This window comes from Pseudomonas fluorescens (assembly GCF_003732425.1).
Classification (GTDB): Bacteria; Pseudomonadota; Gammaproteobacteria; order Pseudomonadales; family Pseudomonadaceae; genus Aquipseudomonas; species Aquipseudomonas fluorescens_BE.
The window spans coordinates 57,672-173,014 of sequence record NZ_MOBX01000014.1; the positions used below are offsets into that span (position 1 = coordinate 57,672).

General features: G+C 57.0%; 93 protein-coding genes, 3 tRNA genes, 1 other RNA gene and 2 pseudogenes (2 of these 99 cut by a window edge). 53 read left to right on the forward strand and 46 right to left on the reverse strand.

Going from position 1 to position 115,343, the window contains the following annotated elements; genetic code table 11:
- Window positions 1-750, reverse strand: the 5' portion of a protein-coding gene (locus BK670_RS30280) for a methyl-accepting chemotaxis protein (protein WP_404942485.1). The gene continues 114 nt to the left of window position 1, outside the view; 750 of the gene's 864 nt are visible here — the first part of the coding sequence; the start codon lies at window positions 748-750; its stop codon lies off the left edge, out of view.
- Window positions 745-1,806 (reverse strand): annotated as a pseudogene (locus tag BK670_RS30285) (methyl-accepting chemotaxis protein); the annotation flags it as partial. The gene BK670_RS30280 and the pseudogene BK670_RS30285, both read right to left, overlap by 6 nt.
- 251 nt (window positions 1,807-2,057) lie before the next feature.
- Here BK670_RS30285 and pmrG point away from each other — a divergent pair.
- Together pmrG and BK670_RS17330 are read left to right on the forward strand one after the other, a co-directional pair.
- Window positions 2,058-2,729: a lipopolysaccharide core heptose(II)-phosphate phosphatase PmrG gene (gene pmrG, locus BK670_RS17325; protein WP_123451493.1), complete on the forward strand. Its 672-nt coding sequence runs from the start codon at window positions 2,058-2,060 to the stop codon at window positions 2,727-2,729.
- Entirely contained in the window at window positions 2,726-3,568 is an 843-nt protein-coding gene (locus BK670_RS17330; protein ID WP_259697575.1) for a phosphatase PAP2 family protein, read from the forward strand. The genes pmrG and BK670_RS17330 overlap by 4 nt, the downstream gene beginning before the upstream one ends.
- A 23-nt stretch (window positions 3,569-3,591) precedes the next feature.
- On the opposite strand, the gene BK670_RS17335 is transcribed toward BK670_RS17330, so the two are convergent.
- The 4 genes from BK670_RS17335 to BK670_RS17350 all read right to left on the reverse strand — a co-directional run bounded on the left by BK670_RS17335 (window position 3,592) and on the right by BK670_RS17350 (window position 7,457).
- Complete coding sequence (locus BK670_RS17335) at window positions 3,592-5,031, reverse strand: ArnT family glycosyltransferase (RefSeq protein ID WP_185036808.1); 1,440 nt, start codon at window positions 5,029-5,031, stop codon at window positions 3,592-3,594.
- 68 nt (window positions 5,032-5,099) lie between these two features.
- Window positions 5,100-5,687, reverse strand: a complete 588-nt coding sequence (gene rimJ, locus BK670_RS17340; protein WP_123451497.1) for a ribosomal protein S5-alanine N-acetyltransferase — start codon at window positions 5,685-5,687, stop codon at window positions 5,100-5,102.
- A gap of 249 nt (window positions 5,688-5,936) precedes the next feature.
- Window positions 5,937-6,311, reverse strand: coding sequence for a DUF6124 family protein (locus tag BK670_RS17345; protein ID WP_123451499.1), 375 nt, complete (start codon window positions 6,309-6,311; stop codon window positions 5,937-5,939).
- Between the two features lie 222 nt (window positions 6,312-6,533).
- Window positions 6,534-7,457, reverse strand: a complete 924-nt coding sequence (locus BK670_RS17350) for a hypothetical protein (RefSeq protein WP_123451501.1) — start codon at window positions 7,455-7,457, stop codon at window positions 6,534-6,536.
- Window positions 7,458-7,662: 205 nt separating this feature from the next.
- Between BK670_RS17350 and BK670_RS17355 the strand changes: the two genes are divergently transcribed.
- From BK670_RS17355 to BK670_RS17365, 4 genes are all read left to right on the forward strand, one after another.
- Complete coding sequence (locus BK670_RS17355; protein ID WP_123452818.1) at window positions 7,663-8,703, forward strand: DMT family transporter; 1,041 nt, start codon at window positions 7,663-7,665, stop codon at window positions 8,701-8,703.
- An 83-nt stretch (window positions 8,704-8,786) separates the two neighbouring features.
- The gene (locus tag BK670_RS17360) at window positions 8,787-9,413 is read left to right on the forward strand and encodes a hypothetical protein (RefSeq protein WP_123451503.1); all 627 of its coding nucleotides are present in this window, start codon (window positions 8,787-8,789) and stop codon (window positions 9,411-9,413) included.
- Between the two features lie 914 nt (window positions 9,414-10,327).
- Entirely contained in the window at window positions 10,328-10,849 is a 522-nt protein-coding gene (locus BK670_RS29520) for a hypothetical protein (protein ID WP_148047034.1), read from the forward strand.
- A gap of 2 nt (window positions 10,850-10,851) precedes the next feature.
- Window positions 10,852-12,063: a DGQHR domain-containing protein gene (locus BK670_RS17365; RefSeq protein WP_185036793.1), complete on the forward strand. Its 1,212-nt coding sequence runs from the start codon at window positions 10,852-10,854 to the stop codon at window positions 12,061-12,063.
- Between the two features lie 219 nt (window positions 12,064-12,282).
- Here BK670_RS17365 and BK670_RS17370 read toward each other — a convergent pair whose 3' ends face one another.
- The 4 genes from BK670_RS17370 to BK670_RS17390 form a co-directional block, all read right to left on the reverse strand.
- On the reverse strand, window positions 12,283-14,112 hold the full coding sequence (locus BK670_RS17370) for a DUF262 domain-containing protein (RefSeq protein ID WP_123451505.1): 1,830 nt from the start codon (window positions 14,110-14,112) through the stop codon (window positions 12,283-12,285).
- Window positions 14,109-14,606, reverse strand: coding sequence for a hypothetical protein (locus tag BK670_RS17375; RefSeq protein ID WP_221178374.1), 498 nt, complete (start codon window positions 14,604-14,606; stop codon window positions 14,109-14,111). The genes BK670_RS17370 and BK670_RS17375 overlap by 4 nt, the downstream gene beginning before the upstream one ends.
- Window positions 14,603-16,543 (reverse strand): coiled-coil domain-containing protein, encoded by a 1,941-nt coding sequence (locus BK670_RS17380; RefSeq protein WP_123451507.1) that lies wholly within the window; start codon window positions 16,541-16,543, stop codon window positions 14,603-14,605. Before BK670_RS17380 ends, BK670_RS17375 begins: the two co-directional genes overlap by 4 nt.
- Before the next feature lie 186 nt (window positions 16,544-16,729).
- Entirely contained in the window at window positions 16,730-17,986 is a 1,257-nt protein-coding gene (locus tag BK670_RS17390) for a DEAD/DEAH box helicase (protein WP_123451509.1), read from the reverse strand.
- Between the two features lie 433 nt (window positions 17,987-18,419).
- On the opposite strand from BK670_RS17390, the gene BK670_RS17395 reads away from it, so the two are divergent.
- Window positions 18,420-19,766 carry a DUF6602 domain-containing protein gene (locus tag BK670_RS17395; protein WP_123451511.1) on the forward strand — a complete coding sequence of 449 codons (1,347 nt, stop codon included), beginning with the start codon at window positions 18,420-18,422 and terminating at the stop codon, window positions 19,764-19,766.
- 397 nt (window positions 19,767-20,163) lie between these two features.
- Here BK670_RS17395 and dndE read toward each other — a convergent pair whose 3' ends face one another.
- From dndE to dndB, 4 genes are read right to left on the reverse strand one after another with little or no spacing between them, the layout of a single operon-like run.
- Window positions 20,164-20,511, reverse strand: coding sequence for a DNA sulfur modification protein DndE (gene dndE / locus BK670_RS30290; RefSeq protein ID WP_123451513.1), 348 nt, complete (start codon window positions 20,509-20,511; stop codon window positions 20,164-20,166).
- Window positions 20,498-22,510 carry a DNA sulfur modification protein DndD gene (dndD, locus tag BK670_RS17405; protein WP_123451516.1) on the reverse strand — a complete coding sequence of 671 codons (2,013 nt, stop codon included), beginning with the start codon at window positions 22,508-22,510 and terminating at the stop codon, window positions 20,498-20,500. Before dndD ends, dndE begins: the two co-directional genes overlap by 14 nt.
- A 1-nt stretch (window position 22,511) precedes the next feature.
- Window positions 22,512-24,131 carry a DNA phosphorothioation system sulfurtransferase DndC gene (dndC, locus tag BK670_RS17410; protein WP_123451518.1) on the reverse strand — a complete coding sequence of 540 codons (1,620 nt, stop codon included), beginning with the start codon at window positions 24,129-24,131 and terminating at the stop codon, window positions 22,512-22,514.
- Window positions 24,124-25,212, reverse strand: a complete 1,089-nt coding sequence (gene dndB / locus BK670_RS17415) for a DNA sulfur modification protein DndB (protein ID WP_123451520.1) — start codon at window positions 25,210-25,212, stop codon at window positions 24,124-24,126. The genes dndC and dndB overlap by 8 nt, the downstream gene beginning before the upstream one ends.
- Before the next feature lie 493 nt (window positions 25,213-25,705).
- Here dndB and BK670_RS17420 point away from each other — a divergent pair, with 493 nt between their 5' ends.
- Complete coding sequence (locus tag BK670_RS17420; protein ID WP_123451522.1) at window positions 25,706-26,533, forward strand: restriction endonuclease; 828 nt, start codon at window positions 25,706-25,708, stop codon at window positions 26,531-26,533.
- Between the two features lie 537 nt (window positions 26,534-27,070).
- On the opposite strand, the gene mobH is transcribed toward BK670_RS17420, so the two are convergent.
- The gene (mobH, locus tag BK670_RS17425) at window positions 27,071-28,813 is read right to left on the reverse strand and encodes a MobH family relaxase (protein ID WP_123451524.1); all 1,743 of its coding nucleotides are present in this window, start codon (window positions 28,811-28,813) and stop codon (window positions 27,071-27,073) included.
- A 221-nt stretch (window positions 28,814-29,034) separates the two neighbouring features.
- On the opposite strand from mobH, the gene BK670_RS17430 reads away from it, so the two are divergent.
- Window positions 29,035-29,232 (forward strand): DUF7740 domain-containing protein, encoded by a 198-nt coding sequence (locus BK670_RS17430; protein ID WP_007901093.1) that lies wholly within the window; start codon window positions 29,035-29,037, stop codon window positions 29,230-29,232.
- Window positions 29,233-29,364: 132 nt separating this feature from the next.
- Here the strand turns inward: BK670_RS17430 and BK670_RS17435 are convergent, their stop codons facing one another.
- The 11 genes and pseudogenes from BK670_RS17435 to BK670_RS17485 form a co-directional block, all read right to left on the reverse strand.
- On the reverse strand, window positions 29,365-30,324 hold the full coding sequence (locus BK670_RS17435) for an ArdC family protein (RefSeq protein WP_123451526.1): 960 nt from the start codon (window positions 30,322-30,324) through the stop codon (window positions 29,365-29,367).
- A gap of 132 nt (window positions 30,325-30,456) precedes the next feature.
- Complete coding sequence (locus BK670_RS17440) at window positions 30,457-30,786, reverse strand: hypothetical protein (RefSeq protein ID WP_123451529.1); 330 nt, start codon at window positions 30,784-30,786, stop codon at window positions 30,457-30,459.
- A 187-nt stretch (window positions 30,787-30,973) separates the two neighbouring features.
- Window positions 30,974-31,564 (reverse strand): annotated as a pseudogene (locus BK670_RS17445) (integrase arm-type DNA-binding domain-containing protein); the annotation flags it as partial.
- 186 nt (window positions 31,565-31,750) lie between these two features.
- Window positions 31,751-32,139, reverse strand: a transfer-messenger RNA (tmRNA) gene (ssrA, locus tag BK670_RS17450).
- Between the two features lie 96 nt (window positions 32,140-32,235).
- Entirely contained in the window at window positions 32,236-32,511 is a 276-nt protein-coding gene (locus BK670_RS17455) for a hypothetical protein (protein ID WP_123451530.1), read from the reverse strand.
- 202 nt (window positions 32,512-32,713) lie between these two features.
- Window positions 32,714-32,995, reverse strand: a complete 282-nt coding sequence (locus BK670_RS17460; RefSeq protein WP_123451532.1) for a hypothetical protein — start codon at window positions 32,993-32,995, stop codon at window positions 32,714-32,716.
- 130 nt (window positions 32,996-33,125) lie between these two features.
- Entirely contained in the window at window positions 33,126-35,936 is a 2,811-nt protein-coding gene (locus BK670_RS17465; RefSeq protein WP_123451534.1) for an FAD-binding and (Fe-S)-binding domain-containing protein, read from the reverse strand.
- The gene (locus BK670_RS17470) at window positions 35,933-36,604 is read right to left on the reverse strand and encodes a LutC/YkgG family protein (RefSeq protein WP_123451537.1); all 672 of its coding nucleotides are present in this window, start codon (window positions 36,602-36,604) and stop codon (window positions 35,933-35,935) included. The genes BK670_RS17465 and BK670_RS17470 overlap by 4 nt, the downstream gene beginning before the upstream one ends.
- A complete protein-coding gene (locus BK670_RS17475) occupies window positions 36,604-38,058 on the reverse strand; it encodes a LutB/LldF family L-lactate oxidation iron-sulfur protein (protein ID WP_123451539.1) in 1,455 nt (484 codons plus the stop codon). Before BK670_RS17475 ends, BK670_RS17470 begins: the two co-directional genes overlap by 1 nt.
- Window positions 38,055-38,879 (reverse strand): (Fe-S)-binding protein, encoded by an 825-nt coding sequence (locus BK670_RS17480; protein WP_123451540.1) that lies wholly within the window; start codon window positions 38,877-38,879, stop codon window positions 38,055-38,057. Before BK670_RS17480 ends, BK670_RS17475 begins: the two co-directional genes overlap by 4 nt.
- A 150-nt stretch (window positions 38,880-39,029) precedes the next feature.
- On the reverse strand, window positions 39,030-40,724 hold the full coding sequence (locus tag BK670_RS17485) for a lactate permease LctP family transporter (protein ID WP_123451542.1): 1,695 nt from the start codon (window positions 40,722-40,724) through the stop codon (window positions 39,030-39,032).
- 262 nt (window positions 40,725-40,986) lie between these two features.
- On the opposite strand from BK670_RS17485, the gene BK670_RS17490 reads away from it, so the two are divergent.
- Window positions 40,987-41,754: an FCD domain-containing protein gene (locus tag BK670_RS17490; RefSeq protein WP_007915207.1), complete on the forward strand. Its 768-nt coding sequence runs from the start codon at window positions 40,987-40,989 to the stop codon at window positions 41,752-41,754.
- Window positions 41,755-41,860: 106 nt separating this feature from the next.
- Here BK670_RS17490 and smpB read toward each other — a convergent pair whose 3' ends face one another.
- A complete protein-coding gene (smpB, locus tag BK670_RS17495; RefSeq protein ID WP_007915208.1) occupies window positions 41,861-42,343 on the reverse strand; it encodes an SsrA-binding protein SmpB in 483 nt (160 codons plus the stop codon).
- 119 nt (window positions 42,344-42,462) lie between these two features.
- On the opposite strand from smpB, the gene BK670_RS17500 reads away from it, so the two are divergent.
- Genes BK670_RS17500 through BK670_RS17510 form a run of 3 tightly spaced genes read left to right on the forward strand, consistent with a single transcriptional unit; the run spans window position 42,463 to window position 44,615 of the window.
- Window positions 42,463-43,866, forward strand: a complete 1,404-nt coding sequence (locus BK670_RS17500) for a sodium-dependent transporter (protein WP_123451544.1) — start codon at window positions 42,463-42,465, stop codon at window positions 43,864-43,866.
- A 7-nt stretch (window positions 43,867-43,873) separates the two neighbouring features.
- Window positions 43,874-44,308: a type II toxin-antitoxin system RatA family toxin gene (locus tag BK670_RS17505; RefSeq protein ID WP_003221509.1), complete on the forward strand. Its 435-nt coding sequence runs from the start codon at window positions 43,874-43,876 to the stop codon at window positions 44,306-44,308.
- Window positions 44,301-44,615, forward strand: a complete 315-nt coding sequence (locus tag BK670_RS17510; RefSeq protein WP_123451546.1) for an RnfH family protein — start codon at window positions 44,301-44,303, stop codon at window positions 44,613-44,615. The genes BK670_RS17505 and BK670_RS17510 overlap by 8 nt, the downstream gene beginning before the upstream one ends.
- A 60-nt stretch (window positions 44,616-44,675) precedes the next feature.
- Here BK670_RS17510 and BK670_RS17515 read toward each other — a convergent pair whose 3' ends face one another.
- A complete protein-coding gene (locus BK670_RS17515; protein WP_038357476.1) occupies window positions 44,676-45,203 on the reverse strand; it encodes an outer membrane protein assembly factor BamE in 528 nt (175 codons plus the stop codon).
- 97 nt (window positions 45,204-45,300) lie between these two features.
- On the opposite strand from BK670_RS17515, the gene fur reads away from it, so the two are divergent.
- Complete coding sequence (fur, locus tag BK670_RS17520; protein WP_003221515.1) at window positions 45,301-45,705, forward strand: ferric iron uptake transcriptional regulator; 405 nt, start codon at window positions 45,301-45,303, stop codon at window positions 45,703-45,705.
- 75 nt (window positions 45,706-45,780) lie between these two features.
- Here the strand turns inward: fur and recN are convergent, their stop codons facing one another.
- A complete protein-coding gene (gene recN / locus BK670_RS17525) occupies window positions 45,781-47,454 on the reverse strand; it encodes a DNA repair protein RecN (protein ID WP_123451548.1) in 1,674 nt (557 codons plus the stop codon).
- Window positions 47,455-47,694: 240 nt separating this feature from the next.
- Here recN and grpE point away from each other — a divergent pair, with 240 nt between their 5' ends.
- From grpE to BK670_RS17565, 8 genes are all read left to right on the forward strand, one after another.
- Window positions 47,695-48,261, forward strand: coding sequence for a nucleotide exchange factor GrpE (gene grpE / locus BK670_RS17530; RefSeq protein WP_123451551.1), 567 nt, complete (start codon window positions 47,695-47,697; stop codon window positions 48,259-48,261).
- A 102-nt stretch (window positions 48,262-48,363) separates the two neighbouring features.
- Window positions 48,364-50,280 carry a molecular chaperone DnaK gene (gene dnaK, locus BK670_RS17535; RefSeq protein WP_123451553.1) on the forward strand — a complete coding sequence of 639 codons (1,917 nt, stop codon included), beginning with the start codon at window positions 48,364-48,366 and terminating at the stop codon, window positions 50,278-50,280.
- 296 nt (window positions 50,281-50,576) lie between these two features.
- The gene (gene dnaJ, locus BK670_RS17540) at window positions 50,577-51,701 is read left to right on the forward strand and encodes a molecular chaperone DnaJ (RefSeq protein ID WP_003221522.1); all 1,125 of its coding nucleotides are present in this window, start codon (window positions 50,577-50,579) and stop codon (window positions 51,699-51,701) included.
- 9 nt (window positions 51,702-51,710) lie between these two features.
- Entirely contained in the window at window positions 51,711-52,517 is an 807-nt protein-coding gene (dapB, locus tag BK670_RS17545; protein ID WP_038357479.1) for a 4-hydroxy-tetrahydrodipicolinate reductase, read from the forward strand.
- A 256-nt stretch (window positions 52,518-52,773) separates the two neighbouring features.
- Complete coding sequence (carA, locus tag BK670_RS17550) at window positions 52,774-53,910, forward strand: glutamine-hydrolyzing carbamoyl-phosphate synthase small subunit (protein WP_123451555.1); 1,137 nt, start codon at window positions 52,774-52,776, stop codon at window positions 53,908-53,910.
- Window positions 53,911-54,035: 125 nt separating this feature from the next.
- Complete coding sequence (gene carB, locus BK670_RS17555; protein WP_123451557.1) at window positions 54,036-57,257, forward strand: carbamoyl-phosphate synthase large subunit; 3,222 nt, start codon at window positions 54,036-54,038, stop codon at window positions 57,255-57,257.
- A complete protein-coding gene (greA, locus tag BK670_RS17560) occupies window positions 57,254-57,730 on the forward strand; it encodes a transcription elongation factor GreA (RefSeq protein WP_003221530.1) in 477 nt (158 codons plus the stop codon). The genes carB and greA overlap by 4 nt, the downstream gene beginning before the upstream one ends.
- Before the next feature lie 28 nt (window positions 57,731-57,758).
- A complete protein-coding gene (locus BK670_RS17565; RefSeq protein ID WP_123451559.1) occupies window positions 57,759-58,163 on the forward strand; it encodes an MFS transporter in 405 nt (134 codons plus the stop codon).
- A gap of 9 nt (window positions 58,164-58,172) precedes the next feature.
- Here BK670_RS17565 and BK670_RS17570 read toward each other — a convergent pair whose 3' ends face one another.
- A complete protein-coding gene (locus BK670_RS17570; protein ID WP_003221534.1) occupies window positions 58,173-58,481 on the reverse strand; it encodes a YhbY family RNA-binding protein in 309 nt (102 codons plus the stop codon).
- 101 nt (window positions 58,482-58,582) lie between these two features.
- On the opposite strand from BK670_RS17570, the gene rlmE reads away from it, so the two are divergent.
- The 17 genes from rlmE (at window position 58,583) to BK670_RS17655 (ending at window position 74,721) form a co-directional block, all read left to right on the forward strand.
- Window positions 58,583-59,212, forward strand: coding sequence for a 23S rRNA (uridine(2552)-2'-O)-methyltransferase RlmE (gene rlmE, locus BK670_RS17575; RefSeq protein WP_007915237.1), 630 nt, complete (start codon window positions 58,583-58,585; stop codon window positions 59,210-59,212).
- A 202-nt stretch (window positions 59,213-59,414) separates the two neighbouring features.
- Complete coding sequence (gene ftsH / locus BK670_RS17580; protein ID WP_123451561.1) at window positions 59,415-61,322, forward strand: ATP-dependent zinc metalloprotease FtsH; 1,908 nt, start codon at window positions 59,415-59,417, stop codon at window positions 61,320-61,322.
- A gap of 8 nt (window positions 61,323-61,330) precedes the next feature.
- Window positions 61,331-62,182, forward strand: coding sequence for a dihydropteroate synthase (folP, locus tag BK670_RS17585; RefSeq protein WP_123451563.1), 852 nt, complete (start codon window positions 61,331-61,333; stop codon window positions 62,180-62,182).
- A gap of 16 nt (window positions 62,183-62,198) precedes the next feature.
- Window positions 62,199-63,536 (forward strand): phosphoglucosamine mutase, encoded by a 1,338-nt coding sequence (gene glmM, locus BK670_RS17590; protein WP_123451565.1) that lies wholly within the window; start codon window positions 62,199-62,201, stop codon window positions 63,534-63,536.
- A 65-nt stretch (window positions 63,537-63,601) separates the two neighbouring features.
- The gene (tpiA, locus tag BK670_RS17595; protein ID WP_123451567.1) at window positions 63,602-64,357 is read left to right on the forward strand and encodes a triose-phosphate isomerase; all 756 of its coding nucleotides are present in this window, start codon (window positions 63,602-63,604) and stop codon (window positions 64,355-64,357) included.
- Between the two features lie 4 nt (window positions 64,358-64,361).
- Window positions 64,362-64,748, forward strand: a complete 387-nt coding sequence (gene secG, locus BK670_RS17600) for a preprotein translocase subunit SecG (protein ID WP_027610782.1) — start codon at window positions 64,362-64,364, stop codon at window positions 64,746-64,748.
- 22 nt (window positions 64,749-64,770) lie between these two features.
- Window positions 64,771-64,856, forward strand: a tRNA-Leu gene (locus tag BK670_RS17605).
- A 97-nt stretch (window positions 64,857-64,953) separates the two neighbouring features.
- Window positions 64,954-65,030: transfer RNA gene (locus BK670_RS17610), tRNA-Met, on the forward strand.
- Window positions 65,031-65,169: 139 nt separating this feature from the next.
- Complete coding sequence (gene rimP / locus BK670_RS17615) at window positions 65,170-65,628, forward strand: ribosome maturation factor RimP (RefSeq protein ID WP_007915250.1); 459 nt, start codon at window positions 65,170-65,172, stop codon at window positions 65,626-65,628.
- A 47-nt stretch (window positions 65,629-65,675) separates the two neighbouring features.
- Window positions 65,676-67,157: a transcription termination factor NusA gene (nusA, locus tag BK670_RS17620; protein WP_003221546.1), complete on the forward strand. Its 1,482-nt coding sequence runs from the start codon at window positions 65,676-65,678 to the stop codon at window positions 67,155-67,157.
- Between the two features lie 27 nt (window positions 67,158-67,184).
- Entirely contained in the window at window positions 67,185-69,716 is a 2,532-nt protein-coding gene (gene infB / locus BK670_RS17625; protein WP_123451569.1) for a translation initiation factor IF-2, read from the forward strand.
- A gap of 159 nt (window positions 69,717-69,875) precedes the next feature.
- Window positions 69,876-70,277, forward strand: a complete 402-nt coding sequence (rbfA, locus tag BK670_RS17630; protein WP_016771753.1) for a 30S ribosome-binding factor RbfA — start codon at window positions 69,876-69,878, stop codon at window positions 70,275-70,277.
- Between the two features lie 4 nt (window positions 70,278-70,281).
- Entirely contained in the window at window positions 70,282-71,199 is a 918-nt protein-coding gene (gene truB, locus BK670_RS17635; RefSeq protein WP_123451571.1) for a tRNA pseudouridine(55) synthase TruB, read from the forward strand.
- A gap of 142 nt (window positions 71,200-71,341) precedes the next feature.
- Window positions 71,342-71,611 (forward strand): 30S ribosomal protein S15, encoded by a 270-nt coding sequence (gene rpsO, locus BK670_RS17640; RefSeq protein WP_011332409.1) that lies wholly within the window; start codon window positions 71,342-71,344, stop codon window positions 71,609-71,611.
- 193 nt (window positions 71,612-71,804) lie between these two features.
- A complete protein-coding gene (gene pnp / locus BK670_RS17645) occupies window positions 71,805-73,910 on the forward strand; it encodes a polyribonucleotide nucleotidyltransferase (RefSeq protein ID WP_007915263.1) in 2,106 nt (701 codons plus the stop codon).
- Between the two features lie 194 nt (window positions 73,911-74,104).
- Window positions 74,105-74,180: transfer RNA gene (locus BK670_RS17650), tRNA-Thr, on the forward strand.
- Between the two features lie 241 nt (window positions 74,181-74,421).
- A complete protein-coding gene (locus BK670_RS17655) occupies window positions 74,422-74,721 on the forward strand; it encodes a DUF6388 family protein (RefSeq protein WP_123452824.1) in 300 nt (99 codons plus the stop codon).
- A gap of 88 nt (window positions 74,722-74,809) precedes the next feature.
- Here the strand turns inward: BK670_RS17655 and nadC are convergent, their stop codons facing one another.
- The gene (gene nadC, locus BK670_RS17660; RefSeq protein WP_123451573.1) at window positions 74,810-75,658 is read right to left on the reverse strand and encodes a carboxylating nicotinate-nucleotide diphosphorylase; all 849 of its coding nucleotides are present in this window, start codon (window positions 75,656-75,658) and stop codon (window positions 74,810-74,812) included.
- Between the two features lie 310 nt (window positions 75,659-75,968).
- Between nadC and BK670_RS17665 the strand changes: the two genes are divergently transcribed.
- The 5 genes from BK670_RS17665 to BK670_RS17685 all read left to right on the forward strand — a co-directional run bounded on the left by BK670_RS17665 (window position 75,969) and on the right by BK670_RS17685 (window position 82,503).
- The gene (locus BK670_RS17665) at window positions 75,969-78,149 is read left to right on the forward strand and encodes a DUF1631 domain-containing protein (protein WP_123451575.1); all 2,181 of its coding nucleotides are present in this window, start codon (window positions 75,969-75,971) and stop codon (window positions 78,147-78,149) included.
- Between the two features lie 64 nt (window positions 78,150-78,213).
- Entirely contained in the window at window positions 78,214-78,774 is a 561-nt protein-coding gene (gene ampD / locus BK670_RS17670; protein WP_123451577.1) for a 1,6-anhydro-N-acetylmuramyl-L-alanine amidase AmpD, read from the forward strand.
- Complete coding sequence (gene ampE / locus BK670_RS17675) at window positions 78,771-79,610, forward strand: regulatory signaling modulator protein AmpE (protein WP_123451579.1); 840 nt, start codon at window positions 78,771-78,773, stop codon at window positions 79,608-79,610. Before ampD ends, ampE begins: the two co-directional genes overlap by 4 nt.
- A 1,555-nt stretch (window positions 79,611-81,165) precedes the next feature.
- Window positions 81,166-81,870 (forward strand): methyl-accepting chemotaxis protein, encoded by a 705-nt coding sequence (locus tag BK670_RS30295; protein WP_371857645.1) that lies wholly within the window; start codon window positions 81,166-81,168, stop codon window positions 81,868-81,870.
- Between the two features lie 243 nt (window positions 81,871-82,113).
- On the forward strand, window positions 82,114-82,503 hold the full coding sequence (locus BK670_RS17685; RefSeq protein WP_123451584.1) for a hypothetical protein: 390 nt from the start codon (window positions 82,114-82,116) through the stop codon (window positions 82,501-82,503).
- Here the strand turns inward: BK670_RS17685 and BK670_RS17690 are convergent, their stop codons facing one another.
- Together BK670_RS17690 and cra are read right to left on the reverse strand one after the other, a co-directional pair.
- Complete coding sequence (locus BK670_RS17690) at window positions 82,504-83,280, reverse strand: TatD family hydrolase (protein WP_123451586.1); 777 nt, start codon at window positions 83,278-83,280, stop codon at window positions 82,504-82,506.
- A 3-nt stretch (window positions 83,281-83,283) separates the two neighbouring features.
- On the reverse strand, window positions 83,284-84,279 hold the full coding sequence (gene cra / locus BK670_RS17695; protein WP_123451588.1) for a catabolite repressor/activator: 996 nt from the start codon (window positions 84,277-84,279) through the stop codon (window positions 83,284-83,286).
- Between the two features lie 307 nt (window positions 84,280-84,586).
- Here cra and ptsP point away from each other — a divergent pair, with 307 nt between their 5' ends.
- The 4 genes from ptsP to BK670_RS17715 all read left to right on the forward strand — a co-directional run bounded on the left by ptsP (window position 84,587) and on the right by BK670_RS17715 (window position 91,851).
- A complete protein-coding gene (gene ptsP / locus BK670_RS17700; RefSeq protein ID WP_123451590.1) occupies window positions 84,587-87,448 on the forward strand; it encodes a phosphoenolpyruvate--protein phosphotransferase in 2,862 nt (953 codons plus the stop codon).
- Window positions 87,448-88,389: a 1-phosphofructokinase gene (gene pfkB / locus BK670_RS17705; protein WP_123451592.1), complete on the forward strand. Its 942-nt coding sequence runs from the start codon at window positions 87,448-87,450 to the stop codon at window positions 88,387-88,389. Before ptsP ends, pfkB begins: the two co-directional genes overlap by 1 nt.
- 11 nt (window positions 88,390-88,400) lie before the next feature.
- Window positions 88,401-90,134, forward strand: coding sequence for a PTS fructose-like transporter subunit IIB (locus BK670_RS17710; protein ID WP_123451594.1), 1,734 nt, complete (start codon window positions 88,401-88,403; stop codon window positions 90,132-90,134).
- A gap of 175 nt (window positions 90,135-90,309) precedes the next feature.
- Complete coding sequence (locus BK670_RS17715; protein ID WP_123451596.1) at window positions 90,310-91,851, forward strand: alkaline phosphatase D family protein; 1,542 nt, start codon at window positions 90,310-90,312, stop codon at window positions 91,849-91,851.
- 119 nt (window positions 91,852-91,970) lie between these two features.
- Here the strand turns inward: BK670_RS17715 and BK670_RS17725 are convergent, their stop codons facing one another.
- Window positions 91,971-94,499, reverse strand: coding sequence for a PepSY domain-containing protein (locus tag BK670_RS17725; protein ID WP_123452826.1), 2,529 nt, complete (start codon window positions 94,497-94,499; stop codon window positions 91,971-91,973).
- A gap of 235 nt (window positions 94,500-94,734) precedes the next feature.
- Window positions 94,735-97,050 carry a TonB-dependent receptor gene (locus BK670_RS17730; RefSeq protein ID WP_123451600.1) on the reverse strand — a complete coding sequence of 772 codons (2,316 nt, stop codon included), beginning with the start codon at window positions 97,048-97,050 and terminating at the stop codon, window positions 94,735-94,737.
- 207 nt (window positions 97,051-97,257) lie between these two features.
- Between BK670_RS17730 and BK670_RS17735 the strand changes: the two genes are divergently transcribed.
- Together BK670_RS17735 and BK670_RS17740 are read left to right on the forward strand one after the other, a co-directional pair.
- A complete protein-coding gene (locus tag BK670_RS17735; RefSeq protein WP_123451602.1) occupies window positions 97,258-97,938 on the forward strand; it encodes a Fe2+-dependent dioxygenase in 681 nt (226 codons plus the stop codon).
- The gene (locus tag BK670_RS17740; RefSeq protein ID WP_123451604.1) at window positions 97,935-98,693 is read left to right on the forward strand and encodes a tetratricopeptide repeat protein; all 759 of its coding nucleotides are present in this window, start codon (window positions 97,935-97,937) and stop codon (window positions 98,691-98,693) included. The genes BK670_RS17735 and BK670_RS17740 overlap by 4 nt, the downstream gene beginning before the upstream one ends.
- 180 nt (window positions 98,694-98,873) lie before the next feature.
- Here the strand turns inward: BK670_RS17740 and BK670_RS17745 are convergent, their stop codons facing one another.
- The 5 genes from BK670_RS17745 to BK670_RS17770 form a co-directional block, all read right to left on the reverse strand.
- Entirely contained in the window at window positions 98,874-100,037 is a 1,164-nt protein-coding gene (locus tag BK670_RS17745; protein ID WP_007915304.1) for a type III PLP-dependent enzyme, read from the reverse strand.
- 636 nt (window positions 100,038-100,673) lie between these two features.
- Complete coding sequence (locus BK670_RS17755; RefSeq protein ID WP_123451608.1) at window positions 100,674-101,831, reverse strand: osmoprotectant ABC transporter ATP-binding protein OsmV; 1,158 nt, start codon at window positions 101,829-101,831, stop codon at window positions 100,674-100,676.
- Window positions 101,828-102,481, reverse strand: coding sequence for an ABC transporter permease (locus BK670_RS17760; RefSeq protein ID WP_064585940.1), 654 nt, complete (start codon window positions 102,479-102,481; stop codon window positions 101,828-101,830). The genes BK670_RS17755 and BK670_RS17760 overlap by 4 nt, the downstream gene beginning before the upstream one ends.
- A 12-nt stretch (window positions 102,482-102,493) precedes the next feature.
- Entirely contained in the window at window positions 102,494-103,399 is a 906-nt protein-coding gene (locus BK670_RS17765) for a glycine betaine ABC transporter substrate-binding protein (RefSeq protein ID WP_123451610.1), read from the reverse strand.
- Window positions 103,400-103,420: 21 nt separating this feature from the next.
- Window positions 103,421-104,110, reverse strand: a complete 690-nt coding sequence (locus BK670_RS17770) for an ABC transporter permease (protein ID WP_169844036.1) — start codon at window positions 104,108-104,110, stop codon at window positions 103,421-103,423.
- Window positions 104,111-104,469: 359 nt separating this feature from the next.
- Between BK670_RS17770 and BK670_RS17775 the strand changes: the two genes are divergently transcribed.
- The 3 genes from BK670_RS17775 (at window position 104,470) to BK670_RS17785 (ending at window position 108,461) form a co-directional block, all read left to right on the forward strand.
- Entirely contained in the window at window positions 104,470-106,053 is a 1,584-nt protein-coding gene (locus tag BK670_RS17775) for a peptide chain release factor 3 (protein WP_123451612.1), read from the forward strand.
- 794 nt (window positions 106,054-106,847) lie between these two features.
- The gene (locus BK670_RS17780) at window positions 106,848-108,041 is read left to right on the forward strand and encodes an MFS transporter (RefSeq protein WP_123451614.1); all 1,194 of its coding nucleotides are present in this window, start codon (window positions 106,848-106,850) and stop codon (window positions 108,039-108,041) included.
- 156 nt (window positions 108,042-108,197) lie between these two features.
- Window positions 108,198-108,461, forward strand: coding sequence for a hypothetical protein (locus BK670_RS17785; RefSeq protein ID WP_123451616.1), 264 nt, complete (start codon window positions 108,198-108,200; stop codon window positions 108,459-108,461).
- 209 nt (window positions 108,462-108,670) lie between these two features.
- Here BK670_RS17785 and BK670_RS17790 read toward each other — a convergent pair whose 3' ends face one another.
- From BK670_RS17790 to BK670_RS17815, 6 genes are all read right to left on the reverse strand, one after another.
- Window positions 108,671-109,651 (reverse strand): peptide ABC transporter ATP-binding protein, encoded by a 981-nt coding sequence (locus tag BK670_RS17790; protein ID WP_123451618.1) that lies wholly within the window; start codon window positions 109,649-109,651, stop codon window positions 108,671-108,673.
- Complete coding sequence (locus BK670_RS17795) at window positions 109,651-110,619, reverse strand: ABC transporter ATP-binding protein (RefSeq protein WP_095125386.1); 969 nt, start codon at window positions 110,617-110,619, stop codon at window positions 109,651-109,653. Before BK670_RS17795 ends, BK670_RS17790 begins: the two co-directional genes overlap by 1 nt.
- Before the next feature lie 10 nt (window positions 110,620-110,629).
- Window positions 110,630-111,556, reverse strand: coding sequence for an ABC transporter permease subunit (locus tag BK670_RS17800; protein ID WP_123451620.1), 927 nt, complete (start codon window positions 111,554-111,556; stop codon window positions 110,630-110,632).
- Between the two features lie 10 nt (window positions 111,557-111,566).
- On the reverse strand, window positions 111,567-112,577 hold the full coding sequence (locus BK670_RS17805) for an ABC transporter permease subunit (protein ID WP_123451622.1): 1,011 nt from the start codon (window positions 112,575-112,577) through the stop codon (window positions 111,567-111,569).
- 73 nt (window positions 112,578-112,650) lie between these two features.
- Window positions 112,651-114,246: an ABC transporter substrate-binding protein gene (locus BK670_RS17810; protein WP_123451624.1), complete on the reverse strand. Its 1,596-nt coding sequence runs from the start codon at window positions 114,244-114,246 to the stop codon at window positions 112,651-112,653.
- A gap of 78 nt (window positions 114,247-114,324) precedes the next feature.
- Window positions 114,325-115,343 carry the 3' portion of an OprD family porin gene (locus BK670_RS17815; RefSeq protein ID WP_123451626.1) on the reverse strand. Its footprint extends 358 nt past the window's final position, so 1,019 of the gene's 1,377 nt are visible here — the last part of the coding sequence; its start codon lies beyond the right edge, outside the window — the gene reads right to left on this strand; it ends in the stop codon at window positions 114,325-114,327.

The window sequence follows — 115,343 nt, forward strand, 5'->3', positions numbered from 1 at the left end:
CACATTGATGATGCTGCGGCTGATCTCTTCAGCCACGGCGCTCTGCTGCTCGGCAGCGGCGGCGATCTGCTGGTTCATCGACTGGATATTCGACACCGTACGGGTGATGTTTTCCAGGGATGCGCCGGCCTTGCGGGTCAGCGCCACGCTGCTGTCGGTCAGGGCGCGGCTGTTGTTCATCACGGCCGAGACTTGCTGGGTGCCGTTCTGCAGGCCGGCGACCAGGCCTTCGATTTCTTCGGTGGATTTCTGCGTACGCTGAGCCAAACCACGAACTTCATCGGCGACCACGGCAAAACCACGACCGGCTTCGCCGGCACGCGCCGCTTCGATCGCGGCGTTGAGGGCCAGCAGGTTGGTCTGTTCGGCCACAGCCTTGATCACGTCCATGACGCTGCCGATCTTGTCGCTTTCCTGTTGCAGCACGCTCATGGCTTCGGTCGAGCGCACCACTTCGCTGGCCAGACGCTCGATCTGCGCGATGGCTTCGTTCACCACTTTGTCGCCTTCACGGGCTTCGCCGTCAGCGGCGGCGGCAGCTTGTGACGCTTCTTCGGCGTTGCGCGCGACTTCCTGCACGGTGGCGGTCATCTCGTGCATGGCGGTGGCAACCTGATCGGTCTCGACCTTCTGGCTGTTCACACCGGCGCTGGTCTGCTCGGTCACGGCCGAGAGTTCTTCGGCGGCGCTGGCGATCTGGGTGACGCCGTCGCGGATGCCGCTGATCAAGTCGCGCAGGGTCACGCCCATGCGCGCGATGCCTTGTTGCAGCACGCCGAGTTCGTCGCGGCGGGTGACGGTGACATTCTGGGTCAGGTCGCCGCTGGCGATGCGCTCGACCACGGCCAGGGTTTCCTGCAACGGACGGGTGATCTGACGGGTGATGATCACCGCAGCAATGATGCCCACCAGCAGCGCCAGCAAGGTGCTGATCAACTGGAATGTCCGCGCCTGGGCGCTTTCAGCGTCACGACGATCGAGCTGGATCTGATACAGCTGCTCGCTCAGGGCGACGATGGTCGTGCCCTGGTCGGTCATTTCCTTACGGGCCTGCACGGCGTCGGTGTTAGCGTTTTTATACGCCATCAACGCACTGCGGTAGTTGACCAATGCGCTTTCCAGCTGACGCAAGGCGTCTTGCTGAGTGGTAGCGAAATGCACGTTCAGTGGCTTGAGGCTGGCGATGGCCGCGTCGATCTGGCCGACGGCTTTCTGCTCGGTTTCGGCGTTGGTGGTGGCGGTGTAGCCGCGCACTTCGTAACGGGCGAGGATGAATGCTTCTTTGGCGGCGCTGATCGCCTGGAACTGGTCGAAACGCTGTTCGCTCATGTCCATTTGTTGCACGCGTTTGCTGATCGAATCGATCAGGTTGTACGCGGTCTCGGCGTTGACGCTCATGGTGTCGCGGGCGCTGTTGCCGGTGCGATAGGCATTGCGCATTTTGTTCAGCGACGTCTGGTATTCAGCGATGGTCGCTGCCTGCTCCTTGAGCAGTTTGACGTTTTCCGGGCTCTTGAAGCTGTTGATCAGCTTCTGTTGTTGCGCGGCAAAACTTTCAAGGGTGGTCTGCACGTTCTGCGCGGCGGTTTCATCGCCATTGGTCAGCATGTACTGCAGGCGCACCACGCGCAGCTTGGTCAGGCCGGCATTGAGCTGGGTTATATCACTCATCCAGTTGCTGCGGTCGATCAGGCCACCGAGGCTGGTCCAGCCCGTCAGGGCCAGCACGCAGGTCAGGGCCAGTACGAGGCCGAAGCCCAGGCCCAATTTCATGTTCACGCTGATGTTGCCGAACCAGCTATTCATCAAAAATCCTCCAGAAACGTTAGGTTTCTTGTCGTCAGTTAGGCTGGAAGATTGTTGTTTTTTTGAGCCAGCAAGGGTGTTAGCAGGTTTGTATCGGCCGCATTTCCCAGAGCTGAAAGGATTTTGTCCTACGGAATTTGTAACATCGGATCCCAAGATTTTTTTCACATGGGTTTCACTGGCTGCCCACGCGCGCCTCTGTACCTTCGCCGCATCGAATGAACCCGTGATGCAGTGGCGAGGCGGTTTTTGTGGAATTGAGACTGAGTCTGTTCGGCGTCAAACGCTCGATCGACCTGAGCGGTCTGGCGCGTTTTCGCAACACCTGGGTGGTGTTGGCAGCATCAATATTGGTGATCCCTCTGACCCTGTGGTTGCTGGCGCCGGCGGCGGTGCCGGATCTGGCCCACGGCAATGTTGCCGGTGCGCAAGCCCTGGCGACGGGTTGGGCCAAGGGCGAGATGATCGTGCTGGTGCGTCATGTCGAGCGCTGCGATCACTCCAAAGCCGCGTGCCTGAGTGGCAATGAAGGCATCACCGATCGCTCGCGCAGTGTCGCGGTGGCGGTCGGTGCGCGGTTCGAGCAACTGGGTCTGAACAACGCCGACATCTATAACAGCCCATCGATGCGCACCGTGCAGACCGCCGGTTACATGTTCAACCATGCCGCCAGCGGCGACGACTGGTTGATCAATTGCCGGGGGCGCATGTTGCAGGACGCGCTGGCCCACAAGATCCCGGGGCGCAACTTGATTCTGGTGACCCACAGTGAGTGCATGGGGCAAATCGAGAAAGACCTCAACGTACCGACTTCGAGCGCGGGTTACGGCTCGTCGTTGTTCGTCTCCGCTGCCAGCCCGGCGGCTCCCAAAATGCTCGGCTTTATTGAAGCCTCCGACTGGCGCACGGTGAACACCCGATGAAATCCCGCTTCTACGCTTACAACTTTGGTATTCCGCTCGCTTGCGCGGCGCTGGTGTTCCTGATGTTCGACATGACCAAAATCGACATCGCCTTCAGCAACCTGCTGTTCGATCCGCTGACACAGACCTTCCCGCTCGACAAAATCCACTTCTTCGAAAAGCTCACGCACAAATGGGCGCGGATTATTCCCAACTGGACGGCGGAAATTGCCTTGATTGGCGCGCTGCTATCGGTGGTCTGGCCATTGGTCAATCCGCAGAAACGTCCGCGACTCGGCGCAATGCTGGAGCGCAGCAAAGTCGCGCCAGTGCTGCGCTTTGCCGCTGATCATCGTAGGGATTTTCTGTTTGTGGTGGTTGCGTTTGCCGTTTGCACCGGGGTGATTCACTTCCTCAAATCCCACACTAGCGTTTACTGCCCGATCGAGACCACGCTGTACGGCGGGAAAATGGCCCACATTGAGTGGTACAGCAATTTTCAACTGTTCCATGAAGCCGGCAGTGGCCGTTGCTGGCCGGGTGGCCATGCGTCGGGCGGCTTCACCATGCTGGCGCTGTATTTCGTGGCGCGACGCTATCAATGGCGTTTTTCCAGTGCCATCTTGTGGGGCTCGCTGCTGCTGGGATTGGTTTACGGCACCACCCGCGTCCTGCAGGGCTGGCACTACATGTCCCACACGTTCTGGGCCGGAATCTTCGTCTGGCTGGCGTGTTTGCTGACGGCGCTGGCGTTCTACGGGCGTGCGCGGCTGGAGAAGCCTGTTTTGCGCAAGCACCTGCAATCTTTTAATGAGCAAGCCTCATCAGGGCTGAAAGTGCCGATCAATCAGTACGAATAACCTGTGGCGAGGGCGTGCCAGATTCAGTAGCCGACGAAGTAATACGCCTGGCGCCCGACCATCAGGGTTTTGAGTACTTTCAGTGGTGCAGCGGGTTCGCTGTCGCCAGCCATCACAACCACGTGGGCCGGTGAAGCGGCGAGAAAGTCTCGCAACTGCACTTCGGTATCCAGGCCTTTGAGCACTTGCTGTGTATAGAAGACCGTGGCGCCACCGAGTCGCTCGTTGGCCTGAAACAGTGCGACTTGATGCCCGGCGGTTTGCAGCGTCTGAATCTCTGCACTCAACGGCAGGAACGAAAGCTTTTTGTCGGCATGAGGCAGTGCCCACTGCGCGGCGGCGAGGTAACTGCCGATCACCAGCGTGAGCACACCAACTGCCAGAGTCTGACGCTGCCTGGCGATTCGGCCTACGAATCCATTGCCGGATTCATACCGCTTCAAGCGCTCGAACAGCACGCCCGCATACTCTGCTGCGATCACGGCTGCGGCGGGTGTCATCGACATCAGGTACACCGTGCGTTTGCTCGACGCCAACGTCAGCATGATGAACTGCGCCACGATCCACAGGCTGAAAAACAGCAGGTAACGGTTGGCCTTCAGTTGTTTGCGGAAATGCCAAAGCCCCAGGTACACCAGAATGTTCCACGGCAGAAAGGCTTCCGGCAGTTTGGCGAGGTAGTAGTAGAACGGTTCGTAGTGCCCGGCCTCGACGAACGAACCGCTGAAGCGCCCGACGCTGTTGGTCAGCAGCACCTCTTTGACCGCTTGTTCGCCGCCGTGCTGGTAGAGGATGACGAGCCAGATCAGCAGCGGAATCAAACCGAGCAGGGTCAGTAAACCGGGTCGCAGCCAGTCCGCGATTTTCAGGCGCTTGTTCATCAGGTTGTCAGCCAGCAGATAAGCAAAAATCACCACCCCCGGCATCGCCAGCCCCAGCACGCCTTTGCTCAACGTGGCGATGGCGATCCCGACGACAAACAACAGCGAGTTGCCGCGCGTCGATGCCCGCTGTGCCTGGAAAAAGGCCAGCAACGCTGTGGTCACGCCGAGTGCGAGCAGCGCATCCTCGCCGACGCCGCGCACATTGCTCCAGTAACTGGCCATGGTCGCGAGCAGAATGCCAGCGGTCCAGGCAATCACTTTCGGCCGCTCGAAACGCCGCAGCATGCCGTACAGCAGCATCACACTGAGCAAACCAGCCACCGCCGATGCGAGCCGCACGGCCCACGGTGAAACGCCGAACACGCGCATCGCACCCGCATCCAGCCATAGGCTCAACGGTGGTTTTTCCAGAAACGGTTCGCCAAACAAACGAGGTGTCACCCAGTCGTCGTCCAGGTGCATCTCCATCGCGATACCGGCCACGCGGGCTTCGGTGGAGCCTTGCAATTGATGGCCACCCAGCGCGAAGAAAAACAGCAGGGCGGCAAGCAGAAACAGCGAAGTGACGGCACGCGACATAGGGTTCAGGCAACCGAAAGGGGCGGGAGGCCTGAGCATACGTCGGCAATCCTGAACAAATTGTGAAGCTAGGCCAGTTGTCGTGACCAACGCTTCTCCGGCGTTTCGAACAGCGGATTGACCAGCGCCGTCAGCACATGATCCTGCCAGCGCCCGGCAATGTTCAGATACGCCTTCGCGTAACCCTCACGTTCGAAGCCCAGGCGTTCAAGCAGGCGTGCACTGCGCTCGTTGCCGGGAATGTAATTGGCCATGATACGGTGCAGGTTCTGGGTATCGAACATGTAAGCGATGCCAGCCTCCAGCGCTTCCTGCATCAGGCCTTGCCCCTGTCGGGCCTCGTCGATGTGATAACCCAGGTAACACGCCTGAAAGGCCCCGCGAATGATGCCGCTGAAGTTGCACGCGCCGATCATCTGCTGGCCATCCGGGGTCAGCAACGCAAAATGCATGGCCAATCCGGCCTCGAATGCGCTGGCCTGCACGTCGAGGCGCCGGCGAATCTGCTCGGTGGAAAAATATTCGGTTGTGCGGATCGGTGACCAGGGTGCGAGGTGGCGCTGGTTGCGTCGGTAGAACTCGCTTTCAAGCTCGGCCTGCTCTGGAGCGAGTATTGCGAGCGTCAGGCGTTGGCAGGGCAGGGTCAACAGCGGCATCGGGCGCTCCGGAATGGGGGATCTTCCGGCAGGTTGGCGCACTCGCCTGTGGGAGAGCAAGCCCTCGCAGGTTGGCGCGGTAAATCCGAGGCAAAAAAAAGCCCGCAGGAGCGCGGGCGAACCGTAGTTTCTTGAATGAGCGAGCAGACTGTACAAGGGTTGGCCGCGCAGCTGCAGTGAAGAAAAATTCATCTCGATGGGCGGCTCCAATGCAATCCGATGCGCAACCGAGCGCCGGAGTTTCGCCCGTCAATGGCGGGTTTCAGGCCCGCTAGTGTTCTGCGGTTTCTGCGGATCAAGATTGTCCCGTGCCCGGCAAATCAGGATCTCGGCCAGCGCGCTCAATTGCTTCATCGCCACCGCCACATGACGTTTCGAGCCGTCGAACTCATCGGCAAAGTTTGCGCTGATGGCCGCAAGGGAATCGAGGATCTCGCTGGCGTGGGTGAGCAGGGTCAGGGTGTCGACATCGTCGCGCACTCTGATGAGCTGATTGAGCGGGATGCTACGCCGCCGGTTGTGCGCTTCGCTGCGTGCGGTGGTATTCGATTGCGGTTGGGTGCTGGACGTTGGCGCATCGGACGGTGCCGGGCCAACCAGCGAAAGGCGGGTGATTTTCTTCATGACGTAGCTCCGTGGAGTGAACATTCACTGCAATTGCGGCTGCCAAACCGTCCGCTGGATGGCAGTGGTCGTGGAGCGTAACGCCATGAGGAAAGGTGCACCAGTTCATCAAAGTCGACGCGTGTTGCGGGAATTTTCCTAGGACGTTCGATGTGGGACGGAGGACGTGGCGATTAAGCGCTATCGGGTTTTATTCGCTGGCTTGAGTCCGGTGCCGGGAACTCAATACTCCGCCACCTTATCTTCGCGCAGAACCCACCCGGCCTCGCCCGCCATCAACGTGTATTGAACCTGGCGCATCTTCCCCGTGCGGCCTGCGCCTGCGTCAGCGCTGTCATACACCGGGAAGCGCTGCACCAGCGTGTTTTCCACCACTGCAAACGAATCCTCGCCCTGATAGCCCTCGGCGATTTTCGGATTGTCGCTGACCGGCGGCAGGTAGATTTCGCTCAGGGATTTCTTGTTGTTGGCGGAATAGGCGATCAGATCGCCCGGCATGCCGCGTCCGGGCGAGCGGGTAAACACGTAGAGTTCGGGGGAGCCGTCGTTATTGAGGTCAGCAACCTCGGCACGCACGACTTCACCGGTGAGCGCCTGGCGGATGACCGCGTTATCGATCGCCAGACCTTTGGGGGTGATGCGCAGCGTCGGTTTGCCATCGACCTGTTCGGTGCTGACGTGAAAGGCAATGCCCTGCAATTCCAGCGTCTGGTCGAATGGCTGTTTCCCGCTGGAGGCATCGCCATTGACCCGTCTCAGAGACAGCTGGTAGTTGGCCACTTCGTTGCGCCGTGCGGCATTGCGCATGAGATAGACCTGAACCGTGTACTCGCCATCGGCCGGCAATGTTCCGAGGAAATGATTGCCCATGATCGAGCCGTTGAACAGCGCGTAATCCGCACCCTTGGCGGTGATGTTGAAGTAGGCGGAGGTGTTGGACGGTTTGAAATCGACGGTGAGCAGTTGGCCGGCCTTGGCGTTGAATCGGTACTCCGCCGTCTGGTCGCCCTTGATCGACTGTTTGCGCTGGACACTGTCGGCGCTGGTTGTGAAATCGATCGGTTCGACGCGCACAGCGCCAGTATCTGCCGCGAGGACAGGCAGAGAAATCAGTGCGGCCAGTGCGGCGGCAATCCAGGTTTTCATCTTCAACTCCATTGCATCTCGATGTACGCAGCTTAGAAGCTGCGTCGAGCAGGCGCCCAGTGATTACGCGGATTAAATGTTGCTGGATTTGAGCACGTGCTTGAAGTGATGTTCCCTGACACGAATCAGCTGTTCACATAATTCTCACCTGAGTTTTGCGATGATCATTGCCGGTATTCCATCGGCCCGAGCGAGTGATCCCGTCATGAATGTGAGCGTTCTCTACGCTTTGGTTGCGGCAGCATTGTTTGGCGCCAGTACGCCACTCGCCAAGCTGCTGGGGGTACAGATTTCGCCGATTCTGTTGGCCGGATTGCTCTATCTGGGCAGCGGTCTGGGTTTGACCGTCCTGCGTTTCGCCCGCGATCGAGGCTGGCAGCGGTCCGGACTCGGCACCGGCGAATGGCCGTGGCTGATCGGAGCCATCGGCTTCGGCGGTGTGCTGGCGCCGGTGGCGTTGATGTTCGGTTTGACCAGAACGTCCGGCGCGAGCGCGTCACTGATGCTCAACCTGGAATCAGTGCTCACGGCACTGCTGGCGTGGGTAGTGTTCAAGGAAAATGCCGATCGGCGAATCGTGATCGGCATGCTCGCCATCGTGGCCGGCGGTATCGTGTTGTCCTGGCCGCAGGAGGCCGTGTCGGCGCAGGACTGGACAGGTCCGCTGGCCGTCGCCTTCGCCTGCTTTTGCTGGGCCATCGACAATAACCTCACGCGGAAAGTCTCTGCCTCGGACGCGCTGTTCATCGCCGGCAGCAAAGGTCTTGTGGCGGGTTTGGTCAATTGCGGCCTGGCCTTGTTCATCGGCACGCAAATGCCTGCCGCCGCCTCGCTGGTGCCCATCCTGTTGGTCGGGTTTCTCGGCTACGGCGTCAGCCTGGTCATGTTCGTCCTCGCCCTGCGCGGGCTGGGCAGTGCGCGCACCGGCGCGTACTTTTCCACCGCGCCGTTTCTGGGCGCCGCTATCTCGATTCTGCTGCTGGGCGAGTCGGTATCGCTGATGTTCCTGCTCGCTGCGGCATTGATGGCCGTGGGGGTATGGATTCACCTGATGGAAAACCATACTCACGAGCATCAGCACGAACGGCTCGAGCACGATCATCGTCATACACACGACGAGCATCATCAGCATACGCACGGGGTTGAATGGGATGGAAGGGAGCCGCACAGTCATCCCCATGTGCATATGCCGATGCGTCACCAGCATGCGCATTTTCCGGATGTGCATCATCGGCATGAGCACTGATTGAATGTCTGAAACCTGACGATTGATATCACTGTGATATCTTTTTTTAGTCGGTTTCTTCAGTCTTTCATTCGAGTCATTCCATGAAACCCTTTTTCCTGCTGCCCCTTGTGACCCTGTTTTCGGCCTTCAACGTCGCCGCTGCTCCCTCACCGGTGACGTCGTTTGCCGCTTGTGACGATCACTCACTGGCCGTTGTGCAATCACCTTTGATCAAGGATCTGGTGCCGAGCACTGTCGAAAATGGCCAGATCAAATTGTCCGGTGGCACCAAGAGCGACATGGGGCAGCGCTGGATTTTTGCCAAACCGGTCGAGATCGATGGCATGTCGTTGACTGGCTTTTACGCCGAAGACATGGACCTGATGGGCACGCGCATCATCAGTTGGGGCTTCTACGCCAAGCAGACCCCGAATGAACTCCACACTCAACTGGAAAAAGCCGGCGGACCACGCCTGGACATGTCGCAGGGACTCTACGCTCGCGCGGAAATCTGGTCCCACGGCAAATCCAGCTGGCAGCCGGAAGATCCTGCTGCCACGGCCGGTAAACTGGTGGTCGACAGTGCTGAGCGCGTGTTCCTGATTGAACCGGCTCCGGAAGAGCTGAGTGCTGGGAGTAAGGGGATGTTCACCTGCTCGATTCAGGGCAAGGTTAATGAGGCGATGCTTAAGTCCAGTCGTCCGGATTTGGTTAGTGTTGCTCGTTGATTGTTCTGGAGTGCAGGTATGGAAAAGGACGACATTAGGTCGTCCTTTTTTGTGGGTGGGGCATTGCCAGGGGTATTGAGCCTGAGCGATTGCAGGCTGCGGTCTTGTGTGTCCGGTTTGGCTAAGGTGCAGATGCGACAAAGCCCGCACTAGGCGGGCTTTGTCGTTGAGAGTTGGTGGGCCGGGGTAATCTGAATTCGTTTAGTAAACTATTGATTTATGGGGTTAAAATAAATTTTTATTTTCAGCTGGAATACCGATTGGAATACCGTTCAGTTGAAAATTGCTTCGCCCAGGATTATTCAGAGTTTCCAGTCGAGGATCGTGTGGGTAAAAAGTGGTCGTTGCCTGTAATGTCGCGAATATTTATATACGGTAAGCGCCTGTGCAGCCGCCGGCTAAGTAGTCGATCCGTGTCCCTATGGAGGAGGTCCCCTCGCTCATGATCAATTAGGCGCTGGACTCAGTCGGGTGGTAATCCCTCTGTGTAGCGCCGAGCTGAAGGTCGTTTCATCCGCTGCATCATAGCTGCTTCCACCTAGGCCTCCAAAACACTTGGAAGCAACCGGAATAGCGGCCTTAAGCCACATTCTCGCTATTTCGAACCAAGCATTCCCTCACCATCTTCGTCCTCATTGCCTGGGACTTAACGCTCTTTTGTTCTTGCGAGGAGGCTGAAACCCGCTGTGCCCAATGGCCCTGAATGATATAGTCTTGAGTGATGGTATGTTGCTACCATCAGTCCCTCGGAAGGCCGAAATTTCAAGGAGAATCATATGCCCCGCCTTAAAGCACTACTACGGAAAAGCAAGGCATCTTTGAAGAAATAGTCTCGGAGTGTCGGTAAGCGATCCAGCGCGATTCATGCCTGATCGATGGGTTTACGTGTTCCAAATAGATGAATGGATCGGACGATGGATGATAATGAAACCAGTTATTGGTACCAGTTTAGAGCTGCTCTTGCATCACGTTCAAAAGATCCGTGGGGGCACCCTTCTTTCGTAATATTCTTTTTTGTCGGTGTTTTATTTTTTGGCGGCCTTGGGATATGGGTTGAGATAGTGCGAGTTAACGTGCTTTTCTCAAGTGAGGCTAGTTTTAAAACTATCTGTTTTGCGATAAATGTTTTTTATCCCTCGTTAGGCTGTGCATCAATGCTGCAGTTTATTATGGGGGATTACCCTAAAATGCTCCGTGCATTAGGTGTATTACTCTGTTTGATCTTTGTTATTGCATGCGGTTCAATTGGATTTCTGCAGTTGTACACTCCACTTGGCTTGGTTGTTGAAATCATTCTTTCAGCTCTTGCGTTGTGGAGTTGGTGGATAGCCAACGCAAAAAATCCTGACTTCCTAGAACCGGATCCAACCGCTGCATATGGACCCGCAGATGCCAGCACTCCACTCTCAGGCAATTTAGATGGATTTAAGGTATAAAAATGAGTAAGCCAATTACATATCCATTGACGGTGCCCGCACTACAAGTGTTTCAACCTCTTGGGGTTTTCTATGTTATATCACTTCCCGCTAAGGTAGTACTTCAAGTTGCGGAAAGCGAACGATTGCGAGCGGTATACTCTAGCGAGACAGGGACTTACCACCTAGAAGGTACTCAGCGAGAAAGACAGGAAAAACGTCTGGATTCAATTACAGAGTATATAAATCGTTCTGATGCCGCGTTTCCTAATGCGATCATATTAGCTGCTAATAGTCGATCAGATGTTGATTTGGATAGTGAAGGGCAGGACGAGTTTGGAAACGAAGAAGTAGAATGGTTTGTTTCAAAAGGGGCGGGCGGGGGTTATGAACTTACGATTCCATCGCAGGCAAAGACTGCTTCAATAATCGATGGGCAGCATCGTTTATTTGGATTTGTAAACGCCAATCCAGAGCGGCTTGATATGGATTTAGTTTGTGCAGTATTCATAGACTTGCCACTACCTTTTCAAGCGCAACTGTTTGCTACTATTAACTCTACGCAAAAGCCAGTCGATAAGAGTCTGACTTATGAACAGTTCGGCTACAATATTGATGATGAGACGCCGGAGTTCTGGACGCCGGAAAAACTTGCAGTTTTTTTGACCAGAAAACTCAGCACGGAGGCGGATTCACCTATCCAAGGCAAAGTCTTAATAGCTCCCAAAAAAGACTCTCACCTACAAGCGCTATCCTTGAACCGCTCATGGCGCGTGTCAACGGCCGTTATAGTTGAAGGTATCCTGAGGCTTATTTCATCTAATCCTAAGCGTGATGCTAATTTCATGCTTACAGGAAAAAAGAGCCCTAGACAAGAGTTGCTCGAATATCGTAAGGATAAGTCACCCTTGCGTGATCTGTACTTGCAAGGAAATGATGCTCTGATATATAGAATTGTTAGCAATTATTTAGCTGCCTGCGACGATGTTTTTTGGAGTAGCGCTACAGCAGAGTCGTTTATTACTAGAACCGTCGGAGTGCAAGCTCTCCTTGATATACTTCGTTCGATGGCGATAAGCGTGGTAGGAAATAAGGACGTTAGTGTGGAATATTTCACAACGACTTTGCTACCTGCCGGGAAGATAGATTTTTCAGACGTACAATTTAAGAATGCGTCAGGGTCTGGGCGGTCGATGATTGCACGATCGATTAAGGGAGCCATAGGGCTGAAATGATAATTTTAACCTGCTTACCTCGATCAAACTGTTTGAGGTAAGCAGTTACTTAGCTAGTAAGCGAGCCACGAGGTATGCCTACCGCAGGGTCGGCAGTCGCCAACTGCGGCATCTCTGGTGAGCGCAAGCCACGTCATCTTCGATCGAGGCAGCCTGAGGTAAACAGTTAAATACGTGGTGCAGCAGTCCAAACATACGGTAGTCTCGATGGGTGACCGTCTAAATTATAAATATCTTAGTTCCTATCTCCACTAAGCGTAATTTTCGAGAGTGAATTATTTCCGCCGTCCAAACTGGTTCGGCAGCTATTTGCTGATTTAGCGTAGATGTCGATGCAGCGAATACAGCTCTTTTCTCTGCGAAACTTGCTGCCCCCACATTGTTATTTTCAAACTGACTCAGTATTGTGAGATTGCCCAGTGTATCTAATAATGGGTCAAGTTCGTCGTCACGCTCATTAGCATTTTCCGCGTAAACATGTTCAATAGTTGCCATTTCGAAATCAAATACTCTCACCTTGTCTCTGCATAGAGGACTGCCTTGTGCGCCGCCATCGTACCAGTTGACGAAGTGTTCAAGGGTCATAAGGAAGTACTTAACTATTTTCTTAGATTGCGAGCGCGGATAATGAAGCAGTGAGAGACGATCTCTAAATAAATCATCTGGTGCATGGGTTTCTAATAGTTCGCGGAGGTCATTGGTTAGCGTGCGTGGATCATACTTGGCCGGATTCCTTCGTATGTCAACCGCATGCCTATTAAAAATACTAATCGCTTCAGTCTTGGACGCTTCGACAATAATTAGGTAACGAAAGCAGAATTTTTCTAATACATGTATGACTTTTGAAAAAGTAACAGGTGACAATAGTGACGCAGCAGAGATGATTAAGGGCATACAATCGGTTTGTTTCAAGTGGACGATGAGTAACCTCAATCGATCACGATCCCATATGGTCACACTTTGATGGGGGGTACAAGGCCATTCACCTCGGAGAATGGTCTCCAGTAAACTCACCTCAGTCCTCAAGATGCTTACCGCGGAGCCTATTTCGCGCGCGACACCAATAGTGATTTCATTCTCATTGCTCAGTGCAGGAAACAACGCGTTCTGTACGTCGGTCAGTAATGTTGCCTGGTTGGGCGACGTTCCCATATTGGAAGCATAAATCCAGCTCAATGCGTCGCGTATATCAACGTCTTTGCCGCTTAAAATATCATCCCAGCAAGTCTCTACGACCCCGAGCTCCGCTGCTGATACTAATGACTCCATTGCTTCCATAGTGCTGGAGCGCAACAATTCAGCCTCAGTGAGGCTCACGCCACGGTCATTTAATACTTGGAATAGCATGTATGCATGAGCGCGTGAGGACGCCCCCATGTGAATTACGGTCCAGTCGGATTCAAATACGTCGTGGACAGCATTCAAGGCGGTAGCCTTTTCATCATCGGTATTTTGGCTGGCAACGATTTGAGCTAATTTGGTTCCTATCATATCGTAAGCTAGCTGCAACAACCGGTGCGACTTTCTTTCCGCCTGTGCCGGGCGCCCTGCAGCCATTTGAGAGTAAAATTCATGATCAGGCACAGATAGGTTTAGACGCGGTATTTCCCGCACTCTTAGTTGAATAGAATCGGAATATATTTGATATTTTTTTTCAAAGGAATCCGCTCTTTGCCGTAGAAATGCATCGAGCTCTGAGTTTTCCGGCAAAGTATCCGCGAGCGCTAACATTGTACGTTTTAGTTGCATCATCAGAATCTGAAATGTAACCAGTCTTTGCTGGCCGTCAATCAATTCGTGATTGTGGCGGCTGCTTCCTTGCACTGGGGCGGCAGCAGTTACAATACCACCAAAAAAGTGATCCCTTCGCTCTCCTGCGGCACGTGCAAGGAGGCACTGATCTAGATCTTTGATAAATGCTGAAACCTGGTCAGGACCCCAGGCGTAATTTCTTTGGTAGCGAGGTACCTCAAATGTTATCGTTCCGCCCAGAAGATCTGCAATTGACTGGTGTACGGGATGAATGTGCATCCGTTGAGAATCCGTCATTCGTGAGTATCCTTCTCTTTCCAAATTCCATAATAAGCAACTAAAAAGTCCTCTAGGTTTTCGGGACTAGTTATTGTTTCACGAATCCTATCAAACCCACTGGCGGCGTATCTATTCAAGAGACGGTCTCCCTCCGCACTCAAGCGAGTAGAAGACGTTAAGTCTAATAGCCTGACCATGACTCGTTCAATATCTGTCCTGTTGTCGGAAGCGACTTCTCGCCGGGTCAGTTCTGCGTCCACCAGCAGCCCGGCAATTAATTCTGCTTGCCCTTTATAGCTGTCGGGGTAGCTGTCTAAAAATTTTTCTTGCTCTATATTCTTTTCGTCTCCTAAGTGACGAGCATCTAAACCCAAAAGAAGACAGCAATAGTAGGCGTCGAAAAGTAGAAAGCGAGGAGCTAATTCCCTCTTAGGTTCGATTGATCTAGCGAACATACGATTTGAATCAAAGTTGAAAAAACTTCTCATTCCAACAGGCGCTTGGAAGCTCATAATGCTGACTCCGGTGCCTGGAAGTTCTTGAAAAATTCGAGACCTTCTGTGATTTGCACGTTACCACTTTTAAAAGGCGTTACAGTAATATACTTAACGTCTGCGCTTTTTCTATAAAATGACTCCGCAAATCCATCGCGTTCGCTTGATATAACAAACATTATCATCTGACCGAAAAAATCAGGGATGATTTCACCGACTTCTTTCCTGGCAGCGTTGTCTAGCGAGACGGCCGGGCTGTCAACGATAAATGGCAGCTTGTAAGTGGCCTCCGCTAAAAGAGAGGTTAGAAACGCATAAGCGATAGCCAACTTTTGCCCTTCACTTGCGCCAGCTTTTGCTCCAAGCCCAGGAGATGAGAGAACCAGGCCTCCTTCAATTTTGGAAACCTCAATCATTTCATTTTTATTGATTCTTTTGAGTTTTTCATTAGTTGCGAGTCGGACACGCTCCCGCAGTATTTCCAAAGCGATTTGTACAGTTGTTGTAATCGCGTTTTTAAGCTGATCCCCCTGCAGTGCGAAATTTCGAGTTCTTGTCGCCGTTTCTAGTCGAAATTTTCGATTTTTCAACTCTGTCTCGCAGAGTGGAAGGTTTGTCTCCCAGGTGGCACGTAACGCTTTATGACGAAGCGGGTCTTTTGTCGTCAGTCGTTCACTACTCGCCGTTAATTTTTCCATCTCGGCTATGCAGTTACGTAGTTCAGAGCGTTGAGAGTTTAGAATCTCATCACCTTCAGCAATCTTTGCGGATGCTACCCTGTCTCTCTCATTACTTAGTTTGCGTCGTTCGATTAACTGCGCTTGCAAACTGGAAATTGCTTCGGATAATCCGTCTGCATCACCGGAGCTTTCCCTAAGCGCCAGCTTCATTTGGTTAATTACAGAGATTTGATCCTGCGCAAGATAGCGTTCAGCACCCTCACTGATAGCATGTCTTTCTTCGTGGCCAATGGGTCTACCGCACACGCACGTATCTTGTGCAGAAAGCTCGCGAAAGAATTCCCGTGAAATTGTTTCAGGTAGCTTTAGTTCGTAAAGTTTCCCGCCCAAGTTTTTTAATCTGGACAAGAGAACTGGATGAACTTGCGATGGCCTCCGCAAAATTTCCAGAGCTTGAGTGCTCAGGATATTGATGTTGTCATCAGTTTCTGATTTCTTCTCGTAAATATCAGACAATTTTTCGCGAAGTTCGGAGTCTTCGGCTATTCTGGCCTCTATCTGCGCCTCTAGTCGTGATCTATCTATATTTAGCTGGGAAATATGTGATAAGACCCGCTTGCTGGACTCCTCTAGACGTTTTTTCGCTGCTTCCGCTTCTGCAAACGCGTTCTCGAGCTGAGTAATGCCTTTTTTCTCTTTTGCGGCTGTAACTGAGGCTGCTCTGCGTTGCTCTTGTTCAATAAGCGCATTAACACGTTGTTTTACAGCATCGATGGTATCAAGGCCATATAATGCTCGAATCGCTTCTGCAGCCCGCGTTTTACCAAGATCAATAATTTGGGTAGCTAACTCACCGTTGAAAACGAAAAGTTCGGTAAGGGCTGGCTTCAGTAATAGTCGCAAATCCGCTGGAAGATTGCGGCCTTCGTCGATACCACCCATTCGTTCACCGGCACGAGCAGTCCAGTAAGAAGCGCTTGATTCAATGAAGTTAAGTCTGAGCTGCAGCCGAATTACTTTGGTGTCTACTTGAAGTCTTACTTCAAAGAGCCCGTGCTCCACACTATCGTCAGCCCGCAAAGCTCGGACGTTAGCTTTAGTCAGGTCTGCGCCGCTCAGTGTTGCTCTAAGCAACTCCATCGTCGTTGTTTTACCAGTCCCGTTAGGCATTTGAACTAATGTCCAACGTTTTGGGTTAGGGCCCAACTCGATGTCAATATCTCGTAGGCCTCCCCGTATATTTTGACTGCTCCAGCCAGTTAAACGCACGTCCATGTTATTCCTCCGGATCAACAATGACAGATAAGCTTTCCATAGTATCTCTCACTTCACTATCATCGTAGCTACCCGAGAGGACATGTTTTATCAAAAGGCGAAAGCGCCTTTTAAAGTCTTCATTTTGATCCGGCATACCTACCAATACACTGTCAATTGCTTCTAGAACTGCCGAATTTATTTCCATTAGACTGCCTTCACTTGTAAGGAATCAGAGGCTAAGTCTGAAGTTTTTATTTGAGCTAAAGATAAAAACCACTCTCTGCGCTCTTCGTCCGCATTTAGATAGCCATCTTCTTGGTTTTCTTCTTCGCTTAACGAAGGTTCAATAAAGTCGATAACACGCGCCTTTTTTAACGTATTATTGGGATCGATACGTAAACATCTGCCTAGGCGTTGGATCGTTTCAAGTCTAGCGCGAGAAGATGAGAATAAAACAATATTATTTACTGAGTGTATATCGATACCTTCAGATATGCGATGGCAAGTGACCAGGCACTTTAGACTTCCGTCAGCGAAGAGCTGGAGGTTTTTGCGATCGTCATCTTGGTAATACGTGTGGTAATCAGTACTATATTCCATTAAAATTTTTTGTACTAAAGCTCCGTACTCCGCGGTTTCTACAAAAATAATACAGCGCTTTAGTATGTCTGGGTTTTTTGATACGAACTCTCGAAACGGTTGGATTTTTTCTTTTGTAAGTTTTCGGATACGAGAAATATTTCTGTATAAGGTTTCTATAGGCTCTGCTTGGCCAGACTTTATTTTGGCATAGTGACTACGAATTATGGCTCTAATGTCAGCTCTATCTAATGGGGATAGGAAGTATCTGAGTTCAATGTAATCCATTTCACACAATACACCTCGCTCAATCGCCTCTCTCAAACCAAAACGAAAAATCGTCGGGCCAATTTCTTTTTGAATAAATTCGTTACCTACTTGATCGTAGGTCCTATCTGGTGTCGCGCTTAGGCCTAGTCTGTAATGAAATTTTATTAGTCGTCCTGCCAATTTCTTTACCAGTGCCGTAGAGCCTAAGCGATGAACTTCGTCACACACCAATAGACCTTGTGCAATCTTAGCTTCATCAAGCTTAGTTAATACCTTGTCAAGGTTATCTAATGAAATCAATAGAACGGAATTATTTAAATCATTGATGAAGGCGAGAGATTCACGGTGTTGGGCATACGCACGATAAATCCTCAAGTTTGTCTGTTTTAGAAGTTCTCCATACCACTGATCTAGCAGGTCTGTACCAAAAGCCGCGACGATAACGATTTCTATCAGTCCCTCGTTGGACAGCTGATTGATGATGTTCAAGGCTGTGCGCGTTTTCCCCGAACCGGTTGCCATCTCCAGAACACCGTTGTGAGTGCTCAGGAATGCTCTCATCGCTTGAAGTTGATGAGCCCAACGGCTAGAAAGCGGTGTAGGGGAGGTCATCCGATATCCCTACGATGGTGTCGCGTTAGGCAACGTGTCATTTCCACAATCCTTTGGTGGCTTTAGGACCGCCGGTTGACGCCACAGGCATCGGTCGAATTCCTTGTCTGCAAGCTCACCGCCCGCCCAGAATAGGCGTTCTGAGTCAAAATGATACTATATCCGGCGGGCGGAGAATATCCATTGACCGCTTCAGGTTTTGTCAAAGGCCGGGAGCGTTGTGCAGGGTTGTGCGATATCCTCGGCGATTGCCTCAGTCTCATCGGTGGGGACTTCGAAGTCTTACTACCGTGAAACTGCTCGCATGAGATGTCAAGGTAACGAAAAACCCTATCCTGGAAGGGAGCTGTGGCGCGTTTACTGAAGACAACCGTGCGCACCGAGCCTATCCAATGTGTGTTTTTGCGGAAACTTCCCATCAGGAAATAATCTTATGGAATTGAAAATCTCTGATGTTTGCATTTGCGCGAACGACAACTGGGATAGTATTGTTACTTATCGTGTCCGAGAAATTAACAAAGATGCGTATGTATTGGAGCCTGCTTCTGATCCCTTTAGTGGTAAAAACCTGCGGGCCGTGCCAGTAAGCGAACGCGGCGCATTATGGATTTATCCATTCTCGCTATTTTCACATGAAAGATATAGGGCGCTTGCTGAGTCAATGCACACTATTGGAGACTTGGTTTGTGCTCTGTTGGGCAAGCACAAAGATTTGCCGCTCGAAGAATTAATCAGTCTGATGATAAAGCATAAGGATAAGTACAAGTTTAGGGACGAACACGCACCTTGGATCCTACGCTGCCTCGTTGCTGCCAAAAAAATTGTAGCAAAGCAAAAGGGGAAAGCCGTAGTACTTTCCCTTTCTCCTGCCCAAAGCGCACGCGAGAAACAACGAAAATTCTCCGCAACAATTGCCTCCGAATTGGCCTCATTGAGCGAGCGTGTCAGGTTTATAATCGACCACGGTCCTACCGTGGGGACTTACCGAGAAAATCTGCTGCAAAATTCACTTAGAAAGCATCTTCCTGAACGTTACCACGTCGCAACAGGATTCATCTACGGACTTAAAAAACAGATCGACATTCTGATCTACGATCGGATTGACTATGCGCCCGTATTTCGAGAAGGGGACCTTGTGATAGTGCCTCCAGAATCGGTACGTGCCGTCATTGAAGTCAAGACCAGTCTCACAGCTGAAAATCTTGTATCCGCATTAGAGTTATTGGATTTAGCCTCGTACTTCGACGACAAAGAGCCGCCATTCTTTAAAGGTATATTCGCATTCGAGAGTCCTTTGAAAAGTCATGTTTTGTACGAGAAGATCGCAAAATTTTATACTGATTGGAATTTACAGTCACAGGGCGGGCCAGGCGAGATGATTTCGCGACCATTCCAACATTTGACGTGCGCCTGCGTTAACAATAAGACCTTTGCATACACGCGGTATACACGAAATGAAAATGGCAGATTGGTTCCAGTACTATGCTCCAAGAATAGCGCGACCGACCTCGAAAGCCAATCCAGCTTCTTCATGCAGAGTTTGCTGTCCCATCTTAAATTTGGTGGCATGAAGCCGTTCAAGATGGATTACATGGGAAGAATGCTTGGCGAAGATACGTATAGCGAAGATATCAAGGACCTGAGGGCAGGCGATGACAGTTGGGGCGCTTACTTCGGCTTTGACGAAGGCGATGAAGAGGAAATTGCAGTCGAAGAAATGGAAAAACTTATCATTGGAGCACAGCGCTGGTTGGACGGAGAAGATAATTTTGATGCGTAGCTACCCGCTCGATGCTTGAAACGCAGGTGCGTCCCCTTGGCAGACAGTTTTCGCAGTAACGGCCGGTGCTTAGCTAGGCGGAGGGCGCGTCTTGACACTCTGAAAGTCGAAACGAGTCCGCGGGGTAATTTGGACGGGGTGATTCAATCGATTTTTGAAAATTTACCGGCTTAGGATAAAGATTAGCTCTTTCACCTCTGGTATAGGAGAGCATCATAGGTGTCAGATAAGGACTTTGAATGTGTATTTGGTGTTGCAGTTACGGTTTGGTCATTGGTGAGAAGATACACGGCATTCATCCTGGCGGCAAAAAGCGGTTAAGGGTTGTGGCGGTTTGGTGACCGCCACAACCAAGGAGACTCAGCCAGTGGTCAGCGATCGTTGGTTAATGATGTCATCAAATTGCGGCAACGAAGCTCTTCAGGTTTCGATGAGTACGCAATGCGGATATCCCATCATTAACATGAGCGGCCCACGCCTTCACCAAATGTTTTTGATCCATATTCGGATACCGTAACTGTAGAAGCAGTTCGGTCACGAGTGCAGTTTCTCCCAGCCAAGTCACTTTATCCAGCACAAGCGACCCATCTAGTTTTCGCTCATCTTCTTCATAGTGAAAATTTGTCTCTATCGAGCGAAAGAACGCTAGCCTGGCTGCTATGTTGGGAGTAACGCCCGTGTATCCTTTCAGGCGCTTAAGCTGTTCCTCTGTTTCGCTGGTTAGCTGCATTCTATTGGGTAGCATTGTAGAAAACCTCGCCGTTATCTCGAGACCAAAAATAACCTGGATTCAACTGAGCAGATTTCGTCGCACCATCAAAGCTAATCTGGTAGCTATGTGACGTATATTTAGATAGCTGGTCGATATAATACCGCTCATTTATTTCTGTATCAGTGGACAGTAAAACAACTTGATGGCTCGCTGATGGGAAATAATTTTCGATAAGATTCTCTCTATGGCGAGAGTCCAACCGTCCAAGTGGCGTATCGATGATCACTGGAAGCTGCCGACCAGACGTTTTAGCTAGAGCATCCAGAATTGCAATCGCATAAATTTGCTGCTCACCGGCAGAGAGTGACCGTCGATTGATAACTGATCCGCCATCATCAATTAACTCCACGTCAAAAGTAGAAGCATTGATGCGCGCAGTTATTCTTAGGTCATCTTTTCGAGCTAGACGTCGATATGCTTCTGCGAACATTTTTTCCAGTTTTTGAACCCTAGCCCTTGTCAGCTCCACTCCATACTCATCTAGCAATGCCAGAGTGCGATTGGCATTCTCTGTGGCTCCGTTTGAACTATGCTCTGTTCTTCCTTTGTCATGAAGCTTTTGTAGTTTCTTGGCGCAGTCCAACTGATCCAGCAACGCCTTCCGAGCTTTTTCAAGCAACGCTTTGTACCCAGTCAATACTGCTTGGTATTTTTTATCGAGATCCCGGATATGTTGAATGGCGTCCATTAGCTGTTCGTCATCGGGGGCGCGCTCGATATTACTTGACGCTTGTTCAAGTTCGCGTTCAGATTGTTCCAAATCTGAACGGGCTTTATCAAAGCGTGCGTAAGAAATGACCGCCTCGCTATTTATAGCTTTCTCAAGAATGCCCAGCTCTCGTTCGGAAATGTCCAGTATTATCTGGTCATTGGAGGAGGTGCCGACATATTTTTTAAATTCTTTATCAATCGTGGCCATTAATGATGACTTTGACGGTAATGCGCTTAGTTCGGAATTCTTATTGAGAGTGTTGATAAACGCGTTGAATTCGGAGGTGAAAATTGAGCGTTTTTTTAGATCTGATTCAGTTTCCAGTTGCTTCAGCAGTACGCGGAGTGCATTGGGGGCTAATGCAAACGGTAGGGCTCCCTCCAGCTCGTGGCGGATAGACTTTTCGGAGCTAGCCCTTGCCTTGATTAGTTCGTCTACACGCGTCTGCTCGGTGGCTTTGCTGGAGGCAAATGCCCCGCCTTGAGTGGCAAGCAGCGCTTCTTGCTTCCTGATGTCATTCAAGATGATTTCTAGCGAAATTTTCTCCAAATCTGCTGCGTACCGAAAGTTTTCGGCGCTCAGACCATGTCTTAACCCATCCTGTTCGAGTTCCATCAGTTTGTTTTGATGTTCAATGCTTGACGCGGCCGCGGCTTGGCGTTTTAGAAATATCGCCAAGTCGTTACGGAGTTTTGAAATCAGATCTAAACCGAGCAACCGGCGGACTGCAGTTTGTAGAACTCGACCAGACTCGTCCTCAGCAAGAGAAGCGATTTTCTCGCCATCGAAAAAGAATAAATCTGCTATTCCATGGGGTATTAATTCGTTGAGAAAGCCTTGGCACTGGTCATAATTTAGCTCATTTAAAATAGCCCCGTCTTGAAAAAGGGTGAGCCGATCCTTCTCACCTCGATTCCAGGTCCGGTCCACTTTGAAAATTGATTGCTCGCCGTTCTTATTATAGGTGAAAGTCAATGTGACGGCGGCGTAACCCGGTTGCTCGGGTGCTTTGCTTCCGTTATGAACGAACGATTCAAGCTTTTCAATATAATCCTGATTTTGGTGTAAACCCTCAAATGCATTTCGGCCATACAGTGCTAAACGTATGGCGGTCAGAATAGAGGTTTTCCCTGCCCCGTTCAGACCTCCAATCAATATGATCGGCTTGGAGCCATGCGCGCTGTCTTTAGGCTCTAAATCAATCTCATGCACACCTTGAAATACTCTGAAATTTTCAAGGGTTAAATTTTTTATCATCATCTTAGGCTGTCCAGTCCGCAGGGTTTTGCATTCCCGCGGTCACAATCTGATCTTGGATATTTTTAATTTCTTTTTCGATGTTCGCTATATCCAATTGATGAATATCCTTTTGGTGTCGCTTTTGAAGCAGCACTTGGTTCTCTTCAATCTGTTCTAGGGAGCCCCAGTCCTTTCGGAGAATACTGTCGATTTTTTCGAAAATCCCATGGCGGCGGCTCAACCCTTCCATGGATACTTCGAGTTCGATCAGTTTCATAACCATCTCTGGACTGGTGTTATGCTTCTCTGAAATGTTGCTCAACAGTTCCGCGTCACAGGTGTCGAACCGAGACTGGTCGTCGATTACCCAGTCAAGATTATTGCTATAGACGCTTTTATAGATAGACGGCAGCTCATCTGTCCAATCTGGTTCATTTGGGTCTCTTAACCATTCTTGCCGGATTGCATGTAGCTCTGGTTCTGTAATCAGAGTTATTTCATGTCCGTCATCATTTAGTTGCTTTTCAAGTTTTAAGAGTTCTTTGAGCCAAATTTTTCGGTATTTCAGCCAATATGGACCAGGAATATGCTTGCGCTCGGCAGCAACATCTTCACCTTCTTTGGCATACTGATATGTTACTTTTCCATTCCGCCGTTTGTAATTGCGGTATACGTCTTTTTGTTGAGGATCCGTTGTATTGGCGAGAGTATCGCGAAAATTCAACAGCGGTAACATCCAGTCTTCACCATTCTGGATTAGATTTTCCATGGCACGATCTTTCGTGACCACAGTACATGTCCAGCAACCAAATCGGGAGTTGCCGCATGATGGGGTGCTCTCGTCAATCACCAGCGGACATTCGCCTTGTCCTGATGAGTGCATATACAAAGTCCACAAAGGACGATTGCTGCCACCCCAAGGAGTTTCCCATTCGTCGATGTCATTCGTGGAGTAGCGAAATGCACCACGGAGCAACTTCCAGACATCGTCCGTGCTCCAGTGGTCGATGGGAGTATAGATAAATGCGTTTGCTAGGGTTGTGTGTCTCGCGAGCCGAGAGCCATCGATCTTGTGCTTGGCGATCACCTGAGCCCTTGACGCACTTTCGTCGCTTCGCGCTCCTAGAAGAACTATGACCTCATCATATTGGCTAATTTTTTCGCGAATAAATTCACTTACGGGGTCAATCTTCATCCGTTCTGTGCACCACCGGAAGCTACGGCTGGGGGCAGGGTAGCCTTTACCCAGAAGATTCACCCAAAAAGTATCATCTGTTTGCGGAGTCACAGTGTGCTGCGTGATCGGCAGCTCATCCCGTTTTGCAGACTTTTCGATCAGAAGCATGCTGCTTTTGATCAGGTCTACAACAACTGGTGTTTCAACCAATGTGTCGGAGGTAATGATGAAAATATGTTTTAATCGGAGTTCAGGCGGGAGACCGAGTAATGCTAGGTAAACCAATGTTACAACAGCGGACGAGTCTTTACCTCCGCTGTAGCCAATGATCCACGGCCGTGAGTCCATGCAATACATTCGTTGAATTTCACTGATCGTTTCAGAAAGTGATTTTCCAGCGAATTGTTCATGATTTATGAACTCTTCATAGTCCGTCAAGTCATAGGCTAAAGCGAGCTTAGTCATTATTTAAAACCTGTTTTTCAAGCAATATTTCTTCCGCCGAAAGCGGAAGTGATAGAGCATTTTTTAGTGCGTTGCATGTGAGACGAATCGCCGAAGTCGATTTGCTTAATTTTCCATGTGTCATAGTACGCCGCAACCATTCGGGGTTCGTCTTACGCCAATCCACACTTCTAATACCTGCCAAATCAGCTTCCCACGTATGCGGGTTACATTTGATGAGACTGCGCCCAAGTAATCCTAAGGCATGCAAGCCAACAGCGTGAGCATGAACGTACTCTTGACGAAGGTGGGCGGCAGAAACGTTTTTGCTCATTGCCATTTGCCAGTCTGGCATGTAAATGCAAAGGGTTTTCCAGAACTTTGTTGCAAGCATTGCCTCGTCTTCGCTATAACCATCTTTCGAGCCTTTAGCCAAAAGTGAGCGAGTGGCCTGCTTAATACTACTCAATGTGAATAGCTTACTTGACAGTGCTGATACGCTGGATCTTTCCATTTCGGTCAGGCCGACAAAAGGTTCAGTTGTTTTCGCAAGGAATCGAGCGAGTTCAGATGAAGGGTCTCTGTGGTCGTAAAGTGTTGCTAATGAAGGACTGGGTTTGATTGCATGCTTATTTAAGTCAGCGAACATTTGCTGACTACGCTGTAGTCCTTCGTCAACAAAAAATAGTACTGGGATGTTGTCTTGTCCTAGTTCCGGCCTTTCAAGCAAAGCTTCTTCTATCGCTTTTCGTCGGTGTTGACCGTCGTTTATTAGAATCTGAGCATCCATCGGCACGCGAAGGGTTCCCAGGTTTTGAGACTGCGGATATTCCTCAAACGCAATTTCCACTGCAATAGAAGCGGTTAGCGCTGAGAAAACGTAGTCATCGGGATTGTCTAGGAGATATCTGACCATCTCAGGTATCCGGGTTTTATTCAGAGTGCGCTGCGCTCGTAGCTCAGGCGGGACCTCTGTCTCATCAAAGCTGAAGATTTTGGGAATTATCCGCATTGGGCAGGTCGCGATGTAGAAGGGGCGACCAGCCTGTATTCCCCTCACGGCGGGAAAGGAATAGCAGTAGTTGGCATCAAATGGCTTCATCGTTTCTCGCGAGCTGCGGGCTCGGCTGCGTCATAGAAGACGTAGCTTACTTTTCCTGCGTCATTTTTTCACGTAATTTTTTGTCTTATGACGTAGCCCCATTGATAATCAGAGCATTTCAGATTCCTGCGGCGTTCTGACGCTTGCCACGCACGGAAGCCTGCCACCCGTGCTGTTTCTAGGTCTGCCCAGCGCGCAGTGTCACGGTTTTTCCCTGCATCACTATGGTTTGTGAGCGAAGTGGTTGAGCCAACCTATAGGTGAGTTTTTTCCAAGGTGATTTACCACGCAAGCTGCTCTGACCGACGACGAGAGCGGCCGTTCTTTGAAAGCGCCTTGCAAGCGAGCGTTATCAGGTGCTGTCGGGGGATACGCTGGACATACTAGTGGCGAAATAGTGGCTTCAGGTTCAAGGGGGGTAGCAGCGTCATCCTGCGCCCCACAGAACATAAATATCGACGCAATACAATGTGCGTCTACTTGAGTCCCATATATGACGATCACTGAAGCGATAAGGCAAGTTATGGAATTTCATAACTCTCCAATGACCGCCGAAGAAGCCTATCGCGCTATCATTGATGCTAAGCTTTACGAATTCCATGCTGACAATCCAGGGCATGTCGTCCGAAGTCAAATTCGTCGTCATTGCATAGGGCTTGACTTCCCCAGCGCTGCGCCGACTAAGTACTTTAGGCTTGTGGGCGAGAATCGCTACGAGCCTGTAAACAAAATTATCCGACAACCACGCCAGCATCGCGTCACAACCCCAACTAAGACGCCGGTGTTGGTACGAGAGCCTCACGCTTCGAGCCTTCTTGAGCTACAGAGCTTACACGCAAAATATGTTTCCGAGCTCAAGCGAAAGATATTAGCCGATCTTAGGCGGATGTCACCAACTGGGTTTGAGCTTTTTGCTAAGCGACTGTTGGATGTATATGGATTTCATGATACTAAAGTGACCAAGGTCTCAGGTGACGGTGGAATTGACGGGTATGGTAAGCTTAAAGTAGGCCTTGCGAATCTTAATGTTGCATTCCAGTGCAAGCGCTGGGCCAAGGGGAACATTCAAAGGCCCGAAATCGATAAGTTTCGTGGTGCGGCGCAGGGTGATTTCGAGCAAGGTCTTTTTTTTACCACCGCATCATTTTCTGAAGGGGCTGTTGGTGCGTCCATTAAAAGGGGAGCGGTGCCCATCGTTCTAGTCGATGGACGTTCCATTGTCGATCTTATGATTGAAAAAGGATTCGGTGTCCAAGTAGAAACGCTATCAATTCCCTCCTATGCGCTTGATCTTGCACTGGGAACTGAAAGCCACGGTTAACTTGTTTGGTCGTAGACTGTGGCAAATTAACGGTTAAATAGAAAGTTGAGCAGATCCTAATGCTGCTTAGCAACTAGCCGGCTCATGCGCGGCCTTCTTTCAATTCCTCTTTCTTGCTCTTATATACTTTTAAATGATCCATTGCTTTTAAGTGATGAGGTTGATCGTTAAGACGTGGTATTTTGTGGTGTCTGGGTAGCCCCGAATATTTTAATAGCCCTCGGCTTCTACATAATAGCGGATGTTAACATCGAGCGACTATTGATCCCAAGATTGAAGAGAGAAAGAGCGCTATTGGGCATCTTACTTTGCTTGATCTAGAGATAAATTCAAGCGCAGATAAGAAACCTTGTAATGATGAGCGGGATATTTAAAAAAACCTCAATTACGTTGAATGTAAAACTGCCGCCAAGCGAGTTTGGAGCTTTAAAAGCTCTACGAAATATGAAAAGGATCTTTTCGCTATGGCGAGGGTGATATTTGTCGCTTAAGTTCAATTTTGGAAGTGTTTGTGATGGTCTGGGTTTGCGATATATGTTAGCCCGGAAATTTATGATTCTTCATTGAGAGAAAAGGATTGTCGGCAGGCATAGATCCAGGTTCGAATAATAGAGATGGCTTTTCTAGCAAATAACCTTTGAGTGTTGCTTTTTTCCGAGGACCTTGGACCTGGCAGATGCAGATATTAAAACCATTTTCACGTTTCCTGTGGACCTTCAGTTTTTCAAACTGCTTCTGTACCCAGCGCCACTCTTCAATCTCTTGACCTACACCTTTGGCGATGCCTGGAAACTCCCGAACGTATCGCTGGAAGAGGCCAGGCGTTACCAGAAACACAGTACCGCTAACAGTGTGGATTTTAGCCTTGCTGTCGTTGATGAGCAGCTCGTGGCTTTGGATGCCTTTTCTGACCCAGTCCAGAAAAATCTGACCAGGGTTATTCGAAGGATGAATTGAGATTTCGAGAACATTTTCCGACGGCGTATCACGCACCTCGGATTCTCCCATTTCGAACATATTCAACAACGTGTCGAGATAGTCAGCGTCTTCTATCGCCGTTGGATCTGGCAGAGAAGAGCTTTGACGCGATCCTGTACTGACAGTTTCGGGCGCTGGTATTGGTACCTGGGTGTCAGTTGAGTGGTCATGGGCCGCAATGCTCACCGTTCCACTGAAAGCCTCGGGCCGGTCTTCGTTCCCCCAAATCAGTGCGGGTTGAAGGCGCAGAAAGGTGAAACTCTGCTGCCAGGTTCCCTGTGTCACATGTGCGGTCCAGATGGCTTTGCCTTCCGGCGTGGACTCGACCAATCCATGTGACTGTAGCTCGTCGAACACCGCGAGATTGGATGAAGGAATACCCTCAATCGATTGCGACAGCAGATAGGCCCGTAGCTTGTCCGTGACCGTCTTGCTGACGAGCCAAAGGGCGTCCTGGGTCAGCCACCCTGCGGCACCGGGCTGGTTGAGTTTTAGCACGTGCTGAACCAGGTGACGCAGTCCGCTGATCAAGTGATGTTGCAGCGAATGAATCGGCGCTTGCAGCGCCTTGCTCGGGTTACCACCAATATTCTGTGCGGTGGAAACACGGTCGGCCTGCATCACCAACTCACCGAGCACGCCGGCACGTTCGTACTGGCCCGCCAGGAAATACAGCAGGTTGGCCCAGAGCGATGGAAATCCACTGAGCCAATCGAGGATTGGGCGCTCGAGAATCTGGGTGTAGAGCAAACCTGCAGCGGCGCCGTGCAAGTGATAGTCGCGACCCTTGATGTAACGAAAACGGTAGGGCTGATCCAGCGGCCCCTGCCAGGGGTGCCAAACACGGCCGTCTTGGCGTTCGACCTGCAGGTCCACGGCGATCTTGCCGATGTCATGCAGCAGGGCGCCATAGGCGATGCCAGCCGACCAGGCATCGGTCTGGGCGGCTTGGTCTTCGGGCGCGGCGCCGGTGGGAAGCAGATAGGATTGGCGCAGTTTCAAACTGCAGGCGACCAGTTCCAGTCCATGGTCGAGCATGCCTCCGAGATAAGCGTGATGGTGTGTCTCGCTGGCCGGGAGTTGCTGGACCTGTTCGGCGTAGCGATGGATCGGATTCAAATAGAGCTGGATGAACTGCGCGTGGGAGAGGGCGGTGTACTGCCAGATGCGATCGAGCAACTGGCGGCGGTGCTCCGCTGCTAACAAACTGTGGGCCGATTCGATGGGCAGGTAACCTTCGGCGACGTTGACGGTCGGTGGCGGAAGGGGCTTCAGCCTTTTGCGGCGAAACAGGCTGAGCATCGTGACCTCCGTAAAGTGGCTGGATCAGTGGCCTTTTAGCCTTTTCGGATAGAGCTCTTACCCTTGAGCACCCATTCCCTCCCAACCCTTATCCGTCCTTTTGGCTCGTATCCCTTTGCATGGCAATCGCAATATGGATACGGCTAGGCATCGTTTTGTTGGGGCTAGTACAGCAAAGAAAAGAGTCGGTACACTGCGGTGCCTATTTTTTGGGTCTTGCCATGAATCTCACTGACGCCACGCTCGTGCTGCTGCTCGCGGCACGTATCCATGGGACTGACGAAGCCGTCCGTGCCTCGGCGAAGAGCGTGGTCAAGAAGTTGCCGCGCAGTAAGCGTGATCTGATCTACAAGGTAATCGACAGTCGGAGTCCCCTCGAGCTGGTGGATTTTCTGGCGCAGAACCTGGATGCGGAATGACAGGCTGCGGGTGTGTGCCCATCTCTGATTCTTTGCATCAGAGCCCCGCGGCATGGGGATTTTTCTGAGCGCAGAAAAAAGGGCCCAACTCGTGTCGGACCCTGTGAAGCGTTTGCAGCGGTGAGGTAACGATCAAGCTCCATCGTTCATGCATAATGAGTCATCCAAGACCGCTTGCTTCAGTTGCTGCTCCAGGTTGAGTACATACTCTGAGGCGCTTCGGGCCTGGCCGCTGGCACGAAAGATCGCGCGTTTGTCAGCCTTGAGCAGGCCGAGCCAGGAATCGATATAGCCCTCGTGCCTCAGCTCTCCCTGAATGCCGGCGTAAGCACATAAAAACGCAGCACCCATCTCGGCGATCAACTCCTCAAAGGCATAGCCTGGCGAGCCGAACGGATAGGCTGACGTCACCCCGTCGCGCTGCAACCGAGCGTGATGCCCGGTCCAGTGCGTCAGCTCGTGCAGTGCGGTGGCGTAGTACCCGCCTTCATCGTGAAATTGTGCTTTTGTCGGCAGTTGGATGAGATCCCTGATCGGGTGGTAAAAGGCTTCGTCGGCAGGCCGATGAACGATGCGGGCACCTGAACTTAACAGCAGATTTTCCGCAACGCTGTTGGCCTGGAAGGGATCGGTCGGTTCCGTTTCGAGCAGGGTTTTATTGAGCGCTTCGAGCCCCTCCGTTTGCTCGATGTTGAACAGAAAATGCGTCCTGAGTATGCCGAAGTGAGCGACCTTGGGCTGACCGTTTTCATCGAGTACGGGGTGGCCTGACTCGGTCTGTTCCTTGCGCTCCATCGGCTTGTAGAGCACAGCCAGAGTGCTGTGCTCACCCTTACTGATGTGCCCACCGGCCTTTTTAGCTTGGTTGAAGGTCAGCCAACGATCTTGAGTGAACCCCTGCAACCTGGCCTCGGCCCAGAGCAGCGGTAAATTGATGCCCGAATACGGACGTCGCGTGATGGCGTTGATGGGGTAAGGTTGATGACCGATGTCAACTGAGCCACTTGAGGACCAGGGTTTGATCCAGGGAACAACGCCTTGGTCTAACGCAGTAACGATCTTGTCTGTCACGTCTTGGTAGATATCGCGCATGGCAATTTCCTCGAGAGAAAAACGGAGGAACGCCTTGCCCGTCGGGGGAGGGTTCCCCGGTTGGGTGATGGGTTGGATTGATGCAGGTCTTGCATGCCGTCCGAATGTGGAGGTGGGCGCCACCCATTGCGCTTAGCGCTGGTGTTCTCCTGCAAGCGCTATCAGTAAGGCGCCAGGCTGACCCGGTTCTTGGAGTAGGCTGAGACTCAATTGCAGCAACGGGTCGTGGTCGAAGTGATCGGTTGGTTCAATGTGGACTACCTCGAACAGCACATAGGGCTTTTGTGGATAGGCCAGGTGGGCTTCGAAGGCTGCGCGCAATACGTTGCTCAACCGATCGACCTGCCGCTTCTCAGAGTGATCGGAGTGCTCGAGCAGTACTGCGCGTTGCCACGCGCCATGTGTGAACACGATGGGCAACCGAAGGGTGTTCAGTGTTTCCGGTGTAAGTGAGTCGGGCATGGTATGTCTCCGTTGAAAACGCGAAGAAACCTGTCCCGTGCGGGGAAAGATTTCCCCGCAATGGGTTGAAGAAAAACAAGAAGGTTTGCCTGGCGAGCAGCGCTCGAAAGGCGCTCAGGAGAGCAGTAGGCGTTCATCACCGTTGAAACGGTCACCGTGCGAGCTACCGAACGCTAATCGCACTTGGGGAGAACCGGTTCGCGAATATCAGCCCGGAGTTGACCCCGTAGGTCATGATCTCGTTGAGCCGTTGGCTCAATCGCTTCACCGTTTCGAGACTGCCTTTGGCCTCAATTGGACGGAGGATCTTGATAACCATCGGAGCAGTGATTTGCGAAAGCGGCGTCGTTTTCATGCTCGGGAAAATATGAAGAGTTAGCGAACGCCAAATGTCTTCGGCGTAGGCGTTGGTTACGGAGTCTTTCTTCAGCTCGAACCAGGCTGTGGCCACTTTCTCGAAGGTGTGCTCAGTTTCAGCGAGTTTGGCTTGCCGTACCTCATCGCGTTGGGTTTTGGGATCAATACCCAGGGCAAGCAACTCACGTGCCTCTGCAGCTTTCTTTCGAGCGTTGGCTAACGAGAGGTCCGGGTATGGACCGAGCGCCATATTGATACGGCTTCTGGTTAACGGCTCGCGGTAATTAAAATTCCACATCATCGAGCCGCTGGCGCGTACTCGAAGCTGCAAGCCATCTCCGTCACTGAGGACGAAGTCTTTACCAGTTGCCTTAACTGCCTTGAGCTGGCGATCAGAGAGGCGGGTTGCGTTAGTAGGCATGGGGGCTACCTCCAGCACCGTTTTGGTATCCTGAAAATAGCACCTGGTAGCTCGGGATACCACCTGGGATACCAAAGCGCCTGGAACTCAGAAAACTTCCAAAGCCCCCAATAGCCTTAAAACTCCCCTATTTACTGGGTTTCAGGCACAAAAAAAGACGTCCGTGGACGTCTTTAGATGATGAAGTGGTGGAGCCGGGGGGATTTGAACCCCCGTCCGCCAGTACTCCGCTGTCGGTACTACATGCGTAGCCGTGTCTATTAAGTTAACCCTCAGCGACCCGACGGGCAGGGTGCTTTGGGCGAGTTGTGTAAGTTTTAGCCGCTTCGTCCACAACGTACTGCACGGCGATTCTGTTCTATATGACAATCATTTTGGGTTTACAGACATCCCCTGATGATTGCTGGACCCGAAGGTACCAGGAGCATTGTCAGCTGCAATTAAGCAGCGAGAGCAACACCGTATTGGTCGTCATTGGCAACTATAAGTAGTTGCAACAGTGGATTTACGACTTCTGTTACCAAGTCGGCATGCACCTAAAGTTTCGCAACCGGCGTCGAATCCTAAACGGCCCCGAACTCATTGCTCTGTACATCTGGGTGAGCAACAAGCCTGCGCAGTGTACGCCAATCGGCGGACAAGGCCAACCCGAAGGTTGGCCTGATGGTGTGTCAGTTACGGGTTGGATTGCGAATCTGCATTTTCGTGATCAAGGCCGAGGTGACCTCTACGCATTCCTTGTCATTCCCGGCTGCCTGAGCCGCCAAGGCCTTGTCCTGATCAGCCTTGATGTTGTTCATCGAGGTTTCAGGAAGGGACGGCTGACTGGTCACGAAGTCTTTGATGCTTTGAAGGTTCCCGGCACAAAGGTCTTTATCCGCCGCAAACACCGGCGACGTCAGCAGGGCACCAGCGATGAACAATCCAGCAATTGCAGAATGCTTCATGGGTATCTCCTTGAACGGTTGGGCTCGGTGCTGCCGGGTGATCTGGCGGCGATGCCGAGGTCGTAACAGGCCGTGTTTGTAGTGGGCCTGTTCAATCGACCGCGACGGAGCACAGGAATTCGGTTTTTTACGTCTGGTATGAAACGGCCAGCTCAAAGAATCGTAAGTCACTGAGCCAACACAAGGCTGGTTGATTAAAGAATCACTTCTTGGCGGCACCCGAAGCGTTCTGAATGTCCAGAATGGTTCGCTGCGTCTCTGCCAGGCAATCATCAATCTTGCCTTGGTTCTTGAGATCCTGAGCCTTTTGCACACTGGCCGAGACGCGTGCGTTCAGATCCGGCGACGACTGATATTGCGTCTTTGCATTGTTGATGGTCTGCAAATTGGCCTCGCACAGGCTGGTTGGCTTATCAGCGGCAAACGAAGTAGATGCCATCATCGAGGCAGTAACGAAGAGACCGAGCAGTACAGAACGTTTCATGTGAATCTCCTTTCGCTGAGGGATCCAGACTTCGCTGACCATAAGCGCCGGTCACCGAAAGAAGGAACGGCCCCGAGGGTTCGGGGCCTGCTCTGTGGACTGCGGTCTCGCGCAAGGGTTCTGTTTTTCTTCAGCAGGCCTTCGCCCGTGTCACCCGATCTACCAGGTAAACCAGGCCGTGATAGTCGATCCCGCCATGTTGGGTCAGGCCGATTTCGCACGTGCGACTGGTGGAAATGCCTTCACTGCAATGCTGTACCGCGTCCTTGAGCGTGCGCAGTGAGTGGCCGTTCAACTCAGGCGTGGTGAAGCCCTTGTCGCCGGCAAATCCGCAGCAGTGAATGCCTTCCGGAATCACCACGTTGTTGCTGCACTTGTGCGCCAGATCGATCAGCGCCTGACTTTCGCCCAGATGCTGAGTGCTGCACGTTACGTGCACAGCAATCGGTGCTTCTTGTGGAGTGAAGTCCAGTCGATCAAGCAGATGCGTACGGATGAAACGCACCGGGTCGTACAAATCCAGGCGGGTTTCTCCTACGTCCTGAACCAGCCGCAGCGTGCACGGACTGGTGTCGCAATAGATCGGATCGAGCCCTCCGCGACTGGCGTGGAGCAATGCACTGATCAGCTCCTGACGCTTGTGCTCTGCTTGCTCGGCGTAGCCTTTGGAGGCGAATGGCTGACCGCAGCAGAGGTTGTCCAGATTGTCCGGGAAAACCACTTGGTAGCCGGCCTTTTCCAGCAGCCCACGGGTTTTGTCGTACAGCGACATTTGCTCTTTATCACCCGCCGCCGGGCCCATCACTCGCGACACACACGCGGCCAGGTAGACAACCCGCGGGCGCTCGTCCGACACGTTGGGGCTGAAGCGAATGGCTTTCTCAGGTTGCGGCATTGCGTTCGTCCACAACGGCACTTGGCCTTTGGACAGGCGCGTAATCGTTGCCGAAAGTTTCGCCAGACGCGGTGCGCCGAGCATCATCCGTGCGCCGTTGGCCACATGCAGGGTGAAACGTGCGCCTTGCAAGGTCTTGGCGAAATTTCCTTCGATCCAGTCAGCGGTTTTCTGATGCGTCGCGTGTCGGCCACGCAGCTTTTTCACCAGCTCACCGGTATTGATGCCTACGGGACAGCGCTGCGCACACAGCCCCGTCGCGGCGCAGGTGTCGATGCCTTGATATTCGTAGGCTTCTTCCAGTTCGCGGGTATCGACGCCGGCACGTTTTTTCGCCTGAATATCGCGCCAGATCACAATGCGCTGGCGCGGGCTGAGGGTCAGGCCTTTCGACGGGCAGACCGGTTCGCAGAAGCCGCACTCGATGCACTTATCGACAATCTCATCCGCCGCCGGCAGCGGCTTCAGGTGCTTGAGGTGGATCTGCGGGTCTTCGCTGAGCACCACGTCCGGGTTGAGAATGCCGTTAGGATCGAGCAGACGTTTGAGCTGCCACATCAGTTGATAGGCGTCGCTGCCCCATTCCAGTTCCACGAACGGCGCCATGTTGCGCCCGGTGCCGTGCTCGGCTTTCAGCGAACCGCCAAATTCCACGGCGACCAGTTGCGCGACGTCGTCCATGAACGCTTGATAGCGTGCGACTTCTTCCCGGTTGTTGAAGCCTTGGGTGAAGACGAAGTGCAGATTGCCTTCCAGCGCGTGTCCGAAAAGAATCGCTTCATCGTAGGCATGTTTGTCGAACAGCTCGATCAAGCGGTTCACGCCGATGGCCAGTTGTTCGACGGGGAAGGTCACGTCTTCAATGATCACTGTGGTGCCGGTTTTGCGCACGGCGCCAACGGCGGGGAAGGTGTCCTTGCGGATCGCCCAGAGTTTGGCGTTTTCCACAGGGTCTTCGCTGAAGTCGACCTGCTTTTCCACCGGGAAACTACTGAGCGAGGCCATGATCTGCGCCAGTTGCTCCTGCAGCAAAGTGGAAGATGCGGCGCGGGATTCGATCAGCAGCGCGCAGGCATTATTCGACAGCCGTTGTACGAAAGCGGGCATGCCCGGTTTGTTCTGCACCGAGCGCAGACTGCGCCGATCGAGCAATTCCACGGCGGACACCGGTTGGCTTTTCAGCACGGTGACCGCGTTGCAGCAGGTTTCCACATCCGGGAACACGATCAGCGCTGACGCCTTGTTCGGGTGATCGATCACCGTGTCGTAAGTCACCGCGCTGATAAAGCCGAGGGTGCCTTCGGAGCCGACCAGCAAATGGCTCAAGATATCCACAGGTTCGTCGAAATCCACCAGAGCATTGAGCGACAGGCCGGTGGTATTTTTCAGACGGTATTTGTGGCGGATTCGCGCGGCGAGTTCGGCGTTGGCGCGGGTCTCGCGGCCCAAGGTCGCCAAGCGCTCCAGCAACTCGCCGTGACTGTTGCGAAACGCGGCGACACTGGCAGCGTCTTCGGTATCCAGGCGCGTGCCATCGGCCAGCACCAGACGAATCCCGGCCAGCGTGTGATAGGTATTTTGCGCGGTGCCACAGCACATGCCGCTGGCATTGTTGGCGACGATGCCGCCGATCTTGCAGGCGTTGATCGACGCTGGATCCGGGCCGATCTTGCGCCCGAACGGTGCCAGCCATGCATTGGCCTGTGCGCCGATCACCCCCGGTTGCAGGCGGATTTGCATGCCCTGGCCGCGAATCTCGCGAGCGTTCCAGTTATCCCCAAGCACGATCAAAACGGAATCGCTGATCGCCTGACCGGAGAGGCTGGTGCCAGCAGCGCGGAAGGTCACCGGGACATGGTCGCGCTGAGCCAGTTTCAGCAGCGCCACCACTTCATCTTCGGACTCGACGCGGATCACCAGTTGCGGGATCAGCCGATAAAAACTGGCATCCGTACCAAAGGCCAGCGTCGATAACGGATCATCAAAACGGCGCTCGGCCGGAATCAGTTGCTGCACATCACGCAGGAAATTCACTGGAAGCGTCATTGGTCCTCCAGGATCAGCACCACGAGGTCTTTCGGGCCGTGGGCGCCGTAGGCCAGCACTTGCTCGATGTCAGCGGTTTTCGACGGGCCGGACACCAGCAACGCATTGGTCGGCATGCCTTGGGCCCACTCGAATTCCTCTTGCACCTGATAGAAGTTGTCACGGATTTCGCTGGCCTTGAGCAGGGCGAAATGTACCGGCGGCACCAGGCTCATCAAACGCGGTTCTTCGCGGGTTGGCCAGATGATCAGGCTGCCGGTGGCGGCGATTGCGCCGAGGGTGCCGGTGAGGCTGGCCGGGGTGTCGTTGAACAGTTCGGCTTTCCACTCTTCCATCGGCCGATCGTAGGATTTCAGTGTCGGCAGATCAGGATTGTTCGCCCAATGCTGTGTGATTTTCTGCCCGTGCGCTGTCGTCGGCGCGATCAGCAGACTCGGCAACTGCCGATCGCGCAGCAATTGCGCAAGCAGTGCCGGCCATTCTGCGTCGGAGGTCAGGTGGATTTCGGTGTGCACCGCTTCCATCAGTTTGCGCAGTTGCGGGATGCGTTGTTCGGCGCTGTAGGTGTAAGGCTGCGTCACCAGATCGACGTCGAAGTTGTCGGTAATCGGTGTGGCGCCAGTCAGACTTTTCCGAAGCTTGCCGAGGATATTTTGCTTGGCGCTCATCAGCGATCTCCCTGTTTGGCCAGATGCTCGCGGGCCATGTCGTGCAGTGAGCGGGCGGCGGGCTTAGGTGCACTGTGGTTTTGCGTCCACGGGCCGACATTGTTGGGTGTGAGTGCACGCAGGCGCGTGGCGAAGAAACCGAACAACCGATACAGCGTCGGTGAACTGTTGAGCCTGGCCCAGGCGTTCCAGATAAAACGTTCCTTGCGCGAATATTTGCTGCCCTGACCGCGCATTACTTGATTCGGGCTGTCCGGGGCTTTGACGTTTTCTTCGCGCAGACGCCGCAGGATCGCCGGGATAGGAATTTTTACCGGGCAGACTTCACCGCAGGCACCGCACAGCGATGACGCACTCGGATGATCCGGGACTTTCGCCAGACCGACCATGTGCGGCGTGATGATTTTGCCGATCGGCCCCGGATACACCTCGCCATAGGTGTGGCCACCGACGCGGGTGTACACCGGGCAATGGTTCATGCAGGCGCCGCAGCGGATGCAATTCAGGGTCTGGCGCAATTCGCTGTCTGCAAAGGCCTGGCTGCGACCGTTGTCGAGCAGCACCAGATGCACTTCCTGCGGGCCGTCGAGTTCATGCGCCTTGCGCGGGCCGGAGATCATGTTGACGTAAGTGGTGATCGGAATGCCCAGCGCCGAGCGTGTCAGCAGTGACAGCAGCGGCACCACGTCACGCAGGTTTTCCACGACTTTTTCGATGCCGGTGACGGCGATGTGCACCGGCGGCACGGTGGTTGTCATGCGACCGTTGCCTTCGTTTTCCACCAGCAGCAGGGTGCCGGTTTCGGCGACGGCGAAGTTGACACCGGAGACGCCGATGTCCGCTTCGAAGAATTTCTGCCGCAGGACTCTGCGACCGATCTGAATGAGTTGGTCAACGTCCTTGGTGTATTCCACGCCAAGTTTGTCGTGGAACAAGGACGCGACCTGACCGGCATTCTTGTGGATCGCCGGCATAATGATGTGTGAAGGCTTCTCGTGGTCGAGCTGGACGATGTATTCCCCCATGTCGGACTCCAGACATTCAATGTCTCGAGCCTCGAGGAAATGGTTCATCTCCATCTCTTCGCTGACCATCGATTTGCCCTTGATCACTTGCCGCGCCTCGTGAGCGCGGATGATCGATAAGACGATGCCATTGGCCTCGTCCACCGTTTCCGCCCAGTGCACTGTCACACCGTTGCGGGTCAGGTTCAGTTCCAGTTGCTCGAGCAAGTCAGGCAACTTGGAGAGCGCGCGGGCCTTGATCGAATTGCCCAGTGCGCGCAAATGTTCTCTTTCGTGGGCATCACTGAAAGCGGCTGCCCGCTTGACCATCAGTGAGTCCATGGCCGTGCGGAAATTATTCCGCAGCTGCTGATCACCCAAGGCGTTGTGCGCCCGGGTGCGGAAATCTTCTTCTACGGCGACCGTAGGAATAATCGCGGAAGTGCTCATTGCGCACCGCCGGTTCGTTGCCACAAGAAGCTCGCGAGATGTTGCCCGCGCAGCGCTACTTTTTGTTTCTCCAATGCGCCGTTGATGTTCATCAAACAGCCACAGTCGGCGCTCAACACCTTGTGCGCGCCGGAATCCTTCAACGCTTTGGTCTTGTCAGCCACCATCGCGCCGGAAATGTCTGGCATACGGACGCTGAATGTCCCACCGAAGCCACAGCATTCGCTTTCGTGGTCGTGGTTGACCCGTTCCACGTTGCTCAACTGCGCCAACAACTCGCGGCCGTGCAGGTGGGTGTTCATTTCCCGCCGTGCCGAACACGAAGTGTGCAGCGCGACTTTGACCGGTTCGCCGCTGTCCTTGAGCTGTACCTTGCAGACGAACAGCAGAAATTCGGCCAGTTCAAAGGTGCGGGCTGCGAGGGCCTGAACCTGTTTCAACGTCTCCGGCTCGTCCTTGAACAAGTCGGCGTAATGCTCGCGCAGCATGCCGGCGCAGGAACCCGACGGCACCACCACCGGATAATCCCCGGCAAACAGCGCCAGTTGCGAGCGCGCTACCGTCCGCGCCTGCTCGGTGTAACCCGAGGTGTAGGCCGGTTGCCCGCAGCAGCTCTGCCCTTGCGGGTACTCGACCCGGATCCCTTCGCGCTCCAGCAAGTGGATCGCGTCCATCCCGGCTTCGGGGTAGAACAGATCGACCACGCACGTGCCGAACAGGTAGACCCGCGACGGTTTCTCGCTGGGGTATTGCCGAGGTTCGGGCAGTGGCGGTGCCACGCGGGTCGCGTTGGGCACGGCGTTGTAAAAAAGCTCGCTCATCAGGCGTGTCTCCGGGTGGGCCCGGTTATCCGTCTGTGGCGGCTGCTGAATATAAAGCGCGTGGCTTTCAGCAGCCTTACAGACCGGGTTGTGAATTGCTGACGCCGAAATCACGGATCGGCGTCGGTTATTTCCATTTCGTTTGTAGGCTTAGTGCACCAGCATGCCGGTGAACCAGTAGGCCTGAGCCAGCGTGATCAAGCCGACAATCGTTGCAAAGAATAGGCTGTGCTTGAGGGTGAAGCGGAACAGATCCGATTCCTTGCCGACCAGCCCGGTCGCGGCGCAGGCCACGGCGATCGATTGTGGCGAGATCATCTTGCCGGTCACGCCGCCACTGGTGTTCGCCGCCACCAGCAGGGTGTCATTGACGCCGATCTGGTGTGCGGTGGTCGCTTGCAGCGAGCTAAACAGGGCGTTGGACGAAGTATCCGAGCCGGTGAGGAACACGCCCAGCCAGCCAAGGAACGGCGAGAAGAACGGGAACGCTGCGCCCGTACCAGCCAGCACCAGCGCCATGGTCGAAGACATGCCGGAGTAGTTGGTGACGAAAGCGAACGCCAGCACCATACCGATCGACAGAATTGGCCAGCGCAGTTCGTAGAAGGTTTCTTTCAAAGTGGTAAGACCAGTTTTGAAATTGATCTTCAAGACCAGCATCGAGATCAGCGCGGAGAAGAAAATCGCCGTGCCGGTCGCGGAAATCGGGTCGAGTTTGAACACTGCTGGAATGGCGGTAGGGGTGGCCACGATCGGTGCGGTTTTGATCACCAGTTGATCAAGGTGCGGAATCGCGAAATTGAACACCCAGCTGTACATCGAACCGCCAGCGGCGAACATCGCTTTGAAAGGCTTCAGCGTCCAGATGGTCACCAGCACGGTGAGAATCAGGAACGGCGACCAGGCCTTGAAAATTTCCCCGAGGCTGTAAGGCGAAGCCTCAGTGGTGCGCTTCTGGCCGAAGCCGCCGACGCTGGCGGTGATCGCTGCGCTCGACGTGGCGCCGGCGATTTGCGCGCCTGCGGTGCGTTTTGGCTGCCAGATTTTCAGGAACAGGGTCAGCGATATCAGGCTGGCCAGTGCCGAGGTGATGTCCGGCAATTCTGGCCCAATGAAGTTCGAGGTGAAGTATTGGGTGATGGCGAAGCTCAGGCCCGCCACCAGCGCAGCCGGCCAGGTTTCACGTACGCCGCGCAGGCCATCCATCATGAACACCAGCCAGAACGGCACGAACAGCGACAGCAGCGGCAGTTGGCGACCGGTCATGGCGCCGATCTTGAACGCGTCGATACCGGTGACTTGGCCGGCAACGATGATCGGGATCCCCAGTGCACCGAACGCAACCGGTGCGGTGTTGGCGATCAGGCACAGGCCGGCGGCGTACAGCGGGTTAAAGCCCAGTCCGACCAGCAGCGCGGCAGTAATCGCCACGGGCGCGCCGAAACCGGCAGCACCTTCCAGAAACGCACCGAAGCAGAAACCGATCAGCAGTACTTGCAGGCGCTGGTCGTCAGTGATCGATAACACCGAACTGCGAATGACCTCGAACTGACCACTTTTGACCGTCAGTTTGTAGAGGAATACCGCCGCAACAATGATCCAGGCAATCGGCCACAGGCCGTAGGCGAAACCATACCCGGCAGCGGCGAAGGCCATGTCGACCGGCATGTGGAACGCGAAGATCGCCACGGCAATCGACAGGGCGAGGGTGATGCTCCCGGCCACGTGGCCTTTGAGGCGGAACACCGCCAGCGCGAGGAAAAAGAACACGATGGGGATGACGGCCGCGAGTGCGGACACGCCGAGACTGCCGAGCGGGCTGTAGAGCTGTTGCCAGGTTTGCATATGGGGTGGCCCCTAATTGTTGTTGGTCAGGCACTGTCAGCGTTCTTGGATAATTGGTAAGACCAATTTACAATCGCTGTTGGCTAGGGTAAAAGCCTTGATGTCGGTGTGTCAATTTGTCGCCCTGAAACTTTTGTCGAACAAGCGGTGCAGATCGCATCTGATCCGGTTTGGGCAAGTGGCGTCTGGTAGGTGCCGGCAAGGCGTCGATAGGCCAGAATAGAGAGCCCGGCGAGCGGTCGGGATCGTGGAGAAATGAGTTATGGGGTTTGATCAGATACGTCAGCGCCGTTTGTCTGACGATATTGTCGAGCGACTTGAGGGGATGATCCTCGAGGGCACGCTGAAGTCCGGTGAACGGCTGCCGGCGGAGCGTACGCTGGCCGAACAATTCGGCGTATCACGACCGTCGCTGCGCGAAGCGATCCAGAAACTCGCGGCCAAAGGGCTGCTGGTCAGTCGGCAGGGCGGCGGCAACTATGTCGTGGAAAGCCTTGGATCGACTTTCAGTGATCCGCTGTTGCAACTGCTCGAAAGCAACCCTGAAGCGCAACGCGATCTACTGGAATTTCGGCACACTCTGGAGGCATCGTGCGCCTATTACGCTGCATTGCGCGCCACCGATGTCGATCGTGAGCGGCTGACCGCCGCGTTCGAAGAACTGCAGGACTGCTATTCGCGTCACGACGAAGTCAGTCGGGCGGAGGAGGGCGCGGCGGATGCGAAATTCCATCTGGCGATTGCCGAGGCCAGCCATAACGCCGTGCTGTTGCACACCATTCGCGGGCTGTTCGATCTGCTCAAGCGCAACGTGGTCACCAACATTGGCGGCATGTACAAACAGCGCACGGAAACCCGCGACATGCTGATCACCCAGCATCGGGAGTTGTATCTGGCGATTATCGAAGGTCGCGCGGAGCAGGCGCGGGAAGTCTCCAGCCGACATATCTTGTATGTGCAGGAAGTGCTGGAAGAGGTGCGGCAAGAGGTTCAGCGCATGGCTCGGGCGGAGCGGCGCAAGGGGATGTGATTCTTTAAAGCAAAAGATCGCAGCTTGCGGCAGCTCCTACATTGAGATTCGTAATCCTCTGTAGGAGCTGCCGCAGGCTGCGATCTTTGCTTTCAAGGGTGGAAGGTCAGTCTTCCTTGCCCTTGTTGCGCACGGCACGCTGCAGTTCGCGACCGGCATCGCGCTCACGCTCGGTATCACGCTTGTCGTATTCCTTCTTGCCCTTGCCCAGAGCAATTTCGCACTTGACCATGTGCTTGCTCCAGTACCAGGACAGGCAGACGCAGGCGTAACCCTTTTGCTGCACAGCGGCGGCGAGCTTTTCCAGCTCGCGGCGGTTGAGCAGCAATTTGCGTGTGCGCACCGGGTCAGCGATGACGTGGGTACTTGCGGTCATCAGAGGCGTGATGTGGCTGCCGAGCAACCATGCTTCGCCATCCTTGAGCAGGACATAGCTGTCGACCAGCTGTAGCTTGCTTGCCCGCAGACTTTTTACTTCCCAGCCGGCCAGGACCAGACCAGCCTCGAACTTATGCTCGATGAAGTAATCGTGTCGCGCCTTTTTGTTCTGCGCGATGGTCCCTGTTGGGTGTTTCTTCTGTTTAGCCATAGGGGCGGCATTATATGGAGATAAACCGCCGTCGGCTACGGTGATGCTGCGTGCTTGAGCAGGTTGAGTGAATCCCGGACAATGCGGCCTCTTTTTCTAACGCTTGGGCGTGATAAACGATGTCGACAGACAAGGTTTCTGTCCACGGCAGTTGGGCTAGCCGCTGGGTATTCATACTCGCCGCGACCGGTTCGGCCGTGGGACTGGGTAGTATCTGGAAGTTCCCCTACATGGTCGGGGTCTACGGCGGCGGCGCCTTTGTGCTGATGTTTCTGGCGTGCATCGCGCTGATCGGCATCCCGGTCATGCTCGCTGAAACCCTGATCGGCCGGCGCGCCCGGCAAAGTCCGGCGAACGCCTTGAAGGTGCTGGCACTGGAAGCCGGGCACTCGGGCAAGTGGTCGTGGGGCGCATTTGCCGGGATGATCACGGCATTGCTGATCCTGTCTTTCTATAGTGTGGTCGGCGGCTGGTCGCTGGACTACATCGTCGACATGGGCCGCGGTGACTTCCAGGGTGCCACGGCCGATCAGGTCGGCGCTTATTTCGGCAATGTCATCTCCAATCCATGGCGTCTGACACTTTGGCATACGATTTTCATGCTGCTGTCGGCCTTTGTCATCGCCAAAGGCGTGGTCGCCGGACTTGAGCGCAGCCTGCGCATCATGATGCCGCTGCTGTTCGTAATGATTCTGGTGTTGCTGGGTTACAGCATGACCACCGGGCATTTCATGGAAGGCGTGCATTTCATGTTCGACTTCCACCCGGAAAAAGTCCTCGACGGTTTGTTGCCGGCGATGGGGCATGCGTTCTTCTCGCTGAGCGTCGGTGTCGGTTCGATCATGATCTACGGCGCTTACATGCCGAAGAGTTCGTCGTTGTCCGGCACGGTTGTCGGTGTCGCGCTGCTCGACACGTTTGTGTCGCTGATCGCAGGTCTGGCCTTGTTCCCGATTGTGTTCGCTGGAGGTCTGAATCCTAGCGAAGGACCCGGCCTGATGTTTGTCAGTCTGCCGTTTGCCTTTGGTAACGTGGCGTTCGGGCAACTGATGGGCGTGGTGTTCTTTGTGCTGGTGGCGATTGCTGCCTGGAGTTCGGCGATTTCCCTGCTGGAACCGATGGTCGCCTATCTGGTTGAACGCACGAAAGTCAGCCGCGCGTGGGTGACTTTCTGGCTGGCGTTCATCTGCTGGTTCGTGGGTCTGGGTACGGTGTTCTCCTTCAATATCTGGAAGGAAGCCAAGTTTTTCGTGAATGAAGGCGGAATGTTCCATCTCTACCAATGGGGTGCGCAGAGCGGTCTGGACTTCTTTGGCGTGATCGATTTCTTCACTTCGCGGATTATGTTGCCGCTCGGTGGCCTGTGCTTTGTGCTGTTTGCTGGATGGGTGATGGGGCGTGAGGTGGTACGCGACGAGTTGTCGATCCGCAATCCGGCACTGTTCGCCCTGTCTTTGTTCTTGATGCGCTACGTGGCGCCCATCGGCATTCTTGTAGTGTTTGCCGCTCAGCTCTGGAAGTAACGCTCACATGACGACACATATTCAACGATCGGCGCTGCTGCCATACCCGGCGCAGTTTCTCTATGACCTGGTCAACGACGTCGCGCGTTACCCGGAATTCCTGCCGTGGTGCTCTTCGGCTGAAGTGCTGGAAAGCTCGCCGGAACATATGCGCGCCAGTGTTGGCGTGGCCAAGGGCGGTCTCAGTCAGCATTTTGTCACGCGCAATACGCTGGTGCCGGGGCAGTCGATCGAGATGAACCTGGAAGAAGGGCCGTTCAATCAGCTGCACGGCGTCTGGGTGTTCAAGGCGTTGAATGAGAAGGCCTGCAAGATCAGCCTGGATCTGTCGTTTGATTACGCCGGGCCACTGGTGCGCGCGACGTTGGGGCCGCTGTTCAATCAGGCTGCGAATACATTGGTGGACGCGTTCTGCCAGCGTGCCAAGCAGATGCATGGTTGAGCCGGTGATCGAGATAGAGGTGGTATACGCGGCCGTCGATCGTCAGGTATTGCGCTCATTCAGCGTCGATGAAGGCGCGACGGTGCGGGCTGCGGTGCTTGCATCGGGTATCGGTAGCGAGTTTCCCGAGTTGAATCTGGCGGACTGTCCGCTGGGCATCTTTGGCAAAGTGGTTGCAGATCCGGACTCCCGGGTGATTCTGGCGGGGGAGCGCATCGAGATTTACCGCCCATTGCTTGCCGATCCGAAAGAGGTTCGACGCTTGCGAGCGGCCAAGGCTGCCGAAGCCAAGGCTCGAAACGCCTAAAAAGCCAAATCGCAGGCAATAAAAAACCCGGAATTTCCGGGTTTTTTATTGCCTCGCCAATTATTGCGGCGAGGTGTCCAGCGGCTCTGGTGTCGGAACCGGAACGGTTTCTACACCATCGACGTCCTTCTGGATCTGATCCAGCAAGGAACCTGGCTTGACCGGTTTTTCCGGTTTTGGCTTCTCGGCGTTTTCAGCAGGAGCGGTCACGGTCGTGCCACTGTCTTTGCCGAGAATGGCTTCGTCACGGCTTACGCCCGGCATAAAGTCACCGGACAGGCTGACAAGCTGGTCGTTTGAGTTGAAAATAACGCTGATGCGTTCCTGTTGGCGTTCACCGCCACCCGGTTGCAGGCTGTACAGATAATCCCAGCGATCGGCATGGAACGTGTCGACAAGCAGAGGGTTGCCCATAATAAACCGTACTTGCGGCCGGGTCATTCCCGGGCGTAACTGGTCTATCATGTCCTGCGTGACGACATTGCCCTGCTGGATGTCGATTTTGTAAACCCCGGGGAATGAACAACCGGCGAGTGCGAGCAGTCCCACAAAGGTGAAACTGGTTAGCAAGAGCTTGGTGTTTTGCATCGGTGGGCGACTTCCACTATCTTGGCTGGGACAACGTAAACGCCGATCATACCCGCATTAAGAGAAGCTGCGAAGCAGCATCGCGAGAAAGCTGACCATGGTTGAAAATAGCGAACTACGCAAAGCCGGCCTTAAAGTGACCCTGCCACGGGTCAAGATCCTGCAAATGCTCGATTCCACCGAGCAGCGTCACATGAGTGCCGAGGACGTCTACAAGGCGTTGATGGAAGCTGGTGAGGACGTCGGTCTGGCCACGGTTTACCGTGTTCTGACCCAGTTCGAAGCGGCTGGCCTCGTGGTCCGTCACAACTTCGACGGTGGCCATGCGGTATTCGAATTGGCCGACGGTGGCCACCACGACCATATGGTCAACGTGGAAACCGGTGAAGTCGTCGAATTCGTCAGCCCGGAAATCGAAAAGCTCCAGAAGGCAATCGCCGAGGAGCACGGTGTGGATCTGGTAGATCACAATCTGGTGCTGTACGTGCGCAAGAAAAAGTAAGCATGTCGCGCGAACTTCACATTCGCGAAACGAACGAAGGCGACCCAAGGGTCGCCTTCGTGCTTTCTGTCATGCCTAAACCTTGGCGGTGACCACCATTTTTTTCGCGTGGGCCAAAGATTCTTTGGTCAGGTCAATGCCGCCGAGCATGCGCGCCACTTCTTCTATACGGTCGTTCTTGCTCAGTTTGGAAACGGCGGTGTGCGTCGCCTCTTCGCCGCGCACCTTGTGCACGAACAGGTGTTGATGGCCCTGGGCTGCCACTTGTGGCAAATGCGTGACGGTCAGTACCTGGCCGCGATCCCCGAGGCGGCGCAACAGTTGGCCGACAATTTCCGCGGTCGGGCCACCGATACCGACGTCCACTTCGTCGAACACCAGCGTTGGAACGCGAGATGTCTGTGCGGTAATAACCTGAATCGCCAGACTGATCCGTGACAGCTCACCGCCGGAAGCGACTTTCGCCAGCGCCTTCAGCGGCTGGCCCGGGTTGGCGCTGACCAGCAATTCGACCTGCTCCAGCCCGTTGGGCAATAACTCGTCGCTGCTGTTGGCCTTCAATTCGATCGTGAAGCGCCCCCCCGGCATGCCCAGTCGCTGAATTTCCTGCTCAACAGCACTGGCGAGACTGCCGGCGGCCTGATGACGCAAATCGCTCAGTTCCCGGGCTTTCTCTTGATAGTGGCGGGCGTAGGAGGCCAGTTCTTCACCCAGGCGCTCGATGGATTCGTCGTTGGCGTTGAGGGTTTCGATCTCATCCAGCAACTTCTGCTGCATTTCGCCGACTTCGGTGGGTTGAATCCGGTGTTTGCGCGCCAAGGTATAAATAGCGTCGAGGCGCTCTTCCAGATGCTGCAGGCGCGCCGGATCGGCATCGAAGTTATCGAGGAAGCGATTGAGTTCGCCAACGGCCTCTTCTACCTGAATCTGTGCGCTGGTGAGCAAACTGCTCGCTTCGCCCAGTGCGCCGACGGAGTTGTTCACGCTCGACAGGCGATTGAGGCTGGCAGTCAGTGCATTCAATACATTGCCGGAATCGCTTTCGCTGCATTGCTCGACCACTTGCCGGCATATGCCTAGCAAGGTTTCGGCGTTGGTCAGGTTCTTGTGTTCCTGCTCCAGTTGCTCCAGCTCGTTATCGCCCAGGCCGAGGTTTTCCAGCTCTTCAAGCTGATAACTCAGCAATTGATGACGGGCGCGTTGTTCGTCGCCGGAATTGGAGAGACGCTCCAGCTCCTGACGAGTCTGGCGCCAGCGCTGGGCGGCGAGCTGAACCTGGCGGGCCAGATCGGTCGCGCCGGCGTACTCGTCCAGCAGGCGACGATGGGTATCGGTTTTCAGCAGGGACTGGTGCTCATGCTGGCTGTGGATATCAATCAACAATTCGCCCAATGACTTGAGGTCGCCGAGCGGGCAGGGGGTGCCGTTGATGTAGCCGCGTGAGCGACCTTCCGACGTGATCACTCGGCGCAGAATGCACGGGCCATCGGTCTCCAGATCGCGCTCGGCCAGCCATGCGCTGGCTTCAGGGATGTCCGCCAGATCGAAGGTCGCGAGGATGTCGGCCTTGTCGGCGCCGGGACGCACCACGCCGCTGTCGGCGCGATCGCCGAGGGTCAGGCCCAGCGCGTCGAGCATGATCGACTTGCCGGCGCCGGTTTCACCCGTGATCACGCTCATCCCGCGATCAAGTTCGAGATCGAGATGTTCAACGATGGCGTAGTTATGTACGGACAGGTGCACCAGCATAAAGGCCGCTCCCAAGCTAAAGGTCTGGTTATTTATACAGTGTTTTGTTTCGCGCTGACAATGCCCTCCCTTAGCTCGATTTGCTTGAGCCGCAAATCTGCTTAGCGCATTGAGGAATGAAGATTCGACACTTTTTTGTAGGGTTAATGTTTGAAGGCCCTTGAAGCCTGATTTTGCGGCCCCATATATCGGGGCAGAAGCGCGAGTCAGGCTCGCGGACGAAATTGAAAGGAGAATTCTATGGCTGACGAACAGACAGTAGATACGCAAAACCCAGAAGCCAATCAGGCGCCCGAAGGTTCGGGTGATGACCTGGCGACCCGTGTACAAGTGCTCGAAGAGCAATTGGCCGCCGCGCAGGATCAATCTCTGCGTGTTGCTGCCGATCTGCAGAACGTCCGTCGCCGTGCCGAACAGGACGTCGAAAAGGCGCACAAGTTTGCCCTGGAAAAATTTGCCGGCGACCTGTTGCCGATCGTCGACAGCCTGGAGCGCGGCCTCGAGCTGTCGAACCCGGACGACGAAAGCATTCGGCCGATGCGCGAAGGCATCGAGCTGACGCTGAAGATGTTCCACGACACCCTCAAGCGTTATCAGCTAGAAGCGATCGATCCGCATGGCGAACCGTTCAACGCCGTTCACCATCAGGCGATGGCTATGCAGGAAAGCGCCGACGTAGAACCGAACAGTGTTCTGAAGGTGTTCCAGAAGGGCTACCAGCTCAACGGTCGCCTGCTGCGTCCGGCCATGGTTGTGGTCAGCAAGGCGCCTGCGCCAATTTCGCCTTCGATTGACGAGAAGGCTTGAAATTAGCCGCAAGGCCCCCATTTAGAAGTCAAGCGTTTAAGTATTACCGCAGTTAGCCACCACTGCTGCGGCAAAAAAATCCAAAGTTTCGGGAGAGTTAACATGGGCAAAATTATCGGTATCGACCTGGGGACCACCAACTCCTGCGTCTCCGTGCTGGAAAACGGCAAGGCAAAAGTTATTGAAAACGCTGAAGGCGCGCGTACCACGCCGTCGATCATCGCGTACGCCAACGATGGCGAAATCCTCGTAGGTCAGTCGGCCAAGCGTCAGGCTGTGACCAACCCGCACAACACTCTGTACGCGGTAAAGCGTCTGATCGGTCGTCGTTTCGACGAAGAAGTTGTGCAGAAAGACATCCAGATGGTCCCTTACAAGATCGTCAAGGCTGACAACAACGACGCCTGGGTTGAAGTGAACGGCCAGAAAATGGCACCGCCACAAATCTCGGCTGAAATTCTGAAGAAGATGAAGAAGACCGCCGAAGACTACCTCGGCGAGACCGTGACCGAAGCGGTGATCACCGTTCCGGCCTACTTCAACGACAGCCAGCGTCAGGCGACCAAAGACGCCGGCCGCATCGCCGGTCTGGACGTAAAACGTATCATCAACGAACCAACCGCAGCGGCTCTGGCCTACGGTATGGACAAGGCCAAGGGCGATCACACCGTGATCGTTTATGACCTGGGTGGCGGTACTTTCGACGTTTCCGTGATCGAGATCGCTGAAGTAGATGGCGAGCACCAGTTCGAAGTACTGGCCACTAACGGTGACACGTTCCTGGGCGGTGAAGACTTCGACATTCGTCTGATCGACTACCTCGTTGACGAATTCAAGAAAGAAAGCGGCATGAACCTCAAAGGTGATCCGCTGGCCATGCAGCGCCTGAAAGAAGCCGCTGAGAAAGCCAAGATCGAGCTGTCCTCCGCTCAGTCGACCGACGTCAACCTGCCGTACATCACTGCAGACGCCACCGGTCCTAAGCACCTGAACGTGAAAATCTCGCGTGCCAAGCTCGAAGCACTGGTTGAAGACCTGGTTCAGCGCACCATCGAACCTTGCCGCATCGCCATGAAAGACGCCGGTATCGACGTTGGCGCGATCAACGACGTGATCCTGGTCGGCGGTCAGACCCGTATGCCTCTGGTACAGAAGCTGGTTACTGATTTCTTCGGTAAAGAAGCACGTAAAGACGTTAACCCGGACGAAGCTGTGGCCATGGGTGCTGCGATTCAGGGCGCCGTTCTGGCCGGTGACGTGAAAGACGTTCTGCTGCTCGACGTCAGCCCGCTGACCCTGGGTATCGAAACCATGGGTGGCGTGATGACCGCGCTGATCGAGAAAAACACCACGATTCCTACCAAGAAATCGCAAGTGTTCTCGACTGCCGACGACAACCAGGGCGCTGTGACCATTCACGTTCTGCAAGGTGAGCGTAAGCAAGCCGCACAGAACAAGTCCTTGGGCAAGTTCGACCTGGCCGACATTCCACCTGCTCCACGTGGTGTGCCGCAGATCGAAGTGACCTTCGACATCGACGCTAACGGCATCCTGCACGTTGGTGCGAAAGACAAGGCTACCGGCAAGACTCAGTCGATCGTGATCAAGGCCAACTCTGGTCTGTCCGACGAAGAAATCGAGCGCATGGTGCGTGACGCCGAAGCCAACGCTGAGGAAGACCGCAAGTTCGAAGAGCTGGCTGCTGCCCGCAACCAGGGTGATGCACTGGTTCACTCGACTCGCAAAATGATTGCTGACGCGGGCGACAAAGTCACCGCCGAAGAGAAGACTGCGATCGAAGCGGCTGTGGTTGCTCTGGAAGCCGCTGTCAAAGGCGACGACAAGGCTGCCATCGAAGCGAAGGTTGAAGAGCTGTCGAAAGTCTCCGCTCCGGTTGCTCAGAAGATGTACGCCGAACAGGCTCAGCCTGCGGAAGGTGCGGCACCGCACGACGAGAAAGCTGAAAAGGCTGACGATGTTGTCGATGCCGAGTTCGAAGAAGTCAAAGACCACAAGTAAGTTGTTGGTCGGCCGGTTGACTGCCTTTAGGCGGTGACTGGTAGGATGTCGCCGCGCGGGAGCTTGCTCCCGCGTTGGCGTATCTGGAATACGCGAATTTTTACAGCATGCGACAAGCCTCGTGTGTTGCTGGTATGGCCGAAAATGCTCCTGCTTTTCGCGCCGCAAGTACCGCGTGAAACAAAGACCAGGATCGTTGAATTGACGTGAGTTGGGTCCGGGCCTGTATTGGGGCTCAACGAGTTTGGTGATCCTCAGGAGGGGTTTGCCGGACGTCCTCAAGAGTGCAAAGACTTATGGCAAAGCGTGACTATTACGAAGTGTTGGGTGTTGAGCGTGGCTCAAGTGATGCGGACCTGAAGAAGGCCTATCGTCGCCTGGCGATGAAGCACCACCCGGACCGTAATCCCGATGACAAAGCATCGGAAGAACTGTTCAAAGAGGCCAACGAGGCCTATGAAGTGCTGTCCGACTCCAGCAAGCGTGCTGCGTACGACCAGTACGGTCATGCTGGCGTTGACCCAAGCATGGGTGGCGGCGGCGCCGGTTTCGGCGGTCAGAACTTCTCTGACATCTTTGGCGATGTCTTCAGTGACTTCTTCGGTGGCGGTCGCGGTGGTTCCCGTGGCGGCGCTCAGCGTGGCAGCGATTTGCGCTACACCCTGGAGCTGAATCTGGAAGAGGCGGTACGCGGTACGACCGTGAATATCCGCGTTCCGACACTGGTCAACTGCAAGCCGTGCGATGGTTCCGGTGCGAAGAAAGGCTCGTCGCCTTCGACGTGTCCGACCTGCGGCGGCATTGGCCAGGTGCGCATGCAGCAGGGCTTCTTCTCGGTGCAGCAAACCTGCCCGCGTTGCCATGGCCAGGGCAAGATCATTTCCGATCCGTGCGACTCCTGCCACGGTGACGGTCGCGTTGAAGAGTACAAAACCCTGTCGGTCAAAGTGCCGGCCGGCGTCGATACCGGCGACCGCATTCGTCTGTCCGGCGAAGGCGAAGCGGGTACGCAAGGTGGTCCGACGGGCGACCTGTATGTAGTCATCAATGTGCGCGAACACGACATCTTCCAGCGCGATGGCAAACATCTGTTCTGCGAAGTGCCGATCAGCTTCGTCGATGCAGCCTTGGGTGGCGAGCTGGAAATTCCGACCCTCGACGGTCGCGTCAAACTGAAGATTCCCGAAGGCACCCAGACCGGCAAGCAGTTCCGTGTGCGCGGCAAGGGCGTGGCGCCGGTGCGTGGCGGCGGCGCGGGCGATTTGATGTGCCGAGTGGCGGTCGAGACTCCGGTCAACCTGAACCGTCGTCAGCGCGAACTGCTGGAAGAGTTCCGCAGTTCGCTGGCGGACGACAACAGCCATTCGCCAAAAACCACTGGTTGGTTCGACGGTGTGAAGCGCTTCTTCGGTGATCTGTAAGGAGTCGGCATGCGACGTATAGCTGTGATGGGCGCTGCTGGGCGCATGGGTAAGATTCTGGTCGAGGCCGTGCAGCAGCGCGCGCCGCTGACCGGTTTGACCGCCGCGGTGGTTCGTCCCGGCAGCACGCTGATCGGCGTCGATGCCGGTGAGTTGGCCTCGCTGGGTCGTATCGGTGTGCCGCTGTCCGGGCATATCGAGGCGGTGGCTGAAGAGTTCGACGTCTTGATCGACTTCACCCTGCCGGAAGTGATGCTGAAGAACCTCGCGTTTTGCCGCAAGGCTGGCAAGGCCATGGTCATCGGCACCACCGGGCTGGACGCTGCGCAGAAGCAGTTGCTGGTCGAGGCGGGCAAGGATATTCCGATCGTGTTCGCGGCCAACTTCAGTGTCGGCGTCAATCTGTCGCTGAAGCTGCTCGACATGGCGGCGCGCGTGCTGGGTGATGATGCGGATATCGAAATCATCGAAGCGCATCACCGGCACAAGATCGATGCGCCGTCGGGTACGGCATTGCGCATGGGCGAAGTGATTGCCAGTGCGCTGGATCGTGATCTGCAGAAGGTTGCGGTCTATGGTCGTGAAGGTCACACCGGCGCCCGCGAGCGCGAAACCATTGGCTTCGCTACCGTGCGCGGTGGTGATGTGGTGGGTGATCACACCGTGCTGTTCGCCTGTGAAGGTGAACGTCTGGAAATCACGCACAAGGCCTCGAGCCGGATGACGTTCGCCAAGGGGGCGGTGCGTGCCGCGTTGTGGCTGGATGGTCGCGAACCGGGTCTTTACGACATGCAGGATGTGCTCGACCTGCGTTGATTCATTGCTGAACCCAGCGTAAACGCCCTGTTTGCGCTGGTTTTCTCCGCTCGGCGACGACCTGTCGCATTCTCCGGCCTTTTAGGCTCTTTAACGGTGGACCAAAAAAGCCTTTTTCTGTAAGCTACAGCTTTAGTGTGTCCACTAAAAGCGCGCAGAATAATTCAGTGAAGAAGCGGGGTGACGTGTCCATACGTCACTCCGCTTTTTTACAACCTGCGATCGCCCTTTCATGCGTTATTTACGGGAGGTCTTCTTGACTAAGCCAGCCATACTTGCCCTTGCTGATGGCAGCATTTTTCGCGGCGAAGCCATTGGAGCCGACGGTCAAACCGTTGGTGAGGTGGTGTTCAACACCGCAATGACCGGCTATCAGGAAATCCTTACCGATCCTTCCTACGCCCAACAGATCGTTACCCTGACTTACCCGCACATCGGCAACACCGGCACCACGCCGGAAGATGCCGAGTCCGACCGCGTCTGGTCCGCTGGCCTGGTCATCCGTGACCTGCCGCTGGTAGCGAGCAACTGGCGTAACACGATGTCCCTGTCCGACTACCTGAAAGCCAACAACGTTGTGGCGATCGCCGGTATCGACACCCGCCGCCTGACCCGCATCCTGCGTGAAAAAGGCGCACAGAACGGCTGCATCATGGCCGGTGACAACATTTCCGAAGAAGCGGCAATCGCCGCTGCGCAAGGCTTCCCGGGCCTGAAAGGCATGGACCTGGCGAAAGTCGTCAGCACCAAGACCCAATACGAGTGGCGCTCGACTGTCTGGGACCTGAAAACCGACAGCCACGCGACCATCGAAGCCTCCGAGCTGCCATACCACGTGGTTGCCTACGACTACGGCGTCAAGGTCAACATCCTGCGCATGCTGGTCGAGCGCGGCTGCCGCGTCACTGTGGTGCCTGCCCAGACTCCGGCCGCTGATGTGCTGGCACTGAAGCCGGACGGCGTGTTCCTGTCCAACGGCCCTGGTGATCCGGAGCCATGCGACTACGCGATCAAGGCGATCAAGGACGTCCTGGAAACCGAAATTCCGGTCTTCGGCATCTGCCTCGGTCACCAGCTGCTGGCACTGGCCTCCGGCGCCAAGACCCTGAAAATGGGCCACGGCCACCACGGTGCCAACCACCCGGTGCAGGATCTGGACACTGGCGTTGTAATGATCACCAGCCAGAACCACGGTTTCGCGGTAGACGAAGAAACCCTGCCTGCCAACGTCCGCGCGATCCACAAATCGCTGTTCGACGGCACCCTGCAAGGCATCGAGCGTACCGACAAGAGCGCGTTCAGCTTCCAGGGTCACCCTGAAGCGAGCCCGGGCCCGAACGATGTCGCGCCACTGTTCGACCGCTTCATCAACGAGATGGCCAAGCGACGCTAAGCGTTCGCCTTGAGACTGTAGAGAGAAGCCCTCGAGGGCGGCCCCGGCACCGGCGGCCCCTTCGAGACTTCAGAAATCGATCAAGACGGCTTGCCGACTGACCTGCGGATTTGAGTGACAAACCCATGCCAAAACGTACAGATATTAAAAGCATCCTGATTCTCGGCGCTGGCCCGATCGTTATCGGCCAGGCCTGCGAATTCGACTACTCCGGCGCCCAGGCCTGTAAAGCCCTGCGCGAAGAGGGTTACCGCGTCATCCTGGTGAACTCCAACCCGGCCACCATCATGACCGACCCGGACATGGCCGACGCGACCTACATCGAGCCGATCAAGTGGCAGACCGTTGCCAAGATCATCGAGAAAGAGCGTCCGGATGCCGTGCTGCCAACCATGGGCGGCCAGACTGCTCTGAACTGCGCCCTGGACCTGGAACGCGAAGGCGTTCTGGAGAAGTTCGGCGTGGAAATGATCGGCGCCAACGCCGACACCATCGACAAGGCTGAAGACCGTTCGCGTTTCGACAAGGCGATGAAATCCATCGGCCTGGCGTGCCCGCGTTCCGGTATCGCCCACAGCATGGAAGAAGCTAACGCGGTTCTCGAGACCCTGGGTTTCCCGTGCATCATCCGTCCGTCCTTCACCATGGGCGGCACCGGTGGCGGTATCGCATACAACCGTGAAGAGTTCGAAGAGATCTGCGCCCGTGGTCTGGACCTGTCGCCGACCAAAGAGCTGCTGATCGACGAATCGCTGATCGGCTGGAAAGAATATGAAATGGAAGTTGTCCGCGACAAAAAGGACAACTGCATCATCGTCTGCTCGATCGAAAACTTCGATCCGATGGGCGTGCACACCGGTGACTCGATCACTGTTGCTCCAGCTCAGACCCTGACCGACAAGGAATACCAGATCCTGCGTAACGCCTCCCTGGCGGTACTGCGCGAGATCGGCGTCGAGACTGGCGGTTCCAACGTTCAATTCGGTATCTGCCCGAACACTGGCCGCATGGTCGTGATCGAAATGAACCCGCGTGTATCGCGCTCTTCGGCACTGGCTTCGAAAGCCACCGGTTTCCCGATTGCCAAAGTCGCGGCCAAACTGGCTGTGGGTTACACCCTCGACGAACTGTCGAACGACATCACCGGCGGCAAGACCCCGGCGTCCTTCGAGCCGTCGATCGACTACGTCGTGACCAAGCTGCCACGCTTCGCCTTTGAGAAGTTCGCCAAGGCCGACGCACGCCTGACCACGCAAATGAAGTCGGTGGGTGAAGTCATGGCCATCGGCCGGACCTTCCAGGAATCCCTGCAGAAAGCCTTGCGCGGTCTGGAAGTTGGCGTTTGCGGTCTGGACGAGAAGCTCGACCTGAGCAATCCGGAAAGCATGAGCGTACTCAAGCGCGAACTGACCGTGCCGGGCGCCGAGCGTATCTGGTACGTCGCGGACGCTTTCCGCGCCGGCATGACCGTCGAAGAAATCTTCGGCATGAACATGATCGACCCGTGGTTCCTGGTGCAGATCGAAGATCTGATCAAGGACGAAGAGAAGGTCAAGACTCTCGGTCTGTCTGCGATTGATCGCGACCTGATGTTCAAGCTCAAGCGCAAGGGCTTCTCCGATCAGCGTCTGGCCAAACTGTTGGGCGTGACCGAGAAAAACCTGCGTACTCATCGCCAGAAGCTGGAAGTGTTCCCGGTCTACAAGCGCGTTGACACCTGCGCCGCCGAGTTCGCCACTGACACCGCTTACCTCTACTCGACGTACGAAGAAGAGTGCGAAGCCGCGCCGTCGGGTCGCGACAAGATCATGATTCTGGGCGGTGGTCCGAACCGTATCGGCCAGGGCATCGAGTTCGACTACTGCTGCGTACACGCCGCCCTCGCTCTGCGCGAAGACGGCTACGAAACCATCATGGTCAACTGCAACCCGGAAACCGTTTCCACCGACTACGACACTTCCGACCGTCTGTACTTCGAGCCGGTAACCCTGGAAGACGTGCTGGAAATCTGCCGCGTCGAGAAGCCGAAAGGTGTGATCGTCCAGTACGGTGGCCAGACTCCGCTGAAACTGGCGCGTGCTCTGGAAGCGGCAGGCGTGCCAATCATCGGCACCAGCCCTGACGCCATCGACCGCGCTGAAGACCGTGAGCGCTTCCAGCAAATGGTTGAGCGCCTGAACCTGCGTCAGCCGCCAAACGCCACCGTACGCAGCGAAGACGAAGCTGTTCGTGCTGCCGCGAAGATCGGTTATCCGCTGGTGGTGCGCCCGTCCTATGTGCTGGGCGGCCGTGCGATGGAAATTGTTTACAAGGAAGACGAGCTCAAGCGTTACCTGCGTGACGCAGTGCAAGTGTCCAACGACAGCCCTGTGCTGCTCGACCACTTCCTCAACTGCGCCATCGAAATGGACGTGGATGCGGTCTGCGACGGCAAAGACGTGGTGATCGGCGCGATCATGCAGCACATCGAACAGGCGGGCGTTCACTCCGGTGACTCCGCGTGCTCGCTGCCGCCTTACTCGCTGCCGGCGCACATCCAGGACGAGATGCGCGAACAGGTCAAGAAAATGGCCCTGGAGCTGGGCGTTGTCGGCCTGATGAACGTGCAGTTGGCGCTGCAAGGCGAAGACATCTACGTCATCGAAGTCAACCCGCGCGCTTCCCGTACCGTACCGTTCGTATCGAAGTGCATCGGTGTCTCCCTGGCCATGATCGCTGCCCGCGTGATGGCCGGTAAGACCCTGAAGGAAATCGGCTTCACCAAAGAAATCATTCCGAACTTCTACAGCGTGAAAGAGGCGGTGTTCCCGTTCGCCAAATTCCCTGGCGTTGACCCGATCCTCGGCCCAGAGATGAAGTCGACCGGTGAAGTGATGGGCGTCGGCGACACCTTCGGTGAAGCATTCGCCAAAGCCCAGATGGGCGCCAGTGAAGTGCTGCCGACCGGCGGTACCGCATTCATCAGCGTGCGCGATGACGACAAGCCACTGGTTGCAGGCGTGGCTCGCGATCTGATCAACTTGGGCTTCGAAGTGGTTGCCACTGCCGGTACTGCCAAGCTGATCGAAGCGGCAGGCCTGAAAGTGCGTCGTGTGAACAAGGTGACCGAGGGGCGTCCGCACGTGGTCGACATGATCAAGAATGACGAAGTCACGCTGATCATCAACACCACCGAAGGTCGTCAGTCGATCGCTGACTCCTACTCCATTCGTCGTAATGCCCTGCAGCACAAGATTTACTGCACCACTACCATTGCTGCGGGCGAAGCTATCTGTGAAGCGCTGAAGTTCGGTCCTGAAAAAACCGTGCGCCGCTTGCAGGATCTACACGCAGGATTGAAGGCATGATCAAATACCCAATGACCGTCCAGGGCGCTAAAGCCCTGGAAGAAGAACACGCTCATCTGACCAAGGTCGTCCGTCCGAAGCTCAGCCAGGACATCGGTACGGCCCGCGAGTTGGGTGACTTGAAGGAAAACGCTGAATACCATGCCGCCCGCGAACAGCAGGGCATGGTCGAGGCGCGGATCCGTGATATCGAAGGCCGGATTCAGAACCAGGTCATCATCGATGTCACGACCATCCCGCACACCGGCAAAGTGATTTTCGGTACCACCGTCGAAATCGCCAACGTCGAGACTGACGAAAGCGTCACTTACCACATCGTGGGTGAGGATGAGGCTGACTTCAAACTTGGCAAGATTTCGGTTGGCTCGCCTTTGGCCCGTGCCTTGATTGGCAAGGAAGAGGGCGATGTGGTCGCCGTGAAAACGCCAAGCGGCGTGATCGAGTACGAGATTGTCGAAGTCCGTCACATCTGAAAAAGGGCGCCCGCTGCATGCGGGCGCCATGCTTTGGCAGCTGACCCAGATGCTTTGGGTTGGCGGTCTATGGTTGATTCATCTCGGTTTGCAGCCGGCGTTGGGCAAGATTGGCCTGGCACCGCTGCTGATCGATGAAGTGGCCAGTGCATTCGAAGTGCTGGTGGTGGGGTTCGCCGCCGTATGCGTGATATTTCAGTCTTTGGTGCTGGTACAGGCCGAGGGCCTTGCCAGTCTATGGCGGGATTTTCGCGGGCAGGTGCTGCTGATGGCGTTGTATGCGTGTGCGATGTATGTCGCAGTGCGTGTCGGCTGGCCGGATGCGCAGCGCTGGCAGGTGTTCAGTTATCTGGTTCTGGGCTTTTCCGGGCTGGTGCTGGTGATGCAGCCGGTGCCGGGATGGAGTGGCAGGGTGCGCCAAGCACACCCTTGACCCTTGTCATCACTTGAAGCGATGAACGTTCGACAGCTGCTTGTTGACGCTGAAGTTCTTGCGATAAACCAGTGCCATCTTGCCGATGACCTGTACCAGGTCCGCTTTGCCGACCTTGCACAGTTCTGCGATATGCGCCAGGCGCGACTCGCGATCGAGGATATTGAGCTTGATCTTGATCAGCTCGTGATCCGCCAAGGCGCGTTCAAGTTCGGCTAAAACACCTTCAGTCAAACCGTTGTCAGCCACTGTCAAAACCGGTTTCAGGTGGTGGCCAATGGATTTGTACTGTTTCTTCTGCTCTGGAGTGAGCGGCATAATCTGACCCTTTCGTCTGGATTCTGTAAAATGGCGGCCATTTTACCCGAGGGCTCGTGGATCCGCCCAATTAATCACGACCCTAATCATCGAGGTGCCCAATGGCGCGTTCCAAGACAAGCCTTGGTTGGCTGAAACGACATGTCAACGATCCCTATGTGAAGCAAGCGCAGAAGGATGGCTACCGCTCGCGTGCGAGCTACAAACTTCTGGAGATCCAGGAGAAATACAAACTGATCCGTCCCGGCATGAGCGTTGTCGACCTGGGCGCCGCGCCTGGCGGCTGGTCGCAGGTCACTAGTCGGCTGATCGGTGGTCAGGGGCGTCTGATCGCTTCGGATATCCTGGAAATGGACAGCATTCCGGATGTGACTTTCATTCAGGGTGATTTCACCGAGGACGAAGTGCTCGGTCGAATTCTTGAGGCCGTGGGTAATTCACAGGTGGACCTTGTGATTTCCGATATGGCCCCCAATATGAGTGGTACGCCTGAAGTGGATATGCCAAAAGCCATGTTCCTTTGCGAGCTGGCGCTTGATCTGGCGGAACGGATACTCAAGCCGGGTGGAAATTTCGTGATCAAGATATTTCAGGGCGAAGGGTTTGATGTTTACCTGAAGGATGCTCGGAAGAAGTTCGACAAGATCCAGATGATCAAGCCAGACTCTTCCCGTGGCAGTTCCCGTGAGCAATACATGTTGGCTTGGGGCTACCGCGGCCGTAGCGAGTAAAACGAGGTTTTTGAGTGGGGTGATAGGTTTTTCGTATTTCGCCCCGCGTGCATAAGCGAATATTGTGTAGAAAGTGTTTCACAAAGGGTTACAGACGGCGCCTGCCAGAGTCGTAGGTAATGTAGTAAGTTAGGCCGGTGAATATCATGCGAAGCGCGCGCCAGTAGCGGAGCTTGCTTCAGAGGGTAGTTAATTGAACGATATGGCAAAGAATCTGATCCTGTGGTTGATCATCGCGGCTGTCCTGGTGACGGTGATGAACAACTTCTCCAGCCCTAACGAGCCGCAGACCCTCAACTATTCCGACTTCATCCAGCAGGTCAAGGATGGCAAGGTCGAGCGCGTAGCCGTTGATGGTTATGTGATTACCGGCAAGCGCAACGATGGCGACAGCTTCAAGACCATTCGTCCGGCAATCCAGGACAATGGCCTGATCGGCGATCTGGTCGACAACCACGTTGTTGTTGAAGGCAAGCAGCCTGAACAGCAAAGCATCTGGACCCAGTTGCTGGTAGCCAGCTTCCCGATCCTGGTGATCATCGCGGTGTTCATGTTCTTCATGCGCCAGATGCAGGGCGGTGCCGGCGGCAAAGGTGGGCCAATGAGCTTTGGCAAGAGCAAGGCGCGCCTGCTCTCCGAAGACCAAGTGAAAACCACTTTGGCTGACGTTGCCGGTTGCGACGAAGCCAAAGAAGAAGTTGGCGAGCTTGTTGAGTTCCTCCGTGATCCGGGCAAGTTCCAGCGTCTGGGCGGTCGCATTCCGCGTGGCGTGCTGATGGTCGGTCCTCCGGGTACCGGTAAAACCTTGCTGGCCAAGGCAATTGCCGGCGAAGCCAAAGTGCCGTTCTTCACCATTTCCGGTTCTGACTTCGTAGAAATGTTCGTAGGTGTCGGTGCCAGCCGTGTTCGCGACATGTTCGAACAGGCGAAGAAGCACGCCCCTTGCATCATCTTCATCGACGAAATCGACGCCGTCGGTCGCCATCGTGGCGCTGGCATGGGTGGCGGTCACGATGAGCGTGAGCAGACCCTCAACCAGTTGCTGGTTGAGATGGACGGCTTCGAAATGAACGACGGCATCATTGTTATCGCTGCAACCAACCGTCCTGACGTACTCGATCCTGCGCTGTTGCGTCCGGGCCGTTTTGACCGTCAGGTTGTGGTGGGGCTGCCGGATATCCGTGGTCGCGAGCAGATTCTCAAGGTTCACATGCGCAAAGTGCCAATGGGTGATGATGTCGCTCCTGCCGTAATCGCACGTGGTACTCCGGGCTTCTCTGGTGCTGACCTGGCCAACCTGGTCAACGAAGCGTCGCTGTTTGCTGCTCGTAGCGGCAAGCGCATCGTCGAGATGAAAGAGTTCGAACTGGCCAAAGACAAGATCATGATGGGTGCCGAGCGCAAATCCATGGTCATGTCCGAGAAAGAAAAACAGAACACTGCTTATCACGAAGCTGGCCACGCTATCGTTGGTCGCGTAGTGCCTGAGCACGATCCGGTGTACAAGGTGTCGATCATCCCGCGCGGTCGTGCGCTGGGCGTGACGATGTTCCTGCCGGAAGAGGATCGGTACAGCCTGTCCAAGCGTGCACTGATCAGCCAGATCTGCTCGCTGTATGGCGGTCGTATTGCAGAAGAAATGACTTTGGGCTTCGACGGTGTGACCACCGGTGCTTCCAACGACATCATGCGTGCGAGTCAGATTGCGCGAAACATGGTTACCAAGTGGGGCCTGTCGGAAAAACTCGGTCCGTTGATGTACGCCGAAGAAGAGGGTGAAGTATTCCTCGGTCGCGGCGGTGGCGGTCAGGCTGCCAGCTTCTCCGGCGAAACGGCCAAGCTGATCGACTCCGAAGTGCGCAGCATCATTGATCAGTGCTACGGCACCGCCAAGCAGATCCTCACGGATAACCGTGACAAGCTCGATGCCATGGCTGATGCGCTGATGAAGTACGAAACGATTGATGCCGAGCAGATCGACGACATCATGGCCGGTCGTACGCCTCGCGAGCCTCGCGACTGGTCGGGTGGCACGGGTGCGCCGCCGCCTCCTGTTGTTCAGGATGAGCGTCCGGAAACACCTATTGGCGGCCCGGCTGCTGACGTTTAAGGTTTGAAATGACTTCTGTTCAGTCCCTGACCCGGTTGCCTTGCGGCAACCGGGTTCTTGATTTGGCCCAGACGCATGTCATGGGTATTCTCAATGTAACCCCTGATTCTTTCTCCGATGGTGGTCAGTACAGCCAGCTCGACGCGGCCTTGCGCCACGCCGCGGCCATGGTTGCCGCGGGTGCGACGCTGATTGATGTTGGTGGCGAATCCACTCGGCCTGGTGCGCGAGCAGTGTCGCCGCTCGAAGAGCTTGAGCGTGTGGCGCCGATCGTCGAACTGATCAATCGCGAGCTTGATGTGATCATCTCGGTGGATACCTCTACACCCGCTGTCATGCGCGAAACTGCGCGGTTGGGTGCCGGGTTGATCAACGATGTGCGGTCGCTGCGGCGCGATGGTGCGCTGGATGCGGCGGCGGCTACTGGTTTGCCGGTATGCCTCATGCATATGCTCGGTGAGCCCGGAGACATGCAGGACAATCCGCAGTATCAGGACGTCACTCGCGAGGTCGCTGATTTTCTTGCTGAGCGCATGGTGCAGTGTGCTGCAGCCGGTATTCCTGCCGAGCGGATCATTCTCGACCCGGGTTTCGGTTTCGCCAAAACCCTTCAGCACAATCTAAGCTTGTTCAAGCACATGGAAGCTCTACATGCGCTGGGCAGGCCTTTGCTTGTCGGCGTTTCTCGAAAGAGCATGATCGGGCAGGCCTTGAATCGTCCTGTCGGTGAGCGGCTGCATGGTGGTTTGGCACTGGCGGCGCTGGCATCTGTGAAGGGGGCGCGTATATTGCGCGTCCATGATGTAGCGGAAACGGTAGACGTGACGCGCATGATCGCGGCCGTGGAATCAGCCGAATAAAAATGATGGAGCGCTTATGAGCAAGAAATATTTTGGTACTGACGGCATTCGTGGTCGAGTCGGTGAATACCCGATTACTCCTGACTTCATGCTCAAGCTCGGCTGGGCGGCCGGCATGGCTTTTCGCAAGATGGGTGCCTGCAAGGTGCTGGTCGGCAAGGACACGCGGATTTCCGGTTATATGTTCGAATCGGCACTTGAGGCCGGTCTGACATCAGCGGGTGCTGATGTGATGCTGCTGGGGCCTATGCCGACGCCCGCCATTGCCTATCTGTCGCGAACATTCCAGGCTGAAGCCGGCATCGTAATCAGCGCTTCGCACAATCCGCATGATGACAACGGCATCAAGTTCTTCTCTGGTAAAGGTACAAAGCTGCCGGATGAACTGGAGTTGATGATCGAAGAGCTGCTCGATACCCCGATGACCGTGGTTGAATCGAGCAAGATTGGCAAGGTCTCGCGGATCAACGATGCGTCGGGTCGCTACATCGAGTTCTGCAAGAGCAGCGTGCCAACGGGTAGCAGTTTTTCCGGCCTCAAGATCGTTATCGATTGCGCGCATGGTGCGACCTATAAGGTGGCTCCGAGCGTCTTCCGCGAGTTGGGGGCAGAAGTCGTTGTGCTATCAGCGCAGCCAAACGGTCTGAATATCAATGAAAACTGCGGCTCGACCCATATGGGCCAGTTGCAGGCTGCGGTGCTGGCGGAGCATGCCGACCTGGGTATTGCTTTCGACGGTGATGGTGACCGCGTCCTGATGGTCGATCACACTGGCGCCATCGTTGATGGCGACGAATTGTTGTTCATTATCGCCCGTGATCTGCATGAGCGAGGCAAATTACAGGGCGGCGTCGTTGGCACCCTGATGAGTAACCTGGGACTGGAATTGGCGCTGGCGGATCTTTCGATTCCGTTTATTCGTGCGAATGTAGGCGACCGCTACGTGATCGCTGAGTTGCTTGAGCGCAATTGGCTTGTCGGCGGCGAGAATTCTGGACACATCGTTTGCTTCAATCACACCACGACCGGTGATGCGATCATCGCGGCGTTGCAAGTGTTGATGGCATTGAAGGCCCGTAATGAAGGTTTGGCGCAAACCCGCCAGGCATTGCGCAAGTGCCCTCAGGTGCTGATCAATGTACGTTTCGGCGGTGGCGAAAGCCCGCTGGAACATCCGGCTGTAAAGGAAGCCAGCGCGCGCGTTACCCAGGCAATGGCGGGGCGTGGTCGCGTGCTTCTGCGCAAGTCCGGTACAGAGCCGCTGGTGCGGGTAATGGTCGAAGGCGAGGACGAAACTCAGGTTCGCAACTATGCCGAAGAGCTGGCAAAACTGGTAACTGAAGTTTCTGCCTGATACGGCTTGCAAGCCATGATTGTGTTGGGTAACATCTGCGCCCACTTTGACCGACGAGGTACAGCATGCGTCGCCCTATGGTAGCTGGTAACTGGAAGATGCACGGTGCCCGCGCCAGCGTCGCTGAGCTGATCAATGGCCTTCGTCATCTGGCCTTGCCTAGCGGTGTTGATGTCGCGGTATTCCCGCCTTGCTTGTATATCAATCAAGTGATTGATGGCTTGAAAGGCAAGTCGATTTCGGTCGGCGCGCAGAATTCTGCGGTGGAATCCATGCAAGGTGCATTGACCGGTGAAATTGCTCCGAGTCAGTTGGTGGATGCAGGTTGTTCCCTGGTGCTTGTCGGGCACTCCGAGCGCCGCCAGATAATGGGCGAGCGAGACGGGATGCTGAATCGCAAGTTCGCAGCGGCACAGGCATGTGGCTTGATTCCGGTGTTGTGTGTAGGGGAAACCCTGGAGCAGCGTGAGGCCGGTAAAACTCTTGAGGTTGTCGGGCGTCAGCTGGGCAGCATCATCGAGGAGCTAGGTGTCGGTGCCTTTGCCAAGGCAGTCATTGCTTACGAGCCTGTCTGGGCCATTGGTACCGGAGTGACTGCAACGCCGCAACAGGCTCAGGATGTGCATAAAGCCATTCGCGAGCAGTTGGCGGCAGAGAATTCTGAAGTCGCACGAGGTGTGCGTCTTCTATACGGCGGCAGCGTGAAGGCGGCCAATGCGGTCGAACTGTTCGGCATGCCGGATATCGATGGGGGGCTCATTGGTGGAGCTTCCCTGAATGCAGATGAGTTCGGTGCGATCTGTCGCGCCGCGGGAAACTGAAAAAATGCTGGAAACAGTCGTAGTCGTTTTTCATCTGCTGGGTGCATTGGGCGTAGTTGCTCTGGTTTTGCTGCAGCAGGGTAAGGGTGCGGACGCTGGCGCGTCTTTCGGAGCAGGTGCTTCAAATACTGTGTTCGGAAGCCAAGGTTCCTCTACCTTTCTTAGTAAGTTTACTGCTATACTTGCCGCCGGTTTCTTCATAACCAGCTTGGGGTTAGGATACTTTGCTAAAGAGAAGGCTCATCAGCTGACTCAAGCAGGTTTGCCAGATCCAGCAGTGTTGGAAGTACCTAAGCAGCAACAACCGGCTTCTGATGATGTCCCGGTGCTTCAAGAGCAAAAGTCGGCTACTCCAGCGACTGACGTACCTCCAGCTCAAGAGCAGAAGTAAGAAGGGTTTCAAACGTAGTTTTGCCGAGGTGGTGGAATTGGTAGACACGCAACCTTGAGGTGGTTGTGCCCATAGGGTGTAGGGGTTCGAGTCCCCTTCTCGGTACCAATTAGTCAGGAGAGCCCGCTGTTGCGGGCTTTCTTGCAGGTGGAAGGTTACATTGACCCTATAAGGGATCGGTCGTATACTTCCGCCCCAGCTTTGTCGCGGGGTGGAGCAGTCTGGTAGCTCGTCGGGCTCATAACCCGAAGGTCGTCGGTTCAAATCCGGCCCCCGCAACCAGTTTAAGGAGCCCCTTTTAAGGGGCTTTTTGTTAGCTGGACACTTTCAACGCCGCTGTTCGACGGCGTTTCAAGGATGGGCGTTAAGCCCATTTTTTTATTTTGCAAAGCATGCACATATCATGCACTAGGGGGTTCAGGTGTCGAGCAAGCTAGAAGAGTTGCAGGCCTTGCTGGCCCCGGTGGTCGTGGCCCTGGGCTATGAATGCTGGGGTATCGAGTTTTCGGCTCAGGGTCGTCACTCGATGTTGCGCGTTTATATTGATAAAGAGGGCGGTGTGCTGGTGGACGATTGCGCCATTGTCAGCCGTCAGATCAGCGGTGTACTGGATGTTGAAGATCCAATTTCCGTTGAATACACCCTCGAAGTTTCCTCGCCTGGCATGGAGCGCCCACTGTTCACTCTTGAGCAGTTTGCAAAGTTTGCCGGTGAACAAGTGAAGATCAAGCTGCGCTCGCCTTTCGAAGGGCGACGCAACTTTCAGGGCCTTCTGCGCGGTGTAGAAGAACAGGATGTCGTGGTGCAGGTAGACGACCATGAGTTCCTGTTGCCGATCGATATGATCGACAAGGCCAACATTATTCCCAGTTTTGACTGAGACGCGGATCCCGCGGATCCAATGGCTTGCGAAAGGCGAGGCGTACGATGAGCAAAGAAGTACTGCTGGTTGTTGAGTCGGTATCCAATGAAAAGGGCGTACCGGCAAGCGTAATTTTTGAAGCGCTGGAGCTGGCTCTGGCCACTGCTACCAAAAAGCGTTTTGAAGACGAAGTAGATCTGCGTGTGGAAATTAACCGCCACACCGGTTCTTACGAAACTTTCCGTCGCTGGACGGTCGTTGAAGAGAATGATCTCGACGATCCGGCCATCGAAACCTGGCCAAGCAAGGTTGCCGAAACGCATCCTGGCGCCAAGGTTGGCGACGTCGTTGAAGAAAAGATCGAATCCATCGAGTTCGGCCGCATTGCTGCACAGACTGCCAAGCAAGTCATCGTGCAGAAAGTTCGCGAAGCCGAGCGCGCTCAAGTGGTTGACGCCTATCGCGAGCGCCTGGGAGAAATCATCTCCGGCACCGTGAAAAAAGTCACCCGCGACAACGTGATCGTCGATCTGGGTAACAACGCAGAAGCGTTGCTGGCCCGTGAAGACATCATTTCTCGCGAAACTTTCCGTGTCGGCGTGCGCCTGCGTGCGCTGCTCAAGGAAATCCGCACTGAGAACCGCGGCCCGCAGTTGATCCTGTCGCGTACCGCGCCGGAAATGCTGATCGAGCTGTTCCGCATCGAAGTGCCGGAAATTGCCGAAGGCCTGATCGAAGTAATGGCTGCGTCCCGTGATCCGGGTTCGCGCGCCAAGATCGCCGTTCGCTCGAAGGACAAACGCATCGACCCGCAGGGCGCTTGCATCGGTATGCGCGGTTCGCGCGTCCAGGCAGTGTCAGGTGAGTTGGGCGGTGAGCGTGTTGATATCGTCCTGTGGGATGACAACCCGGCTCAGTTCGTGATCAACGCCATGTCCCCGGCTGAGGTTGCGGCAATTATCGTTGACGAAGATGCCCACGCCATGGACATCGCCGTTGGCGCAGACAATCTGGCTCAGGCCATCGGTCGTGGTGGTCAGAACGTGCGTCTGGCGAGCCAGTTGACTGGCTGGACCCTGAACGTGATGACCGAATCGGACATCCAGGCTAAGCAGCAAGCAGAAACCGGCGACATCCTGCGCAACTTCATCGACGAGCTGGAAGTCGACGAAGAACTGGCTCAGGTGCTGGTTGATGAAGGCTTCACCAGCCTGGAAGAGATTGCCTACGTACCGTTGGAAGAAATGCTCAACATCGACGGCTTTGACGAAGACATCGTCAACGAGCTTCGCGCTCGTGCCAAGGATCGTTTGTTGACCAAAGCCATCGCTACTGAGGAAAAGCTGGCAGACGCCCATCCGGCCGAAGACCTGCTCTCGCTTGAGGGTATGGACAAGGATTTGGCGATGGAACTGGCGGTGCGCGGCGTAATTACCCGCGAAGACCTGGCCGAGCAGTCTATTGACGACCTGCTCGACATCGACGGCATTGACGATGATCGTGCCGGCAAGTTGATCATGGCCGCCCGAGCCCACTGGTTCGAGTAATTAGGCGCGGCCTGAGGAGAGAAGTGCATGACGCAAGTCACGGTGAAACAACTGGCCGATGAGGTCAAAACACCGGTAGAGCGCCTGTTGCAGCAGATGCGTGAGGCAGGTCTGCCGCACACCGCCGCCGAAGAAAATGTGACTGACAGTGAGAAGCAGTCCCTGCTGACTCACTTGAAAAGCAGCCACAAGGCGAAAGTGGAAGAACCACGCAAGATCACGCTGCAGCGTAAAACCACCAGCACCCTGCGTGTGGCTGGTAGCAAAAGCATCAGCGTAGAAGTTCGCAAAAAGAAAGTTTTCGTACAGCGTAGCCCGGAAGAAATCGAAGCCGAACGCAAGCGTGAACTGGATGAGCGTCGCGCAGTAGAAAATGCTGCTCGTCAGAAGGCTGAAGAAGAAGCCAAGCAGCGCGCCGAAGAAGAAGCGCGCCGCCAGCCTGCTGCTGCGCAGACCGCTACCAGCGACGCCGTTGCGGCGCCGGCTGCAGTTGCCGAACCAGTTCGCGAAAGCGCGCCGGTGGTTGCCGCTGCTCCAGCTCCGTCTGCTGAAGTTCGCAACAAGCAGAACGAACAGCGCCGTCCTGACAAACCACGTGCCGACGACAACAATCGTCGCAGCGGTGGTGGTGATGGCGAGCGCAAAAACGCTCCGCATCGCGCATCGGTCAAAGAAAAAGCGCCGGCTCCACGTGTGGCGCCACGCACTACCGACGAAGAAAGCGATGGCTTCCGTCGCGGTGGTCGCGGCAAGGCCAAGCTGAAGAAGCGCAACGCCCACGGTTTCCAGAGCCCAACCGGCCCTGTCGTGCGTGATGTGCAGATCGGCGAGACCATCACTGTTGGCGATCTCGCCAATCAGATGTCGGTCAAGGCTGCTGAAATCATCAAGTTCATGTTCAAACTGGGTACTCCAGCGACCATCAACCAGGTGCTTGATCAGGAAACTGCTCAACTGGTAGCCGAAGAACTGGGCCACAAAGTGACCCTGGTCAGCGACACCGCCCTGGAAGACTCCCTGGCCGAGTCCCTGAAGTTTGAAGGCGAGTCGTTCTCCCGTGCTCCAGTCGTGACCGTAATGGGCCACGTTGACCACGGTAAAACTTCCCTGCTCGACTACATCCGTCGTGCCAAGGTAGCTGCTGGCGAAGCCGGTGGTATTACTCAGCACATCGGTGCGTACCACGTTGAGACTGATCGTGGCATGGTCACTTTCCTCGACACCCCGGGTCACGCGGCGTTTACCGCGATGCGTGCCCGTGGTGCCAAGGCGACCGACATCGTGATCCTGGTGGTTGCGGCGGACGACGGCGTGATGCCGCAAACCATCGAAGCAGTCCAGCATGCTCAGGCTGCCGGCGTGCCTCTGGTGGTTGCAGTGAATAAGATCGACAAGCCGGGCGCCGATCTCGATCGCATTCGCAGCGAACTGTCGGTTCACGGCGTGACTTCCGAAGACTGGGGTGGCGACACGCCTTTCGTTCCGGTTTCCGCGAAGATGGGTACTGGTGTGGACGAGCTGCTTGAAGCCGTCCTGCTGCAAGCTGAAGTGCTCGAACTGAAAGCGACTCCATCGGCTCCTGGCCGCGGTGTTGTGGTTGAATCGCGTCTCGACAAAGGTCGTGGTCCGGTGGCAACCGTTCTGGTTCAAGACGGTACCCTGCGCCAAGGCGACATGGTCCTGGTCGGTTCGAACTATGGCCGCGTACGTGCCATGCTCGACGAGAACGGCAAGCCAATCAAGGAAGCCGGTCCTTCCATCCCTGTCGAGATTCTCGGCCTGGACGGTACCCCGGACGCTGGCGACGAGATGAGCGTGGTGGCTGACGAGAAGAAAGCCCGTGAAGTGGCTCTGTTCCGTCAAGGCAAGTTCCGCGAAGTCAAACTGGCTCGCGCTCACGCCGGCAAGCTGGAAAACATCTTCGAAAACATGGGTCAGGCCGAGAAGAAGACGCTCAACATCGTCCTCAAATCCGACGTCCGTGGTTCGCTGGAAGCGTTGAACGGTGCCTTGAATGGCCTGGGCAACGACGAAGTACAAGTGCGCGTAGTGGGTGGCGGTGTCGGTGGTATCACCGAGTCCGACGCTAACCTGGCACTGGCTTCCAACGCTGTACTGTTCGGCTTCAACGTGCGTGCCGATGCTGGCGCACGGAAGATCGTCGAGCAGGAAGGTCTGGACATGCGTTACTACAACGTGATCTACGACATCATCGAAGACGTCAAGAAAGCCCTGACCGGCATGCTCGGCAGCGATGTTCGCGAGAACATCCTGGGTGTGGCCGAAGTGCGTGACGTATTCCGTTCGCCGAAGTTTGGCGCGATCGCTGGTTGCATGGTGATCGAAGGTGTTGTGCACCGTAACCGTCCGATCCGTGTACTGCGTGAAGACATCGTTATCTTCGAAGGCGAGCTGGAATCCCTGCGCCGCTTCAAGGATGACGCTTCCGAAGTACGTGCCGGCATGGAATGCGGTATCGGCGTGAAGAGCTACAACGACGTCAAAGTCGGCGACAAGATCGAAGTCTTCGAGAAGGTTCAGGTTGCTCGCAGCCTCTAACTCGCGCACTTCAGGAGCCGTGATGGGCTGCCGTACTCAACAGTGCGGCGCATCACCCGGACTCTAAACGCAACGCCCGGTCTGGCTTTTGTCAGGCCGGGCGTTTGCCGCTTTCAGACCTTGCGGGTTTCACCGCAGGGCAGTAACAGGTAACAAATCATGGCAAAAGAATACAGCCGTACCCAGCGTATCGGCGATCAGATGCAGCGTGAGCTGGCCCAGCTGATCCGTCGTGAAGTCAAAGATCCACGTGTTGGCCTGGTCACCATTACCGCTGTAGAAGTCAGCCGTGACGTCGGTCACGCGAAGATCTTCATCACCGTGATGGGGCAGGACAACGCTGAAGACATCGCGCAAAGCATCAAGGTGCTCAATGCCGCCGCAGGTTTTCTGCGCATGCAACTGGCCCGTGAAATGAAGCTGCGCAGCGTGCCGCAATTGCACTTCCACTACGACGAATCCGTCGTGCGTGGTGCGCACCTGTCGGCCCTGATCGAGCGCGCCGTGGCTGAAGACAATCAGCACGTTGCCGCTCCAGCGCCTGAAGACACCAAGGAGTAATTCGGTGGCTCAGGTCAAACGTATCCGTCGTAACGTCAGCGGCATCATCCTGCTCGACAAGCCGTTGGGGTTTACCTCCAACGCCGCGTTGCAGAAGGTTCGCTGGCTGCTCAACGCCGAGAAGGCCGGGCACACCGGCAGTCTCGATCCGCTGGCCACCGGCGTTTTGCCGCTGTGCTTCGGTGAGGCCACCAAGTTCTCGCAGTATCTGCTGGATTCCGACAAGGGTTATGAAACCCTGGCGCAGCTGGGCAAGACCACCACCACGGCGGATGCCGAGGGTGAGGTTTTGCAGGAGCGCCCGGTGACCGTTGGTCGCGCCGATGTCGAGGCTGCCTTGCCGAAATTTCGCGGGCAAATCAGTCAGATACCGCCGATGTACTCGGCACTCAAGCGTGATGGCCAGCCGCTGTACAAGCTGGCGCGTGCAGGCGAAGTAGTGGAGCGCGAACCGCGTTCTGTTACTATTGCGCGCTTGGAATTACTGGCCTTCGAAGGCGATACTGCGCGACTCGCGGTGGATTGCAGCAAGGGCACCTATATTCGTACCCTGGTGGAGGATATCGGTGAGCAACTCGGTTGTGGTGCGTACGTCGCTGAATTGCGTCGTACCCAGGCCGGGCCTTTCACCCTGGCGCAGACCGTGACTCTCGAAGAGCTGGAAGCGGTACATGCCGAAGGCGGCAACGAAGCGGTCGACCGCTTCCTGATGCCATCGGACAGCGGCCTGCAGGATTGGCCGCTGCTGCACTTCTCGGAAGCGAGCGCGTTCTACTGGCTCAACGGCCAGCCGGTACGTGCTCCGGATGCTCCGAAGTTCGGCATGGTGCGGGTACAGGATCACAATGGTCGCTTCATCGGTATCGGTGAAGTGAGCGAAGACGGGCGCATCGCGCCACGTCGTTTGATTCGGTCAGAATGACCGGAACCGGCCTGTGTCACAGCAGGTCGGCGAGTGTGGCTGTTAACAGGCACGGTCACGACTCATTTATAGATACAGGGATTTGTCCCTGGCCTGTTGAAGCTGTTTCCCTGAAACAGTTTCCTGATAAAAGGATTGCCTCATGGCTCTCGACGTTCAAGAAAAAGCTCAAATCGTTGCTGACTACCAGCAAGCTGTTGGTGACACTGGTTCGCCAGAAGTGCAAGTTGCACTGCTGACCGCCAACATCAACAAACTGCAAGGTCACTTCAAGGCCAACGGTAAAGATCACCACTCCCGTCGTGGTCTGATCCGCATGGTAAACCAGCGTCGCAAGCTGCTGGACTACCTGAAAGGCAAGGACGTGAGCCGTTACAGCGCTCTGATCGCTCGCCTGGGTCTGCGTCGCTAATCAGCGATTGCGCTATGAGGTTGGTGGTCTGCAAGACGTCCGCGGTTTACCGCGGTCGCCTTGCAGGCTCCCAGCCTCAAGTTTTATCTGGATACACGTTTTACCCCGGACAAGGGTCGGGCCGATTCCCGACATTGCCCAAGAATTCGCAAGAAACCAGTTCCCCCAAGAGCCACAAAGAAGGTAGGACACCGTGAACCCGGTAATCAAAAAATTCCAGTTCGGTCAATCGACCGTTACCCTCGAGACTGGCCGTATCGCCCGTCAGGCCTCCGGCGCAGTATTGGTCACCGTTGACGACGACGTCAGCGTATTGGTGACTGTAGTCGGTGCAAAGCAAGCCGATCCGGGCAAGGGCTTCTTCCCTCTGTCCGTTCACTACCAGGAAAAGACTTACGCTGCCGGTAAGATCCCTGGCGGTTTCTTCAAGCGTGAAGGCCGTCCTTCCGAGAAAGAAACCCTGACTTCCCGACTGATCGACCGCCCGATCCGTCCACTGTTCCCAGAAGGCTTCATGAACGAAGTGCAGGTTGTCTGCACCGTCGTTTCCACCAGCAAGAAGACCGATCCGGACATCGCTGCGATGATCGGTACCTCGGCTGCCCTGGCCATCTCGGGCATTCCGTTCGACGGCCCGATCGGCGCCGCTCGCGTGGCTTTCCACGAAAGCACTGGCTACCTGCTGAACCCGACTTACGAACAGCAAGCTGCTTCGAGCCTGGACATGGTCGTTGCCGGTACTTCCGACGCCGTTCTGATGGTTGAATCGGAAGCCAAAGAGCTGACCGAAGACCAGATGCTGGGCGCGGTACTGTTTGCTCACGACGAGTTCCAGGTGGTGATCAACGCCGTTAAAGAACTGGCTGCCGAAGCTGCCAAGCCAACCTGGACCTGGGCTCCTGCTCCAGAAGCCACCGAACTGCTGGGCGCGATCCGTGCCGAGTTCGGCGAGGCGATCTCCCAGGCTTACACCATCACCGTCAAGGCCGACCGTTATGCGCGCCTGGGCGAGCTGAAGGATCAAGTCGTTGCCAAGCTGTCCGGTGAAGAAGGCCAGCCTTCGTCCAGCGAAGTCAAAGCAGCTTTCGGCGAAATCGAATACCGCACCGTTCGCGAAAACATCGTTAACGGCAAGCCACGTATCGACGGCCGCGACACCAAAACCGTACGTCCGCTGAACATCGAAGTCGGCGTTCTGCCGAAGACTCACGGTTCGGCGCTGTTCACCCGTGGTGAAACCCAGGCTCTGGTCGTTGCAACACTGGGCACCGCCCGTGACGCACAGCTGCTGGACACCCTGGAAGGCGAGAAAAAAGACCCGTTCATGCTGCACTACAACTTCCCTCCGTTCTCGGTGGGCGAGTGTGGTCGCATGGGTGGCGCTGGTCGTCGTGAAATCGGTCACGGCCGTCTGGCTCGTCGTTCGGTTTCTGCCATGCTGCCAGCCGCTGACGTGTTCCCGTACACCATCCGTGTGGTTTCGGAAATCACCGAATCCAACGGTTCGAGCTCGATGGCTTCCGTTTGCGGCGCTTCCCTGGCCCTGATGGACGCTGGTGTGCCGATGAAGGCGCCGGTTGCCGGTATCGCCATGGGTCTGGTTAAAGAGGGCGAGAAATTCGCCGTCCTGACCGACATCCTCGGTGACGAAGACCACCTGGGCGACATGGACTTCAAAGTAGCCGGTACCGCCAAAGGTGTGACCGCGCTGCAGATGGACATCAAGATCAAGGGCATCACCGAAGAGATCATGGAAATCGCTCTGGGCCAAGCCCTGGAAGCGCGCCTGAACATCCTCGGCCAGATGAACCAGATCATCGGCCAGTCGCGTACCGAACTGTCGGCCAACGCTCCGACCATGATCGCGATGAAGATCGACACCGACAAGATCCGTGATGTTATCGGTAAAGGTGGCGCGACCATCCGTGCGATCTGCGAAGAAACCAAGGCTTCGATCGACATCGAAGACGACGGTTCGATCAAGATCTTCGGCGAAACCAAGGAAGCGGCTGAAGCAGCACGTCAGCGCGTTCTGGGGATCACCGCGGAAGCCGAGATCGGCAAGATCTACGTCGGCAAGGTTGAGCGCATCGTCGACTTCGGCGCATTCGTCAACATCCTGCCAGGCAAGGACGGTCTGGTGCACATCTCGATGCTGAGCGACGCTCGCGTAGAGAAAGTCACCGACATCCTGAAAGAAGGCCAGGAAGTGGAAGTGCTGGTACTGGACGTGGACAACCGCGGCCGTATCAAGCTGTCCATCAAAGACGTGGCAGCAGCCAAGGCTTCGGGCGTTTAATCACCCCATAGCTTTAGCGCAATAAAAATGCCCCGCCGTGAAAACGGCGGGGCATTTTTTTGTCTGCCATAAACATCAACAGATCGCAGCCTGCGGCGGCGCCTACATGATCGGATGATCACACCGCTTTTGTAGGCGCTGCCGCAGGCTGCGATCTTTGCTTTTGTGAAAACCGGTGCTAGGTTTAGCCCACCGCCCGTGTAGCTCAGCCGGTAGAGCAGCGCACTCGTAACGCGAAGGTCGCAGGTTCGATTCCTGTCTCGGGCACCATCTTCTTCCCCGCTCCCTCTCATCACATTGCGGATTTATGTTCCGCAGGTCAGCTTTTTGTGGGAGAGATGTAAAGACCCGTGTAATTCGTCATGCAAACGTCCTATATTCGGTGCCTGCATGAGCATCGCTTAGCAGTTTTCAGATGATCCCGAATGGTTCCGAAGGCCGGTCAATCCGCGTCAGAGAGATCCTTGATGATCCAGATCCATCCTCCATTCCTATGATCAGCGAGAACGCCATGACCGAATTAACTCAAGAGCAACGTCACGAACAAGCGCTGGAAAAGTACATTCTGGACGTACCGGACCTCAAAGAAGAGATCAAGGACCTGAGTCCTGATGATCAGAAAGACCAGATCCAGTGGGCCTTCGAAGACGAAGCCGAAGCCCAGGGCCTGCAGCCGTGGGAGTTGACGCTCAAGTACACGAGCACGCCGGAGGAGTTCGAGGCGCAACGCCTTGTGCTGCATAAAGAGGCGGCTGAAGTGCTGGGTGTCGAGTGGGAAGAGTACTGCGAGATGAATAATCTCGTCGTTTGACGAGAGCTGCTAGTTTCAAGCAGTAAGCTGCAAGTCAAAGCAAAAGCGCTGTGGCTTGCAGCTTGTAGCTCGAAACTTGCAGCTGCTGTTAAAGGCTGAGGCGCATCGACAGATCCACCGCTTTGACATCCTTGGTCATCGCACCGATCGAGATGTAATCCACCCCGGTTTCGGCAATTGGCAGCAGCGTGCTTTCGTTGATGCCACCACTGGCTTCCAGCTTCGCCTTGCCGCCGTTCAGGCGCACGGCTTCGCGCATGTCGTCGAGGCTCAGCTCGTCGAGCATGATGATGTCGGCGCCGGCGGCCAATGCTTCCTTCAACTCCTGCAGACTTTCCACTTCGACTTCCACCGGTTTGCCCGGCGCAATTTTGTGCGCGGCGGCAATGGCTTGTGGAATGCCACCGCTGGCGGCGATGTGGTTTTCCTTGATCAGGAACGCGTCGTACAGGCCGATGCGATGGTTGTGGCAGCCACCGCAGGTCACCGCGTATTTCTGCGCCAGACGCAGGCCCGGCAGAGTCTTGCGGGTGTCGAGCAGTTTGACCTGCGTCGCGGCAACAAAATCAGCCAGGTATTGCGCACGCGTGGCTACGCCGGAAAGCAACTGCAAGAAGTTCAGCGCACTGCGTTCCCCGGTCAGCAGTGAACGGGCCGGCCCTTCCAGATGAAACAACGGCTGATTGGGTTTTACCCGCTCGCCATCGACCACTTGCCAATGCACCGCGACCCGCGGATCGAGCTGACGAAACACGGCATCAACCCACGCCGTGCCGCAGATGACGGCGGCATCGCGCGTGATGATGGTGGCTTTGGCCAGACGTTCGGCCGGGATCAGTTGCGCGGTGATGTCGCCGCTGCCGATGTCTTCGAGCAACGCACGGCGCACGTTGGCTTCGATTTCGGCGGTCAAATCGGCGAGACGTAGATTCGGCATAACGGGCTCCACAAACAAAGTGGTTCGATTATAGGGGCATGGCGCGAGCCAACCCAAGGCGAGAACGTGCGCGCTTGCCTGCATCCGGTCGATTTTCTTTGAGCAAACCACGCCGGGACATGGTCACTGAAAGGGCATAGGGGAAACCCTGACGGCTATGGCGTCGGGTACAAGTTATGAAAGATAATCCGCCTTGTATTTGACGTCATAGCCTTGACGTCCTGATTGAACTTGTGGGAGCGAGCCGGCTCGCTCCCACAGGGGATCCGGGTTGGCTTGACCGAACGAATCACCGTTTCAGGAGGCTTGGATGCACAACGACGGGAAAGTGGTGCCTTTGCACAAGGGCACTACCGATCAGGCGAATCACTCGCCGCTCGCCCGCCTGCCTGTGATTCTGCTTCAGGTTCGCGACAAGGCTGCCCAGCAACTGCGCCACGGTTTGCAGGAGCTGTTCGACAACGCTGACGACACGCTGTTTGAAATGGCCGACCGGGCGCGCAATGACGTCGAGCAGAACATCTTCTTCGAAGCCATGCGCGACCTGCGCCTCAAGCGCAAAAACATTGAGCGCGGCTTTCTTGAGCAATTCTTCGAAGCGTTTGTCGGCCTGACGCAATTCGACCCCACGCACAGCACACAGTCCCACACCTTGATGTACGACGAGCTGGCACCGCGCAGCGACGACATGGAGCGCAGCGTAGCAGTCGAGACCATGGTCGGTCGTGTACTCAAGCGTGACGGCTTCGCCCTCGACCAACTGACCGCGCGCCTTAACGCGCTGCTCGGCAACACCCTCGACGATCAGCACAACCCGCTCGGCCCGGCGCTGCTCTGCGAGTTCTTCCTGCAGGCCGGACGTAACCTGGGCGTGGAGATCAAGGTCAAGCTGATCCTGCTCAAACTGTTCGAGCGCTATGTCCTGGCCGACACCGAACAACTGTACGCCGAAGCCAATCAATTGCTGCTTGCCACCGGTGTGTTGCCGGAGCTGAAGGCCGCCCCGGCGCGGCGTGCGATTGATCGTGCGCTCGCCAATGTGCACAGCGAGGAAAGCGACGACACGCCGCCCGTCGACGAAGGCGTGCAGGAGGTCTTCGCCGCGTTGCAACAATTGCTTGCGCAGGTGCGCGGCAGTGTTGCGCCGACGCTGGAGTCCAGTGTCGCGGCGCAACCGATCTCCACGCGCGACCTGCTGCGCCTGCTCTCGCACTTGCAACAATATGTGCCGGCGCTGGCGGCTCAGGATGACTTCGATCTGCGCAATCAGCTCGAACAGCTGCTGACCCGCGTCAGCGTGAGAAGTGGCAAATCGCGGATCGTCGGCGATGCGGATGAAGACGTGATCAACCTGATCGCCATGGTCTTCGATTGCATTCTTGAAGACCGTAATGTGCCGGATTCGCTCAAGGCGCTGATCGCCCGGCTGCAGATCCCGATGCTCAAGGTCGCGGTACTCGACAAGAGCTTCTTCAGTCGCAGCACCCATCCGGCGCGGCGCCTGCTCAATGAAATCGCCGCGGCGGCCATGGGCTGGGACGATTGCGACGGCGAGGCGCGCGACAGCTTGTACCTGCGTATCGAACAAGTGGTGCAGCGCCTGCTGAGCGACTTCGTCGACGATCCGGCGATCTTCTCCGAATTGCTGGCTGATTTTCTCGCCTTCACCAGCGATGAACGCCGCCGCAGCGAGCTGCTGGAACAGCGCCTGCGTGACGCCGAAGAGGGGCGAGCGAAGAGCGAGCTGGCACGGCGCCGGGTCGAACGGGCGTTGAATCAAGCGCTGCTGGGCAAGACCCTGCCGCCGACCGTGGTCACCTTCGTCCAGGACGCCTGGAGCAAAGTACTGCTGCTGACCTGTCTCAAGCATGGCGATCAGTCCGCTGAATGGCAGGCCGATGTGCAAACCATGGAGCAACTGATCTGGAGTGTGCAGCGTCATGACGACGCTGAATCCAGCCTGCGCTTGCTGGCGCTGGTGCCGGGTCTGCTCAAGTCGCTGCGCGATGGCCTGAGCAGTTCGGCGTTCGATCCATTTGCCACCAGTGAGTTTTTCAGCGAGCTGGAAGGCCTGCATGTGCGGGTGCTGGAGCGCTCCGACCAGGCCGGTCAGGCTTTGCCCATGGTCGAGGTGTCGCAACAGATCGTCCTGCAAACTGCTGATGAGGGCAGTGCGGCGTTGATGTCGGTACGCCTGCCCCATGACGCCGCCGGTCTGCGCCAGGTCGAACAACTGCGGCTGGGCAATTGGGTGGTGTTTCAGGAAGACGATGAACACAGCCTGCGCTGCAAACTTGCGGCCATCATCGAAGCCACTGGCAAGTATGTATTTGTCGATCGCACCGGCATGAAAGTCCTGGAGCGCAGCCGCATCGCACTGGCCGAGGAATTCCAGCGTGGGACGGTGCGTGCGCTGGACGATACCTTGCTGTTCGACCGCGCGCTCGAATCGGTGCTGGGCAATCTGCGGCGACTCAATCGCGCCAAGTGATCGCGCGCGGGGGGCCGATCACGGCATACTGGGCGCCAACACAGTCGGCGTTGAAGGAATCGGTATGCAGTTGGATCCCGCTAGCGGGTGGTGTCACGGGGTGCAGGTCTGCCCATCGCCCAACTTCAATGAACGCCCGGCGGGCGAAATTTCCCTGTTGGTGATCCACAACATCAGCCTGCCACCGGCGCAGTTCGCCACGGGCAAGGTGCAGGAGTTTTTCCAGAATCGTCTGGATGTCACCGAACACCCCTACTTTGCAGGGATTGCTGACTTGCGCGTCTCGGCGCATTTTCTGATTGAACGTGACGGCAAGGTCACCCAGTTTGTCTCCTGTCTTGAGCGGGCGTGGCATGCCGGCGTGTCGGTCTTCGAAGGAAGGGAAACCTGTAACGATTTTTCCGTGGGCATCGAACTGGAAGGCACCGATGATCTGCCGTTCACCGATGCGCAATATCACGCGTTGACGGCGTTGACCCGCCAGTTGCAAAGCGCATTTCCGGCCATCACCGGCGCCCGCATCTGTGGGCACAGCGACATAGCACCCGGGCGTAAGACCGATCCTGGCCCGGCATTCGACTGGGCGCGTTACCGCGCGGCCCTGGCACAAGAGGAAGGACAATGAGTTTTCTGGTGTTACTGCTGGCGCTGTGGATCGAGAAGTTTTCGGCCCTGCGTCATCGGGTTCAACGCGACGGCGGATGGATCCGCGAACTGAACAAGCTTGAAACCAGCACGCGCCTGGCCAAACGGCCCTGGCTGGTGCTGACGATTCTGGTGCTGTTTCCGGTGGCGCTGCTGGCGTTATTGCTATTGGTGCTGGAGCCGGTGGCCTACGGCTTGCTGGCATTGCCAGTGCATTTGCTGGTGGTGATTTACAGTCTGGGGCGCGGCGATTTGCTCGGCGGTCTCGGGCCGTTCCGTGATGCCTGGCGGCGTGAAGATCTGCAAGCTGCGGCGCATGTGGCCAAGCGCGATCTGGATATCTGCGCCGACAGCGGCGAGCAGTTGCTTGAAAGCGTGCAGGGGCATCTGCTGTGGCAGGCCTATCAAAGCTTTTTTGCGGTGATCTTCTGGTATTTCGTGCTCGGCCCGGTGGCGGCGTTGGCGTATCGCCTGTTGGCGCTGGCGCAAGAACACGGCCAGAACCCGGCACTGGTCGAGCGCGCCGCGCAACTGCGGCATGCCTTTGACTGGCTGCCGGTGCGCTTGTTGGCCGCGAGTCTGGCGCTGGTCGGCAACTTTGTCGCGGTCAGTCGGGTGATGCTGCATGAGCTGCTCAACTGGAACATCAGCGCTGCGCAACTGATCAACCGGGTCGGTCTGGCGGCGGGGGAGGTTCCACCTCCGGTGGTCGGGCCGGACGGCATCAACACCCTCGATTGCCTGTGGGAATTGCTGCTGCGCGCGGCGGTGCTGTGGTATGCCGGTTTTGCCCTGTGGACAGTCTTGATCCACTGATTTCATTGATTTAAAGAAAAATCAAAAGATCGCAGCCTGCGGCAGCTCCTACACGGGGATTGTGTGTTTCCTGTAGGAGCTGCCGCAGGCTGCGATCTTTTTTGTCGTTAACCTTAAGTTACAAAACCTCCCTCCGATTTGAGCTATACAGAGATGGCGCTCGATAGTGGCTATCTGCTGTCGTCCCGCGCCTGCCAATAAAAACAAGAAAAACCAAGGGAGACTTCCAGTGAAGAGCTTGCTCTATCCCGCCGTCTCGCTGATGAACCGTCTGAGCTTCGGCATGAAGTTCAGCCTGATCAGCGTGCTGTTTCTGGTGCCGATGCTGGTGACCAATTTCTATCTGGTGCGCGATTCCTATCGCGAATTCCAAGGCACTCGGGTCGAGCTGCAAAGCCTTGATCTGCTGGGCAGCAGCCTGGCCCTGCGCCGGGATCTGGAAACCCTCAACAACCTTGTACAGATCAACGTTACCCTTGGCCAGTCAGGCAAGGCCGACAACGTCGAGGCGCAGATCACCACCCTTGAGCAAGCGGTGTTGGCGCGCTTGCAAGGGCTGACAGCGATGACCGACGATCCCGAGCAGATTCAGGTTTTCGACGGAAAACGCGATGAAATGATCGACGCGTTCAAGGCCCAGCAAGTGGAAAACTCGCTGCAAAGCAAAAGCGCGTTGATCGGCAAATTACTCGCCAGTGCGCAGATTTTCAGCCAGATCATCACCAGTCAGGCCGGACTGAGCCGCGATAACCAGAGCGACATCCGTCAGCTCAGCGAGCTGGTCACGTTGGTCACACCGACCGTCACGCAAACCCTCGGCGAAGGCCGGGCGATGGGCTCGTATTCACTGGGCCAGGGTTTTCTCAACAGTTCGTCGAGCACCCGTTTTGATGAGTTGCTGGTGCAGATCGAAAAACTGCAGGCCGAGTACGCTCTGAAATTGCAGGACGCCCTTGGCTCCAGCAAAGCCGCGCGGGATACCCTCAGCGCGGCGGCTGACAGCAGCAAGGCCTCGCTGAAACAGGCCAGCGAACTGTTCGAAGAGCAGGTGGTGATGGCCGATACCCTCGATGCGCCGTGGCAGGCGTTTTACGATCAGGTCACCGCGCTGATCGACAGGACTTACCAGCTCAACGAAGCCACGCTGACATTCCTCGACACCCAATTGCAGCAACGTCTGGCGCAGAACCGCACGCATATGGTCCTGCAGGCTGTGGCGCTGTCGGTGGTGTTCGTGCTGATTTTCTATCTCTACGGCGGTTTCTACGCCTCGACCCGCACCACGCTGAAACGCCTCGGGGCGATGATGGACAAGGTCGCGGCCGGCGACATGACCGTCAACTTCAAGGCCAACAGCCGCGACGAGCTGGGCGAGTTGGGCGAAGTGTTCAATGGCACGGTGAGGAAGATTCACGACTTGATCGAGCGCGTAGGTCAGACCGTCGCCGAGGTCGAACGTCAGGCCGGGCAGGTCGAGAACGTCTCCGCGCAGAGCAATCAGGCGGTAGCGGGGCAACGCACGCAGATCGAGCAAGTGGCAACGGCGATGAACCAGATGTCGGCCACCTCGCTGGAAGTGGCGCGCAGTGCAGCGGCAGCGGTGAGCAGTGCCCACAGCGTCAATGACGAGACCATTAATGGTCGTGGCCTGGTCGAGTCGCAGCAGGGCAGCATTGCCGCACTGGCCAGCGAGATCGACCAGTCGGTGTTGGTGATCAACCAGTTGGCCAGCGACAGTCAGTCGATCAGCCGCGTACTGGAAGTGATCAAAAGCATTGCCGAACAAACCAACCTGCTGGCGCTCAACGCTGCGATTGAAGCGGCGCGTGCCGGCGAGCAGGGACGCGGTTTTGCCGTGGTCGCCGACGAAGTGCGCACGCTGGCCAAACGCACTCAGCAATCAACTGAAGAAATCGAACAGATGATCGCCAAGCTGCACGGCGGCGTCGGCGCTGCGGTGAAAGCCATGGGCGTCAGCCATCAGATGGCCAATGGCACGGTCGGGCAATCGGAAAAGGTCCAGCAGGCGCTGGAAAACATCCTCGGTGCGGTCGGTATGATCGTCGATCAGAACCAGCAGATCGCTGCGGCAGTTGAACAGCAAACGGCGGTGGCCCACGACATCGATCAGAACATCGTCGAGATCAACCGCGCCGGCGAGCGCACGGCGCAAGGTGCGCACCAGACCGAAGATGCCAGCCGGGCGCTGTCAGCCCAAGTGGTAGAGCTTAAACAGCTGATCAGCGCCTTCCGCGTCTGAGTCGTCACACACCTGTGGGAGCGAGCCTGCTTGCGAATCTAATCTGTCAGTGACGTCGCTGCCACCTGACACACCGCTTTCGCGAGCAGGCTAGCTCCCACCGGGTTCTGGGTTTTGTCAGAATTTTTTGTAGTACTTTTTCACTTCAGACCGTAAGCCCAATCCTGTTTCTCGCCGTGTTCTGGCGTTTACCCAGCAATGAGCCAGTATCCATGCTCAACGTTAGCGTAGAGGAGGCCGCTCATGTCTGCCGCGACTCTTGGAGTCCAGGGGCGCTGTGCTCATTGCCAGACCACGCAGCTGCTCAAACCGTGGCAACTCAATGCCATCTCGATCAATGAACCGTTCACCTGCGAGCATTGCCAGAAAGCGCTGGAGCTGCGTTGCCCGCAACAGATCAAGCGCTTCAAGTCCCTCGACTCGCTGGCGCTGCTGCGCTTCAGCGCTTCGTTGACGGTGTGCACCGCGCTGCTGGTGGCGTTGGTGATGGAATGGCTGGGACTGCTTAGCGTCACCGAGCAACTGAACGCGTCACTGATCACGATTTTCTTGTACTTCGTGGTCGTCCGTTACGCGCGTCAGCGTCGGCATATGACGCTGATTCTGGAGGCCGCCAAGGCTTACGCCGACTGATTACCAGCCGAACACTTCGCAGCTGTTGGCGGTACTGGCCGTGGCCAGTTGCTGCGGGGTGATCTTCATCAGCTCGGCCAACGCCGCGCAGATCGCCGGCAAGTGCGCCGGGCTGTTGCGCTGGCCGGGAAACATGACAGGTGCCATGTCCGGTGAATCGGTTTCCAGCACGATCGAATCCAGCGGCAGTTCCGCCAGCACCCGATGCATGCGCAACGCTTGCGGCCAGGTCGGTGCGCCGCCGAGGCCCAGTTTGAAACCGAGTTTGATGTACTCCCGCGCTTCTTCACGGCTACCGGCGAAGGCATGGATGATCCCTGCGCGTTTGAGCTTGAAGCGCTTGAGCGTCGCGATCACTGCCGCGTGGCTGCGGCGCACATGGATCAGCGCTGGCAAATGGAAGTCTGCGGCCAGTTGCAGTTGCGCCTCGAACAGCGTCTGTTGCCGCTCGCGGTCGAGGGTTTCGATGAAGTAATCCAGACCAATCTCGCCCACCGCACACAATTGTCGATGACCGCGCAATCGCGTCAGCCAATCACCGAGTGCCGATAAATCTTCAGGACGATGCTGATCGAGATAGACCGGATGCAATCCAAGCGCCGCGTATAAATCGGCATCGCTCTGCACCAGATCCCAGACCCGTTGCCAGTTACCTTCATAGACGCCCAACACCACCATCCGCCGCACCCCGAGGGCGCGGCTTTCGGCGAGCAACGCCGAGCGATCGGCGTCGAAGTCGGGGAAGTCGAGGTGGGTGTGGCTGTCGATCAGCTCCACGGCTCAGTCCCGGTGAATACGCTGCTTGAAGGTCCGCGCGATGGCCTGCACGCCGGGCTTGTACTCCGACTGCTCGACCGCCGCCAGGGCCAGTTCCAGCGCCTTGTCGGCGATCAGTTGGTGCTGCTGGGCCATGGCGTTGACCGGCAGCGGCAGGAAATCCAGCAACTGCGTATCACCGAAGGTGCCGAGGCGCAGCGGGCGCGATTTCAGCGGGAAGTCATGCAGTGCATCGAACACGCCTTGCAGCAGCACGTAGGACGTCGTCACCAGCGCATCGGGCAAATGCCCCAGACGCTGCAGGAGTTCTTCCATCAATTGTTTGCCACATTCGCGGCTGAAGGATTCGGCGTGTTCGACCAGCACTTCGCCTTTGAAATCGACCAGCGCCTGTTTGAAACCGGCGGCACGCTCCTGGCTGATGCTCAGTTCCGGGCGCGCACCGAGCAGGACGATCTGCTTCGGTTGCGGATCGAGCAGGCTCTGGGTCAGGTGCAGGCTGGCTTCGCGGTCGTCGCTGATCACCGAGCAGAAGTGCTCGGGTTCCATGACCCGGTCGATGGCGATGATCGGCAACCCTTTGGCCTGCAACTGCCGATAGCTGTCATCGCCGGCCGGCAGGCAACTGGCGACGATCAGCGCATCGCAGCGGCGCGCCTTGAACAGTTGTAGCAACTGCCGCTCGCTGTCCGGCGCATCGTCGGAGCTGGCGATCAGCAATTGATAGCCGCGAGCCCGCGCACCTTGCTCGAGTAGTTTGGCGATCCGCGCGTAACTGGGGTTTTCCAGATCCGGCAGAATAAAGCCCAGCGTGCGCGTGTGCCGACTGCGCAGCCCGGCCGCTTGAGGGTTTGGCGTGAAGCCGTGCAGATCGACCACCGCCCGCACCCGCTCGACGGTGGCGTTGCTGATGCGTTGCTGTTCGGCCTTGCCGTTGATGACGTAGCTGGCGGTGGTCACGGACACTCCGGCCAACCGCGCGATATCACTGAGTTTCAACCCGGGATTTCCTTGTTTTTTCGAGCTTGCCGCCACATTTTCGCCAATCCTACCCGATTAGGGCAGGCGACTATTGTCGCAGCGCATCCGACAAGTTGGACTTCAAGGATGAGACATTATCGAGTAACGTGCCGATCAATCTAGATTAAACGTTTCAGCAAGCGTATTTTCTACGTTTTAGACGTCTTTGGCCGGTTCTGCCGTGAAACCGCCAAAACTGCCGCTGAAAAGCAAAGCGGTAAAGCGCCTAAGCTGCAAACATCCAAAACAATACCTGGCACTCATAAAGCGCCAAAAAGGAGATCGCATGCTCGAGCTCACTATAGAGCAGATATCCATGGGCCAATCGGCCGTGGATAAACCCGCTGCCCTGCAACTGCTCGCCAATCACCTGGTGGCTGATGGTCTGGTTGCCGACGGTTACCTCGCTGGATTGCAGGCACGGGAAGCCCAGGGCTCGACCTTTCTCGGTCAAGGTATTGCCATTCCCCACGGCACCCCGCAAACCCGCGATCAGGTGTTCGCCACTGGCGTGCGCTTGATGCAGTTCCCGGAAGGCGTGGATTGGGGCGATGGCCAGATCGTTTATCTGGCGATTGGCATTGCTGCCAAATCCGACGAACACCTGCGCCTGCTGCAACTGCTGACCCGTGCCCTCGGCGAGACCGATCTGGGCCAGGCCCTGCGTCGCGCCAGTTCCCCCGAAGCGCTGCTGAAATTGCTACAGGGCGCGCCGCAAGAGCTGGCGCTGGATGCGCAGATGATCGGCCTCGGCGTCTCGGCCGACGATTTTGAAGAACTGGTCTGGCGTGGCGCGCGTCTGTTGCGGCAGGCCGATTGTGTGAGCAACGGTTTTGCCGGTGTGTTGCAGCAGGTCGAAGCACTGCCGCTGGGTGATGGTTTGTGGTGGCTGCACAGCGAGCAAACCGTGAAGCGTCCGGGGCTGGCTTTTGTGACGCCGGACAAACCGATGCGCTATCTCGGTCAGCCGCTCAGTGGTCTGTTCTGCCTGGCCAGCCTTGGCGAGGCGCATCAGGCACTGCTCGAGCGTTTGTGCGCGTTGCTCATCGAAGGTCGTGGCCATGAACTGGGCCGCGCCACCAGCAGCCGCAAGGTCCTCGAAGTGCTCGGCGGTGAGTTGCCCGCCGACTGGCCGAGCGCACGCATTGTCCTGGCCAACGCCCATGGTTTGCACGCACGCCCGGCAAAGATCCTTGCGCAACTGGCGAAGAGTTTTGATGGCGAAATTCGTGTGCGCATTGTCGACGGCCAGGACAGCGCCGTGTCGGTGAAGAGCCTGAGCAAACTGCTCAGCCTCGGCGCCCGACGCGGTCAGGTGCTGGAGTTGATCGCCGAACCGAGCATTGCCGCGGATGCCTTGCCGGCGTTGCTCGCTGCTATCGAAGAAGGTCTCGGCGAAGAAGTCGAGCCGCTGCCCGCCGTCAGTCAGCAGCGTGAAGTCATCGCTGACATCGCCGAAGTGCTGATCGCCCCGGCGTCCGGTGCTCAGTTGCAGGCGATCCCGGCAGCCCCGGGCATTGCCATCGGGCCTGCGCATATTCAGGTGCAACAAACCATTGATTACCCGCTGCGCGGCGAGTCCGCCGCCGTTGAGCGCGAACGTCTCAAGCAAGCGCTCAGCGACGTGCGCAGTGATATCCAAGGCCTGATCGAGCGCAGCAAAGCCAAAGCCATTCGCGAGATCTTCATCACCCATCAGGAAATGCTCGACGACCCGGAACTCACCGACGAAGTCGACACCCGCCTCAAGCAAGGCGAAAGCGCCGAAGCGGCGTGGATGGCGGTGATCGAAGCGGCGGCCAAACAACAGGAATCGCTGCAAGATGCGTTGCTCGCCGAACGGGCGGCTGATCTGCGCGACATCGGTCGCCGCGTACTGGCGCAACTGTGTGGCGTGCAAACGGCGAGCGAGCCTGAGCAACCGTACATTCTGGTGATGGACGAGGTCGGCCCGTCCGACGTCGCGCGGCTGGATCCGGCGCGTGTCGCGGGGATTCTCACCGCGCGCGGCGGCGCCACGGCGCACAGTGCAATCGTTGCGCGAGCTCTGGGGATTCCTGCGCTGGTCGGCGCTGGCGCGGCAGTGTTGCTGCTGAAGCCGGGCACACCGTTGCTGCTCGACGGCCAGCGCGGGCGCCTGCATGTCGACGCTGATGCGGCGACCCTGCAACGTGCCGCCGAAGAGCGCGATACCCGCGAACAACGCCTGAAGATTGCCGCCGAACAGCGTCATCAACCGGCACACACCACTGACGGTCATGCCGTCGAAGTGTTCGCCAACATCGGCGAAAGCGCGGGCGTGATCAGTGCGGTGGAGCAGGGCGCCGAAGGCATTGGCCTGCTGCGTACCGAACTGATTTTCATGGCCCATCCGCAAGCGCCGGACGAAGCCACGCAAGAAGCCGAATACCGCCGCGTCCTCGATGGCCTCGCCGGGCGGCCGTTGGTGGTGCGCACGCTGGATGTCGGCGGTGACAAACCGCTGCCGTATTGGCCGATCGCCAAGGAAGAGAATCCGTTCCTCGGCGTGCGCGGTATTCGCCTGACCTTGCAGCGTCCACAGATCATGGAAGCGCAATTGCGCGCGTTGCTGCGTTCGGCGGATAACCGTCCGCTGCGCATCATGTTCCCGATGGTCGGCAGCGTCGAAGAATGGCGCCAGGCACGCGACATGACCGAACGTCTGCGCCTGGAAATCCCGGTCGCCGATCTGCAACTGGGGATCATGATCGAAGTGCCGTCCGCCGCTTTGCTCGCGCCGGTGCTGGCCAAGGAAGTCGACTTTTTTAGCGTCGGCACCAACGACCTCACCCAATACACCCTGGCCATCGACCGCGGTCACCCGACCCTGTCGGCACAAGCGGATGGCTTGCACCCGGCAGTACTGCAACTGATCGACATCACCGTGCGCGCGGCCCATGCCCACGGCAAATGGGTCGGCGTGTGCGGCGAACTGGCGGCGGATCCGCTGGCGGTGCCGGTGCTGGTCGGCCTCGGGGTCGATGAACTCAGCGTCTCCGGGCGCAGCATTGCCGAGGTGAAGGCACGCATCCGCGAACTCAGCCTGACCCAGGCGAAAACCCTTGCTCAACATGCCCTGGCCGTGGGCAGCGCGAATGAAGTGCGCGCACTAGTGGAGGCCCTGTAATGGCCAAGATTCTTACCCTGACCCTCAACCCGGCGCTCGACCTCACCGTCGAACTGCCACGCCTGGAGGCCGGTCAGGTCAATCGCAGCGACGAGATGCACACCCACGCCGCCGGCAAAGGCGTGAACGTCGCGCAGGTGCTGGCTGATCTCGGCCATCAACTGACGGTCAGTGGTTTTCTCGGTGAAGACAATCTGCAAGCGTTCGAAACCCTGTTCGCCAAGCGCGGTTTTGTCGACGCGTTTATCCGCGTGCCGGGTGAAACGCGCAGCAACATCAAGGTCGCCGAACAGGATGGCCGCATCACCGACATCAATGGTCCGGGGCCGATGGTCGACGCCGCCGCGCAGCAGGCGTTGCTCGAACGTCTGCTGCAGATTGCACCGGGTCACGATGCCGTCGTGGTCGCCGGCAGTCTGCCGCGTGGCGTGACCGCGCAGTGGTTGCGTGAGTTGATCGAACGGCTCAACCAGCTCGGTCTGAAAGTCGCCCTCGACAGCAGCGGCGAAGCCTTGCGCGCAGCGTTGCAGGCCGGTCCATGGCTGATCAAACCGAACACGGAAGAGCTCGCCGATGCACTCGGTTGCGAGGTGGTTTCTCACGCGGCCGAAGCCCAGGCAGCGGCGCGTTTGCATGCTCAAGGTATTGAGCACGTGGTCATCTCTCACGGTGCTGACGGCGTGAACTGGTTCAGTGTCGGCTCGGCACTGCATGCCACGCCACCGAAGGTCAGCGTTGCCAGCACGGTCGGTGCCGGCGATTCGTTGCTGGCCGGCATGCTCCACGGTCTGCTCAGCGCCGATACGCCCGAGCAAACCCTGCGCACGGCCACCGCGATTGCGGCGATGGCGGTGACTCAGATCGGTTTCGGCATCAACGATGCTGCGCAACTGGCGCAGCTCGAACAGGGCGTGCGCGTGCGTCCCCTGACAGAACAATAAGAGGGTTTGTCATGAAGTTAGCCATTGTTACGGCTTGCCCGAACGGCATGGTCACCAGTGTGCTGTGCGCGCGTTTGCTCGATGCGGCGGCGCAGCGTCAGGGCTGGAGCACCAGCGTTGAAGTGGTCGATGCGGCGCACCCGGAGCGCGAATTGTCGGCGGCGACGATTGCGGCAGCGGAGTGGGTGTTGCTGGTCGCCACAGGCGCGGTGGACATGAGCCGCTTTGTCGGCAAACGGGTGTTTCAGATCGCCCCGGCGCAGGCGCTGCAGGATGTCGAAGCGGTGCTGCGTCGTGGTGCTGAAGAGGCGGCTGTCTACGTTGCCAGTGCGGCTGAACCGACGACTGATGCACCGCGTGCACCCCGCATCGTCGCCATCACTGCTTGCCCGACCGGTGTTGCGCACACCTTCATGGCGGCCGAAGCCCTACAGCAGACCGCCAAGCGTCTGGGCTACGAATTGCAGGTCGAAACCCAAGGCTCGGTGGGCGCGAAAACCCCGTTGAGCGCAGCGGCGATTGCCGACGCGGACGTGGTGTTGCTGGCGGCGGATATCGAAGTCGCCACCGAGCGTTTCGCCGGCAAGAAAATCTATCGCTGCGGCACCGGGATTGCCTTGAAACAGTCCGAAGCCACACTGAAAAAAGCCTTGGCCGAAGGTGTCGTGGAAAGCGCGGCGGCTGACGGCAAGGCGCCGGCCAAGCAAGAGAAAACCGGCATCTACAAACACCTGCTGACCGGCGTGTCGTTCATGTTGCCGATGGTCGTGGCCGGCGGTTTGATGATCGCGCTGTCGTTCGTGTTCGGCATCACCGCGTTCAAGGAAGAAGGCACGCTGGCGGCGGCATTGATGCAGATCGGCGGTGAGACCGCGTTCAAGTTGATGGTGCCGCTGCTGGCCGGTTACATCGCTTATTCGATCGCCGACCGTCCGGGTCTGGCGCCGGGGATGATTGGTGGTTTGCTCGCCAGTACGCTGGGCGCCGGATTTATCGGCGGCATCGTCGCCGGGTTTATCGCCGGTTATGCGGCGAAGGCAATCAGCCGATATGTCGCCTTGCCGCAAAGTCTCGAAGCGCTGAAACCGATTCTGATCATCCCGTTGTTCGCCAGTCTGTTCACCGGTCTGGTGATGATTTACGTGGTGGGCAAACCGGTCGCCGGCATGCTCGGTGCGCTGACGCATTTCCTCGACAGCATGGGCACCACCAACGCGATTCTGCTCGGTGTGTTGCTCGGCGGCATGATGTGCGTCGACCTCGGTGGGCCGATCAACAAAGCCGCGTATGCGTTCTCGGTAGGGCTGCTGGCGTCGCAGAGTTATGCACCGATGGCCGCGACCATGGCGGCCGGCATGGTGCCGCCGATTGGCCTCGGTATCGCCACATTTATTGCGCGGCGCAAGTTCGCCCAGACCGAGCGCGAGGCGGGCAAAGCGGCGCTGGTGCTGGGGCTGTGCTTTATCTCCGAAGGGGCGATTCCGTTTGCCGCGAAAGATCCGTTGCGGGTGATCCCGGCGAGCATTGCCGGTGGCGCGCTGACCGGTGCGCTGTCGATGTACTTCGGCTGCAAACTGATGGCGCCGCACGGTGGCTTGTTTGTGCTGGCGATTCCAAATGCGATCAACCATGCGTTGTTGTATTTGCTGGCGATTGTCGCGGGAAGTTTGTTGACTGCTGTGGTCTACGCGACGGTCAAACGCCCCGAGGCCGTCGAGTTGGCGCTGGAGCCCGCCAAGGCCTGACGGACAACACTACCCTTCTGTGGGAGCGAGCCTGCTCGCGAATGCAATCTGCCAGCGACATACATGTTGACTGGCACACCGCTTTCGCGAGCAGGCTCGCTCCCACAATGGTTAGTGGTGTCATGGCGAGTTCATATAGGCGTGCTTAAGTTTTCCTTTTTTCAGGGAGAACACCATGAGCGATTTCAACCCCGGTCGCCGGCGTGTCGTGCAAGGTATCGGTGCCGGTCTGCTGATGCCGGGTCTGGCGCCGGCGGTGATCGCGTCGGTCAAGGACCGTCCGCAACTGACCGATGGCGTGCAGTCCGGCGACCTGCAAGGCGACCGCGCGATGATCTGGAGCCGCAGCGATCGCCCGGCGCGAATGGTGGTCGAGTGGGACACCCGCAGCCAGTTTCGCCACCCGCGCCGGGTGTTCTCGGCGCTGGCCGATGCGCGCACGGATTTCACCGCCCGGGTTGAACTCACCGGGCTGCCGGCCGATCAGGCGATTTTCTATCGGGTGTATTTCAAGGACGCGCAAACCGGTGTCGCCAGTGAGCCGTGGCTCGGTCATCTGCGCAGCGCTCCGCTGGCGCGGCGCAATATTCGTTTTGTCTGGAGCGGTGACACCGTCGGCCAGGGCTTCGGCATCAACCCGGACATCGGCGGCATGCGCATCTACGAGTCCATGCGCCTGCGCCTGCCGGACTTCTTTATCCACAGCGGCGACACTATCTACGCCGACGGCCCCGTACCCGCGCAGCTCACCACCGAAAACGGTCGCATCTGGCGCAACATCACCACCGAAGCCAAGAGCAAAGTCGCGCAGACCCTCGCCGACTATCGCGGCAACTACCGCTATAACCTGATGGACGAAAACATCCGCCGCTTTAACGCCGAAGTGCCGCAGATCTGGCAGTGGGACGACCATGAAGTGGTCAACAACTGGTCGCCGGGCAAGCAGCTCGACGAGCGTTATCAGGAGAAAGATATCCACACCCTGGTTGGCCGCGCGCGTCAGGCGTGGCTGGAATATTCCCCGATGCGTTTGCAGGCCGCCGACGGCGGCGGGCGGATTTATCGCAAGATCAACTACGGGCCGATGCTCGATGTGTTCGTGCTCGACATGCGCAGTTATCGCGGCGCCAATGACGACAACCTCGGCGCGGCGAAACCGTTTCTGGGACGTGAGCAACTGGATTGGCTCAAACGCGGTTTGAAGAAGTCGAAAGCGCAATGGAAGGTCATCGCCGCCGACATGCCGATTGGTCTGGGCGTGCCGGATGGTGAGGTCAGCCCGGGTGTCGCGCGTTGGGAAGCGGTAGCTAACGGTGACCCGGGACCGGCGCAGGGCCGCGAGGTGGAAATCGCCGAATTGCTCGGTTATCTGCGTGCGCAGCAGGTACGCAATTTTGTCTTCCTGACGGCGGATGTGCATTACTGCGCGGCGCATCACTATCACCCCGATCGCGCGGCGTTTCAGGATTTCGAACCGTTCTGGGAGTTTGTCGCCGGGCCGTTGAATGCCGGGAGTTTCGGACCCAATCCGCTGGATAAAACCTTTGGCCCGGAGGTGGTGTTCGAGAAGGCGCCACCGGCGCAGAACACTTCGCCGTTTGCCGGGTTTCAGTTTTTTGGCGAGGTGAATATTGAAGGGCAGAGCGGGGAGATGAGTGTGGTGTTGCGGGATTTGAATGGGGTGGCGGTTTTTGAGCAGAAGTTGCAGCCGGCCTGAACACCGCATCCCCTGTGGGAGCGAGCCTGCTCGCGAAAGCGGACTTACAGCCAACACAATTGTTGAATGTTAAATCGCCTTCGCGAGCAGGCTCGCTCCCACAAGGGGATGGTGTCGGGTCAGTAAACGTCGCGGCGATAGCGGCCCTGTTCGATCAGGCGTTCGACTTCGGCGCTGCCGAGGATGTCGTTGAGCGTCTGATCAACACCTGAGGCCATCCCTTGCAGGCTGCCGCAGATGTAAATCACCGCACCGTCCGCCAGCCATTTCTTCAACTCGTCCGCCGACTCGCGCAAGCGATCCTGGACGTAAATCTTCTCGGCCTGATCCCGCGAGAACGCCAGGTCCAGCCGCTCCAGATCGCCATTGATCAACCACTCTTCCAGCTCCGCGCGGCAGAGGAAATCGTGTTCCCGATTGCGCTCGCCAAACAGCAACCACTGGCGCTGTTGACCGTCGGCAATCCGCGCCTTGAGCAAGCTGCGCAACCCGGCCAGACCGGTGCCGTTGCCCAGCAGAATCATCGGCACGGGTTCGTTCGGCAGGTGGAAGCCGCTGTTGCGGCGCACGCGCAAACTGATGCTGCCGCCCAAAGGCGCGTGCTCAGTCAGCCAGCCGGAACCGATGCCAAGGGTGCCATCGGCATGCTGTTCCTGACGCACGATCAACTCCAGGACGCCGTCGGCGGCAATCGAGGCGATCGAGTATTCGCGCATGGCCAGCGGCACCATCGCATCGACCAGCGATTGCGCATGCAGACCGACCAGATGCGCGCGGTGCTCGGGCAATTGGCGCGAGGCCAGCGCGACGTCCAGCGGCTCGTCGAGGCCGTTGATTTTCACGGTGGTCTCGCCACGAATACCGAGGCCGTCGAGGAAGTGTTCGATGGCCCACGGGCAGTTGCGCGGCAGTATTTCGACCAGGTCACCGGCCAGCCAACTGCTGGTGTTCGGTGCGCTCAGGCCCAATAGATAAACCGGTGCGCCTTTGCTGTCCGGGTTCATCAGCTCGCGGCGCAGCAGCGTCCAGTTGTCGTAACTCGGCGCTTGCCAGGTATCAACGGGGGCTTGCCCGGTGAGCAGGCCCAATTGAGTCTGCCAGTGGCGCAGGGCGTAGGGATCGCCGCTGTCGACCTCCACCGGCGCGAACAGCGTCTTGCCGCCGTGCTCCGCCAACCATTGGTGCAAGCGCTTGGCGAAACCACAGAAGTGCTGATATTGACGATCGCCGAGACCGAGTATCGAGTAATTCAGGCTGTCGAGCGTTGCCGCCTTGCCCAACACTTTTCGTTCGAACCCACGCGCGCTGTCCGGCGCTTCGCCGTCGCCAAACGTGCTGACCACAAACAGTGCGTTGTTCGATTCACGCAGATCCTGTTCGCTGACATTCGCCAGCGGCTGCACTTTCACCGGCAGTCCGGCGGCCTGCAATTGCCCGGCGGTCTGCCACGCCAGTTGCTCGGCAACCCCGCTTTGGCTGGCGAAACCGATCAGCCATGCCGAGGCATCGCCGCCCGGTTGTGCGAGGCCTTGGCGCGCATCCTTGATCTGCTTTTTCTTGCGCCGACGATCGAGGTACAGCAGCCAGCCGGTGATGAAAAACAGCGGCATGCACACCGCCGCGACGGTGATGATGATCCGCCCGACCAGACCGAAATAGCTGCCGACGTGCAGCGCATAAATGCTGGTCAGCAGTTGCGCCTTGAAGCTCTTGTCGGCGTAACGGTCGACACGTTTGACGATGCCGGTGGCCGGGTCGAGGGTGATCTGGTTCAGCGCGCGATCATGCGGCGAGCTGTCGAGCAGATAGAACACGGTCGCCGGTTGGCCTGCGACGGCCGGCATACGAATGTTGTAGGTGGCCAGACCCGGGCCGGCAGCGCTGTAGATGCTGCTCCACATTGCTGCGTAGTCGGCAGTCGGCGCCGGGCCTTCCGGCGCCGGGCCGCGACCACCGCGCACGCGCTCGTTTTGCGGTGCGTCGGAGAGCAATTGGGTCAGGCCTTTGTTGTACCACTCGTAAGACCACGACAACCCGGTCAGCGCTAGCAGCAGATAGACCAGCAAACACCAGGTGCCGGCCACCGAGTGCAAATCCCAGTTGAAGGCGCGGCCCTTTTTCTTCCAGTCCAGGGTCAGCCATACGCGCCAGCTGTGCCACTGACGCGGCCAGCGCAGGTACAGACCGGAGAGGCAGAAGAACAGCAGGATCAGGGTGCAGGCGCCAGTGATGTTGCGCCCGGTGTCGCCCATGGCGAGGAAGCGGTGCAGTTGCAGCATCAGGCCGAAGAAATCCTGGCCGACCGCGTCGCCCATGAACTCGGCGGTGTACGGGTCGAAGTAGCGCATCTCGCCACGACGCTCGCCTTTGGGCGGGGTGAAGAACACCTTGGCCGCGTTGCCGCTGTCGGTTTCGACCCAGAGCATCGAGACTTTTTTCCCCGAGGTGGCTTCGATGCGTTCCACCAGTTCGACGGGCGGCAGCACGCCGGCCACCTGCTTTTCCACTTGCAGGACGGACGGATTCAGCGCCCGCAGGATTTCGTCCTGAAACGAATAGGCCGCGCCGGTGATGCCCATCAACGCCAGCACCAGGCCTGCGGTGATGCCAAAAAACCAGTGCAACTGGAACAGGGTTTTCTTCAACACGTCACTCGCCGTCCGTTCGGAAATTGTCTTCACGGCGCGCATTATGCCGTGGGTTATCGAGAAGCGTTCTTTCTTACGCACAAAAGCCCCGTTCAATTGAATGAACGGGGCCGGATCTGGTTAGCAGATCTCCTGTGGGAGCTAGCCTGCTAGCGAATGCGATCTGTCAGTGACATGGATGTTGACTGATACACCGCTTTCGCTAGCAGGCTAGCTCCCACATTTACAGCGTTGTTTAGAAGTGGAAGTTGGTGCTCAACAGTGCCGTACGGCCCGCCGCCTGGTTGGCGAAGTGGGTCGAGAAGGCTTTGTCGTAGTAGGTTTCGTTGGTCAGGTTCTGCACGTTGAGTTGCAGGTCGACGTTTTTGGTCAGCTTGTACGCGGCCATCGCGTCGTAGCGAACATAGGAATCGACCATGGTGGTGTTGGCCACGCTGCCGTACACGTCGTCGACGTAGAACGCACCGCCACCTATGGTCAGCTTCGGCGTGACTTGGTAAGTGGTCCACAGGCTGGCGCTGTTTTTCGGCGTGTTAGGCAGTTCGTTGCCATCGTTGGCCCTGCCCATCGGACCGCCGTCGACTTGTTCGCTGTCCATGAAGGCGTAACCGGCGAACACTTGCCACTTGTCGGAGATCTTGCCGCTGGCCGACAACTCGACGCCTTGCACGCGGGTCTTGCCGGCGTTTTCGTACGACGAGGTGTCGATTTGCACACGAGCGTTTTCTTTCTCGGTGCGGAAGACGTCAGCGGTCAGTGACAGGCGATCGTTGAGCAGATCCCACTTGGTGCCGATTTCATAGTTCTTGGTGGTTTCCGGCTCCATGTCGCTGCTCAGCAGGTTGCCGCTGCGATCCGGGGTGCCGCCCAGCGGGTTGCCTTCCTGACCTTCGCCCAAAGTGTTGCCCGGTGGCGTGGCGGAGGTGGCATAGGAGGCGTAGATGCTGCCGTTTTCCGCAGGCTTGTAGACGACGCCGAACTGACCGGTGACGAACTCGCTGGTGTCATCGCCCTTGGACGTGGTGGTGCCAGCGGCGTTGTAGGTTTTGTAGTCGGTGTCGAAGTGGTCGTAACGCAGGCCCATGTTCACCAGCCACTGCTCGTTCAACTCCAGCGTATCGAACACATACAGCGCGTAGGTGTTGGCCTGGGTGTCGGTGCCGGCGTAGTTGCGCGAAATCGCGCCGTTCCACGGATCGTTCGGGTTCGGGTTTGACAGCGAGGTGCAGTTGTAGCCACTGGCTGCGCCGATCAGGCCCGGGTTGCAGTTAGTGGTCACTGCGCTGGTGCGCGGCGTGGTGTCGGTGTTGACGTTGTACGAAGACTTCTGGCTTTCCTCACGGGTGTATTCAACGCCAGTGGAGAAGCTGTTCTTGAAGCCGGCGACGTAGAAGTTGCCGAACAGGTCAGTCTGGTTGGTGGTGGTCTCGGTGTTGCTCACCCGAGTATTCGCCCGACGCCAGAGGCTGCCATTGTTGACGTTGCCCTTGCTGTCGTCGGGTTGGGTCAGGATGTAATCCTGCATGCTGGTGCCGTGACGCAGGGTGTTCTTGATCGTCAGCGAATCGCTCAGGTCATGCTCGATGGCGAAGGTCGCGGTGTCGGTGCGGCCCTTGCGAAAGTCGCGATCCAGACCGTAGAAATTGCTGTGGTCACCGCCGGCGTATGGCTTGTCCGGATTGGACTTGGTGCGTGCAGCGGAGCCACCGGTCGGGATGGTGTAAGGGATGCCGGAGTCCGGGGTGTCGTTGCTTTCGAGATGGTAGTAGTCGAGGTTGACGCGGGTGTCGGTGCCCAGGCCAAACGCCAGGGACGGGGCGATACCCCAGCGGTCGTAATCGACCTTGTCGCGACCGGCGAAGTTGCTCTCGTGGCTCATCAGGTTCAGACGGCCAGCGGCGGTGTCGCTGAACTGGTAGTTGCCGTCGAGGGTGTAGCGTTGGGTCTGGTCGGAGCCGTAGGTGAAACCGCCGTCGAACGAGTTGCCCAGGTGCGCCTTCTTGCTCACCAGGTTGATGCTGCCGCCTGCCGCTCCGCGACCGCCGATGGCGGAGTTCGGACCCTTGCTGACTTCAATGTTTTCCACGGCGAAGATTTCGCGGCTTTGCGAACCGGTGTCGCGCACGCCGTCGAGGTAGGTGTCGCCCTGCGCGTCGAAACCGCGAATGAACGGGCGATCGCCCTGTGGGTTCCCGCCTTCACCGGCGCCGAAGGTGATGCCCGGCACGGTGCGCAGCGCGTCCTGCATGTTCAGAGCGCCGGTGTCTTTGAGCACTTGTTGCGGAATAACGGTGACCGAACGCGGCGTGTCGACCAGCGGTGCGGTGTACTTGGGCGAGGAGGCTTTCTCGACCTGGTAGGACGTCGAGTCCTGGGCTTCGCCCGTGATCGCGGTGGCGTCCAGGGCGATGGCGTTGCCGGTGGCTTTGCTGTCGGTTTTTTCTGCGGCGAACACCATGTGACCAGCGGAGCCGGCGGTGATTGCCACACCGATTGCAGAGGCGAGCAGGCGTGGTGAACTGACCGGTAATTGTGCGTGTTGACGTGCCATTTTTATTCCCCTCCCCAAGGATTTGAGGCGGCGGAATATAGGGTAAACAGGTATTCGTATCAATTGCGAAACATTGTTATTCGCACTGAATTTACATTCTTTACAATTTAACCTTACGGTTTTTGCCAGTTCATTCGTCTCTCGGGTTTTACACAGTCAATAAGAATCAATACCATTGCCGCCTCTTTGCCATCAGGTGACATCGCCATGCTGCTGCACATTCCCGGACTGTTCGCGAAAGACGAAGTGCAGCGTATCCGCGAGGCGCTGGAGCAGGCCGATTGGGCCGATGGCAAGATCACCGCGGGCTTTCAATCGGCCAAGGCCAAACACAATCTGCAACTGCCCGAAGGCCATCCGCTGGCCAAGGAAATCGGCGCGGCGATGCTCGAGCGGTTGTGGAAAAACCCGCTGTTCATGTCCGCCGCGCTGCCGCACAAGGTCTTCCCGCCGTTAGTGAACTGTTACACGGCTGGCGGCAGTTTCGATTTCCACATCGACAATGCTGTGCGCCAGCCCAAGGGCAGTATCGAGCGGATGCGCACTGATCTGTCGGCGACGCTGTTCTTCAGCGAGCCTGAGGATTACGACGGCGGCGAGCTGGAAATCCAGGACACCTTCGGCACGCAACGGGTGAAGTTGCCGGCCGGCGACATGGTGTTGTACCCCGGCACCAGCCTGCACAAGGTCAACGCGGTCACTCGTGGCGCGCGCTATGCGTCGTTTTTCTGGACGCAAAGCCTGGTGCGTGAGGACAGCCAGCGTGCGTTGCTGTTCGAGATGGACGGTGCGATTCAGCAGCTCACGCAGGACCTGCCTGATCACCCTTCGCTGATCCGCCTCACCGGCACGTATCACAACCTGCTGCGGCGCTGGGTCGAGGTATGAGTTTTCAACTGCGTCGCGAGGAAGTCCTCAGCGGCGAACAACTCAGCGTCATGCTTGCAGAAAGCCCGGCCCGTGCCGCGCAGGCGATTTTGCTGGCGGCGGGCGAGGGCGAAGTTGAAGCGCAGGCGTTGCTTGGGCAAATCCTGCTGGATGGTCAGGGCATCGCCCAGGATCAACCGCTGGCGCTGCGCTGGTTTGGCATCGCTGCCGGGCGCGGGCATCTGATGGCGCGCAACATGCTCGGGCGTTGTCATGAGCATGGTTGGGGTTGCGCGGCGGATGCGGCGATTGCCGCGCGGCATTACCGGATTGCAGCGGATGCCGGACTGGATTGGGCGATGTACAACCTCGCCAATCTGCTGGCGACCGGGCGGGGTGTGGCGGTGGATCATCAACAGGCGTTGGCGCTGTATCGGCGCGCGGCTGAAGTGGGCCATGCGAAATCGATGAATCTGCTGGGGCGGTATCTGGAAGAGGGACAGGTGTGCCCGGCGGATCCTGCTGCGGCGCGTGATTGGTATCGGCGTTCGGCTGAGGGTGGGGATTTTCGCGGGCAGTTCAGTTTTGCGGCGGTGTTGGCGGGTGAGGGGCGGATTGATGAGGCGGTCGATTGGCTTGAGAAAGCCCTGGCGGGCGGCAATCTGAATTTTCTGCGGGTCGCAGGTCAGGCGCTGGCTGGCGCGACAGATCCAAAGATTCAGGTCTTGGCATCCAGATATCAGCTTCGCGCCGATGAGTTAAGCCGCACCGCATAACCCCTGTGGGAGCGAGTCTGCTCGCGAAGGCGTCTTGTCAGTCACCAACACCTGCACTGATTCACCGCTTTCGCGAGCAGGCTCGCTCCCACAGGAAAGTGCATCAGCGAATACAAAAAAGCCCATGACACGTCATGGGCTTTTCACTTGCAGCTAGCAGCTTGAAACTCGCAGCTGCTCTTACACGTAAAACGATTTCAGCGGCGGGAAGCCATTGAACTCAACCGCGCTGTAACTGGTGGTGTAAGCACCGGTCGACAGCCAGTACAGACGATCACCAATCGCCAGGTTCAGCGGCAGACCGTACTTGTAGTTCTCGTACATGATGTCGGCGCTGTCGCAGGTCGGGCCGGCGATCACGACTTCTTCCATCTCGCCTTTCTTTTCGGTCCAGATCGGGAACTTGATCGCTTCGTCCATGGTTTCGATCAGGCCGGAGAACTTGCCCACATCGGTATACACCCAACGCTCGACGGCAGTACGCGACTTGCGTGCAACCAGTACCACTTCGCTGACCAGAATACCGGCGTTGGCAATCAGCGAACGGCCCGGCTCGAGAATGATTTCCGGCAGGTCATCGCCGAAGTCTTCCTTCAGGAAGCGGATGATTTCTTCGGCGTAGGTTTCCAGGCTGTTGGTGCGGGTGATGTAGTTGGCCGGGAAGCCACCGCCCATGTTGATCAGCTTCAGGTGGATGCCGTCTTCTTCTTTCAGGCGTTCGAAGATCACTTTGACCTTGGCGATCGCTGCGTCCCAGACGCTGATGTCGCGCTGCTGCGAACCAACGTGGAAGGAGATGCCGTACGGCACCAGGCCCAGATCACGGGCGAGGATCAGCAGGTCCATGGCCATGTCGGTCTGGCAACCGAATTTGCGCGACAGTGGCCAGTCAGCCGTGGTCGAGCCTTCGGTGAGGATGCGCACATAGACTTTCGAACCCGGGGCAGCCTTGGCGATGTTGCGCAGGTCGGCTTCGGAGTCGGTGGAGAACAGACGCACGCCCTTCTCGTAGAAGTAGCGGATGTCCTTGGATTTCTTGATGGTGTTGCCGTAGCTGATGCGGTCCGGGCTGACGCCACGATCCATCACCTTGTCCAGCTCATAGATCGAGGCGATGTCGAAGCTCGAACCTTTTTCTTTGAGCAGGTCGATGATCTCGACGGCCGGGTTGGCCTTGACCGCGTAGTAGACCTTGGCGAATTCGAAACCGGCGCGCAGGTCATCGTAGGCCTGGGCGATCATCGCGGTGTCGATCACCACGAACGGGGTTTCCTGTTTGTCGGCGAACGCCTTCATTTTGTCGAATGTAGCGCGCGCGAAATAGTCTTCGACCTGGATCGACATACTTGGGACTCCTAGTGGCAAACGTCGTTAATCAATGGGTGCAAATGAACGTCCTCCGTATCCCCACTTTGGTTCGCCTACTTCCCAAGGCATGTCGCCGAAAGCAAAAAGGCCACGGGTGTGAAGCTTCCCTTGGCCTTGCTGTCTCGTCGTCAGTACTTGAGCCGGATGGATCGTTTCCAGCATGGACGTTCGGCGCGAACTTTAGGGCGTGAGGGGCGCGAGATCAACTAAAAATGTCGCGTTTTTGCACGCTTCTGACGTGCGTCGCGTTCATCACTCTTTGTAGCCGACCGAGATGACGGGCAGATGTTCCCCGGGAATTTTCGAGTGTTAAAAATACCTGCACGTTCGCGGCTTTTGTCGGCTAAGTCGTGGGTAAGTGTGATGGCGGCAATATCGGCGACGTTGGCCGCGAGAGGAGAGGGTGAGGGGGATTTTGGTTGTTTCGCGGGTTGTCTCATACATGCTGTCCGGTCCGCAGGTGTTGAGATTCTTTTCCGCTAGGCGAATGAAGAAAAAATCACGCAGATCCTGTGGGAGCGAGCCTGCTCGCGAAGGCATTTTCACAGCCAACATCATTGTTGACTGATATTGCGCTTTCGCGAGCAGGCTCGCTCCCACAGGTTTCGTGTTTTACGCGACTACCGCCTCAGCCGGCGAGACGATATTGGTCTTCATCCCGCGCGAACGTCCCGAGCTCAGATAAGCCGCAATCGACTCCTGCGTGACTTCACCAAGGAACACCCGCTCGGCATCCATCACCGGCAGCCACGCACGGTTGAACTCGTACATCCGCGACAGCAGGATGCGCAAATGCTCGTCATAGGCGGCGGTGGCGTTGAACTCACGCAGGAACTGCGCGCAAGTGCCGGTCTGGCGGTGCAGGTCGCGACGACGCACATAACCCAATGCCTTGTTCTCGACACAGGTGACCACCACGTAGCGACGGTCATGTTCGTCCATCAATTCCAGCGCATCGGCCACTGGCGTCTCCGGGCTCACCGACGGCGCGTTGTCCGCCGCGTCTTCTGCCTTGACCAACAACAGACGCTTGAGCGTGCTGTCCTGGCCGACGAAGTTGCTGACAAAGTCGTCCGCCGGGTGCGCGAGCAGAGTGTCCGGGTGATCGATCTGCAGCAGTTTGCCGGCGCGGAAGATCGCAATCTTGTCGCCCAGCTTGATCGCTTCGTCGATGTCGTGGCTTACCATAATCACGGTCTTGTTCAGCGCGCGCTGCATTTCGAAGAACTCGTTCTGGATCATCTCGCGGTTGATTGGGTCGACTGCACCGAACGGTTCGTCCATCAGCAACAACGGTGCGTCCGCGGCCAGTGCGCGGATCACACCGATGCGCTGTTGCTGGCCACCGGACAATTCACGCGGATAACGATGCAGATACTGCTTGGGCTCTAGCTTGATCATGCTCATCAGTTCGCGGGCGCGGTTGTGGCATTTCTGTTTGTCCCAGCCGAGCAGTTTTGGCACCACGACGATGTTCTCTTCGATGGTCATGTTCGGGAACAGACCGATCTGCTGGATCACATAGCCGATGTTGCGGCGCAGGGTTACTTCGTCGAGATCGGTGGTGTCTTCGCCGTTGATGAGGATCTTGCCCGAGGTCGGTTTGATCAGGCGGTTGATCATTTTCAGCGTGGTGCTTTTGCCGCAACCCGATGGCCCGAGGAACACACAGATTTCGCCTTCATTGACGGTCAGGCTTACCGAATCCACGGCTTTGACATCTTTGCCGTTGCTTTGGAAAGTTTTGCTGAGGTTTTGAAGTTCGATCATTTGAGGAGTCCTTTTGGAGTCAGCGTACGTTGCAGCCACTGCAGGAGAAGGTCGGCGAAGATCGCCAGAAGACTGACCAGCAGCGCGCCGACAATCAGCATCGACATGTCGCTGCGGCTGATGGAGGCGAGGATCAATACGCCGAGGCCACCTGCGCCGATGGTCGCGGCGATGGTCATCACGCCGATGTTCATCACCACGGCGGTGCGCACACCGGCAAGGATCACCGGCACGGCGATCGGCAGTTCGACCATGCGCAGGCGCTGGCCGAAGGTCATGCCGATACCGCGTGCGGCTTCACGGATGCCCGGTTCTACACCGGTCAGGGCGAGGTAGGTGTTACGCATGATCGGCAGCAGTGAATAAAGAAACACGGCGGTGATCGCCGGCATCGGGCCGAGGCCCTGGCCGAACTTGGAGTAGAACGGCAGCAGCAAACCGAACAGGGCAATCGACGGCACGGTCAGCAGCACCGTGGCGCTGGCTTGCAAGGGGCCTGCGAGGGTCGGAAACCGCGTCATCAGAATGCCCAGCGGCACGCCAACGACAATCGCCAGGGTCACGGCGATGCCGACCAGAGTGATGTGCTGCCAGGTCAGGTGCATCACCTGCTGCCAGTCGAGGTGGGAAAAGGCGTTCAGAAATTCCATGACTTTTCCTCCTTAGTTGAGTGGGTGCTGGCGCAGGAAGTCGGCGGCGACTTTCGACGGGCTTTCGTGATCGACGTCGACCCGCGCGTTGAGCTGGCGCATGGTTTCGTCATCGAACAGTTCAGCCAGTGGCTTGAGTTGCTCGGCCAGTTGCGGGTGCGCGTCCAGATACGCCTGACGCACCACCGGCGCGGCGGTGTAGTCGGGGAAGTAGTGCTTGTCGTCTTCCAGCAGCTTCAGGCCGAAGGCGTTGAGACGACCGTCGGTGGTGTAGACCAGACCGGCAAACACCTGACCGTTGCGTAATGCCGTGTAAACCAGCCCGGCATCCATCTGGCGGATGTTCTTGCGGGTCAGATTCATGCCGTAGAGATCGACCATGCCGATCAGACCGTCGGAGCGGTTGGCGAACTCGGTATCCAGCGCCACCAGATGATTGGTTTTGGCCTCGGCGCGCAGCACTTCGTTCAACTGGCTGATGTTGTTGATCTGCGGATATTCCTCAGCGACCTTTTTCGGCAGCGCGAGGGCGTAGGTGTTGCTGAATTTCGACGGGGTCAGCCAGATCAGGCCTTTTTTCGCGTCGAGTTCTTTTACCCGGGCGTAGGACTGGGCGCTGTCGAGTTTTTCGGTGACATGGTTGTAGGCCACCAACGACACGCCGGTGTATTCCCAGAGCATGTCCAGTTGTCCACTTTCGTGGGCGCTGCGGGCCAGATTACTGCCCAGACCACCGGTGATCTGCGCGTCATAACCTTTGCTGCGCAGGTATTGCGCGGTGATTTCCGCGAGCAGCGTCTGTTCGGTGAAGACACGGGCGCCGAGACGGATCACTGGTTTTTCAGCGGCTTGCGCGATTCCTGCGAACAGCAGGATGCAGCCTGCTATCAATCCCAAAGACGAGCTAAATCGTTTCATATTCATTCCTTCGCAAAAGCCTTAAGACGGGCGCAAACCGCGTTCCAGCCAGAGACGGCTGGCGAGGGTGACGACGCCATCGAGCAGCAAGGCCAGCAGCGCGGTGCACGCGGCGCCGAGCAGCAGTTGCGGCTGATTGTTCAGGGCGATGCCAGGGAAGATCAGGCTGCCGAGGCTGTTGGCGCCGATCAGGAACGCCAGCGGTGCGGTGCCGACGTTGATCGCCAAGGCCACACGCACACCACCGACGATGATCGGCACGGCGTTGGGCAATTCGACTTTCCACAGCACCTGACGCGGGGTCATGCCGATGCCGACGGCCGCTTCTTTCAGCGAGCCCTGCACATTTTTCAGGCCTTCGTAGGTGTTGCGCACAATCGGCAGCAACGAAGCGAGGAATAAAGCGAAGATCGCCGGGCCACTGCCGATGCCGAGGACGCCGAGGGCAATCGCGAGCACGGCCAGCGGAGGCACGGTGTTACCGATATTGAAGATCTGCATGAAGCGTTCAGCGCGGCCGACCATGGTCGGGCGACTGAGGAAGATGCCGGCGGGGATGCCCACGACCAGGGCGGCCAGCATTGAAGCGAGGACGAGAATCAGATGAGCTTGCAGGTAAAACAACAAATCGTCGCGGTAGTGTTCGATCGTGTTGATGCCGATCCAGTGGACCAGCAGGGCCAGGAGCGCGATCACCACCGCACCTCCCATCAGCCCTTTGCCATAGCGGATAGCCACAGGCGGACTCCTTTTTTTGTAGTCGGCGAGCGCAGTCCCGTGTGGCATGCCAAGCCTTGGCCGCCGGGAGTGAACGTTCGCGAAAAGTGGCCGTTTTTCAGGACCGGCAAAGCGGTCTGAAAGCGAGCCATGAGCGCAGCCTCGTCAGGCTAACTTGCTGATTTTTCAGCCCCTGACGAAAATTCGTAACAGGGGATGGACGTCTCCGTGCTTTAAAAGGTTCCCATCTGCGGCAGCATTTGGCCACCCTTAATGTGCTCAACGGTTCGGTTATTGCATCGAGTTGGGCTATAATCGCGGCCCTTTTTTGAATCACCGCCAGGCGATTTCCCATGACCAACCAGGCCGCCGAAGTCGCGAAACGCCGCACTTTCGCCATTATTTCCCACCCCGATGCCGGTAAAACCACGATCACCGAAAAGCTCCTGTTGATGGGCAAGGCGATTGCAGTGGCCGGTACGGTGAAATCCCGTAAATCCGATCGCCATGCGACATCCGACTGGATGGAGATGGAGAAACAGCGGGGTATTTCCATTACCACGTCGGTCATGCAGTTCCCGTATCGCGACCACATGATCAACCTGCTCGACACCCCGGGCCACGAAGACTTCTCCGAAGACACCTACCGTACCCTGACGGCGGTCGACTCGGCATTGATGGTTCTCGACGGCGGTAAAGGTGTTGAGCCACGGACCATTGCGCTGATGGACGTCTGCCGTCTGCGTGACACGCCGATCGTCAGCTTCATCAACAAACTCGACCGCGACATCCGTGACCCGATCGAACTGCTCGACGAAATCGAAGCCGTTCTGAAGATCAAGGCCGCGCCGATCACCTGGCCGATCGGTTGCTACCGCGATTTCAAGGGCGTGTACCACCTGGCCGATGACTACATCATTGTCTACACCGCCGGTCACGGTCACGAACGCACCGAAACCAAGATCATCGAAAAACTCGACTCCGACGAGGCGCGCGCGCACTTGGGCGACGAGTACGACCGCTTCATCGAACAGCTGGAACTGGTGCAGGGCGCCTGCCACGAGTTCAACCAGCAGGAATTTCTCGACGGTCAGTTGACCCCGGTGTTCTTCGGTACTGCTTTGGGCAACTTCGGTGTTGACCATGTACTTGACGCCGTTGTTGATTGGGCACCGCGTCCGCTGGCCCGTGTGGCCAATGAGCGTACCGTCGAGCCGGTGGAAGAGAAGTTTTCGGGCTTCATCTTCAAGATCCAGGCGAACATGGACCCGAAACACCGCGACCGCATCGCCTTCATGCGTATCTGCTCCGGCAAATACGAGAAAGGCATGAAGATGCGCCACGTGCGCACCGGCAAGGACGTGCGCATTGGCGACGCCCTGACGTTCTTCTCCTCCGAGCGTGAGCAACTGGAAGAGGCGTACGCCGGCGACATTATCGGTCTGCACAACCACGGCACCATTCAGATTGGCGACACTTTCAGCGAAGGCGAAGTCCTCGGCTTCACTGGCATTCCGCACTTTGCGCCGGAGCTGTTCCGTCGTGTGCGTCTGCGTGATCCGCTGAAGTCCAAGCAGCTGCGTCAGGGTCTGCAACAACTGGCTGAAGAAGGCGCCACTCAGGTGTTCTTCCCGGAGCGCAGCAACGACATCATTCTTGGCGCCGTGGGTGTGCTGCAGTTTGATGTGGTCGCGAGCCGTTTGAAGGAGGAATACAAGGTTGAGTGCTCGTATGAGCCGATTACTGTGTACTCCGCGCGCTGGATCGAGTGTGACGACAAGAAGAAGCTTGAGGAATTCTCTAACAAGGCTGTGGAGAACCTGGCACTGGATGGTGGTGGTCACTTGACTTACCTTGCGCCGACGCGGGTTAACCTGGCGTTGATGGAAGAGCGTTGGCCGGATGTGAAATTCCGCGCGACACGTGAGCATCACTAAGCGCTGAATTGGTTTGTTCGAAAGCCCCCTCGGTGTGTGCCTTGGGGGCTTTTTTGGCTTTTGTTTTGGGGGGATATCCGTTTCTGCGGGTGTTGCGGCTGACGGTTTCGCCCTTACGGCGACTCACTTTTTTTCAAACGCCAAAAAAAGTAAGCAAAAAACGCTTGCTCCTACGTACGGCCCGCTCGCTGGGGCTCGGGGTTCCTTCGCTCCGGGATCGATCCGGGCGCAGCGCCTACGGTTTGCTTCGCTGCACCTCCTCTCGCTGTGTTTGGCTTCGCCAAACGGTCGCTGCGCTCCCACGCCCGGATCAATCCCCCCACTCAGCCTTCCGACGTCGCCTTACAGATCAAAAGCTGCAGCCGAGCTAACGCTCATCCTGTGTAGGAGCTGCCGAAGGCTGCGATCTTTTGATCTTGATTTTGCTTTTCTGTGCGAGCCGGCTTGCCAGGCGACCTGTTTCTTGCCGTTGTACTCAATCCAATTGTCGGAGTGAGCCTGCTCGCGATAACGGTCCGACAGCCGACCACCCTCTGGCAGATTGAGCTCAATCCACTGTGGGAGCCTGGCTTGCCAGTGATGGCGGCCTTACAGCCGACCATTTTCTAGTTGAGTGCACTCAACAACTGAGCTGCCGAAGGCAGCAAAGTCAAAAGATCGCAGCATGCGGCTGCTCCTACAGGGGGATGTAGGGCGACTCCGTTTTTGTCGAATCAATGTACTTGAACGCGACAACCCGCCTGTTGGACGTTAGTGTTCCAGCTCCCCGCAAGTCGCTTTGAGAGGTCAATGGAATGACGAGTCGACTGACTCACCTGCTGCGCCTCGGCAGTTATTTCGGTGTGATGGCCTGGGTGCTCGGTGCGCTGTTGTTCATCAATCGCCTGAGCAGCATGGTCAAGCTGTTCATGGCGTTGTACCTGCGTCAGGAGTTGGGGCTGGCGATCGAGACGGTGGGCTGGTTGCTGTCGGCGTATGGCGCGGGTTTGCTGGTGGGTTCGATGCTCGGTGGCTGGCTCAGCGATCATGTGCGCACGGCGCGGCTGACGGCGGCACTGTTCTTCATTTCGGTGTGGGTGTTGATTCTGCTGGGGCTGGTCACGCAAGTGCCGTTGCTCGCTGCATTGTTGTTGCTTAGCGGGACGATCGATGGGGCTATTCGCACCCTGCATCAGCGGCTGATCATGGAATATTGCGAGGTGGCGCAGCGTTCGCGTGCGCAGGCCTTGAGCCGGGTGGCGCGCAATCTGGGCATGGCCGCCGCCGGGGTGGCGGGCGGGGTGTTGGCGCAGACGGATTTTCGCTGGGTATTTTTTGGCAGTGCGGCGATGACGTTGCTGGCGCTGCTGTGGTTTGTCCGCACCACGTGGCGTCGTCCGGTGCTGATCAATGACGAGCCATCCACGAGCGGCCCAAGTGGATCGGGTGCGCCGTATCGCGATAAACCGTTCCTGTGGTTGCTGGCGGCGACGGCCGTGCTCGGCATCGCCTTCGACACGGTCTACAGCACGCTGGGCAACTACCTGCGTGATTACTATCAGTTGAGCACCGAGGCGATCGGCTGGCAGTTCGGGCTCAATGCGTTGCTGGTGATCGCGCTGCAGATTCCGCTGTCGCACTGGGGTGAGCGCTGGGGTACGCGTCGGCAAATGCTCGCAGGGAGTTTGTTGCTGGCCGGCGGATTGGGCATGTTGCCGTTCGGTTCCGGGCTGGCGTTCGTCTGTCTGTCGACGCTGATCTGGACCTTGGGTGAAGCGTTGTTCATGCCACCTTTGAATGTACTGGTGATGCAGTTTGCCCAGAGTGGCAAAAGCGGTCAGTACTTCGGCCTGTTCTTTATGAGCTGGAGTGCCAGTGCGCTGTTGTCGCCGGTGCTCAGCGGTCAGTTGTACGGCAACTTCGGTGGCCACAGTGTCTGGCTGGCCAGCACTGTGTTGGTGCTGATATCGATTCCCTTGACCTGGCAAGCTACGCGCCCGCTTAGCTGATCCGGCGATAGGCATTATTCGAAACCTGTCTGTCGGTGAAGGGCATTTCTGCCGGCTCGTTAGCGTCCTATCTGGTGAACCCGATGGATCGGAACTAGATTTCACACAGCGCCAGTCAGGCACGAATGTCTCACCTGAAAATGGATGGAGTCGGCTATGAAAAGCAGGTTGCTACGGGTTTTATTGCTATTGAAAGTGATGGTCATGCTGTCCCTCGGCACCGCGACGGCCTGGGCCGAGTGCGAGGATCATGATTCCCAGGCCTTTAACGGCCAGGTCGGGCACAGCGGCTTGATGCTCGCCAAGTCTGAGTCCGAGCCGGGCGATCAGGGCCAGGGTGGTGCAGCCGATGATGACGACTCGACCACTGACGAGCCGGACACTGATGATCCGGATGACGAAGGCGATAGCCAGACGTAAATCGCAGGCAAAAGAAAACCCCTTCTGCCTCGACTGATGCGCAATCGAGGCAGAAGGGGTTTGCTCAACACTTTATCCCTGAATAAACACGATCCCCGTAGGAGCTGCGGCACGCTGCGATCTTTTGATTCTGATTCTGACAATCAAAAGATCGCAGCCTCGTTTCACTCGACAGCTCCTACAGGTTTCGTGTCGGTCTCCGGATTTGCTTACGCCGCGCCATCAAGGAACTGCTCGGCGTAGTGGCAAGCCACCTGCCGGCTGTCGAGCTGGCGCAACGCCGGCTCTTCCGTGCTGCAACGCTCGGTCGCATACGGGCAGCGCTTGTGGAAAGCGCAGCCCGGTGGCGGATTCAGCGGGTTAGGCAGTTCGCCGACGATCTTGATTTTCGGCTTGTTCGGGTCCGGGTGAATGGTCGGGGTCGCCGACAGCAGCGCCTGGGTGTACGGGTGCAGCGGGCGTTCGTAGATGTCGTTCTTCGGACCCAGTTCCACCGGGCGACCGAGGTACATCACCATCACGTCATCGGCCACGTGTTGCACCACCGCGAGGTTGTGCGAGATGAACACGTAAGCCGTGTTGAACTCCTGCTGCAGGTCCATGAACAGGTTCAGCACCTGCGCCTGAATCGACACGTCGAGCGCCGAAGTCGGTTCATCCGCCACCAGCACTTTCGGTTGCAACATCATGGCGCGTGCCAGGGCGATACGCTGACGCTGACCGCCAGAGAACATGTGCGGATAGCGCTGATAATGCTCAGGGCGCAAGCCGACCTGCTTCATCATCGCCTGGACTTTCTCGCGACGCTCAGCGGCGGAGAGGTTGGTGTTGATCAGCAGCGGTTCGCCGAGCTGGTCACCGACTTTTTGCCGTGGGTTCAACGACGCGTACGGGCTCTGGAACACCATCTGCACGTCTTTGCGCAGTTGCTTGCGCTGGGCCTTGTCGGCGCCGGCGACTTCTTGGCCGGCGATTTTCAGCGAGCCGGACGATGGGTCTTCGATCAGCGTCAACGCACGGGCGAGGGTGGATTTGCCGCAGCCCGACTCACCCACGACGGCGAGGGTCTTGCCGGCTTCCAGTTCGAACGACACGCCATTGAGTGCGCGTACGATCGCATGGCCCTTGAACAGGCCACGGGAGACTTCGTAGTGACGGGTCAGGTCGCGGGCGGTAAGTACGACGGCCATTACGCCACCTCCTGGTTCAGCGGGAAGAAGCAGCGGGCGAGGCTGTGGCTTTTCGGATCAAGACCTGGACGCTGCGCACGGCAGCTGTCCTGCACGTACGGGCAGCGCGGCGACAGCAGGCAACCCTGCGGACGGTCGTAGCGGCCCGGGACGATGCCCGGCAGGGTCGACAGGCGTGAGGCGCCGAGGCTGTGCTCGGGAATCGCCTTGAGCAGGGCTTCGCTGTACGGGTGCGCCGGGATGTCGAACAGTTGCGGCACCTGACCGACTTCAACGGCTTGACCGGCGTACATCACACAGACGCGCTGGGCGGTTTCAGCCACGACCGCGAGGTCGTGGGTGATCAGCACCAGGCCCATGTTCTGTTCTTTCTGCAACGCCAGCAGCAGATCCATGATCTGCGCCTGAATCGTCACGTCGAGTGCCGTGGTCGGTTCGTCGGCGATCAGCAATTTTGGCTCGCCGGCAATCGCCATGGCGATCGCGACACGCTGGCTCATACCGCCGGACAGTTGGTGCGGGTAGGCGTCCATGCGGCTGGCGGCGCCCGGGATTTCAACTTTTTCCAGCAGCTCGATCGCACGTTTGCGCGCTTGCTTGCCGGACATTTTCAGGTGCAGGCGCAGCACTTCTTCGATCTGGAAACCGACGGTGTAGCTCGGGTTCAGCGCGGTCATCGGGTCCTGAAAGACCATCGACAGGTCTTTGCCAACGATCTGCCGACGCTGACGGTTGCTCAGCTTGAGCATGTCTTTGCCGTCAAAGCTGAGCGAGTCGGCGGTGACAATGCCGGGGTGCTCGATGAGGCCCATCAGCGCCATCATGGTCACGGATTTACCCGAACCCGATTCGCCCACGATGGCCAGTACTTCGCCCTTGTCGACTTTCAGGTCGAGGCCATCGACCACCGGCGTCGCGGTTTTGTCGCCGAAGCGAACGTTGAGATTCTTGATTTCTAGCAGTGACATGGGAATCTCCTCAGGCGGCGTTCTTGAGTTTCGGGTCCAGCGCATCGCGCAGACCGTCGCCCATCAAGTTGATTGCCAGCACGCTGAGCAAAATGGTCAAACCAGGCAGGCTCACCACCCACCAGGCGCGTTCGATGTAGTCGCGGGCCGAGGCCAGCATGGTGCCCCACTCAGGGGTTGGCGGTTGTACGCCAAGGCCGAGGAAGCCCAACGCAGCGGCATCGAGAATCGCCGAGGAGAAGCTCAGGGTCGCCTGCACGATCAGCGGCGCCATGCAGTTGGGCAGCACGGTGATGAACATCAGACGTGGCAGACCGGCACCGGCCAGGCGCGCGGCGGTCACGTAATCGCGGTTCAGCTCACCCATCACGGCAGCGCGGGTCAGACGCACATAGGACGGCAGCGACACCACAGCGATAGCGATCACGGTGTTGATCAGGCCAGGGCCGAGGATAGCGACGATCGCCACAGCCAGCAGCAGCGACGGCAGGGCCAGCATGATGTCCATCAGGCGCATGATGGTCGGGCCGATCATCTTCGGGAAGAAACCGGCGAACAGACCAAGGAGGATCCCTGGAATCAACGACATCACCACCGACGACAAACCGATCAGCAGCGACAGGCGCGAGCCCTGGATCAGGCGCGACAGCAGGTCGCGACCCAGTTCATCGGTGCCGAGCAGGAACTGCATCTGCCCGCCTTCCAGCCACGCCGGCGGCGTCAGCAGGAAGTCACGGTATTGCTCGCTCGGGTTATGCGGCGCGACCCATGGCGCGAAAATCGCGCAGAAGATGATCAGCAGCATGAACAGCAGGCCGGCAACCGCGCCTTTGTTCTTGGAGAAGGCTTGCCAGAATTCTTTGTACGGTGACGGGTACAGCAGGCTTTGATCCGCGCTGGAAGCAGCGGTGGCTACTGAGGATGTTGGAGTGCTCATGGTATGGACCTCAGCGCTGATGACGGATGCGTGGGTTGGCAAAGCCGTAGAGGATGTCCACTACGAAGTTGACCAGAATCACCAGGCAGGCGATTAACAGGATGCCGTTTTGCACAACCGGGTAGTCCCGGGCGCCGATGGCTTCGATCAGCCATTTACCGATGCCGGGCCAGGAGAAGATGGTTTCGGTCAGGACGGCACCGGCCAGCAGGGTGCCGACTTGCAGACCGACCACGGTGAGTACCGGAATCAGTGCGTTACGCAGACCGTGCACGAACACCACGCGCGACGGCGACAGGCCTTTGGCCTTGGCGGTGCGGATGTAGTCTTCGCGCAGTACTTCGAGCATCGACGAACGGGTCATCCGCGCGATCACCGCCAGCGGAATGGTGCCAAGCACGATGGCCGGCAGAATCAGGTGATGCAGGGCATCGAAAAACGCCCCGACTTCATCGGCCAGCAGCGTGTCGATCAACATGAAGCCGGTGCGCGGCTCGATGTCATAGAGCAGGTCGATCCGCCCGGAAACCGGCGTCCAGCCGAGGCTCACCGAGAAGAACATGATCAGGATCAGGCCCCACCAGAAAATCGGCATCGAATACCCCGCGAGGGAGATGCCCATCACCCCGTGGTCGAAGAGCGATCCTCGCTTGAGTGCCGCAATCACCCCGGCCAGAAGGCCCAGAATGCCGGCGAACAGCAGGGCGGCCATGGACAGTTCCAGGGTCGCCGGGAAGAGGGAGGTGAACTCGGTCCATACGCTTTCACGGGTACGCAGGGATTCGCCGAGATCGCCGTGGGCCAGTTTGCCGATGTAGTCCAGATACTGGGCATACAGCGGTTTGTTCAGACCTAGGCGTTCCATTGCCTGAGCGTGCATTTCGGGGTCGACCCGACGTTCGCCCATCATCACTTCCACGGGGTCGCCCGGAATCATGCGAATCAACGCGAAAGTCAGCAGGGTGATGCCGAAAAACGTGGGGATCAACAACCCCAGTCGGCGGGCAATAAAACTAAACATCTTGTGTGGTACCTCATCAGCCGGTTAGGCGTGCCCGGTGTCCCTGGGGTCAGGGGCACCGGGAGTTTCTTATCTACTTCACCTGGGTAGTGGCGAAGTTATTAGTTGTCAGAGGGCTGATGTGGTAGCCCTCTACGTTCTTGCGCATTGCAGTAAACATCCGGGTGTGGGCCATGCTGATCCACGGTTGATCCTGATTAAACAGGACCTGAGCCTGCTCATAGAGTTTCGCGCGTTCGGCCGGATCTACTTTAGCCCGTGCTTCGTCGAGCAGTGCCTGGAATTTCTCGTTGCACCAGCGCGCGTAGTTTTCGCCGTTCTTGGCGGCCTCGCAACTGAGCATAGGCGTCAGGAAGTTATCCGGGTCGCCGTTGTCGCCCGCCCATCCGGCCGAGACCATATCGTGTTCGCCAGCCTTGGCGCGTTTGAGCATTTCGCCCCATTCCATCACGCGGATATCGATCTTGATCCCGACTTTCGCCAGGTCAGCCTGCATCATTTGCGCGCCGAGCATCGGATTCGGGTTGGTCGGGCCGCCACCGTTGCGGGTAAACAGGGTAAACACGGTGCCTTCCGGAACCCCGGCTTCCTTGAGCAGGGCGCGGGCCTTGTCGAGGTCACGTGGCGGGTTCTTCAGGTCGTGGTTGTAGCCGAGCAGGGTCGGCGGGTACGGGTTGACCGCGACCGACGCATTGCCTTTGCCGAACAGGGCGTTGACGTAGGCTTCCTTGTCGAAGGCAATGTCGATGGCCTTACGCACGCGCACGTCGCTCATGTATTTGTGCTGGGTGTTCATCGCGATGTAGGAGACGGTCATCGCGTCCAGCTCATCGACTTTCAGGTTGCTGTCTTTCTTGATGCTCGGGATGTCATCCGGTTTCGGATACAGAGCGATCTGGCACTCGTTGGCCTTGAGCTTTTGCAGGCGTACGTTGTTGTCGGTGGCAATCGCCAGGATCAGCGCGTCAGCCGGCGCCTTGCCACGGAAGTAATCCGGGTTGGCCTTGAAACGTACCTGGGCGTCTTTGGCGTAGCGCTGGAAGATGAACGGGCCGGTGCCGACAGGCTTGTTGTTGAGGTCGCCGGTCTTGCCGGACTTGAGCAACTGGTCGGCGTATTCGGCCGGGTAGATCGAGGAGAACGCCATGGCGATGTCGGCCAGGAACGGCGCTTCGCGGCGGGTCAGGGTGAACTTGACCGTGTTGTCGTCGACTTTTTCTACGCTTTTGAGCAGTTCTTTGAAGCCCATGCTTTCAAAGTACGGGAAGCCCACGCTCGACAGTTTGTGCCACGGGTGATTCGGGTCCAGCTGACGCTGGAAGCTCCAGACCACGTCGTCGGCGTTCATGTCGCGGGTCGGCTTGAAGTATTCGGTGGTGTGAAACTTGACGCCTTTGCGCAGGTGGAACGTGTAGGTCAGGCCGTCTTCACTGATGTCCCAGGATTCGGCGAGCGCCGGAATCACCTCGGTGGTGCCGGGCTTGAAGTCCGCGAGACGGTTGAAGATGGTTTCGGCCACCGCATCGGCAGTGACTGCAGTTGTGTACTGGACCATGTCGAAGCCTTCCGGACTGGCTTCGGTGCAGACCACCAAGGGTTTGGCCGAGACGCCGATGGCGGCGCTCAACAACGCGGCAGCGACGGCCGCACGTAGGGGAAGCATTTTCATCGATAACCCTCTGCAATCGGTTGAAGACAAAAAACCGAACGGCCGACTCATCATGAGTCAGCCGTCGGTTGGCGTTTTTTACAGGATGTTGAATGGAATCGTGGTCACGAGACGGAACTCGTTGATGCTGCCGTCAGCCTGGTTTTCGCTGGCGCGGTGCGTGGTGTAGGTCGCGCGGATGGTAGTGGCCTTGAGCGGGCCGCTCTGCACGGCATACGAGGATCCGATGCCGTATTCGTAATGGTGTTCGCCGTCCATGTTGCGCACGTCGTAAGCGGTACCGACGTAGTGAGTACCGTCGATGCCCCAGCCGCGAGCGCTATAGGCGTTGAACTTCAGGCCTGGAATGCCGTACTCGGCCATGTTGATGCCGTAGGCGATCTGGAAGGACTTCTCGTTCGGACCGTTGAAGTCCGACAGCAGGGAGTTGGCCAGGTAGATGCCGTTGGTTTCGTGCAGGTAGTCGAAGTACTCGTTACCGTTCACTTCTTGGTACGAGAAGGTCAGGGTATGTGCCTGGTGAGTCAGACCGAACGACAGCGAGTAGGTGTCATTGTCGATCTCACCCATCAACTTTTTGCCTTCGTCGACGGTCTTGTAGTAGTTCAGGCCGGTGGTCAGGCTCAGTACCGAGCTGTCGCCCAGTTCGTGAGTGGCGCCGAAGTAGTACTGGTTCCAGAAGTCCTCAGCCTGGGTCGCGTAGAGGCTGGTTTTCAGGCTCTTGAGCGGCTGGTAGTTCACGCCGGCGGTGTTGACGTGGTCGGTTTCAACACCGGTATTGCTGTATTCGGTGCGGAATTTCGACAGGCTCTGTTCGGTACGTGGCGACACGCGATCGAAGGTTGCGAGGTCGAACGACAGGTTGTCGAACTCTTCACTGTGGATTGCCACACCTTCGAAGCTCGAAGGCAGCGGACGGTTGCCGATGACGTCGACGATCGGGCTGCTGAAGTTCATGCGGCCGGCGGTCAGGGTGGTGTTGGAGATACGCGCCTTGACGTTGGCCAGACCGAGTTTGCTCCACTGGTCGACGGCGTCGCCGTTGGAGTGGGCGAGGGTACGGTTGGAACCGCCCTTGATGTCTTCGCGGCTGCGAT

What these genes read in the sequence shown, in the direction of transcription:
- BK670_RS17330 (WP_259697575.1), top strand. Translation starts at nt 2,726, where the DNA reads ATGAAATCCCGCTTCTACGCTTACAACTTTGGTATTCCGCTCGCTTGC.
- BK670_RS17335 (WP_185036808.1), bottom strand. Translation starts at nt 5,031, where the DNA reads ATGTCGCGTGCCGTCACTTCGCTGTTTCTGCTTGCCGCCCTGCTGTTT.
- rimJ (WP_123451497.1), bottom strand. Translation starts at nt 5,687, where the DNA reads ATGCCGCTGTTGACCCTGCCCTGCCAACGCCTGACGCTCGCAATACTC.
- BK670_RS17345 (WP_123451499.1), bottom strand. Translation starts at nt 6,311, where the DNA reads ATGAAGAAAATCACCCGCCTTTCGCTGGTTGGCCCGGCACCGTCCGAT.
- BK670_RS17350 (WP_123451501.1), bottom strand. Translation starts at nt 7,457, where the DNA reads ATGAAAACCTGGATTGCCGCCGCACTGGCCGCACTGATTTCTCTGCCT.
- BK670_RS17355 (WP_123452818.1), top strand. Translation starts at nt 7,663, where the DNA reads ATGAATGTGAGCGTTCTCTACGCTTTGGTTGCGGCAGCATTGTTTGGC.
- BK670_RS17360 (WP_123451503.1), top strand. Translation starts at nt 8,787, where the DNA reads ATGAAACCCTTTTTCCTGCTGCCCCTTGTGACCCTGTTTTCGGCCTTC.
- BK670_RS29520 (WP_148047034.1), top strand. Translation starts at nt 10,328, where the DNA reads ATGGATGATAATGAAACCAGTTATTGGTACCAGTTTAGAGCTGCTCTT.
- BK670_RS17365 (WP_185036793.1), top strand. Translation starts at nt 10,852, where the DNA reads ATGAGTAAGCCAATTACATATCCATTGACGGTGCCCGCACTACAAGTG.
- BK670_RS17370 (WP_123451505.1), bottom strand. Translation starts at nt 14,112, where the DNA reads ATGACGGATTCTCAACGGATGCACATTCATCCCGTACACCAGTCAATT.
- BK670_RS17375 (WP_221178374.1), bottom strand. Translation starts at nt 14,606, where the DNA reads ATGAGCTTCCAAGCGCCTGTTGGAATGAGAAGTTTTTTCAACTTTGAT.
- BK670_RS17380 (WP_123451507.1), bottom strand. Translation starts at nt 16,543, where the DNA reads ATGGACGTGCGTTTAACTGGCTGGAGCAGTCAAAATATACGGGGAGGC.
- BK670_RS17390 (WP_123451509.1), bottom strand. Translation starts at nt 17,986, where the DNA reads ATGACCTCCCCTACACCGCTTTCTAGCCGTTGGGCTCATCAACTTCAA.
- BK670_RS17395 (WP_123451511.1), top strand. Translation starts at nt 18,420, where the DNA reads ATGGAATTGAAAATCTCTGATGTTTGCATTTGCGCGAACGACAACTGG.
- dndE (WP_123451513.1), bottom strand. Translation starts at nt 20,511, where the DNA reads ATGCTACCCAATAGAATGCAGCTAACCAGCGAAACAGAGGAACAGCTT.
- dndD (WP_123451516.1), bottom strand. Translation starts at nt 22,510, where the DNA reads ATGATGATAAAAAATTTAACCCTTGAAAATTTCAGAGTATTTCAAGGT.
- dndC (WP_123451518.1), bottom strand. Translation starts at nt 24,131, where the DNA reads ATGACTAAGCTCGCTTTAGCCTATGACTTGACGGACTATGAAGAGTTC.
- dndB (WP_123451520.1), bottom strand. Translation starts at nt 25,212, where the DNA reads ATGAAGCCATTTGATGCCAACTACTGCTATTCCTTTCCCGCCGTGAGG.
- BK670_RS17420 (WP_123451522.1), top strand. Translation starts at nt 25,706, where the DNA reads ATGACGATCACTGAAGCGATAAGGCAAGTTATGGAATTTCATAACTCT.
- mobH (WP_123451524.1), bottom strand. Translation starts at nt 28,813, where the DNA reads ATGCTCAGCCTGTTTCGCCGCAAAAGGCTGAAGCCCCTTCCGCCACCG.
- BK670_RS17430 (WP_007901093.1), top strand. Translation starts at nt 29,035, where the DNA reads ATGAATCTCACTGACGCCACGCTCGTGCTGCTGCTCGCGGCACGTATC.
- BK670_RS17435 (WP_123451526.1), bottom strand. Translation starts at nt 30,324, where the DNA reads ATGCGCGATATCTACCAAGACGTGACAGACAAGATCGTTACTGCGTTA.
- BK670_RS17440 (WP_123451529.1), bottom strand. Translation starts at nt 30,786, where the DNA reads ATGCCCGACTCACTTACACCGGAAACACTGAACACCCTTCGGTTGCCC.
- BK670_RS17455 (WP_123451530.1), bottom strand. Translation starts at nt 32,511, where the DNA reads ATGAAGCATTCTGCAATTGCTGGATTGTTCATCGCTGGTGCCCTGCTG.
- BK670_RS17460 (WP_123451532.1), bottom strand. Translation starts at nt 32,995, where the DNA reads ATGAAACGTTCTGTACTGCTCGGTCTCTTCGTTACTGCCTCGATGATG.
- BK670_RS17465 (WP_123451534.1), bottom strand. Translation starts at nt 35,936, where the DNA reads ATGACGCTTCCAGTGAATTTCCTGCGTGATGTGCAGCAACTGATTCCG.
- BK670_RS17470 (WP_123451537.1), bottom strand. Translation starts at nt 36,604, where the DNA reads ATGAGCGCCAAGCAAAATATCCTCGGCAAGCTTCGGAAAAGTCTGACT.
- BK670_RS17475 (WP_123451539.1), bottom strand. Translation starts at nt 38,058, where the DNA reads ATGAGCACTTCCGCGATTATTCCTACGGTCGCCGTAGAAGAAGATTTC.
- BK670_RS17480 (WP_123451540.1), bottom strand. Translation starts at nt 38,879, where the DNA reads ATGAGCGAGCTTTTTTACAACGCCGTGCCCAACGCGACCCGCGTGGCA.
- BK670_RS17485 (WP_123451542.1), bottom strand. Translation starts at nt 40,724, where the DNA reads ATGCAAACCTGGCAACAGCTCTACAGCCCGCTCGGCAGTCTCGGCGTG.
- BK670_RS17490 (WP_007915207.1), top strand. Translation starts at nt 40,987, where the DNA reads ATGGGGTTTGATCAGATACGTCAGCGCCGTTTGTCTGACGATATTGTC.
- smpB (WP_007915208.1), bottom strand. Translation starts at nt 42,343, where the DNA reads ATGGCTAAACAGAAGAAACACCCAACAGGGACCATCGCGCAGAACAAA.
- BK670_RS17500 (WP_123451544.1), top strand. Translation starts at nt 42,463, where the DNA reads ATGTCGACAGACAAGGTTTCTGTCCACGGCAGTTGGGCTAGCCGCTGG.
- BK670_RS17505 (WP_003221509.1), top strand. Translation starts at nt 43,874, where the DNA reads ATGACGACACATATTCAACGATCGGCGCTGCTGCCATACCCGGCGCAG.
- BK670_RS17510 (WP_123451546.1), top strand. Translation starts at nt 44,301, where the DNA reads ATGGTTGAGCCGGTGATCGAGATAGAGGTGGTATACGCGGCCGTCGAT.
- BK670_RS17515 (WP_038357476.1), bottom strand. Translation starts at nt 45,203, where the DNA reads ATGCAAAACACCAAGCTCTTGCTAACCAGTTTCACCTTTGTGGGACTG.
- fur (WP_003221515.1), top strand. Translation starts at nt 45,301, where the DNA reads ATGGTTGAAAATAGCGAACTACGCAAAGCCGGCCTTAAAGTGACCCTG.
- recN (WP_123451548.1), bottom strand. Translation starts at nt 47,454, where the DNA reads ATGCTGGTGCACCTGTCCGTACATAACTACGCCATCGTTGAACATCTC.
- grpE (WP_123451551.1), top strand. Translation starts at nt 47,695, where the DNA reads ATGGCTGACGAACAGACAGTAGATACGCAAAACCCAGAAGCCAATCAG.
- dnaK (WP_123451553.1), top strand. Translation starts at nt 48,364, where the DNA reads ATGGGCAAAATTATCGGTATCGACCTGGGGACCACCAACTCCTGCGTC.
- dnaJ (WP_003221522.1), top strand. Translation starts at nt 50,577, where the DNA reads ATGGCAAAGCGTGACTATTACGAAGTGTTGGGTGTTGAGCGTGGCTCA.
- dapB (WP_038357479.1), top strand. Translation starts at nt 51,711, where the DNA reads ATGCGACGTATAGCTGTGATGGGCGCTGCTGGGCGCATGGGTAAGATT.
- carB (WP_123451557.1), top strand. Translation starts at nt 54,036, where the DNA reads ATGCCAAAACGTACAGATATTAAAAGCATCCTGATTCTCGGCGCTGGC.
- greA (WP_003221530.1), top strand. Translation starts at nt 57,254, where the DNA reads ATGATCAAATACCCAATGACCGTCCAGGGCGCTAAAGCCCTGGAAGAA.
- BK670_RS17565 (WP_123451559.1), top strand. Translation starts at nt 57,759, where the DNA reads ATGCTTTGGCAGCTGACCCAGATGCTTTGGGTTGGCGGTCTATGGTTG.
- BK670_RS17570 (WP_003221534.1), bottom strand. Translation starts at nt 58,481, where the DNA reads ATGCCGCTCACTCCAGAGCAGAAGAAACAGTACAAATCCATTGGCCAC.
- rlmE (WP_007915237.1), top strand. Translation starts at nt 58,583, where the DNA reads ATGGCGCGTTCCAAGACAAGCCTTGGTTGGCTGAAACGACATGTCAAC.
- ftsH (WP_123451561.1), top strand. Translation starts at nt 59,415, where the DNA reads ATGGCAAAGAATCTGATCCTGTGGTTGATCATCGCGGCTGTCCTGGTG.
- folP (WP_123451563.1), top strand. Translation starts at nt 61,331, where the DNA reads ATGACTTCTGTTCAGTCCCTGACCCGGTTGCCTTGCGGCAACCGGGTT.
- glmM (WP_123451565.1), top strand. Translation starts at nt 62,199, where the DNA reads ATGAGCAAGAAATATTTTGGTACTGACGGCATTCGTGGTCGAGTCGGT.
- tpiA (WP_123451567.1), top strand. Translation starts at nt 63,602, where the DNA reads ATGCGTCGCCCTATGGTAGCTGGTAACTGGAAGATGCACGGTGCCCGC.
- secG (WP_027610782.1), top strand. Translation starts at nt 64,362, where the DNA reads ATGCTGGAAACAGTCGTAGTCGTTTTTCATCTGCTGGGTGCATTGGGC.
- nusA (WP_003221546.1), top strand. Translation starts at nt 65,676, where the DNA reads ATGAGCAAAGAAGTACTGCTGGTTGTTGAGTCGGTATCCAATGAAAAG.
- infB (WP_123451569.1), top strand. Translation starts at nt 67,185, where the DNA reads ATGACGCAAGTCACGGTGAAACAACTGGCCGATGAGGTCAAAACACCG.
- rbfA (WP_016771753.1), top strand. Translation starts at nt 69,876, where the DNA reads ATGGCAAAAGAATACAGCCGTACCCAGCGTATCGGCGATCAGATGCAG.
- rpsO (WP_011332409.1), top strand. Translation starts at nt 71,342, where the DNA reads ATGGCTCTCGACGTTCAAGAAAAAGCTCAAATCGTTGCTGACTACCAG.
- BK670_RS17655 (WP_123452824.1), top strand. Translation starts at nt 74,422, where the DNA reads ATGACCGAATTAACTCAAGAGCAACGTCACGAACAAGCGCTGGAAAAG.
- nadC (WP_123451573.1), bottom strand. Translation starts at nt 75,658, where the DNA reads ATGCCGAATCTACGTCTCGCCGATTTGACCGCCGAAATCGAAGCCAAC.
- BK670_RS17665 (WP_123451575.1), top strand. Translation starts at nt 75,969, where the DNA reads ATGCACAACGACGGGAAAGTGGTGCCTTTGCACAAGGGCACTACCGAT.
- ampD (WP_123451577.1), top strand. Translation starts at nt 78,214, where the DNA reads ATGCAGTTGGATCCCGCTAGCGGGTGGTGTCACGGGGTGCAGGTCTGC.
- ampE (WP_123451579.1), top strand. Translation starts at nt 78,771, where the DNA reads ATGAGTTTTCTGGTGTTACTGCTGGCGCTGTGGATCGAGAAGTTTTCG.
- BK670_RS30295 (WP_371857645.1), top strand. Translation starts at nt 81,166, where the DNA reads ATGTCGGCCACCTCGCTGGAAGTGGCGCGCAGTGCAGCGGCAGCGGTG.
- BK670_RS17685 (WP_123451584.1), top strand. Translation starts at nt 82,114, where the DNA reads ATGTCTGCCGCGACTCTTGGAGTCCAGGGGCGCTGTGCTCATTGCCAG.
- ptsP (WP_123451590.1), top strand. Translation starts at nt 84,587, where the DNA reads ATGCTCGAGCTCACTATAGAGCAGATATCCATGGGCCAATCGGCCGTG.
- pfkB (WP_123451592.1), top strand. Translation starts at nt 87,448, where the DNA reads ATGGCCAAGATTCTTACCCTGACCCTCAACCCGGCGCTCGACCTCACC.
- BK670_RS17710 (WP_123451594.1), top strand. Translation starts at nt 88,401, where the DNA reads ATGAAGTTAGCCATTGTTACGGCTTGCCCGAACGGCATGGTCACCAGT.
- BK670_RS17715 (WP_123451596.1), top strand. Translation starts at nt 90,310, where the DNA reads ATGAGCGATTTCAACCCCGGTCGCCGGCGTGTCGTGCAAGGTATCGGT.
- BK670_RS17730 (WP_123451600.1), bottom strand. Translation starts at nt 97,050, where the DNA reads ATGGCACGTCAACACGCACAATTACCGGTCAGTTCACCACGCCTGCTC.
- BK670_RS17735 (WP_123451602.1), top strand. Translation starts at nt 97,258, where the DNA reads ATGCTGCTGCACATTCCCGGACTGTTCGCGAAAGACGAAGTGCAGCGT.
- BK670_RS17740 (WP_123451604.1), top strand. Translation starts at nt 97,935, where the DNA reads ATGAGTTTTCAACTGCGTCGCGAGGAAGTCCTCAGCGGCGAACAACTC.
- BK670_RS17745 (WP_007915304.1), bottom strand. Translation starts at nt 100,037, where the DNA reads ATGTCGATCCAGGTCGAAGACTATTTCGCGCGCGCTACATTCGACAAA.
- BK670_RS17755 (WP_123451608.1), bottom strand. Translation starts at nt 101,831, where the DNA reads ATGATCGAACTTCAAAACCTCAGCAAAACTTTCCAAAGCAACGGCAAA.
- BK670_RS17760 (WP_064585940.1), bottom strand. Translation starts at nt 102,481, where the DNA reads ATGGAATTTCTGAACGCCTTTTCCCACCTCGACTGGCAGCAGGTGATG.
- BK670_RS17765 (WP_123451610.1), bottom strand. Translation starts at nt 103,399, where the DNA reads ATGAAACGATTTAGCTCGTCTTTGGGATTGATAGCAGGCTGCATCCTG.
- BK670_RS17770 (WP_169844036.1), bottom strand. Translation starts at nt 104,110, where the DNA reads ATGGGAGGTGCGGTGGTGATCGCGCTCCTGGCCCTGCTGGTCCACTGG.
- BK670_RS17775 (WP_123451612.1), top strand. Translation starts at nt 104,470, where the DNA reads ATGACCAACCAGGCCGCCGAAGTCGCGAAACGCCGCACTTTCGCCATT.
- BK670_RS17780 (WP_123451614.1), top strand. Translation starts at nt 106,848, where the DNA reads ATGACGAGTCGACTGACTCACCTGCTGCGCCTCGGCAGTTATTTCGGT.
- BK670_RS17785 (WP_123451616.1), top strand. Translation starts at nt 108,198, where the DNA reads ATGAAAAGCAGGTTGCTACGGGTTTTATTGCTATTGAAAGTGATGGTC.
- BK670_RS17790 (WP_123451618.1), bottom strand. Translation starts at nt 109,651, where the DNA reads ATGGCCGTCGTACTTACCGCCCGCGACCTGACCCGTCACTACGAAGTC.
- BK670_RS17795 (WP_095125386.1), bottom strand. Translation starts at nt 110,619, where the DNA reads ATGTCACTGCTAGAAATCAAGAATCTCAACGTTCGCTTCGGCGACAAA.
- BK670_RS17800 (WP_123451620.1), bottom strand. Translation starts at nt 111,556, where the DNA reads ATGAGCACTCCAACATCCTCAGTAGCCACCGCTGCTTCCAGCGCGGAT.
- BK670_RS17805 (WP_123451622.1), bottom strand. Translation starts at nt 112,577, where the DNA reads ATGTTTAGTTTTATTGCCCGCCGACTGGGGTTGTTGATCCCCACGTTT.
- BK670_RS17810 (WP_123451624.1), bottom strand. Translation starts at nt 114,246, where the DNA reads ATGAAAATGCTTCCCCTACGTGCGGCCGTCGCTGCCGCGTTGTTGAGC.